Source organism: Vescimonas coprocola, assembly GCF_018408575.1.
Classification (GTDB): Bacteria; Bacillota; Clostridia; order Oscillospirales; family Oscillospiraceae; genus Vescimonas; species Vescimonas coprocola.
Genome location: NZ_AP023418.1, coordinates 57672 through 170940, shown reverse-complemented (window position 1 = coordinate 170940; position 113269 = coordinate 57672). Strand labels below are relative to the sequence as shown.

The window sequence follows — 113269 nt, the reverse complement described above, 5'->3', positions numbered from 1 at the left end:
GCGCCGCTGTCAGGGCGCAGCCCAAGTCCCCCAGATGTACCACGGTCATGCCCTCCGCCCGGAAGATATGAACGGTGTTATCGCCCCGGAGAGCGCCCTGACAGTCGTCATGGAAGGTAGAGAACGTCTCCACCGTAAAGGGATTTTCCCCGCCGGGCAGCAGTGTCACCGCCTCCAGACAGTCGTGGTCAAAGTGGTGGTGGCTGATATAAACGGCGTTGGCCTCCACCCGCAGCGGCGGATAGCCCGCCACAACCCGATAGGGATCAATGACCAGCCCGTAGCCCGCCGACTCCAGCCGAAAGCAGCTGTGGCCCAACCATGTAATGTACATAAGCGCCTCCTGTCACGAATTTTTAGAAGATCGGAACAAATCCGATCAAAATGTCATAGCAGCAGAATATGTTCCCATGATAGCCGAATAGAATGATGTGTGCATCAGACCGCATCAGTCCGCATCAGCCCTGCCAGAGCATCTCCCGGTTGATCTCCTTCAGGCTGTGGGCGCCGCACATGGCCATGGTATCCGACAGCTCATCCGTCAGCTTGCGGACGTAGGCTGCCACGCCCTCCTCGCCGCCGCCATAGACCATGGTGACGAAGGGACGGCCAATGAGAACGCCGTCCGCTCCCAGCGCCAGCGCCTTGAACACATCCAGCCCTGTGCGGATGCCGCCGTCCACCAGCACCATGACCTGGTCGCCCACGGCGTCGGCAATGGCGGGCAGCACCTCCGCCGTGGCGGGACACTGATCCAGCACCCGGCCGCCGTGGTTGGACACCACGATGGCGGAGGCCCCGGCCTCCACCGCCTTCTCCGCCCCACGGACGGTCATGATGCCCTTGAGGATAAAGGGCTTTCGGGCGTACTCCGCCACCTCCCGCAGCTCCGCCACGGTCTTGCTGCCGGCAGGCGGCATCCGGTTGCGGAGGAAGGGCAGACCGGCGGCATCGATGTCCATGGCAATGGCCATGGGATCGGCGGTCAGGGCCAAGTCCAGCTTCTGCATCAGGGTCTCCCGGTCCCAGGGCTTCACCGTAGGCACACCGCAGCCCTGCTGGGCCCGGATGGCCTGCGTGGCGCCCTCCATCACCGCCGGGTCCACGCCGTCGCCGGTGAAGGCCACGATGCCCGCCTTAGCACAGGCCGCCAGCAGCAACCGGTTATAGGTCAGATCGTCGTACTTATCTCCGTAGTGCAGCTGCATGGCTCCCACAGGAGCCGCCATCACCGGCAGGGCCAGCCGGTGGCCGAAGAAGTCGAAGGACGTGTCGGCGGGACGGTTTTCCCCGATGGTATCCAGATTCACCCGCAGCTCCTGCCACTTCTGGTAGTTCCGGGCAAAGCCGGTGCCGGAGCCTTTGGCGCCTGGGCCGGGGATGGTATTCTTACACGCCTGACCGTTGCATACGGAGCACGCCTTGCAGTAGGGTCCCATACAGGTGCGGGCGTTTTGCAAAACTTCCTGATATTCCATATGTTTGAAACCTCCCAGAGATTGATGGGGCTATTTTACTCCCGTTTTGGGCGCTTTTCAAGACATTTAAAGCCATTTTCCGCGATTGTGAAAAATGACGAAAGAATTTCTGTATCCAATTTTTGATTCATCATTTTTCCCGCAAAAAGTGAATGGGAGCCTTTTTGTGTATTTTTTGTGAATTTGCTTTTATTTGAAGGAAAAATGTTTTCGAAAAAAATTTTTAAAAACATTTTCCCCTGCTTCCCGCAAGAAAATCCTGTCACAAATTCCGCAATCGTTCCGTCGCTGCCGCCGATTTTTGCCCCGTTTTTCCATTTTAAACGGTTTTCTTTGCAAGAAAAATATTATATAAAAATGACGAACGGCTCCAAACTAATTTTTAGGCACTACGAAAAAAAGTTTGAAAATTTGACGGGGCGGACAGCGTTTTTTATAATGTGCAGTGGGACAAAAAGAATCTCCCGTCCCTCTGCCGGCTCCGGGAGAAAACAAGGAAAAGAGAGGAAAAGACTTTATGGAAAAGTACCTGGTCCTAGCCACATTTGTTGGCTCCATCATTGCGCTTCTCTTTGTGGTCATCACCGCAAAGAAGGTGCTGCGCTTCTCGGAGGGCACCCCCCTCATGCAGAAGATCTCCCAGTCCATTCGTCAGGGTGCTAACGCATACCTCAAGCGCCAGTATTCCGTGGTAGGCGTGTTCTTCGCCTGCATGGTGGTGGTGCTGTGCGTCATGGCAGCCTGCGGTCTGCTGACGTGGTTCGTACCCTTCGCCTTCCTGACCGGCGGCTTCTTCTCCGGCCTGTCCGGCTTCATCGGCATGAAGATCGCCACCGCCTCCAACTGCCGCACCGCCAATGCCTGCCAGGAGGGGCTGAACCGTGGTCTGCGGGTGGCCTTCTCCGCCGGCTCCGTCATGGGCTTCACCGTGGTGGGTCTGGGCCTGCTGGACATCTCCGTGTGGTTCTTCCTGCTGCGCTTCGTGTTCAAGCTGGAGGCCTCCGCCATCACCAGCGCCATGCTGACCTTCGGTATGGGCGCCTCCTCCATGGCTCTGTTCGCCCGTGTGGGCGGCGGCATCTTCACCAAGGCCGCCGACGTGGGCGCCGATCTGGTGGGCAAGGTGGAGGCCGGTATCCCGGAGGACGACCCCCGGAACCCTGCCGTCATCGCTGACAACGTAGGCGACAACGTGGGCGACGTGGCCGGTATGGGCGCCGATCTGTACGAGTCCTATGTTGGCTCTATCATCTCCGCCTCTGCGCTGGGCGTGGCCGCCTTCTCCGATCAGGCCTTCAAGGCCATGGCCATCCCCATGGTCATGGCGGCCATCGGCATCATCTGCTCCATCATCGGCACCTTCTTCGTCCGCACCGACGAGCAGGCCGACCAGCGCACCCTGCTGAAGGCCCTGTCCCGTGGTACCAACCTGTCCGCTATCCTCATTGCCATCATCGCCTGCCCGCTGGTGATCCTCCTGCTGGGCAAGGAGCATCTGGGCCTGTACTTCGCCATTCTGGCGGGCCTGATCGCCGGTGTGCTCATCGGTAAGGCCACGGAGTACTACACCTCCGACACCTTCAAGCCCACGCAGGATCTGTCCTCCAAGTCTCAGACCGGTGCCGCCACCATCATCATCGGCGGTTTGGGTCTGGGTATGCTGAGCACCGCCGTCCCCATCATCATCGTGGCTATCTGCATTCTGGTGGCCTACCTCTGCTCCGGCGGCGCCGCCTCCACCGGCATGGGCCTGTACGGCATCGCTCTGGCCGCCGTGGGTATGCTGAGCACGCTGGGCATCACGCTGGCCACCGACGCTTACGGCCCCGTGGCCGACAACGCCGGCGGCATCGCTGAGATGGCCGGTCTGGCTCCTGAGGTCCGCCAGCGCACCGATGCTCTGGACTCTCTGGGCAACACCACCGCCGCCACCGGTAAGGGCTTCGCCATCGGTTCCGCCGCTCTGACCGCTCTGGCCCTGATGGCCTCCTACATCGAGAAGGTCAAGGAGGTAGGCGCTGACGTCACCTTCCAGGACTTCAGCCTCATGAACCCCGTGGTGCTGGTGGGTCTGTTCATCGGTGCCTGCCTGCCCTTCGTGTTCGCCGCCCTTACCATGAACTCCGTGGGCCGTGCCGCCCAGAGTGTGGTGTTGGAGGTGCGCCGTCAGTTCCGGGAGATCACCGGTCTGATGGACAGCAAGGCCGATCCCGACTATGCCCGCTGCGTGGACCTGTGCACCAAGGCATCTCTGCACGAGATGATCCTGCCCACCATCATCGCTGTGGTCTGCCCCATCGTGGTGGGTCTGATCCTGGGCTACATGGGCGTTGTGGGTATGCTGGCCGGCGCTACCGTCACCGGCTTCCTGATGGCCATCTACATGGCCAACGCCGGCGGTGCGTGGGATAACGCCAAGAAGTATATCGAGGCCGGCCACTTCGGCGGCAAGGGCTCCGACTGCCACAAGGCAGGCGTGGTGGGCGACACCGTGGGCGATCCCTTCAAGGATACCTCCGGCCCCGCCATCAACATCCTCATCAAGCTGCTGAGCATGGTCTCCATCGTGTTCGCCGGTCTGGTGGTGAACTTCCACCTGCTGTAAAAAACTCCATAAAAAGAAGGCTGAGCGGATGCTCAGCCTTCTTTTTGATGCTTTTTTGAAAGCTTGCGGGCGTAGGCCAGCGTTTGCCGCAGGGCTGCCTCCCGGTCGAGCCCCGCCAGATGGAGCTTGCGGGCGTAGGCCAGCAGCTGGGAGAAGTCCCGATCCGGGGTCAGTCCGGCGGAGATCAGGTCGCTGCCGGTGACCATAGGGCGGGCCATGGTGGCCCGGTAGACCTCCAGCCGCTGCCGCAGGAAGGGTTCCGGGTCCGGACGGGGCGGGTCGCACCGGGAGCCACGGTGATCCGCCAGCGCCAGCAGGATCAGGTCCTCCGGCTCTATGGCGGCGTCCAGCAGACGGTTGGTGGACTTGACGGAGGCCCCGCTCTGCGCCATGGCGTTGGGCTTCATGTGCAGGGCCACCAGATTTTTCACGCACCGGTGGAGAGCTTTCTCCCCGATCACCCGGCGCAGGAAGTCCTCCGCCGGCGGCAGACCCGCCTCCTCGTGGCCGTAAGCGTGGATGACGCCGCCGGACTCCGTGGTGGCGGTGACCTTGCCGAAGTCGTGGGCCAGTGCCGCCAGCATCAGGGCCATGGGCTGGGCTGCTTGGGGCCGCAGCTCGGCGGCGGTATCCAGCACCGCCATGGTGTGCTCCCACACATCCCCCTCCCCGTGGTAGCGGGGCGGCTGGGGGACGCCCTGTAAGCGCTGCACCTCCGTGAACCACGGGCGCAGCTGGTGCATGATATCCAGTGTGCGGAAGAAGATGGAAGGGCGGGGCGCCTGCAGGAGGGCCTTTTGCAGCTCCCCCTCCACCCGTTCACGAGACAGGGCCGACAGATCCATGGTGCGGCACAAGGCCACCGTCTCCTCCGCCACGGTGAAGCCGAAGCGGGCGGCGAACTGCGCTCCCCGCAGCACCCGCAGGGGATCCTCCGGAAAGGAGTGGTCATCCACATGGCGCAGGAGGCCCCGGCGGAGATCCTCCCGGCCGCCGAAGAAGTCCAGCACCTGACCGGTGAGCACATCCTCCATCAGGGCGTTGACGGTGAAATCCCGGCGGCGGGCGGCTCTCTCCGGCCCCAGCCACGGGTCCACCTCCACGGTGAAGTCCCGGTGCCCCCGACCCACGGCAGCCTCCCGCCGTGGCATGGCGATGTCCAGTCCGCAGCCTGCCAGTCCGTAGACGCCAAAGCTGGCCCCCACCGTCCGACGACCGCCCATCCGGTCCAGCACGATCTCCAGCTGCTGGGGGGTGACGCCGTGGACCTCGATATCCAGATCCTTGCTCTCCCGGCCCAGCAGGCGGTCCCGGACGCAGCCGCCCACATAGTAGACGCTGCCGCCCAGCGGCCGCACCTCCTGTGCGATGCGGCGGGCCGTCTCACGGTCCCGTGTCATGCAGTCTCCCCTCCTTGCGAAAAAAGCCGTGGCCATGGGCCACGGCTTTTGCGTTCACGCCAGAATGTCCCCCAGATCGTCGAAGGTATGGGCATTGGTGACCACCACCACGTGGTCGCCCTCCTGAATGATGCTGGTGCCGCTGGGGATGATGATCTCGCTGCCCCGTGCAATGGCCGCCACCAGCACGTCGTCCTTCAGGGACAGTGCCCGCAGGGGCTTATTCAGCACCGCATGGCTCCGGGCCGTGGCGGTGAACTCCAGCGCTTCCACGGCGCCGCCCAGCATCTTATACAAGCTCTCCACGGCGCTGCCCTCGGAATTGGCCAACGCCCGGACGTAGCGGGTGATCTGGTTGGCCACGATATCCTTGGGACTGACGATGCTGCCCACCCGCATATCCCGGACCAGATCCATGTAGTTGGGGCGGGTCATCTTGGCCAGCACCTTGGGGACCCCCGCCCGCCGAGCCGTCAGGGCCATCAGCAGATTCTCCTCGTCCCGGCCTGTCAGGGAGACGAAGGCATCCGCCTCGAAGATATTCTCGCTGGTCAGCAGCTCCTCCTCCGTGCCGTCGCCCTCGATGATCATGGCCGTAGGCAGCTGGGCCGCCAGCTGAAGGCACTTATCGTGCTTCTGCTCCACGATGCAGACCTTGGTATTGCTCACCGCCAGCTCCCACGTGAGATACATGGCGATGCGGCTGCCCCCCAGCAGGGACACGGTCTTGACCCGCTGCTGGGTGCGGCCCATAGCCCGCAGCATCTTCTGGAGCTCGGACTTGGTACCCACCATGTAGAGCTTGTCGCCCTCTCTCGGCACAAAGTTGCCGTTGGGGATGATGCACTCGTCCCCCCGCTGGGCAGCGCAGATCAGCACCTCCGCCGAGCGGATACGATGGAACTCGCTGAGGGCCACCCCGTAAAACCGGTCCCGCTCCGTCACCTGTATGCCGATCATGTCGATACGGCCGCCGGCGAAGGGCTCCACGGAGGAGGCGGAGGGGAAGCTGAGGATGCGGGCGATCTCCCGTGCCGCCGCCAGATCGGGGTTGATGACCATGTCCATCCCGATCTCCCGCTTCAGCAGGGCGGCGTCCCGGCGGTAGTCCGGATTCCGCACCCGTGCGATGGTGTGCTTGGCCCCCATGGTTTTGGCGATGAGGCAACACACCAGATTCGTCTCGTCCAGATTGCTGACAGCGATGACCAGATCCGCCGTCCGGGCGCCGGCCTCCTCCAGCACGCTGATGCTGGCGCCGTTGCCCTCCACGCACATAAGGTCCAGGGTGCTGTCAGCACGGGCCAGCGCCACCGGGGAGGAGTCCACCATGGTGATGTCGTGGCCCTCCACCGCCAGCTGGCGGGCGATAGCGTAGCCCACCTTTCCGTTTCCTACAATGATGATCTTCATGAGCCTGACTGTTCCTTTCCCGGTCGTTCCGGCTGCTCTTTTTCCGGAGGTATTGCTTCTTGCGGCGGCTGCCCCTGCGTCTGCTTAGGTGGCTCCGCCGGTTTGGGTGGATCCGCCTTTCCCGGCTGCTCTGCCGGTTTTGGCGGCTGTGGCTGTCGGGGCGGCTGCGTCGCCCCGGAAGGCTTCTGCGCCGCAGCTTCCTGCCGTGTCGGCCGGGCAGCCTTTTCCGCCGCCTTTTCCTCTGCCGCACGACGGCGCTGGGTGCGCCGGTGCAGCACCACCGCATTCAGCTCACCGCCTAAAATCAGCACCGTCCCGCTCATATACAGCCACAGCAGCACCACCACAATGGTGGCGATGGAGCCGTAGAGCTGGGTATAGTGTGCCAGATTTTCCACATAATAGGAGAAGGCCAGCGACAGCAGCATCCACGCCGCCAGCGACACGGCCACGCCCGGTGCCACCTCCCGCAACGGGCATCGGCGGCCCAGCGCCAGCATATACAGCACCGTCACCAGCACGAACATCAGCAGCGCCACCGCCACGAAGCGGAGCTTGCTCCAGAGGTTGATGAAGCCGTCCGGTACGGTGATGATCCCCGACACAAAGTACAGCGCCCGGCGGCCCACGGTGATCATCAGCAGCGTCAGGCCGATGGATACCATGAGCCAGATGGCGAAGAGAAAAATTTTCAGCTGATCCAGCAGGATGTTCTTGGGCTGGCCCTTACCGAAGGCCTTGCGCAGCGAGTGCAGCAGGCAGCCGGTGGCCCGCATGGGGAACCAGATGGAAAACACCAGACTGAACCACATGAGCTGGCGGCTGGCGTTGCCGGAAACGTATTCCAGATAGCCCCGCACCACCTCCGCCACGTCCCCCGGCACGATCTGCCGCAGGCCGGTGACGATGCTGTCCACATCCAGCTCCAGAATACCCAGCAGGGTGCTGACGAAGATCAGCAGCGGGAAAATAGCGAACAGCAGGTAGTAGGTCAGGGCTGCGCTGTCCCGTGCCACGTCATGGAGATAGTACCGGCGGATCATCTGCGCCGCCGTTTGCCCCAGCGCCGTGCGGGGGTGAGTACCTTTACGCATAGTTCGCACCTCTCTGTTTCAGCTTATTATTGTAGCACAGCTGTGAGCAAAATAAAAGGAGATTTTCCATTACACGGAAATCTCCCACCTGTTTTTTATCATAAATATTCCAAAAATGTTTCTTTTTTGTAAAATTTTGTTTTTTCCGCTGAAAATTTAGAAACTATTCACTATTTAGTATTGGCATTTGAAAAAAAGCGTGTTATAATACGTACAATCGGAGTTGTCTCCCGTGCATGGAAAAATTTGTAAAGAGGGTCTAAACTATGGATAACTTAACGAGAATCGTCAAAACCGAAATTTCCCGTCAGTACAAGAGCGTGCGGCAGTTTGCTTTTGCGGTCAATATCCCCCTATCTACCATCAACAGTGCGCTGCACAACGGCATCGGAGGTTCCTCCTTTGATACGGTGGTGCAGATCTGCCAGACGCTGGGGATCAAGGCCATCTCCAGCGATGCCTCCTTCTATCTGACGGAGGACACCCAGCAGCTGCTGGATCAGTATGCCCAGTTGGACGACTACGGCCGCCACACCATTGCCTCGGTGATGAAGGTGGAATACGACCGCTGCTCCACGCAGGGCGCCCGAAGCACAAGCGGCAGCGATTATGAGCTCCGCCCCAGTGTCAACGTCTCCTCCGACCTGGGCGGCTCCTCGGTGGAGCCGCTCCAGGTACTCAGCGACCATCACAGTCTGTAACCTACCAAACAGAGCTGTGACAAGATCTGCCGGAGATTTGCGGCTCCGGTTGGTTTTGTGTCGCCAGCCACGGGCTCTCCCCCACTTGGGGGGAGGGCCCGTGGTTTTTTTATAGGGAGTTATGGTGCGTGATAGGGAGTTTACTGTTCTTTGCGCTTGCCGGTACGCAGCAGGGCTGCAAGGCTCATGCTGCACAGGGCCGCCAGCCCCATCCACAGGCCGGTGTCGCCGGTGTCTCCGGTGGGAACGGCGGGGGTGGTGGGCTCTGCGGGAGCGGGCAGCTTGGCCACAGACTCGGTCCGCAGCACCTCACCGCACACGGTGCAGGCGTAGGTCTTGACGCCCTCACGCTCCGTGGTGGCAGGCGTGGTGATCTTGCCCTCGCCCTCCGTATGCTGGGCGTTCACAGTAAAGGTGACGGTAACGGTGTTGCCGAAGCGGTCGGTGGCCGTCAGGGTCTGGACGCCCTCGGCAGCGGAAACGGTGAGCTTACCGTCCACCAGCTCCACGGGCTGGCCGTTGAGGGTCACGCTCTCCAGATTGGGGTCGGTAACGGTGATCTCTGCCGTCAGGCAGTAGGTGCCGCCGTCCGTGACGCCCTCCACCGCAGGAGCCGCCTCGTCGATGAGCTTAGAGCCCACCTTGGTGCGGGTATCCGTCAGGCCGCAGCCGTGGTCGCACTGAGCCGTCTCCGTGCCGTCGTCGTCATAGGTGGCGTTGTTGTCGTAGACGTAGTGGGTGAAGCTGTGACCCAGAGCCGCCTGATAGAAATCCTCCGGACCAGTGTAGGTCTTGCTCTCGTCCAGCTTGCCGTCGGCATCAGCGAAGTAGCTGCCGCAATCCGGGCAATACCAGTAGGCGGCGTAGCCGTCCTGCGTGCAGGTGGCGGGGTCGCCCGCCGTGCGCTGGGCATTGGCGTGGTGGGTAGCCGGAATGACGGTATCGGTGATGGGCTGGGTAGCCCCTGCGTCAGCGAACAGCTTGTGGCAGTCGCTGCACTGCCAGTACTCCAGACTTCCCGGCTGGGTGCAGGTGGCGGCGGTTCCGTCGTGATGGGTCAGGTCATGATGGTTGGGATCCGTGGTGCCATAGGTGGCGCCGCAGATGCTGCAGGTGGCCTTCTCGGTGCAGGTGGCGGTGCCGTCATGGCTGCCCAGAGAGCCCTTCACTTGGCAGCCGGGAACGGCGCAGGACCGCCAGTGCTGGGTGTCATCGTGCTGCCAATCGCCCCACTGGTGGTTGCCGGTGTGGGTGATGGTAAAGGTCCAGCTGGGATCGGTCAACTCACTGACGGCGTTGATGTCCTCGTTGCCGGGAACGGTGACGTAGACCTGATAGGTACCCATATCCGTGGGAGCGGCCACGACCTTGCCGTTTTGCTTATAGATGACGGTAAAGGTGTTGTCGGGCCAATAGCCCATGCCCATGGTCCGGTCGCCTCCGGTGCTCCAGCGAACGGTGGCCTCCTTGGCGGTGCCGTCATACTCCAGATTTTCCGGAGCGGTGAAGGTGAAGTCGCCTGCTGCGGGAGTGCGCTTCACGATCTCCCACTGGAGCTTCTTTTCGCCGGTGGTGCCGTCACTCCACTTGAAACCCGCTGCGGGGCGGACGGTAACGGTATAGGTACCCACGCGGCAGGCTCTATAGCCGCTGCCCAAAAGCTCGTAGCCGTAGACTTCGCCGGGCAGCAGACCGTACTGCCAGTTGCCGTTATAGGTGAAGGGGCCGTAGACCGTGGGAACCGGGATGGCCTCCAGATACTGGTTCAGGGTGACAGTAGTGGACGGAGAGGGCTTCCGGGTCTCGGTAGCCGCATAGCGGACCTCATAGGTGCCGGCCAGAGCGGAGGTGAAGGCGCTGCCGCACTGGCTCCATCTGGTGCCGCCCACGGGGCGATACTCCATGCTGTTGTTGGTGCCGTTGATGCGGCCGTAGCCCGTCCGACTCTGGGGATGGGTCACGGTGAGACCCGTGGGGGGCTGGGTCTGGGCCGTTTTCTCCGTGGGGGCGGTGAGTGTCATGGCGGTATCCGCCGTGGCCGTACCTGTGACACGGATGGTATAGCTGTCGACCTTGGCGGCGGTGATGCCGTTGAGCGTCACGCTGTACCCGTCGGGGATGTAGTAATTGTCGGGATCGGTAACGCTGATGGTGATGGGCGTCAGATCCAGACAATCCTGCGTCAGCCGGCCGCCGTTCTTATAGGTGAGGCCGTTCGGCAGGGTGACGCTGACCTGATAGGTCTTGAGGCGGAGATAGATCAGGCCCTCAGAGTTCAGATAGGTCTCATAGCCCGCTCGGTCGGCGCTGACGTACTGGATGCTGCCTGTGCAGGCGTCGCTGCTGATCTGGACGGTCTGTCCGCTGGCGAGGGTCCTGCCGCTGCTGATGCCGATATCGGCACCGCTGCTGAGTCTTCTGGCGCTGACCTGCTGCGACGAGTTCTCCAGATACAGGTTGTTGTCCTGATTGTCCTTATCGACGTTGTTCTGGATGATAGAGCGGCCGGACAGGGTGATGGTGTGGCCGTAACCACGGACAAACACGCCGCCGCCACGGTCATCGACGGTGTTGTCCTGAATGGAGCCGCCGCTCATGCTGAAGTCACTCTTGGAATAGAGGTACACGCCGCCGCCATCGCCGCCACGGCGATCATCGTTCCCGTATTTGTTCTTATAGTTGGCCAGACCGGCGAAGTTGTCGCAGATCTCGCCGCCTCTCATGTCGAAGGTGCCCGCCACGTACACGCCGCCGCCGAAGCCGCCGCCGAAGGTGGCGCTCTCCTTATAGTCGACCGCACAGGCGTAGTTGCCGGCGATGCGGGCGGTGCCGGAGAGGTCCAGAGTCGCATACAGATCCACATACACACCGCCGCCGCCGTCAAAGCCCAGGTCGTCATTGGTGCTGTTGACACGGTTGCCGCTGATCTCGCCGCCGGAGATGTTCAGCGTGCTGCTGCGGCTCTGGATGCCCTTGACGTATACACCGCCGCCGAGGGTGTTGGAGATGTTATCCTTGATGGTGCCGCCGCTCATATTCAGGGTGGAGCCGGAAACCAGGACAACGGCAGCACCGGCGGAAGCATCGGTGTAGGTGGTATCATTGCCGCTGATCTCGCCGCCATACAGATTCATAGTGGCGTTCTCATTATACACGGCATGGGACTTATTGCCGGTGATCTTGCCGCCGCAGAGGTTAAAGGTACCCCTGTTGAACACAGCGGCGGGGTAAGGGGCGCTGTTTTCGGAGCTGTCCAAGCCGGTGATCTCGCCGCCGAACATATTAAATTTGCAGCCGGCGTCGATCTCTACGATGCAGGCACCCTTGGGATCCGCCGTGTCCTTGCAGGTGATCTGACCGGCCTCCTCGGCGCAGTCGGTGATGGTCAGGGTATGATAGTTCGTCACATGAATGTATGGGCGATAATACCCGTTTTCCAGAATGATATTATGCCCGTTGAGGCAGATCCGCACATCATCCAGGTTGCTGCCCCACCCCTCATCGGTGGCGGTTACATCATTGAGCAGATAGTAGCAGCCGTAGCTCTTGACGGACTTCAGGCTGCTGATGCCGACCCACTTGGTGTTCTTATCGTGGTCGTGGTAGGGACCATAGCTCTGGTTCTGCAGGCACACGCAGTGAGTGTGCTCCTCATTGGCCAGCAGGTCCAGATTGAAGCTGACGGACCCGTTCTTCGTGACGGCGCAGTTGGCGCGGTCACTGGTAAACACATTGGTATCGGAGGAGCCCCGCACGATGCGATAGGCGGGGATCAGATCGGCGTTGAGTCCGATGCGGGAGTCGGAGGAAACATTGCCTGCAAGGACGGCCTGATCCTCCGCCGAGGCAGCCACGTGCAGATTGCTGGCGGCCTTGTCGTCCCCCTGCGTATTGCCGGTGATATTCACTGTACCGGCTACCTTGCAGGTGGTCATACCACCGAAGTACACACCGCCGCCGGCGATCCCGGCGGTGTTGCCGGTAATAGTGCCGCCGTTGAGATTGATCTTGGCGGTGTCGTTGGAGCCATACTGCTTGTTGGCCTCGCAATATACGCCGCCGCCGTACTTCCGGGCGGTGTTATTGGCGATGGTGCCGCCATTCATGGTGAAGGCAGCCAGTATATTCGCCACATACACACCGCCGCCGTAATCGGCCTCGTTATCCTCCATGCGGGCGGTGCCGTTCATGACAAATTCCGACGTGCCAGCAAACAGGCCCACAGCGCCGCCGGCGTAATACTGGCTCTTGCAGTTGCGGAGCACGGCGCCGTCCTCCAGCGTCAGCGTGCCGTACCGGCTCACGTAGATGGCAGGATTTGTGGCAGTCGTCTTGTCGCCGCCGCCGTCCACGGTGATGTCCTTCAGGGTCAGGGCGGCATAGGCGGGATGATCCGAGCCGCCTGCGCCGCTATACCCCTGCTCACCCGTCAGATTGAACAGGCTGCCCTTGAAGCCCTCGGCACGCACCAGCTTGCTATTGGCATCGGCGCCGCTGATGACCACACGCTGGTTGTAATACTCATACCAAGCCATGCTGCCGTTGGTGGTGCGGGTGGGTCTGATGTTCAGAGTTTCGCTGATTTCGATGGTACCGCTTACAACGATTTCGATGGTATTGTTGTAAGAGAGCTCACTCATGGCGCTTTTGAGCTGCTCGAGGGTAGTCACCGTCGAGGTCCACGCCCATGACGTCTTGGGGACCAGACTCAGTACCATCACCAACGCTACCAGTACGCTGGCGATTCGCTTTTTCATAGATTTCCTCCCTGGCAGGTCTTTTGTATTTTGCAATTACCGCTTGCAATGACCTGCATCTTTCTGTATACTGAGCATATACCGTACACCAATGTACGATGCAAGTACTTTTTAAAAAAATATGGCAAAATATGGAGAGTTCGTCATGAGTGAGCGCAACAGCCGTCTGATGTCCATCGGTGAGGTGGCCAAGTCCCTGCATATTACCCGACGCATGATCCTCAACTATGAGGACAAGGGCATTCTGCTGCCCGACGTAAAAACCGGCTCCGGCGGGAACCGCTACTATACCCCGGAGACCCTGACCCGCATCCGGGCCATCCGGCGCTTGCAGACGCTGGGTATCTCGCTGGATGAGATCAAGCTCTATTTCGAGGATGCCGCCGACCTGCGGGATATCATCGCCCGGCTGGAGAAACTACGGGACGAGCTGAACCTGTGCATTGAGAAGCTGCAGCTGCGGGTCCGGGAGAACAGCAACGACGCCCCCATCATCCGCACTATCCCCTCCCAGACGGTGTACGTCTACCGCTGCCCCTCCCCTACGGTGGAGGACCGCATGGAGATCTTCCGGGACGTGATCCCCGCCGCCATGCGCCAGTACGGCACGGACTCCGCCAAGCGGATGTACTTCATCGACTACCCTATCGACGAGCCCAACGACATCAACTTCTGTGTGGCGGTGCCGGATGGCAGCAAGGGCCCCTATGTGCAGGACTGGCCGGAGGAGGAGGCTCTGTGCCTCTTCTTCCACGGGGACTATGACGAGATCCCGGAGGTCCGGGAGCGACTGGTGGCCTACGCCAGGCAGCAGGGCCTGAAGCTGAAGGGTACCTGCCGCAACATCTATCTGGAGGGCCCGCCCCACCACAAGGACAAATCGAAGTTCGTCACGCAGGTGGCTCTGCCGCTGGTGTGGAATGAGGTATGATGAAAGAAACCGCCGCATCTCCTGCGGCGGTTTCGTCGTGTCGAAAAAGTCTTTTCGCCACGACGAGACATTTTTCAGAGCTTCAAAAAGCTCTGAAAAATGATGATCATCATCGTGCAGGACACCCCTTCCGGGTTTCCCGCACACACCCTTCCGCCCCGTTGACGAAAGGTTCCCGCTCTTTTGGCTGGCCCAGAAACCGCCGCATCTCCTGCAGCGGTTTCGTCGTGGCGAAAAAGTCTTTTCGCCACGACGAGACATTTTTCAGAGCTTCAAAAAGCCCTGAAAAATGATGATCATCATCGTGCAGGACACCCTTCCCGGGTTTCCCGCACACACCCTTCCGCCCCGTTGACGAAAGGTTCCCGCTCTTTTGGCTGGCCCAGAAACCGCCGCATCTCCTGCGGCGGTTTCTTTCATATCCGGAGGGGTGGGGCGCATACACTGTCCGTGAAAGGACGGGATGCATTATGCGGGGAAAAGTCTTACTGCTGCGCCGTGGCACGCTGCTGCTGATCCTGACGGCGCTGGTGGCCGCCGGTATTTTCATGGCTGTGGGAGGCCCCGGCTTCGTCAGCGCCTCCGCCGCCAAGCGGCAGCTTCCCATCTACTCGGTGGAACGGGAGGAGAAGGTCTGCGCCATCAGCTTCGACGCCGCATGGGGCAACGAGGACACCCAGGCCCTCATCGACATTCTGGGCAAATACAACGTCAAGGCCACCTTCTTCGTGGTGGGTGACTGGGTGGATAAGTACCCGGAGTCCGTAAAGGCCCTCCACGACGCCGGGCATGAGGTCATGAACCACTCCCTCCACCACGACCACTACAACGCCCTCACCGCCGATCAGGTGGTGGCGGACGTCACCGCCTGCAACGAGAAGATCGCCGCCATCACCGGCGTGACCCCCTGCCTCATCCGCTGCCCCTACGGCGAGTACGACGACCATGTGATCTCCGCCATCCGCTCCATGGGCATGGAGCCCATCCAGTGGGACGTGGACAGTCTGGACTGGAAGGACTATGACGCCGACACCATCTGCCAGCGGGTCACCTCCAAGCTCTCTCCCGGCAGCATCGTGCTATTCCACAACGCCGCCCTCCACACGTCGGAGGCGCTGCCGGCCATTCTGGACCACATGGCCCGTGAGGGGTATTCCCTGCTGCCCATCAGCCAGCTGATCTATCGGGAGAACTATACCATCGACCACGCCGGGCGGCAGTTCTGTCAGGCCCAGAGCGAGCAGTGAAATTTTTGCCGGTTTTTCAAGAAATCGGTTGATTTTTGCAAAAAATCTGATATACCCGATGAAGGGGCGTACGGTGTATTTTGTGCGTTCTGCAAAAAAACAAAAGGAGAGAGTATGGTATGATTTTGGAACTGATTATCGGCATCCTGACGCTGGTGGCAGAGTGGATGATCTTCAAGAAGATGGGCCGTCAGGGCTGGGAGGGCATCGTCCCCTTCTACAACACCTACGTGCTGTGTCAGGAGCTGTACGGCAACGGCTGGAAGTTCCTTCTGCTGCTGATCCCCATCTACAACATCTATTTCGTCATCAAGATGAACATCGACTGGGCCAAGGCCTTCAATCAGGGCGCCGGCTTCGGTATCGGCCTTCTGCTGCTGCCCTTCATTTTCCAGCTGATCCTGGCCTTCGGCGGTGAGCAGTATCGGGATGGCAGCTATACCAATACCCAGCCCGACATGGTGGAGAATGTGGTCAACAAGGCCAAGGATGCCGTTTCCGGCAACCGGGACGACCACAAGGAGCAGTAACTGCACCAAACAAAATGGGACAGGAGAACATCCTGTCCCATTTTTCATGTATTCAAAAGAAATGAGCGGAAAGAGCGCATGAAAAAGCTGATTGCGCTGCTTTTGGCGGCGGTAATGTGCCTGAGCCTTGCGGCTTGCGACAATGGCAAGACGGAAAATACAGATCATTCGCAGGGACAGAACACGGAAAATACATCGAATGAGAACCAGCAGACAGAAACAGCGTCGCAGAGAAACGGAAACCCCGAATGCTGAGGAGCTAATGGGGGACTATAAGAACTACCATACGGAATCAGGTAAATAAACGATTTAAGGAAAAGAGGGGAAGCGGATTTTTCCGCTTCCCCTCTGAAATTCCCTGTAAAATTACTTGTTGAAGTATCTCTTCAGCAGACCCTCAAAGGCCTTGCCGTGCCGGGCCTCGTCACGAGCCATCTCGTGGACGGTATCGTGGATGGCATCCAGGTTGTACTTCTTCGCCAGCTTGGCCAGCTCGAACTTGCCGGCGGTAGCGCCGTTCTCGGCATCCACACGCATCTGCAGGTTCTTCTGGGTGGAATCGGTGACCACCTCGCCCAGCAGCTCAGCGAACTTGGCGGCGTGCTCGGCCTCCTCCAGACCGGCCTTCTCCCAGTACATACCGATCTCGGGATAGCCCTCACGATGAGCCACACGGGCCATGGCCAGATACATACCCACCTCGGAGCACTCGCCCTCGAAGTTGGCACGCAGACCGGCGATGATCTCCTCACGGACCTCGGCGGGAACATCCTCACCGAACACCTTGCCTACGCCCACCACGTGCTCGGCGGCCCAAGACTTCTCCTCTGCCTGCAGGGTGAACTTGTCACCGCTGACGTGGCACACCGGACACTCGGCCGGGGGATTCTCACCTTCGTGAACGTAACCGCAAACAGGACATACCCACTTCTTCATAATCATTACCTCCATATTTTTATCATTCGTTGATGGTTTTTTACTCTTCGGGGGCGTTCCCCCCTTGGGATGGTCTAAGTATAGCACGGAATCCAGAGGATTATAAGTTGCAAATGCAACATTTAGAAAAACTTTCCATGAACTTTTTTGCGGCAGAGAAAATACGCCGGAGGAGGGTCCTCCGGCGTATTTTTATAGCAGCTTTACTCGGCATCGGCCAGAGCCTTGGCCTCGGCAATGGCCTTCTCCTGCGCCGCAGCGGGGCAATCCTCGTAGCGGACGAAGTTGAAGGTGAAGGTACCACGGGACTGGGTCATGGACCGCAGATCGATGGCGTAGCTCATCATCTCGGCCATGGGAACCTCGGCCTCCAGCACGGTCTCGCCGTCGCCGGTGGGGTTCATGCCCATGACGCGGCCCCGGCGCTTGTTCAGGTCACCCATGACGTCGCCCACGTAGTTGTCAGGCACCGTGACCTTCAGCTCACCGATGGGCTCCATCAGCACGGGCTTGGCCTCCGGCAGAGCGGCCTTGAAGGCCAGATTGGCGGCCAGCTTGAAAGCGATTTCGGAGGAGTCCACCGGGTGGTAGGAGCCGTCCACCAGCGTCGCCTTCAGGTACACCACGGGATAGCCCGCCAGCACGCCGTGCAGGCAGCTCTCACGCAGGCCCTTTTCCACGGCGGGGAAGTAGTTCTTTGGCACGGAGCCGCCGAACACGTTCTCAGCGAAGATCATATCCTCCTGCTCGGTCTGAGGCTCGAAGATGATATGCACGTCACCGAACTGGCCGCTGCCGCCGGTCTGCTTCTTATAGCGGCCCTGCTTGCGGACGGTGGAGCGGATCTTCTCACGGTAAGCCACTCTGGGAGCGGACAGCTCGGCATCCACGCCGAAGCGGGTCTTGAGCTTGGAGCACAGCACGTCGATCTGGATATCGCCGGCGCCGGAGATCACGGTCTGGTGGGTCTCGGCGTTGTTGACCACATGGAAGGTGGGGTCCTCTTCGTTGAGCTTGTTGAGGCCGGTACCCAGCTTCTCCACCTCCTGCTTGGTCTTGGGGGAGATGGCACGGCTGTAGCAGGGCTGGGCATAATCCATGCCGTGGAGACGCACGATGCGCTTGGGGTCGCACAGGGTGTTGCCGGTCTTGACCTTATCCATCTTGCCGATGGCGCCGATGTCGCCGCAGCAGATCTCCTTGACCTCCTCGCCCTTCTTGCCCTTCATGATGTACAGGCGGCCCAGCTTCTCGGTGTTGCCGGTGGCGGGGTTATACAGGGCCATATCGCTGGTGATCCTGCCACGGAGCACCTTCACCATGGAGTACTTACCGTACTGGTCAGAGATGGTCTTAAAGACGATGGCAGCGGTGGGGCCGTTGGGATCGCAGGCCACCTCGACGTCGTTGCCGTCGTCATCCTGCGCCGTCTCAGCCGGCATATCTGTGGCCACGGGGACCAGATCCACGATGGTCTGCATCAGCATCTCCACGCCCAAGCCGGTGACGGCGGAGCCGCACAGCACCGGGCAAACGCTGCCGTCCCGGACGCCCAGCTTCAGGCCGCGGGCCATGTCCTCGGCGGACAGCTCCATGGTGTCGAAGAACTTCTCCATCAGCTCCTCGTCAGAGCCGGCGGCGGCCTCCATCAGTTCGGCCCGCAGGGCCTCCACCTCGTCGGCCATATCGGCAGGAATGGCGCAGGCAGCGACCTTGCCGCCCTTGACCTCGTAAGCGGTGTTATGCAGCAGATCCACGATGCCCGTGACCTTCTTGTTGCCGTCAATGACCGGGGCCACAATGGGAACCACGGACTGGCCGAACTTGCCCTTCAGAGCATCCAGGCAGGCCTGATAGTCGCTGTTGTCCTCGTCGGTGCGGTTGACGAAGATCATGCGGGGCTTCTTGCCCAGCAGCTTCCAGCTGCGCTCCATACCCACGGACAGGCCGTCCTTGGCGGCACCCACCAGCACGGCGCACTCGGCAGCACGGATGGCAGAAATGGCCTCGCCGGAGAAATCAAAGTTGCCGGGAGCGTCCATGACGTTGATGCGGACGTCCTTATATTTGACCGGGGCAAAGGCCAGAGAAATAGAGATCTGGCGCTTGATCTCCTCGGCGTCGTAGTCGCAGACGGTGTTGCCGTCGGCGGTACGGCCCAGACGATCCGTTCCCTTGGTCATGAAGAGCATCTGCTCGGCCAGAGTCGTCTTGCCGGAGCCACCGTGACCCAGCAGGCAGATGTTGCGAATGTCATTGGCAGTCATATACAGTATTCTCCCTTCGTTTGGTACGAATGCGCCGTCCGGCGCAGCCAGTCAATAAGGAGAGTATATACTATTTTTTTGCACTTGACAAATACAACTTTCAGCGTCTTTTTTGTGAAAAATGCCGGGAGAGCCTTTGGCTCTCCCGGCATGGGTATGGAATGGTATCAGTAGTGGCGCACCAGTCCTGCCAGCAGCAGCACCGTCAGCAGCCACAGCAGCAAAAAACACAGGAAATTCAGGGCCGACAGAGCGGCAAAGGCCCCCACGGAGGTGAAATAATACGCCAGCAGCAGGCCCGACAGCCCGCCCAGCCACGACAGCACCGTTCCGTCCCGGACGGCACGCCGCATCCGGCGGCTGCCGATGACCGTTTCGGCAAAGGCCATCAGCCCGTCCCGGTAGATGATGGCGTGGGGCCGGCCACGGCCCTCCGTCAGCTCCGACAGGGCCAGACGGGTGGAGATATCCGGGTACAGGGGCCGGGCGTCCAGCCGGAATTTCCGCTTCAGCAGCGCCGGAGTGATGTTGGCGCTGCGGGTGGCCAGCACCGGAGTGATGCGGTTGCGGCGCATGGCCCGCAGGGCCCACTCCACGTTGCGGGAGGGCTGGTATTTGATGGCAAAGATGGCGATGAGCTGACCGTCCACCGCCAGAAAAACGCCGGTCTTGAGCTTCAGGTCACGGGGCAGGGACACATGGTGCTTTTTCATGAAATAGGCGCTGCCCATGGTGACAGATTCCCCACGGATGGTACCGCCGATGCCGCCGTCCTCGTAAAAACGCAGGTCCTCCAAATGCAGGTGGGTGCCGCCCTCGCTGGCCAGCAGCTGGTCAAACAGCGGCGTCAGCTGGCTTCCGGCGGCCTGTGCCGCCGTGGCGGCATAGGACACCACCTTGCCGATCTCCTCGCCGTACAGCTTCAGTCCGTTGAGGCTCACCGTTCCCGGTGGGAACAGGTCGTCATCCGTCACCACCATCCGCCGGGCGGCGGTGATGGCGGAGGCCCCGGCATAGCCCGCCACGGCGCTGCCGCTACGGTTCAGACGCCGGTTCAACGATGACAGGGGCAGCGTTCCCGCCACCGGCAGAGCCAGCGGCAGCCCGCCGGACAGCAGCGCCGACCAGATCCACAGGGGCCGCACCGGCTGCCCCTCCCCGCCGAAGCACACCACCGCCGCCAAAATGGAGGTAGCGGCCAGCGCCAGCGGTGTCAGGATGATCTGCCAGCGATAGGAGACATCCGGCTGGTGGGAGAGCCGGTAGAAGCCCTCCGCCGTTCCCTGCTGCTTGCAGGCCCCGGCGGGAGTCACGGATACGTTATAGGGCGGCTCACCCCCCAGATCGGCCAGCCGGAAGCCTGCGAGCCGGGCTTTGGCCGCCAGCAGCTGGCCCCACAGACACAGCAGCAGGGAGATGACCGGGACGGCCGCCAGCGGCAGCTGCTCCCCGCAGCCCAAGGCGGCGTAGACGCAGTCCCCCAAACACACCAGCGATGCCAGCAGCGCCGCCGTCTCGCAGGTGATGCGGCGCTGGGACAGCTGCTTGCGGGCGCTGCGCCAGACCCGGCCCGACAGGGCCAGTGCCAGCAGCAGCAATCCGCCGGGGATGATCCCCCGCAGCACGGGCAATGCCGCCCACAGCTGGGGAACATACAGCCCCAGCCCGTCCAGCACGGACAGCACCGTCAGCAACACCGCCTCCGGCAGCACGCACCAGCACTGGCGTTTTAAGCGGGCGCAGCGGCGCTTCTCGGCCCGGACGGCCACGTCCATATCCGGCTCCGGATCGGGTTCCGGCTCCGGCTGAGGCTCCTGCGGCTGCTCCCACAGAGTCTCCGTATCCTGCGGGATGGGGGTGGCGGTGCGTGGCCTTGTCAGCTTCTCCCACCAGTGCCGCAGCACCTCTCGCAGGGGTGGGCGTTCCTCCAGAATGCCGTCCTCCTGCTCCTCCAGCACGGAGGAGACCGTGTCGTTCATGATCTGCTCTAAGGAGACCTTGGGTGGCTCCTCTGGCTCCGCTGATCCCTGCGGCTCCTCCGCCGGTTCCTCCTCCGGGGCCTTCTCCTCTGCGGGTACTTCTTCGGGGGCGGTCTCCGCCGCCGGTTTCCCGTCCTCCTCCGGTACCGGTTGGTGCGGGAAGTGGATGATCTGGGTTTCGGACGGCCGGTCCTCCTCCGGCAGCAATGGGCCGCCGGAGGAAAATACCTCCTCCAGCACCTCCGCCGGGAAATCCATATCCACCGGGTCGGCGCCGGGGGTGAATCGCAGTCCCTCCGGCTGTTGGGTGGTTTTCACCGCAGCAGAGGTCTCCGGTTCAGCGTGGGGCTCCGGCTCTGCGGGAGCTTTCTGCTGAGCAGGGGCTTCTGCCGGAGCAGGCTCCGGGGAGTTTTCCTCCGCAGGCAGATCCTCCGTCCGGTACAGGTCGCTGCCGCTGCCGAACTCCGCCAGAATATCCTCCAGGGTAAACTCCGGTATTTCGTTGTGATCCTCTCGGTGTTCCATGGTACCTCTCTTTTAGATGCTCCGGGTCCTTACACGGTGCGCTGCCGCACCGCCTCATACAGCAGGATGGCAGCCGCCGCCGATGCGTTCAGGGAAGAGATCCTCCCCCGCATGGGGATGCTCACCAGAAAATCGCAGTTCTCCGCCACCAGCCGGCTCATGCCGTCGCCCTCGGAGCCGATGACAATGGCCGCCGGGCCCTTGAGATCGGCGTCATAGAGCCGGGTCGTTCCCTCGGCGGCAGTGCCGAACACCCAGATGCCCTGCTTTTTCAGATCCTTCAGCAGGGACGGGATATTGGCCACCCGTGCCACCGGCATATAGCTGACGGCTCCGGCGGAGGTCTTGGCCACAATGGCCGTCAGACCGGCGCTGCGGCGTTTGGGGATGATGACCCCGTGGGCTCCGGCGCACTCGGCGGTACGGAGGATGGCCCCCAGATTGTGGGGGTCGGAGATCTCATCGCAGACCACCAGCAGCGGCGGCTCCCCCTTGGCGGCGGCAGCGTCCAGCAGGCTCTGCACCGTCACATACTCCCGCACGGCAGCCAGCGCAATGACCCCCTGATGGGCGTGGGTGCGGCTCATATTGTCCAGCTTCCGCCGGTCGGCCTCCACCACCACGATGCCCTGGGCCCGTGCCTTGGAGGCGATGTGGCCCAAGGTCTTGTCCGTCTCCCCCTTGGCCAGATAGATCTTATCCATGGTCGTTCCGGCCCGCAGGGCCTCGATCACGGCGTTGCGGCCCTCGATGATGCCGTCCGCCTCTGCCTCCGGCCGTCTCTGTTCGTTGTCTCTCATAGGAATTTTCCTCGCAATGCATACATAATTGGTTTCAGTATACCATACTCTGGCCGGGAGATAAAGCGCCATTCATAGAAATTTTACAGGAAAATTCCCGCCGTTCGCCTTGTGAAGATATCCGAATTGTGATATACTACACGGAAATTAAAGCACTTCTGCGCCCCGCCCGGCGGGGCTGCATGGAAGGAGACCGACATGGATCCCAACAATAAGAAAGACCAGAAAAATAACCAGAACCGCAACCGCAATATGCGGGGGGTGGTGACCCTCATCATCTGGGCGCTGGTGCTGACGGTGGTGTTCAACTATATCAACGCTTACAGCAACAATCTCACCAAGCGGGCCAGCAGCCATGAGATCCCGTACAGCCAGCTCATCGACCTCATTCAGGAGGATCAGGTGGCGGAGCTGAAGATCGAGAACGGCGTCCTGTATGCCACCCCCGTGGACGGCTACGTCTACACCGAGGAGGCCGCCGATAAGAACAAGGAACCCAAGAGCTATACCCAGAGCGAGAAAACGCCTCTGATCCTGTATACCACCGCTCTCAACGACGCCAGCCTCCTGCCTCTGCTGGAGGAACACAACGTCAAGTACACCAGCCCCGTCCAGACCCAGATGAGCCCCATTCTGGAGTTCATGATCGCCTATATCCTGCCGGTGATCGTCATAGTGGCCCTGTTCATGCTGGTGATGCGGATCATGGCAAAAAACGGCGGCGGTATCGGAGGCATCGGCAGCGTGGGCAAGTCCAACGCCAAGGTGTATATGGAGAAGTCCACCGGTGTCACCTTCAAGGACGTGGCCGGTCAGGACGAGGCCAAGGAGTCGCTGGAGGAGATCATCGACTTCCTCCACAACCCCCAGAAGTACACGGCCATCGGCGCAAGACTGCCCAAGGGCGCTCTGTTGGTGGGCTCTCCCGGTACCGGCAAGACTTTGCTTGCCAAGGCCGTGGCCGGCGAGGCCAACGTCCCCTTCTTCTCCATCTCCGGCTCGGACTTTGTGGAGATGTTCGTGGGCGTGGGCGCCTCCCGTGTCCGTGACCTGTTCAAGGAGGCCGCCAAGGTGGCTCCCTGCATCATCTTCATCGACGAGATCGACACCATCGGCAAATCCCGTGACGGCGGCCGTTTCGGCGGCGGCAACGACGAGCGGGAGCAGACCCTGAACCAGCTGCTGGCGGAGCTGGACGGCTTCGATCCCGGCAAGGGCATCATCGTTCTGGGCGCCACCAACCGCCCGGAGGTGCTGGACAAGGCCCTGCTGCGCCCCGGCCGCTTCGACCGGCGCATCACCGTGGACCGTCCCAATCTGGCGGGCCGTCTGGCCACCCTGCAGGTCCACACCCGGAACATCCATCTGGCCGAGGACGTGAATCTGGAGAAGATCGCTCAGGCCACCGCCGGCTGCGTGGGCGCAGATCTGGCGAACCTTGTCAACGAGGCGGCCCTGCGGGCCGTGCGGCTGGGCCGCAGCGCCGTGAATCAGAATGACCTGCTGGCGGCCTTCGAGACCGTCATTGCCGGCTCCGAGAAGAAGGGTACCGTCATCACCGACGAGGAAAAGCGCATCATCGCCTATCACGAGGTGGGCCATGCGCTGGTGGCGGCCAAGCAGAAAAACGCCCAGCCCGTCAGCAAGATCACCATCGTCCCCCATACGCAGGGCGCTCTGGGCTATACCCTGCACCTGCCGGAGGAGGAGAAGTTCCTCATGTCCCGTGAGGACATTCTGGCGGAGATCCGCACGCTGCTGGCCGGCCGGTCCAGCGAGGAGGTGGTGTGCCACACCATGACCTCCGGCGCCGCCAACGACATCGAGCGGGCCACGGAGATGGCCCGGAATCTGGTGGCCCGGTTCGGTATGTGCGAGGAGTTCGACATGATGGCGCTGGGCAGCGTACAGAACCAGTATCTGGACGGCACCTACTCCATGAGCTGCGCTCAGGAGACCTACGCCGCCGCAGATCGTGCCGTCATCGCCATCATCCGCCAGTGCCATGAGGACGCCAAGCGGATGCTGGAGGAGAACCGGGAGCTGCTGGACAAGATCGCCGCCTATCTGCTGAAGAAGGAGACCATCACCGGTCAGGAGATGATGGCTATCATCGAGGGCCGTGACCCGGAGACGGTGGACAACTACGGCGCTACCCGTGAGGAGAAGCAGCCCCTGTTCCGTCCCTCCTCCCCGGAGGTCATCGAGGCCCCTGCCAAGCACATCCACATCGTATCCGAGCCGGTGCCGTCCCCGGAGGAGCCGCAGACCCCGGAGGAAAAGTCCCCGGAGGAAGCCCAGCCGGATCGTGACCCGGAGGAAAGTGAGCAGAAGTGACCCGTTCCCTGCGAAAGGAGGCAGGACCCATGAAATATAAACGACTACTGACGCTGGCGCTGGCTGCGGCCCTGTGCATCGTGGCAGCGGCTTGCGGTACAAAGAACAATGCGCCCGGCGCCGATACCCCCGCCAAGACGGACACCCCCACCGCCGCCCCCGGCGGCACCCAGACCGTGGGCGACACCGGCGACGGCACCGTCCGGGAGGACGGCTCCTACGTGCCGGGGCAGGTGAACCGACTGCGGCTGACCTATAACGGCAACGTCAGCTCCGCCCTGTACGTCACCTCGGCGGCCCAGCTGCTGGACTACCCGGAGCTGTCCGCCTACGACGATGCGTTCTTCAAAGACCATGCGCTGGTGCTGGTGCAGGAGTCGGTGAGCTCCGGCTCCGTGGAGGTGGGCATCGAGTCCGTGTCCCTGAAGGCGGACCACGCCGCCGTGGTGACGCTGACCCATCAGGGCCCCGGCGAGGGGCAGGTTGGCACCGCCGACATGGCCACATGGCTGCTGTGGACGGAGGTGGACACCGGACTGGAGGATTACCAGTGGACGGTGGCCAATCCGGCGCTGGAGTCCCAGCTGTCTCAGTATTGATAAAGCGATCCCCAACCCCCGTCTGCCACGCAGACGGGGGTTTTTCGGCGCACTTCCCTGCCGTACCCACTGGAAAATGCGGCGGAGATAGTGTATAATGGCAAAAGTGAGTAAAAAACAGGAGGGACCCTATGGACATCAGGCAGCGCTTACACCTCTCCGGCATGGACAGCCACGCCCCGGAGCTGGCCCGGAAATGGGGGCTGGGGCTGGAGGTCACGGACTTCTGCTACGCCCCCATGCTGGACGACCCCGCCACCCTTCCGGCGGTTCGGGAGAAGATGGCAGGCATCGACCATTTCTGGCTCCACGCCCCGTTTGCGGAGCTGGCTCCCTGTGCCGTGGACCCGCTGGTGCGGGAGGTGACGGCCCGGCGCTATCGTCAGGCTTTGTCCGCCGCCCGGCAGCTGGGCATCCGCCGTCTGGTGATCCACAGCGGCTATATCCCGCTGGTGTACTTTCCGGAGTGGTTCACGGAGCAGTCCGTGGCCTTCTGGCGGGAGTTCCTGCCGGAGGTCCCGGAGGATATGGTGCTGGCGCTGGAAAACGTCATGGACGAGACACCTCGACTGATGACGGACATCGTCCGTCAGGTGGACGACCCCCGGCTGGGCCTGTGTCTGGATGTAGGCCACGCCAATACCTGCGCCAGCCGGACACCTCCCATGGAGTGGATCGCCCCCATGGCCCCCTATCTGCGGCACGTACATCTGCACAACAACTTAGGGGATTGGGATCTCCACAGCAGTCTGGGAGAAGGCAGCATCCCTATGCAGCAGATACTGGCGGCGCTGCTGGAGCAGTGTCCGGAGGCCACATGGACCATCGAAAATCAGGACTGCGCCCCGTCCCTTGCATGGCTGGTGCAGCAGGGCTATCTCAGCGAGGAGTGACCTATGACAGATCAGGAATTGAAGCAGTACTGCGGGGCCGTCACCGTCCCGGATCGGGAGATCATGGACGCTGCCCGCCGCCGTCAGGCGGAGCTGGCCAAGCCCCCCGGCAGTCTGGGCAAGCTGGAGGACTACTCCATCCGGCTGGCGGGCATCACCGGACAGGTGCGCCCCCATATCGAGAAGTGCCGGGTGCTGGTGCTGGCGGCGGATAACGGCGTCACGGCGGAGGGCATCTCCTCCGCCCCCACCTCCGTGACTCTTTCGCAGGTCATCAACATGACCCGCCACAAGACAGGAATGTCGGCGCTGGCCCACTACTTCGGCAACGAGGTGGTGGTGGCGGACATGGGCATCGACACGGATCGCCCCATCCCCGGCGTGCTGGATCGGAAGGTGCGCCGCTCCACCGGCAACATCGCCAGAGAACCCGCCATGACCCGGCAGCAGGCCCTTCATGCGCTGGAGACCGGCATGGAGCTGGCGGCGCAGGCAGCGGCGGACGGCGTACAGGCGCTGGGCATCGGGGAGATGGGCATCGGCAACACCACCACCTCGGCGGCAGTGCTGGCAGCCCTGACCCACGCCCCGGCGCAGACCGTCACCGGCCGGGGCGGCGGGCTGACGGATGCGGCCTTTGAAAAGAAAAAACAGGTCATCGACCGGGCGCTGGCCCTGCATCGCCCCGACCCCGCCGACCCGGTGGGGGTACTGGCCGCCGTGGGCGGGCTGGATCTGGCCGCCATGACGGGGGCCTTTCTGGGCTGCGCCCAGAACCATGTCCCGGCGGTGGTGGACGGCTACATCTCCATCGTGGCGGCGCTGACGGCGGTGCGTCTCTGCCCCGCTGCGGGAGAGTATCTGTTCCTCTCCCACGCCTCCTATGAGATCGGCTACCGCATCGCCGCACAGGAACTGGGGCAGGAGCCCTGTCTGCTGCTGGGGATGCGGCTGGGCGAGGGCAGCGGCTGCCCGGTGATGTTTCAGATCCTGCGGGCCGCCTGCGCCGTCATGGACGGTATGGCCACCTTCCCGGAGGCAGCTATTGAGGACGACTACCTGACCCCCATCCGGGCGCAGGACAGCTTTACGGTGACGCCATGAGAATCCTTCTGTTAGGCGGCAGCAAAAGCGGCAAAAGCATGATGGGCCAGCATATGGCCCGGCGGCTCTCCGCCGGGGCGCCCATGTACTACTGGGCCACGCTGGAGCCCAGAGACGGAGAGGATCGGGCCATCGTCCGGCGGCATCTGGCGGAGCGGGACGGCTGGGGCTTCGAGACCATCGAGCAGGGACGGCAGCTCCCGCAGGCGCTGAAATGGGTGTCCCCGGCGGGGACGGTGCTTTTTGACAGCATTACGGCGTGCCTGGCCTGCCAGATGTTCTCCGCCCCGGAGCCGGACGGAGAAGCCCCCCGCCGCACGACGGAGGAACTGCTGGTCATCAGCCGTCACCCGGCCCACTTTGTCTGCGTCTGCGACGAGCTGTGGCGGGACGGCGTGACCTACGAGACGTGGACGGAGACATACCGCCGGGGCCTTGCGGAGATCTGCCGCAGGCTGGCGGCGGAATTTGACGTGGTATGTGAGCTGACGGCGGGACTGCCCCGCCTGTGGAAAGGAGCGTGGCGCTTTGAGTGAGTGGCTGGACGGGTTTTCCATGGCCTGGGGGATGTTTTTGGCGATCCCCTGTCCCCTGCGGCGGTGGAACGAGAAGGCTCGTGAGAAAATGCTGGTGTGTCTGCCGCTGGTGGGACTGGCGGTTGGCGGCATCTGGCTGGGCCTGTATCTGCTGCTGCGCCATGCCGCCATCGGTGGACTGTACGCCTTCCTCATGGCGGCGCTCCCGTGGCTGGTGACGGGCTTCATGCACTTGGACGGCTACATGGACGTATGCGACGCCGTGCTGTCCCGCCGGGAGCTGGCCACCCGCCAGCGCATCCTGAAGGACTCCCATTGCGGAGCCTTCGCCGTCATCGGCATGGTGCTGCTGGCCCTGTGCCAGTGGAGCGTATTCCTCTCCGGCAGCGCCGACGAAAGCCTGTGGGGGCTGCTGCTGATCCCGGTGGCCACACGGGCCTGTGCGGGACTGGCGGTACTGAAGCTGCGGCCCATGGGGACCAGCCAATACGCCGCCATGGGCCGCCACGGCGGCTATGCCGCGGCGCTGGCGGTGCTGCTGGCGGCGGCGATCGCCGTACCGCTGGTCACGGACCGCAGCTTCGCCCCCTTGGCGGCAGCAGCGGGCTACGGGCTGGCGGTATGGTACGGCTTCCGGCAGCTGGACGGCATGAACGGTGACATCTCCGGCTTTGCCCTGACACTGGGTGAACTGGCGGGAGCCGCCGTATGGACTTTGGTGAGGTGAGGATATGGACTTGATCATCGGCGGAGCATATCAGGGAAAGCTGACGCTGGCGGCGCAGGAGTACGGCCTGACGCCGGAGGATATCTGCGATCTGGCCGCAGACGATCCGGTGCCGGGTGTCCGGTGCTATATTCATCTGGAGGAGCTGACCCGGCGGCAGGAGGACACCGAGTCCTATCTCCCCCTGCTGGCGGCGGCAGAGGTAGTCATCGCACGGGAGATCGGCAGCGGCGTGGTCCCCATGGACGCCGGAGAGCGCGCCTGGCGGGAGCGCCATGGCCGCCTGCTGCGACAGCTGGCCCAGCAGGCCGGCAGCGTGCGCCGGGTATTTTGCGGACTGACGGAGGTGCTGAAATGAAGCTGACCCTGCTGCGCCATGCCCAGACGGAGGGCAGCCTGCGGAACCTGTATTACGGGGCGGCGGACATCCCCGCCCTGCCGGAGTCTCTGTCGGAGCTGCACCGCCGGGCCGGGGACTATCCCACGGCCCAGCGCTACTATACCAGCGGGATGCTGCGGACGGAGCAGACGCTGGCGGTCATCTATGGCAACGTACCCCACACCCGGCTTCCGGGCCTGCGGGAGATGGACTTCGGCGACTTCGAGATGAAGAGCTACAAGGAGCTGAAGGACACCCCGGCCTATCAGGCGTGGATCACCGACGTAGAGCACAACCCCTGCCCCCACGGGGAGAGCGCCCCGCAGGTGCTGCGGCGCAGCCTTGCGGCCATCGCCCCGGTGGTGCAGAGGCCGGAGGACGCCGTCTGCGTCATCCACGGCGGCGTCACGGCGGGGCTGATGATGGCCTGGTTCGGCGGCGGGCGCTATGACTACTCCGTCTCCCCCGGTCAGGGCTTTCAGGTGACCTTCCGGGAGGGCCAGCCGGTGTCGTATACCCGTATCCCGGCGGCGGAATAAGGCCCGCCGGACGGCGTTTTCCATCGGCAGGGGCAATTTTTTGCGCCGCCGGAGAGAAAATGGTTGCATTTTATAAAGAAGTGTGTATAATATATGGAGCGGAGCATCCTCTCCATATATTATGGCTCTACAACTTCATATCCGGGCTTGTAGCTCAGCTGGGAGAGCGTTCGGTTCGCATCCGAGAGGTCGTGGGTTCGAATCCCATCAGGTCCACCATAAGATCCACCGTAATTCTGATAGAATTACGGTGGATCTTTCTGTTGCTTCGGCGCCAGTTATCTGCTAAGATGAAATATGCCTATGCGAGAATTATCAGAGCACCTGTACACCGTCGAAAACGCTTGGAGCAAATTGCGTTAGAAGGGAAGAAAGCTAATGTACTATCACGCATCATCTGTTAAGGGTATTACACAACTAACGCCGCAGAGCTCGAATCATGGTATCCCTTTGGTTTATTTTTCCACAAAAAGAGAAAACGTATTGGTCTATTTGAGCAATTCCATTGAAAAGTATTGCGTGGAAACCGGTTTTTCTTATGATGGAAAATGCCAAAAATGGGGGCCGTACGGTTTTGGTAAAGATGGGCGGCAACGGTTGGAAGAGTATTATCCCAATGCTCTGATAAGCACATACAAAGGCGTATCCGGTTATATTTATTCTGCCGAGACAATTTCAGATTCCGGTTTTTCGGTTCCAATACCGGATGTCGCTACCAGTAGCATACCGGTCGATATATCCGGTGTGGAGTTTATCCCTGATGCCTATGAAGCAATTTTGCAGGCGGAGCGAGAAGGCCTGCTTACTATTATCCGATATGAAGAAATGAATGACAAAATGAAAGCATGGAACAAAAAGACGATTTTGGAAGAATACGAGAACGCATCCAATCATCCGGAGTATCGGCATTTCTTAAAAGGAAACTTTTCCGAAATTCTTTGTGGTCGATGACTGTGTATATCCTTGCCTGTGCCATAAGCAAAGAGCAACGATAAAAATCACTACTTTCCCTTAAATTGAAAATGCACCCCCCAAGCGTCCGGGGGTTCATTCTATTAAAGTAAGGCTATTTACCAAACAGGTATTGGACGAACACCTATTTCTTCAGCGGCGGTTTCGCCGTGAAGTGTTCGCTCTGATCCGCAACAGAAAAGTGCCGTCTTGGAATCACTTCCAAGACGGCGCTTCTCTGTTAGATGCCCTTGTGTCGTGCTATAACCTTTACAAACCAGATTCTGCGGAGGTCTTTTCCGTATAGCAAACCTTATTCGGCGGCGTTCAGACTGCTGTCCCACTTCCAGCTGCGGACCTCCGGCAGATCCACGCCGTTGTCCCGGATATACTGACGATGCTCCACCAGCTTATCCTGCATCTTCTGCACCAGATACGCCCCCCGGTTGCCCAACTGGGGCAGCCGGCGGACCGTATCGATGACCAGATCGAAGCGGTCAATGTCGTTGAGAACACGCATATCGAAGGGGGTGGTGATGGTTCCCTCCTCCTTGTAGCCCCGCACATGGAGGTTCCGGTTGTGGCGGCGGTAGGTCAGCTCATGCACCAGTGTGGGGTAGCCATGATAAGCAAAGATGATGGGCTTATCCTTGGTGAACAGGCCGTCGTACTCCTCATCCGTCAGGCCGTGGGGATGCTCCGTGTGGGGCTGCAGCTTCATCAGATCCACCACGTTCACCACACGGATCTTCAGCTCCGGCAGTTCCTGACGCAGGATGCTCACGGCGGCCAGCGTCTCCAGCGTAGGCGTGTCGCCGCAGCAGGCCATGACCACATCCGGCTCCTGCCCCTGATCGTTGGAGGCCCAACTCCAGATGCCGATCCCCTGGGTGCAGTGCTTCACCGCCTGCTCCATGGTCAGCCACTGGGGCCTGGGATGCTTGCTGGCCACAATGACGTTGACATAGTTGCGGCTCTTGATACAGTGGTCAAAGCAGGACAGCAGACAGTTGGCATCCGGCGGCAGATACATCCGCACCACGTCGGCCTTCTTGTTGGCCACGTGATCCAAAAAGCCGGGGTCCTGATGGGTAAAGCCGTTGTGATCCTGCTGCCAGACGTTGGAGGCCAGAATATAGTTCAGCGAGGCGATATCCTGCCGCCACGGCAGCTCGCTGCACATCTTCAGCCACTTGGCGTGCTGGGCAAACATGGAGTCCACGATGCGGATAAAGGCCTCATAGCTGTCGAAGAAGCCGTGGCGTCCCGTCAGAAGATAGCCCTCCAAAAAGCCCTCGCAGAAATGCTCGGAGAGCATGGAATCCATGACCCGGCCGTCCGGGTCCAGATGGTCGTCGATGCCGGGGATCTGCTGGTCCAGGAAGCGGCGTCCCGTCACCTCGAACACCGCCTGCAGGCGGTTGGAGGCCGTCTCGTCGGGGGCAAAGATGCGGAAGTTGCGGGACTCCATGTTCAGCTTCATCACGTCCCGGACGTAGGTACCCAGCACATACATATCCTGCGCCTCCACGGCGCCGGGGGCCTTGACGTCCACGGCGTAGTCCCGGAAATCGGGGGTCCGCAGGTCCCGCAGCAGCAGTCCGCCGTTGGCATGAGGGTTAGCGCCCATGCGGCGGCCCGTGGGCGGGAAGGAGGCGATGAGCTCCACCGGCGTACCGTCGGGGTTAAAGAGCTCCTCCGGCTTATAAGAGCGCAGCCACGCCTCCAGCTGGGCAAGGTGCCGGTCGGTGTCTGTCCCCATGGAGATAGGCACCTGATGGGCTCGCCAGCAGTTCTCCACCGGCAGCCCGTCCACCTCCTTGGGGCCGGTCCAGCCCTTGGGAGTACGCAGCACGATCATGGGCCAGCGGGGCCGCTTGGCCTCGCCGGTCTTGCGGGCCTCCCGCTGGATGCGCTTGATCTCCCGGATCACCCGGTCCAGCACCGCCGCCATCTGCTGGTGCATGACCATGGGGTCGTCGCCCTCCACAAAGTACGGCTCCCAGCCGCAGCCACGGAAGAAGCACTCCACCTCCTCATGGCTCATGCGGGAGAAGATGGTAGGATTGGCGATCTTGAAGCCGTTGAGGTGCAGAATGGGCAGCACAGCGCCGTCGGTGATGGGGTTGACGAATTTGTTGCCGTGCCACGAGGTGGCCAGCGGGCCGGTCTCCGCCTCGCCGTCGCCCACCACACAGGCAGCGATCAGATCGGGGTTATCCGCCACGGCGCCGAAGGCGTGGGCCAACGAGTAGCCCAGCTCGCCGCCCTCATGGATGGAGCCGGGGGTCTCCGGCGCCACATGGCTGGGGATGCCGCCGGGGAAGGAGAAACGCTTGAAGAGCTTCTGCATCCCCTCCTTGTCTCTGGTAATGTTGGGATAGACCTCGGTGTAGCTGCCGTCCAGCCAGTCCTGCGCCACCATGGCGTTGCCGCCGTGGCCGGGACCGGAGAGATAGATCATATCCAGATCGTTGCGCTTGATGACCCGGTCCAGATGGGTGTAGATGAAGTTCTGGCCGGGGCAGGTCCCCCAGTGTCCCACGATGGTCTGCTTGAGGTCGCTTTTGACCAGCGGGCGCTCCAGGAGGGGGTTATCCATCAGATACAGCTGGCAGGCCGTCAGGTAGTTGGCAGCACGCCAGTAGGCGTGAAGCTGCCGCAGCTCCTGCTCGCTCAGCGGCTGCTTTTTGGAGAAGCGGATGCCGGTTTTGATGGTAGGCATGGAAAATCCTCCTTACTAAAAATATCCTTCACTGCTGAAATGTCCTCTGCTGCCGAAATGTCCTCTGCTGCCGAAATGTCCTCTGCTGCCGAAATGCTCTTTGCAGCAGATACGGTGAAACGGTCACAACAAAGTCTCCCCCGATCTGACCGATTTCTGACACAGACCGGACACATTTCTCACCCATCGCTGACACGAACTCTGTCCTGTAAATGTCCATTTTTGGTACCTCGATCGATATCGCCAATGGATAGGGGCAACCACGCCTGACAGCAATGGTAAGTACACCATAATACAAAAGTTGCCCTGCGTCAAGTCGAAGTATTCCTTCTCTTGGCCGAAAAAAGTTCTTTGGGGAAAATGCTTACCAGATAGGTCATACTTCGGTTATAGTAAAAATGTATCCGGTGGATCTGACCGGGTATCCCATAGAGAATGTGAGATCATAAATGTCACTCTGCCAATGTCGGACGGCGAAGGGGCATTTCTTTTTTGTGCTCCGGGATATGAGAGCAGCTCCAACGAACGCAGGAGGGCCGATCTATGCCGAAAACAAAATGGGGATCCGTTATTTTTACCGCCTACAAATTCTTTGACTCCAAGGAGCTTCTCTTTTTCGTGGTGCCGGAGGATATCCACACCGAGGGCTTCGCCGTGGCTCAGCACTCCTTACAGGGAAGCGCCGCCCTGCCCCCGGCAGAGCGTGCGGCGGCGGCCATTCTGACGGCCTGCCGCTGGTTGTCGGAGACACGGGCGCTGGTGTTCATGGAAAACGACGCCGAGTCCCTGCTGCGCCGTCTGCCGCAGGACATCCTCTCCACCCACTACCATGACGATGAGGGACACATCCGGGCGCTGCCGGAGGAGAGCGGCCTGTGTCCCCGTGGCGGCACCGCTGCCGGTGCCGCTGTCCGGGGCCTGATCCTGACGGTCTCCCATCAGGATCAGATGGGGCAGCTGTATCCGCAGGTCCTCTCCCTGCTGGTTCACGGGGCCTGCCGGGAGCCGTTTTAACAGGGGAAGGCTGCAGCGATGTGGCTTTTCCACGGGATATCGGTTCGCCCATTCTAACCAAGCATTTTACCCGATGGTCAAATTCCCCTAACTGCCAAGTCACAGGGAGGAAGGTACGTTCATGGAATGTGATAGTCCTGTTTTCTCATTGTCCGACACCTCCTGACGCTTTCATGATACGCAGAAAGCTGCCGAGGCACAAAGATGCGATATATTACAGGTAGAAAACAATAAGGCTCCGACCTTGTGAGCCAGAGTCTTATTGCTTGCCTTTGCGAATGTCACTTTCCGTATTTTGAAATTACCGCCTTATAGGGCTGTGACATGGCCTCTCCTTTTTCTGTTTTCAGAAGGTCATCGACTGCCGCAGCAGCCGAACCAACGGGCCTCAGATGACCTGATACTCCTTCAGCAGCTTCTCGATATCGGTGCCGTGGATCTTGCTGAGGGCCTTCTTCAGGACCATCTTTTCCACCAGATTCAACTCCATATCGATGGGTTTCTTGCCGTCCCGCAGCTTCACGGTGGCATCCAGCAGATCCCGGACATCATATACGCTGCCCCAGACCTCCGGCACGCCACGATCCACGTTCAGCAGGGTGTACACGGCCTCCATACCGGTCCGCATGGAGTACTCCGTGGTGAAGATGGTGTCACGGGGCGTCTCGGCAAACTGGCCCAAGAAGGCGAAGTTCACAGCGCCGTCGGGTACGACCTTGGGCCGATCGCCGTAGGCACGGGGCATGAAGAAGGCGTCGATATAGGGCATCATCACAGGGACGGTGTTGGCGCTATTGGCGGCCATGTCCTCGATCTCACTCTCCGGCACACCGATGTGATACAGCCACTCCATGCAGATCTCCTTACCGGTACACTCCCGCATAGGCTTTTTCACGTAGTCACCGGGCTTATCGGTGAACAGGGCGTACACCCATACCAAGCAGTGATCCTTGGGCTGCTGGCGGAACTGGGGCTGGCGGTTGATGGTCCAGCTCATGAGCCAGCTGGAGTCCTTCACAGTGACGATACCGCCGGTGACCACCTTGCCGGTGAAGGGATCCCGCTTGCAGATATTCTTGATATAGGGGATGATGCGCTGATCCAGCGTCTCCACCGTGGCGCTCATCCAGTTGGTCTGCTCCGGATCATAGCAGAACTTGTCCGGATGGCCGAAGGAGGGATCCTGAGCGGCGATCTTGCGCCACATATCCCAGCCGCCGCCCTCCTTGATCTCGGTGTTGTAGGGGGCGGGTGTATTCTGGCTGCCCATGGAGGAGTTCTCCACGCAGCCGCCGTTGGTGATGAACACCAGATCGTTCTCCGTCAGGTCGATGGCCTCGCTTTTGCCGTCCCGGAGGACGTCGATGCGCTTGGCCACCTTCCGCTCGGCGGTGCAGTCAAACTCCACGTTGGTCACCTGCACGCCGAAGTGGAACTGGACGCCGAAACCCTCCAGATACTTCACCATGGGCAGGATCATGGACTCATACTGGTTGTACTTGGTAAAGCGCAGGGCGGTGAAGTCGGGCAGGCCGCCGATGTGATGGATATAGCGCTGGATATACAGCTTCATCTCCAGAGCACTGTGCCAGTTCTCGAAGGCGAACATGGTGCGCCAGTACAGCCAGAAGTTGCTGCCGAACACCTCATCGTCGAAGAAGTCGCTGATGCGCTTGTCCTGCAGCTCCTCGTTGGGGGTGAAGAACAGCTTCATGATCTCCATGGCGCCCTTGTCGGAGATGTCGAACTTACCGTCGGTATGGGCGTCCTCGCCACGGTTCACCGTGGCCCGGCACAGGGAGTAATTGGGGTCGGCCTTGTTGAGCCAGTAGTACTCGTCCAACACACTGACGCCCTCCGTCTCAATGGAGGGGATGGAGTGGAACAGATCCCACATGACCTCAAAGTGGTTGTCCATCTCACGGCCGCCCCGCATGACATAGCCGATGTTCTCGAACTTCCAGCCGTCGCAGGCGCCGCCGGCAGTGGGACCCTTCTCCAGAATGTGGACCCGCTCGCCCTTCATCTGGCCGTCACGCACCAGATAGCAGGCGGCAGTCAGCGCCGCCAGACCGCTGCCCACGATGTAGGCGGATTTGTTGTCCACGCCCTCCGGCTTTTTGGGACGGGCAAAGGCCTCATAGTTACCACTGGAATAATACATAGAAATGCGCTCCTTTCTGTTGACCGCTACGCCGCCCGTCCCCTTCTCAGCACTCGCATGGGGAGCAGCGGCGTCCTCGCCGGTATGTTTTCCTTTGATGAGGATAATATACAACTCAGGCACGATTTGTTCAATAAACAGAAAAATCCCGGTGATAAGTTTTTTATCACCGGGATGGAAGATGTTCAGTTTTTTATCATTCCGCTCTGTTTGATGCAGGCTTGTCCGTCCGCATCCGTTGCAGGGCGGCCACCACATTGCCGTGGAGCACCAGCTCCAGCTTCTGCACCATCACCTGTGGGTCGCCCTTCATGTCCCCCTTGATCCAGTCCAGCATCAGTCCCACGAACAGATATTTATAGAGAGTGGCGATAAGCTCCTTGTCCTCCTGCCGCACGGACATCCCCTGAGCTTCCTCCTCCACCACACTCTCCAGCAGGTCATAGGTGACCCGGTAGAGGTAGTTCTCCACCTGCTCCCGACTGACGGAGCGATAGACATTCAGGATGAAGGGCTTGTTGTCCAGCACCGCCTGAAGGATCTGCAAAAGCCCCTGCTGCCACGTCTCGTAGGTCTTTTTCCCCGCCAGCGCCCGGCTGGCGTCCTCCTGACAGCTCCACTCCACCAGATCGTAAATATCCTTGAAGTGGTAGTAGAAGGTCATGCGGTTGATGCCGCAGTCCTCCGCAATATCATTGATGGTGATCTTGTTCAGCGGCTTTTGCAGCAGCAGATGCTTCAGTGACGCCTCCAGCGCCCGCTTGGTGACCTGTGACATGGCGGCCCTCCTTTTCTTTCTGCCCTCATGATAGCCTCCCGGCCGCCGTCTGTCAATCCCTTTTAGCCCGGCGCACCGGTATCCGGCCCTGCCTCAGGCCATGCAACAAGCTTATCACAGCAGCCCCGGCAATTCTGCCGGGGCTGCTGTTGCTTCGACTTGCGAGACGGGCCTTACAGGTTCTCCTGCTTCAGCGCCTCAATGGGGTTTTCACTGCGGATCTTCCGGGTGGCATAGAGCATGGTGGCGAACACCACCACGAACACGCTGCCCACGGCGATGGCCACGCTGTACCACGGGATGTAGAACTGGGCGGCGATGCTCTGGGCCACGCTGCGATAGATGCCATAGGTCACCAGCACCGATGCCGGCAGGCCCCACAGCAGCGCCCGTGCGCCGTAGATGATGCACTCGTAGTCCATCATCCGGGCAAAGCCCCGCTGGGTCAGTCCCACGGACCGCAGCATGGCGAACTCCCGGCGGCGCAGAGCGATGGAGGTGGAGATGGTGTTAAACACGTTGGTCATGGAGATCAGGGAGATGAGGATGATGAAGCCGTAGGAAAACACGTTCACCACCGTCACCATGGCCCGCTGGCTCTCACCGTTGGCGGCCAGATCTTCCAGATCAGAGCGGCTGTTGCCCAGTTCCATCAGGATCTGCCCCATGCTCTCGTAGGAGGCGGCGTGGTCGCTGCTCCTGAACCAGAAGGCGTCGGCGGCAGGGGCCTGCCCGGTGACGGTCTCATACATACTGTACGGGTACAGCAGATACAGGTAGTCGCCGGTACGCAGGAAGTCGGGAGCCTTCTTCAAAATAGCACCCACGGTATAGCTCCGGGTCAGGACGGCCTCCGATGCCGGCACCGCCTGTGCCCGGCTCTCGTCCGGGGTCTCCCCCTCGCTGCGGGCGGTATAGTAATCGTCTATATAGTCCTCCGGATAGTACAGCACATATTCCGTACCGTCCCGTGTGATGCGGTCGCCCGTGGTGAACCAGCCATCCATGGGCTGATAGCTGCTCTCCGTTCCGGTGATGGGCAGACTGCTGCCGTTCAGCAGGTGATAATGGTAGAGCTTATTGTACTTACTACCCTCGGTGCTGCGCCAGATGTCCAGCATATCCCACGCCACCGCCTGAGGTGCATCGGGACGGAAGTAATCCTCCTCCGGCAGGCCGTTGTCCCGCAGCAGCTGCCGGAAATCCTCATCCCGGAGGAAGTACATGGCGGCGCTGTGGTCTCCCTCCAGGCCGGTGTCCTTACAGTAGTCCGGATCCATGTCCTCCTTGGCAAAGTGCAGGCTGGCGTAGCTGTCGGCGGTGTAGAAGCCCGATTCCACGCCGTCGGCGGCGGCCAGCTGTCTCAGCCGCTGCTCCGGCGTCACGCCCTCCGGCAGGGCCTCGCTGCAATACAGCTGCACGCCCAGTGTGCTGTTGCCCCCCAGTTGGTCTACGGCGTCCGTCAGATAGGCGCAGAAGGAGGAGGCGGAGATGAACAGCGTCACGCTGAGGAACAGGCCCACCACCGTGGAGCGATAGCGCTTGCGGTTGCGTTTGAAGTTCTTGGCGGCCAACATCCCGGAGAAACCGAAGAGCTTTTCCGTCAGGCGGGAGGTCCTGACCTCCCGGCCCCGGAGCTTCACGTCCTTGGTCTGGCGGATGGCCTCCACCGGCGACACCCGCACGGCACGCTTGGCGGGGACCCATGCCGAGATGATGGCCGTCACAAGGCCGATGCCCGCCGCCGCCAGCAGCGCCCAGCCGTTGAGCACAAAGTGCATTTGCAGGGCGTTGCCGCTCTCCCCCATCAGGAATCCGAAGCTGTCCCGCAGACAGTACAGAGTGATGCCGATGCCCAGACAGCCCACCAGCAGACCCAGTGGGATCCCCACGGCGCACAGCACCAGTGCCTCATAGAGGACACTGTCCCGAATCTGCTTGCGGGTGGCGCCGATGGATTTCAGGATGCCGAACTGCCGGGTCCGCTCCGCCACGGAGATGGAGAAGGAGTTATAGATCAGCGACACCGAGCCGAAGGAGATCATCAGCAGCAGGATCACCGCAAAGCTGTAGATCATCCGGTTCACGGAGAAGAAGGTGGTGGCGCCGTAGTAATTCAGCAGGTCGGAGTTGGAGTACCACGCCAGTCCCGGATATTTCTCGGCATTTCCCTCCATATAGCTGTAAAAGCGGCTGGGATGGGCCACCCGGAAAAATTCATCCGTCTGATAGCCCTGCTCCTGACAGGTCAGGGCAGTATAGCCGGGGCAGGAGAAGGGCTCCGTCGTCATATCCAGCCGCTGGTAAAAGCCCACCACGGTGTAGGTGTGGGACGTGGTATCTGTCAGCGTCTCCCCCTTCGTATAGGGGTCATCGGCCGTCAGTTCCTCCCCGTCCAGCGTCCGGTGGCCCAGCTCCAGCTCCATGGTGTCCCCCAGCGCATGGCGGACGCTGCCGTTGGACCACAGATGCTCCGGCAGGAGGATCTCCCCGGCCTTCTCCGGCAGGCGGCCTTGGGTCAGGCGGATGGATAGAAGGTCCGGCAGGTCGGGGTCCATGGACATGACCCGCAGATAGGGCTTATAATCATTGTCCGCCCCTACCTGCCCCCAGCCCACCAGCTGCCACGCAGACTGCTCCGTGATCTCCTTTTCATCACGGCTCAGCTGCGTTGCCTGCTGCTCCGTGAGGTTCTGGTAGCAGCCGTGGAACCGGCCTACGGTGTACTCGGCGGCCCCTATGAGATACCGCACGCCGCTGTAAGCACCCTCCGTCACGGCGGTGAACAGGGCCACCGACAGGATGATGCCCACGATGGTCACCCATGTCTGGGAGCGGTTTTCCCGCAGGGCCTGCCGGGTGTAGCGGTGAAAGACGTTCATTCCAGCACCTCCCGGATGCGCTCATCCCGTGTGATGCGGCCATCCTCGATGGCGATGACCCGGTGAGCCTGCAGGGCGATGTTCTCGTCGTGGGTGATGATGACCAGCGTCTGGCCGTACTTCTTGTTGGACATCTTCAGCAGCTCCACGATCTCCTGGCTGTTCTTGCTGTCGAGATTGCCGGTGGGCTCATCCGCCAGCACCACCGCCGGGGCGTTCATCAGCGCCCGGCCGATGGACACCCGCTGCTGCTGGCCGCCGGAGAGCTGATTGGGCAGGTACTTCTCCCGACCCCGCAGACCCAGCACGTCCAGCAGCTCCTCCAGCCGCTCCTGATTCACCTGTCGCCCGTCCATCAGCACCGGCAGGGTCATGTTCTCCACCACGTTCAGCACGGGGATCAGGTTATAAAACTGGTAAATGAGCCCCACCTGCCGGCGGCGGAAAATGGCCAGCTGATCCTCGTTCTGGGCGTAGACATCCTGCCCATCCACAAAGACCTTGCCGGAGGTGGGGCAGTCAACACCGCCCAAAATGTGCAGCAGAGTGGATTTACCGGAGCCGGAGGGGCCGATGATGGCCAAGAACTCCCCCTTCTCCACGGTGAAGGAAATGTCGTCCACCGCCCGCACCTGATTTTCACCCTGTCCGTATACCTTACTGAGATGCTGGATCTGCATCAGCTCCATAGTCGTGTCCCTCCTTGACTTTCTGTTGTCCAGTATACCACACGAAGGTGACGTTTCGGTGACAGGTTTCATTACAAAAACGTCACAAAACCGTCCCGGCGGAAGGGAAGTCTCTCAGAGCAGCCTTACAGAGCAGTCTCCCGACAGTAAAAGAGCAGCCCCGGCGGAAAATTCCGCCGGGGCTGCTTTTGTTCTTACCGTTGTCCTTGAAAGGCTTTTGTCATTGCAGAATTATTTTTTGCGGCGATAGGTGGGGACCACCGAGGCCACGATGTCCTTCATGTCCTCCGTCTCCTCCTCACAGGCCTTCTCCAGCCGATCCAACTGGTGGCAGAACTCCTCGTCGTCCATGACGATGGGCTTTCCGATGTGGATCAGCTTGTTGGAGGTCTCCTGCAGGCCCTCCTCCGCCATGAGGATCTCCTCATACAGCTTCTCGCCGGGGCGCAGGCCCGTGTAGACTATCTTGATATCCACATCCGGCTCATGACCGGACAGGCGGATAAGGTTGCGGGCCATGGTGTCGATCTTCACCGGCTGGCCCATATCCAGAATGAATATCTCGCCGCCCTTGGCGTAGTATCCCGCCTGCAGCACCAGCGACACCGCTTCGGGGATGGTCATAAAGAAGCGGGTGATCTCCGGGTGCGTCACCGTTACCGGGCCGCCCTCAGCGATCTGCTTTTTGAACAGGGGGATGACGCTGCCGTTGCTGCCCAGCACGTTGCCGAAGCGCACCGCCACGAAGTCTGTATTGGGGCTGCGGCGGTTCATCATCTGCACCACCATCTCGCACAGGCGCTTAGAGGCGCCCATGATGTTGGTGGGGTTCACCGCCTTATCCGTGGAGATCAGCACGAACTTCTTCACGCCGTACTTCACCGAGGCCATGGCCATTTTATAGGTGCCGAACACGTTGTTCTTGATGGCCTCGTTGGGGCTATCCTCCATCAGGGGGACATGCTTGTGGGCGGCGGCGTGGAACACCAGCTCCGGCCGGTACTTGGCCATGACGTCGTCCAGACGGCCCATGTCCCGCACGGAGCCGATGAGCACCTCCAGATTCAGCTCCGGATGGGTGTGGCGCAGCTCCATCTGGATATCGTAGGCGTTGTTCTCATAAATATCGAAGATGATCAGCTGTTCGGGGTTGCTTTTGGCGATCTGGCGGCACAGCTCGCTGCCGATGGAACCACCGCCGCCGGTGACCATCACCACCTTGCCGGAGATATACCGGCAGATCTCCTCCAGATTCACCTGAATAGGGTCACGGCCCAGCAGATCCTGCAGCTCCACGTCCCGGAGCTTGCTGACACTGACCTCTCCGTTGACCAGCTGGAACATCCCCGGCACCGCCTGCACCCGGCAGCCGGTCTTGCTGCAGATGTCCAGGATCTCCTTGCGGTCCTGTCCGTCGCAGGTGGGGATGGCGAAGATGATCTTATTGACCTGGTACTTCTTCACCGCATCGGGGATCTCCTGCCGCCCGCCGGCGATCTCCACACCGTCCAGATACCGGCGGCGCTTGCTGGGGTTGTCGTCGATGATGCACACCACACGGCTGCCCAGCCGGGGATTGGAATTGATCTCCCGGATCAGCTGGCGTCCGGCCTCACCGGCGCCGATCATCAGAATGCGATCCCGCTCGCTCTTCTCCGTGCTGATCCCCGCCATCAACTGGCGCATGAATCGGTAGGAGAACCGCAGCGCCGTGGTGGACATGAAGCTCATGATAAAGCCCGCAAAGTAGAAGGAGCGGGGCATATCGATCTTCAGGATCAGCACATAGGCCAGTCCGGCTGCCAGCAGCACGCCATAGGCCAGAATGATGCGGAACAGCTCGTCGATGCTGACAAAGCTCCAGATGCTGTTATACAGCCGGAATAGCTGGAACACCACCAGACAGATGACGATCCACGGCCCGATGATCTTCAAATACTCGTTGAGGTACATCTGAGGGATGGCCCCCAGACGGAACTCAAACCGCATCCACAGCGCCAGGAAAAAGGACCCGGCGATGCACAGCATATCCAGCACGAAGATCACCATCGTCCGCCGCAGTCCGGCGGTCATGGCTCTTTTGCCGTTTTCTTGTTTCATCCGTTCTTCCTTCCGGCGGCTCCGGCTGACGCCGGGCCGCCTGTCCTCCCTCAGATCTTCTCCACGTTCAGGGAGAAGTCTGCCTTATAGCCACGGAAGCGGAGGATGCGCTCATAGTCCTCCACATAGTCCACCTCGGCCCAGAACAGGCCGTCCATCTCCTCCACATATACCGGGCGCTTGCCCACCATTTCATAGAGGATATTCTCCCACCAGACGCTGTGCTGCTGGGTGCGGATCATGCCGTCCAGCTTCTCCATGAACTCCGGCATGAAATCCTTGCTGAAGCGGCCGATGCCGATGTACTCGCCGGTGATATCGCTGCCGGTGAGCTCCTTGCCGTACTTCACCAGCAGGCCGTTCTCGTACTTATACTTGTAGTCGGCCTCCTCCTTGCGGGTGCCGTCGGCAAACATCACCGGAGACTTATGGCACTCCAGAATGCGGTCCAGCAGCGTCTCCTCCAGATACACGTCGGCGTTCATGATGAGGGTGTCATCGTACTGGGACAGGAAGTCCTTAGCGAACCACGCCGAGGCGATGCTGTTGGTGACGTCGAAGAAGGGGTTATAGAAGTAGCGGATGCCCTCGTAGTCCTTCAGCGTCTCCTGAATGACCTCCGCCCGGTAGCCCAGCACCATGGCAATGTCGGTGATGCCCTTCTTGTGGAACAGCTCGATGGTGTACTGGATCAGCTTCTGACCGCCGATGTCCACGGTACACTTGGGGTTGCCGGCCAGATACCGGCTGATGCGGGTGCCTCGACCCGCCGCAAGCAACAGAACTTTCATGTTTCTTCCTCCTTGTAATGTGTAGCTTATGATCAGAATGTATGTGCTTCATCCGTCAGCAGCTTCGGGCGCAGCTTGGCCCAGCCGCTGCGGCAGAGCTTCATGAAAAGCTTGGTCAGGAAATAGTGCAGCAGTGCAAAGGCCAGTACCAGCAGTACGAACAGGGGGATATGCTCCTCCATAGGCTGTCCCATATGCTGCCAGAGGCGATGATTCGCTTCCAACACCGCATAGTGCGTCAGGTAGACAGAAAGGCTGATCTCCCCTAAAAACGGGATCACCCGCAGTCTGGCCAGCAGCGGACCGAGACAGCTCTTCCCCGACAGGGCGATGGCCACTGCCAGAGCCAGCAGCAACGTCACCAGCCATTGGTAATACCGGGTATCACGGTTCAGCATGGCCCACAGGCAGAAAACGTGCAGGCCCACCTCACCCACCGTAAGAAGTACCCTCCCAGCTTTACTCAGAGGGACCTGCGACAGGCTGCGGGCGAGAATCACGCAATAAAAGCCGATGTTCATGGCCAGCCAGGCCCGGAAGGTCCCCACGGTGGTAAAGCCGATCCATGTCTGAGTAGTTCCCACGGGGATGTGTCGCCACAGGCCATAGCCCAGCAGCAGGGACACCGGCATGAAGAAGTGCAGGAACCGCTTTTCGTCAAAGTACAGACAGCACCAGATGACAAAGCCCACCAGCAGCATGGCGCTCAGAGTCCAGGCCGGGACGTTCAGTGCCAGTGCGTCGTCGTTCATGCCGTTCCAGTTGACCAGCAAAATCTCCCAGATGTCCCCGGAAAAGTAATCCAGCAGATCCCCCGGTGAGGTAACGTGATCCAAAAGGATGCGTCTGGTGATGACCGTAAAGAGAAAGGCGGTCAGCGCCCAGGGAAACAGCCGCAGAAACCGCTGCTTCAAATACTGGTACGGCATACGGACAGACTGTCTCTCCTTTTGCCTTTCGTAGGTCAAAAACAGGAAGGCTCCCGCTGTCAGCAGGTAGAACTCTACGCCGTAATACCCGCCGATAAAGTACCTCGGACCCTCCGATCCTACACTATCCTGAAAGAAGTGGTAGAACACGATGACCCACGAATACAAAAATTTGAGAAGGTCTATCTCCAGATTTCTATGCTGCGCTTTCAAGCCTTCAGAATCCCACGGGCCATGAGGTCGTCAAAGGCCCGGAACAGTGCGTCGTTATCCTCCACGGTCAGGTGGCCGATGTGGCCCACCCGGAACACCTTATCCGCCAGCTCGCCGCCGTTGGGGCAGATGATAATGCCGTACTCGTCCTTCAGGGTCAGGAACAGCTGGTGGGCGGACACCTCCGGATTGTTGGGAGACAGCGGCGTCACCGCATAGGACAGGGAATCGGACACGATGTGGAAGGGATACTTCCCGATGCGGGAGCGGAAATCCTTGGCAATGGCACGGGTCTTGGCCTGTACGTTTGCAAAGCCGTCCCGTTTGATCTGATTCAGGCGGGCATTGATCTGGATAAGGATGCCCACCGCCGGAGTGAAGGGGGTCTGGCCCCGCTCCCCGTTTTTCAGGGCGGCCTTCAGGTCCAGATAGTAGCAGGCAGGGCGGTTGGCGTAGATACGCTCCACAGCCCGGCTGCTGAGTACCATCATGGAGATGCCGGGAGGCACGGCCAGCGCCTTCTGGGAGCCGGTGAACACCACGTCGGCGCCCCAACGCTTCATACTGACGTCGTCGGCCAGAAATGCACTGATGGCATCCACCACCAGCACCAGACCGTTTTCACGGCAGAAAGCGGAGATCATGTCCATATCATACAAAACGCCGGTGGACGTCTCGTGCATATTCACCAGAAAGCCCGTGTAGCCCTGTCCGGCATAGGGGGCCAGATCGGCGGGGGTCAGAGCATGGCCCTGCCGCAGCTCGATGGCCGTATGGGGGATGCCGTAGACCTCGCAGATCTCGCAGAAGCGGTGACCGAAGCTGCCGCCGGCCACCACCAGCAGCCGGTCGTCCTTGGTGAACACGTTCTGGGTGACGGCATCCATGGAGGCCGTGCCGGAGCCGGTGAGGAATACCGCTCTGGCATCCTCCGGAGCATCCATGAACTCCTTGAGCAGCGCCTCGTTCTCCTTCATCAGGGCGGAGAAGTCCGGCGTGCGGAAGTAGGGCACGGGGTCTGCACCGATCCGGGAGATCTCCTCCGAGATCTGAACCGGACCCACCGCAAAGTTGATATGATCCTTTTTGATGTCCATAAAACTATATTCTCCTTTCACCGGTACCTGTCACAGAGTACGCTCTGCCGCAGGCACCTTATCTTCCGTTTCCAGCATCAGCGCACCCAGCGCCAGCCAGAAAATAAAGGACACATCATTGATCTTCAGGAATACGCTGTTCATGAACAGCGCCTCCACCAGTCCGAAGGCCACCACCGCCAGTGTCGTGATCGTCCACAGGGACAGCTGCGGATGCCGCAGGATATAGCGAATCACCCGCACCAGCACCAGCACCAAGAAGCACAGGAACAGCCCTGCTCCCACAAAGCCTGTGCTGATAAACACAAACAAATAGTTGTTATGGGACTCGTAGACCAGATCCGTTTTCACCGTATCCTTGAACTGATCGGTAAAGTAGCGCACGATGTACATCTCCGGATGCTGGTCGCCGATATAGTCGTTGTAGTTGGACAGGGACAGTCCCGCAGGGCCGATCTCACCGGCAAGGGATATATAGTCCCTCCAGATCTCAAAGCGGTTGTTGGAGACATCGCCCTCCTGTGACCGCTCGATGGCATCCGGCTCCTCGACGACGGTACCCACGGCCATATGCTGCATACCAGCCCAGATACCCTCCGTACAGCCCCAGCACACCACCACAGCACACACACCGGCCAACACGCTGACACCCAGCCGTTTCAGCTGCTTCATACTGCCGCAGCGGTTACGCACCAGCAGCACCGTGAAGCAGAAGGCATACAGGATCAGGGCGATCAGGGCGCTGCGGGACACGCTGAGGATCACGTGCGTGACCAGCACCAGCGCCGCCACGGCCAGTGCCGCACGGCCCGCCCAGTGTTTTCCACGGGTCACGACCCCCTGCATACAGCCGGCAAACAGAAACATGCTGGTATATGCCGCATAGTCCAGACCCATGAACAGGCCGAACAGGCGGCTCTGATAATAGCCCTGCCGTGTCAGCTCCGGGCTGGTGGTATTGGGATTGGCGACATATGTATAGCCGATGCGGAACAGATATTGATACAGGCCCACGCAGCAGGCAATGCCCCAGATGACCAGCACCACATAGAACAGGTTCCGCAGGAACCGGCGCATCCGTTCCTTGCCTACCCGCTGGGCCAGACTGTACACCAGCGCAAACTGGATCACCACCCAGCACAGGTCAAAAAGGTTGTCCTTCACGCCGTAGCGCATGGTACGCAGGGAGGCGATGACATCCATAAAGGCCACGCCATACAGCAGCCAGCACCAGATACCTCGCCAGAGGCCCCGGTTGGTGAACAGATCCAGCGCCATCAGCACAGCGCCTATCAGTCCCAAATAGGTGGAAATGTGGTACAGCGGGGTTTTGGCCATCCACGTCAGCACCGGGGCGATCTGCAGCAGCACAAAGCTCACCACCGTCACGCCTACATACACCAGCACCGCCGTGTTCAGCCACGGAAGCCGTCCGATACAGCTCTCATCCCCGAATACCGCACGCCGCAGTTCTCTCTTTTGCATATGGTATAACTCCTACTTTGTATAGATTATGCGGCCTTTTTCCCCTTGGGCAAAAAGCGCAGCAGAATGCCCCACAGCTGCTTCCACTCCGCCGTGCGTCCGGTGACGCCCAGCCAGATGCCGGGGTAGATAACGCCCACGATGACGCACCTCAGCAGCAGTGACAGGATGGTATTGTCCGGTGACAGCCACCGGCACGCACCGTAGCAGGCGGCGCAGGCGGCAAAGGCCAGCAGCACATAGCCCAGCAGCTTTCCCATGTATTCGTTCCAGCTGCGGTAGAACTGGTACTTCACCACCACCCACGCTTCCCACGGGGTATAGATGAAGAAGAACACCAGAATGGTGGGAACCAGCACGCCGGCGATGCTGCCGGTGGCCTTCACCATCCAGATGCTGCCCACCAGATTCACGGCCATGCCCACATAGGGCTTGAGCCAATCCTCCGTCCACAGGCCCGCTGCATCCCGGTAGGTCAGCTGCATGATGCGGAACATCCACGAGAAGAAGTACAGCACGATGAGCATCATCAGCCGCTCATCCAGCAGATACTCCGGGCCAAGCCACACGGCGGCGATGAAGGGCTGGTAAAAGCACAGCATACACGCTGCTGCGCCGCCCACCAGCGCCACCCAGCCATAGGTCATGGTTTTGAAGAACCGGTAGTTGTCCTCACGGGAGTCCGTCAGCAGCTTATTGCCGATGCCGGAGAGGCTGCCGTTGGTGACGATCTCCACCAGGCCATTGACGGCGGTGAGGATATAGTAATAGTTGCTATACAGCGACAGCGCCGTCAGTCCCAGAAAGGAGGAGATGATGATGCTGTCGATGCTCACCAGAAAGGTGTTGCCCAGCTTATGGCCGAACAGCGTCCCCACCCGCTTATAGATGTCCTTTTTGGTCACCGGGTCCAGCTCACCCTGACACACGATGTCCGGGTAGTGCTTCCGGGCCGCCAGATACACCGCCACGTTGTTGGGGATCACCATCAGCGGCAGCAGGATGATATAGGCATAGTAATTGGAGAAGATCAGCAGCACCGCCGCCTGCAGGGTATACTGCACCACATAGCGCACGGTGGAGATCTTCAGCGTCACGTCGTTGCGCTGAAAGGCGGTAAACGTGGCGTTGTTATAGGCGAACATCAGGTAATCCAGCACGCTCTCCGACAGATAGATGGCGAAGAGGACGTACAGGTTCACATCCGGCGGACACTCGTTTTTCACCAGCCATGGCAAAAACGGCATCACCGCCAGACCCATGCCCAGAATCACCAAACCCACGATGCGGTAGACCTTCCGGTAGAATTTCAGCATGGCGCACAGGGCCGGCTTGTCATCCTCGGCGATGGCCTTGTACATGGTGAACACCAAGGAGCTGTTAAAGCCCAGATTGGCCAGATTCAGCACCGTCAGCACGGAGGTGAACAGGGTGGACAGGCCGTTATACTCCTGCCCCAGCTCCTTGATGATAATGGTTTTGATGGCAAACGGCCCGATGAGGGTAGCCACCCGGTAGATGGCGCCCCAAAGGGTATTCCGCATGGTATTTTTGGCTCGTGAGAGCTTTTTCATAGCATCCGTCCGTTCTCTCAGTTTCGGGAGCGGCTCATGACCGCTCAAAGGCGGAGGGCCTGGGGAAGGCCCGCTGGAAGATATCCACCAGCTGCTGCCGCTCCGTATCGAAATCGAAGTCCATGGGGTCGTCGTTGACACAGACCACCCGGTACTTCCCGCCCCGCAGCAGCCGCTCCACCTCCGACTCGCTCTGCTTGCCGATGGTAAGATAGGTGCTGTCGGGCTTTTTGGGGGCGAACCGGCCGCTGGCCAGCTGCCAGTACCGGAACAGATACTGGTTCACGTCCGCCCGGTCCCGGAACTTGTGGCGGCAGGTGGCGTCCAGCACCTCCGGGAACCTGTCCCACACCTCCTCCAGAGTGCTCTTGCAGAAGGAGACGCAGGAGTGGTAATTGCGGAAGCCTGTGAAGTCCCCCCACGGGAGGAGGTACAGGTTATACAGCAGGCCCTTCCCGTAGCCGGGATAGAACCACTTGCCGAAATTCTGCCGGATGACACTGCGCTTATCGAAGCTCATGTTCACCAGCGCCATCATATTCAGCATGATATAGGGCATGAAGTTGGCGGTGTCGTTGTTTTTGATGACGCCCATCACCGCCGTGTCACAGGGCAGGCCGTCCCGGAAGAAATCCTCCGGCCGGGAGGGCTTCATCAGGTACACGTCGTCGTTGAAATAGAGGAAGTGCTCCGCCAGATCCGGGATGCGGTGCATATTCAGCTCGATGGTATGGGAGCTGAAGGTAGGCAGATACTCCTCCGGGATGAAGTCCCGGTGGTTGACGATGTGCAGCTTGGGATGGTCAGGCTCCAGCCATGCAGGCAGGTGTCCGTAGGTCAGCAGGTGTACCTTTCGCACCCACGGAGCATTCTGCTCGATGCCCCGGAACCAATAGCGGAACAGCCCCCACTCCCGGTAGCGGGCGGGGTGATTGTCGGCGCTTTTGGCAGCCCGGTATTTGGCGTGATCCGCCTGCCAGACCGGGTCAGACCCGTCCACCCATGGGATCACGATGTCAATGGGATGCTCCGTCGTACTCATTGGTCCTGTGCTCCGTCCTTTTTCTGTTCCTCGGCGGCGCAGTCCAGACAGAAGCCCACGGAATAGTGCTTCTCCCGGTCGGCCTCCGGCGGGATGACCCAGTAATCGCCGTACTGATTTTTCAGATAGGTATCCGGGTCGTGAGGCAGGTTGATGGAAAAGTCCTCAAACGGTCCCTTGATGGGGGGATAATATACCTCTTTGGGCATAATATGTCCGAAATAGTGGCCGATATCCGTGGGAACGGCCCACAGCCCCGTGTCCTTCTTGCACCGCACGAAGCGGTCAAACAGGTCGCCCCACTTCTTATAGGGACGGAAGGAGAACAGGAAGCCCACTGTGCACCGCAGGCCATAGTTGAACTTTCCGGCGGAGGACTGGCTGAAGAACTTCTTCTTCTCCGGGCTGCGGTAGTGGTAGAACAGGGTGGATACCGCAATGTATTGCAGGCCCATGGCCGTTACGCCCTTGATGCCCCGGACAATGGGGTTTCTGGGGACGGACTCAATGGCGAAGATATCGATGTGAACGCCCTTGGGAAACGGCGTGTTATAGTCCAGAAACGCCGCTTTCAGGGTGTTTTTCTTATATACGGCGGAGATCATGCTCTCCAGCTGGTACTTATCGGAATTGGGGGTGGTGAGCTCGTACTTGTCCCCCATGCACTCCTCGAACAGCTCCACGAAGCGGTTCAGATCCTCACGGGGCATGAGGATATCCACGTCGTCGTCCCAAGGGATAAAGCCCTTGTGGCGCACGGAACCCAAGGCCGTACCGCCGGCGGCCATATAGCACAGGCCGTGCTCCTGACACACCCGATCGATGTCCTTGATGATCTCCAGAAAGCACGCCTGCAGCGCCTTCAGTTCCTCCGGCGTCAGCTCGTGCATCATCTCCGTCTCCGGTGCGATCTGCATACACTTCCGGGTGGAGAACATATTTCTCAGCTTCGACATGACTCTCACGCTTTCTTTTCATCCACACAGTAGTGGATGCCCTTATACTGCTTGTAGCTGTGCTCCAGATCGATGAATACCGCATCGTGGCGGTAGACCCGCTCCTCCGGAGGCGGCAGCTGCATATAGTCGCCATAGGAGATGGTCAGCCACTTGTCATAGTCCTCCGGCACCGGCATCTGATGGCCCTCGAACTCCAGATACGCCGGGTGGCGGAACCACCGGATGGGAAACCGCTGGCGCATGATGGTGGCGCCCTCGCCGAAGGAGGAGACGTACTCCGCATCCGCCAGTGAGTAGCGGCTCAGCCGCTTTTCGGCGCCCTTCCACATCTTGTACCGGGCCTTGAAGGACGGCACCAGCGTCAGCGCCAGCTTCTCGGCGTAGTAGGTGACCTTGCCCTTGTGGGCGGGCAGGCGCTGGAAGTTGAAGCAGCAGTACATCATGGAATCCACCATCTGCCACAGCTGCTTCCACTTGGACTTGGGTACGGCGTCCAGCGGGATCACGTCGATCATCAGCCCCTGATGGATATCCAGATCCACGCTGTGACGGTTGATGAAGGTGGTGTTGTTGTCCTTGATCTCCGTGGCGGAGTGACGGATGTTGAATCGATCGTTGGAGCGGACGCAGGAGTAGTGCTCTGTGTCCGCCTTTTCGTCCCAGATACGGCAGAGCTTTTCATAGTCGTCCCGCAGCATGAACACGTCCACGTCGTCGTCCCAGGGGATGAAGCCCTTGTGGCGCACGGCGCCCAAGCAGGTGCCGCCGGCCAGCACGAAGCCCAGTCCGTTCTCCTGACAGAACTTCTGAAAATACAGCAGGATCTCCAGGAGCTTGCTCTGGATCTCCTGTATGGTGACCTCTTTCTTTTCTTCCATAGTTGACCTCTCACCGCCACCCGACCCGCAGGGGCAGGCGGCGTCCTCTTTGTTTTGTTCTCCGGCTATCGCCGCAACGGAGTATTATACTCCCTGCGGTCCGGAATTGCAACCTCTGTGTCCGCCCTCTTACAGCACAGCCTTGACCGTCCGCAGCATGGTCAGCAGCTCCTGACCCAAGCCAAAGCGCCGGATGCTCGCCAGATTATATGCCATTTTCCCCGGCAGCACCTGCTGCACATACGTCTCGTCCACGTCCTCCGCCTTGTCCAGCAGCTCCGCCTCGTCCTTGTAGCGGATGCTGGCCTCGGAGGTCACTCCTGCCGGCAGCAGGAGGGTGGCCATCATCTCCGGGGTGTAACGGGCCACGTACTTGGGTACCTCCGGCCGTGTCCCCACAAAGGACATGGAGCCGCCCAGCACGTTCAGCAGCTGGCCGATCTCGTCCAGACGGCAGCTTCGAATGACCTTGCCCACCCGTGTGATGCGGCTGTCGCCGCTGACCGTCACCTGACTGCCGATGCGGTCGGCATTCTGCACCATGGTGCGGAACTTGAAAATGCGAAACTCACGCCCGTACTGGGTCACCCGCACCTGCCGGTAAAACACCGGACCGTGGGAGTCCAGCTTGATGGCAATGGCCAGCACCAGAAACACCGGGCTCAGCAGCACCAGCAGCACCAGCGATGCCAAAATATCGAACAGCCGCTTGCAAAGCAGACTCCCCTGCTTCCTTCGCAGCAGGTCATAATACGGGCGGACTTCCTCCGTCTGCATCTCCTGCGGCAGATCCTCCCATTTCCGCAGCATCACCGGAGGTACTCCTTCACGATATCCGTAAACTGCTCCGTCACATAGGCCGCATCCTCGTCGGAGAGGCGGGTGTGCAGAGGCAGTGTGATGAGGTTTTCATAGTGGTGGTAGGCATTGGGATAGTCAGCGATATCAAAGCCCATGGCCTTGTAGGCCGTCATCATGGGCAGGGGCTTATAGTGGACGTTGCAGGCCACGCCCCGCTCCGCCATCCGCAGGATGATCTCATTGCGCTCCTTTTCCCCGATGCCGGGGGTCCACGTCAGGTACAGGTGGCCGGAGCTGGTATAGTCCGGGGTAAAGTGGGGCAGGGTCCGGATGCCCAGCGGGTGCAGGGCTTCATCATAGCGCTGGATCAGCTGATGCCGCCGCTCCAGCAGGCCGGGATAGCGCTCCAGCTGCTTCAGGCCTATGGCGGCCATGAGGTCCGTCATGTTGCACTTATACCACGGCCCCACGATGTCGTACTCCCACGCCCCCAGCTTGGTCTTGGCCAGAGCGTCCTTGGACTGGCCGTGGAGGCTCAACAGCTGATAGCGGTGGTACAGCTCCTCGTCGTCAAGACCCGGCAGCGTGCGCCACGCCGATGCGCCGCCCTCGGCGGTAGTGAAGTTCTTCACGGCGTGGAAGGAGAAGGAGGTGAAGTCTGCCAGAGCGCCGGTAGGCACCCCGTGACGGGAGGCGCCCAGCCCATGGGCGCAGTCGGCCACCACGGCCACCCGGCCCAGTGCCTCCTGCACGTCGCCCTTGGGACAGAACAGTGCCTTTTTCCCCTCCACCGCCTGATAGATGCGGTCATAGTCGCAGGGGATGCCCCCCAGATCCACCGGGATCACCGCCTTGGTCCTTTCGGTGATGGCCCGCTCCATCTGGTCATAGTCCATCTCCAGCGAGTCCTTCTGGCTGTCGATGAACTTCACCGTGGCCCCCACATGGATGGCCGCCGCCGCCGTGGCGGTATAGGTGTACGCCGGCACCAGCACCTCGTCGCCTTCACCGATGCCCAGCACCCGCAGGTTCATCTCCTCCGCCGCCGTAGCGGAGTTCAGGCACACCAGCTTCGCCGCATGGCAGTACTCTGCCAGCTCCTTTTCCAGCTGCTTGGTGCGGGGGCCGGTGGTGATCCAGCCGGACCGCAGGGCCTCGCACACCTCTTGGATCTCCAGCTCCGTGATATCCGGAGGGCTGAAAGGTATATTTCGCATATCGATACGCACTCCTTAGTCGGTTTGATCCGTTTCGTTGTTTTTCAGTCTGCGCCCGGTCGGGCGGACTTACATATTGTGAAATTACACTACAACCCTCGGCAAAATGCAACCGGCGGCGGCAGGTCATTTCACACTTCCCGGCGGTTTTTATGAATAGAAGGTAAATTTTCCTTTAATCCTGCACTTTTCCCCCGGCTTGGTGGGGCTTATGAGGGCATCTATATCGTGCCCTTATACCACCGCAGGATAAACCGTGCGCCGCCGGTAAGGACATTTTCCGCCTGCACTGTGCCGTTCTGCTGGGCCAGCACCTGACGGGAGAGGCTCAGGCCGATGCCGAAGTTGTTCTCCCCGGCGTTTTTGCCCCGGTAAAACCGCTGAAAGAGCCGGGGCAGCTCCTCCGGGTCGAAGCCCGGCCCATCATCCTGCACCGTGATCTCTGTGAAAATGGCTGTCTCCCGTGCCGTTACCTGCACCCATGAGGCGGCGTGCTCCATGCAGTTTTTCAGAATATTTCCCAGTGCCTCCGTGCTCCACGGCACATCGCAGGTAAGCCGCTCCTCCCCCGCCTGAGCGGTGAAGCGGATGCTCCGCACCTCCATGGGGACCTCCAGCGGCTCCGCCGCACGGCGCACCAGCTCCGCCGCCGTGGTGTCCTGCGGGTGGAACACCACCGTCCCGGCGTCCAGCTGGGCCATTTTCAGCAGGGCCTCCACCAGCCACTCCATACGGCCCGTCAGCTTCTTCAGCTCCCGCATCAGTGCCAGACGCCGCTGGGGCGTCAGCTCCTCCTGCTCCAGCAGGGACAGGGTCAGGCGCATGGCCGTCAGGGGCGTCCGCAGTTGGTGGGAGATATCCGCCATGGCATCCGCCAGTCGGACACGCTCCTCCTGCTGACGCTGGGCGTTCTCCCGCAGCCGCACCGTCATCTTCCCGATCTCGCTGCGGAGGATGGCCAGTTCTCCCTCCTCCTGCTGGGGCAGCATCTGCTGCTCCTGCCCGTGGAGAATGCGGTCAATGTCCCGGCTCATGCGCTCCAGTTCCCGGTAGCGCCGCCGGGTGGAGCCGTACCAGATGGTCCCGCAGACCGCCCCCAGCCCCAGCGTCAGCAGGCCGCAGATGGGATACAGCAGGGCCGCCGCCACGGAGCACACCGCCGTGGCCAGCAGCAGCCACAGGGCCGTCCGCCGCACCTCCGTGTTCTTCCAGATGCTCATGCGTCCACCATGTAACCCATTCCACGCACCGTCCGGATGATCTGTGGGTCTGCGGGATCCTCCTCGATCTTCTCCCGCAGGCGCTTGATATACACCGTCAGGGTGTTGTCATTGACGAAATCCCCGGCGGCGTCCCAGATCTCCTCCAGCAGCTGCGACCGGGAGAGGACCTTTCCCCGGTGGCTCAGAAACACCAGCAGCAGCCGGTATTCCAGCGCCGAGAGATACACATCCCGGCCGTCTCGTGTGACCCGCCCCTTCTCCGTATCCACCACCACGCCGCCCAGCGGCACCAGCGTCTTCTCCTTGCCGTACCGCCGCAGCACGCTGCGGATGCGGGAGACCAGCTCTCTGGGCCGGAAAGGCTTGGCGATGTAGTCGTCGGCTCCCATGTCCAGCCCCAGCACCACGCTGCTCTCATCGCCGGAGGCGGTGAGGAAGATCACCGGCAGACCCCGGCTCCGGGCATAGGCGCACACGCCGAAGCCGCTGCCCTCCGCCAACTGCACATCCACCAGCAGCAGCCCCGGAGCCGTCTGCTCCACCAGCTGCCTGGCCTGGGTCTCCCCGGTGGCCGTCTCCACGGAAAAGCCCTCACTCTGCAAAAATGCCGACAGCGACGCCGTGATCTGTGCATCGTCCTCCACCAGCAGGATCCGCTCCATAAGCCCCTCCTTCCCCGGCGTTATCCCACGGGATAGCGCCAGCCGTCCTCGATCTCGCCCTTTCTGGCCCGGCCCATGAGCTCACGGGCCACCTCCTGCACCGGCCGCTGCCGGTACAATATCTCATAGACGCACCGGCAGATGGGCATCTCCACGCCGGTCTTTTCCGCCAGCTGGTGCATACTGGCGGCGGCATAGTAGCCCTCCACCACGCCGCCGGTCTCCGCCAGCGTCTGCCCGATGGACTTGCCCTGTCCCAGCAGGATGCCCGCCCGGCGGTTCCGGGAGTGCATGGAGGTGCAGGTGACGATCAGGTCTCCCATACCCGCCAGCCCTCCGAAGGTCTGGCGGTCGCCCCCCAGCCGCTCCCCCAGATGGCACAGCTCCACCATGGCCCGTGTCATCAGCAGGGCTTTGGTGTTGTCCTGATAGCCCATACCGTCGCAGATGCCGCAGGCCAGCGCCACCACGTTCTTCAGGGCGCCGGACAGCTCCACTCCCACGATATCGGGGCTGGTATACACCCGGAAGCGGTCGTTCATAAAGGCGTCCTGCACCGTGAGGGCAGCCGCCTGAGACACGCTGGCCGCCACGCAGCCGGTGGGGAGCCCACGGCCCACCTCCTCGGCGTGGGAGGGGCCGGACAGGGCGGCGATGGGAAAGGCTCCCCCCGTCTCCTGCTCCAATATCTGGCTCATCCGCAGGTGAGTATCCCGCTCGATACCCTTGGCCGCCGTCACCAGCAGCGTATCGGGGCGCAGCAGCGGAGCGGCGGCATGGGCCGTCTCCCGCACGGCGTAAGACGGTACCGCCACCACCACCAGCTCCGCTTCCGTCAGGCAGGTCATATCCGCCGTCAGGCGCAGCTCCGGCGGCAGAGGGACTCCCTCCAGCCGAGGGTTCTCTCTGGCCCGCTCCATATACGCCGCCTTCTCCGGCACGTGGGACCACAGGGTCACCGGATGTCCGTTCCGGTGCAACACCAGCGACAGCGCCGTTCCCCAGCCGCCGCTGCCCAATACCACCGTTTTCATGTCACGCCTCCCGCTCTCCTCTCCGCCGGGGATGTCCTTCCCGGCGGCAGGAATCTATATTCCGTGATATTTTACCACAAACGGCGGACAGTGCCAAGTGGTTTCCTTCGCTTTTCCCGGTGACAATGCCGTCACCTTGACGGCGGCTGAACGCAAAAAAGCGCCGCACACCCAAATGGCTGAATATCGTTGCCACGCTCTTCAGCAGCGATGAGAGATAGGAGGACTCCAGAAACTCCTCCATCTGGCCGGCGTAGTTATCATAGGTACGGTTCACCGCATGGTTCAGGGAAATGCTGATGATGGCGATGGCCCGTGCGATATCCAGATAGTAGCTGCGCCCGCCGGTCAATGTTTTTTCCTGCATAGGCGTGTCCTCGGAATGGAAGTTTATGAGGAATTTATGAACGGAAGCTTAAGAAGCTTAAGACGTTAGCATTACATAGGACACGCTGTCGGATTGCAAGAAAAAATATGTCCAATTTTGTATTTTACATGGACTTCATGGAGATTCTGCGGGGCGCCACAGAAAGGCCGGCGCATCCGTTACGGATGCGCCGGCCTTTCTATGTGTATCCATAGGTCGCTGAATCACTCCACCAGCCCGTATTTGACCTTGATGCGGTCCAGCTTTTCCAGCATGGGCTCCGCCAGCAGCAGCAGGAAGATCACCGTGGCGCAGGCGTGGACACAGTCCATGGGGAAGCCGGTGATATAGTACGTCAGCAGCGTCTGCCAGTTCATCTCCGCCCCGTAGATCAGCGCCGACACGGGGTTCATGATGGCCCCGTAGATGACGAAGGTGACGATGCCGCCGAACACCGCCAGAGCGCCCCGGCTGCGGCGCAGCCAGCCCTTGCGGAACAGCACTCCGGCCAAAAAGCCGATGATGCCCATACTGAACATCTGGAAGGGTGTCCACGGCCCCTGCGAAAAGAGAACGTTGCTGGCCAGCATGGTCATGGCCCCCACCAGAAAGCCCGTCTCACCGCCGAAGGCCACTCCGGCGATGATGGTCAGGGCCATGACAGGCTTGAACTGGGGCAGCATGAAGAAGGCCGCCCGGCCCGCCACGCCCAAGGCGCACAGCACGGCGATGATGGTCAGCTCCCGGGCCTGTGGGCGTCGGCCCTCAAAGACCATGAAAAACGGCAGCATACACTCCAGCATCACCAGCAGGGCGGTGATATAGTAGTGGGTGCGGCCAAAGAGGCCTACGCACACCACCAGCGTCACGGGGATCATCAGCAGGATCAGCACGGAGGCCACCACCGTGCGGCGGGAGAGCTTCCGTTTTTCCACCGGAGTCTGTACCTGCACCGGCGGCGGCGCCCGACGGCCGATAGAGGCCACCAGCACGAACATGGCCACCAGAAATACGCCGTAGGTGGCCAGCGTCTGCCACCCGGCAGCAGAGACCTTGCCGCCGCCCACCAGCGCCGTCAGATCCGTCTTGCGGGTAGCCATCCATAGGATCACCAGCGCCACGGCGCCGGACACGGCAGCCAGCGCCTTGCGCCACCACGGAAGCTTCGGAGGCTTCCAGTCGGCGGACTCCTCCGCCGCCGGCGGCAGCGGTGCATAGGTGTGCTGCACCTCCGGCTCCGGTGGGACGGTGCCGCCAATACCGGCCATGACGTCCTCCGCCGTGACGGCGTGGGGCAGCAGCCCACGGGCCATGCGGTCAGCGGAGGTGGTGTAGAAGCTGTTGCCGCCGAAGAAGGCACGGGGCGTCCCCTCGGCGGAGATGCTGCCGTCGAAGAACAGAGCGCAGCGGTGGGCATAGCGGGCGCAGAATTCCACGTCGTGGCTCACCATCAGCACCGTCACGCCGCCGGAGAGCAGAGAGCGCACCATGGCGGCAAAGGACTGCTTGAACTCGGCGTCCAGTCCCTTGGTGGGCTCGTCCATCAGCAGGATATCCGGCTCCAGCAGCATGACCTTGGCCAGCGCCGCACGCTGCTGTTCACCGCCGGAGAGGTCGTAGGGATGGCGGTCCAGCAGTTCCGTCAGACGGCAGAGGGTCACCATTTGCTCCACCCGCCGCTGCTGCTCCGCCGGGGGCAAATGCAGTCCGTCGAAGGTCTCGAACAGATCCTCCCGGACGGTCTTTTTCACGAACAGTGCCTGGGGGTTCTGGGGCAGGACCCCCAGCCGGCCCGTATGGCGCACCGTGCCACGGTAGGGGCGCAGTCCCTCGCTGAGGAGCCGCAGGGTGGTGGATTTGCCGGTGCCGTTGCCGCCCAGCAGGGCCATGAACTCCCCCTGTCGGACGGTCATATGGAGGCCCCGGACGATATCCGGGCCTTTTTCCTCGTATTTGAACCACACGTCCTCCGCCGCCAGCACCACCTCGCCGCAGGGAGGGATCTCCTCCGGCGGCAGGGGTTGGGCGGGGTGATCTGTGAGCCACTCCGTCAGGAAGGCTCTGCCCTCCCGCACCGTCACCGGGCAGGAGGCATCGCTCTGCACCGAGGCCCAGATCCGCATGGCGGAGGGCATGGCCAAAAACATCCGGTGGCCCTCCTGCCGCAGCAGGCCGCCCACCTCCGCCGGTGCGCCGGTACACAGCAGCCGTCCGCCGTCCATCACCGCCGCATGGGTAGCCAGCGGCAGAGCCTCCTCCAGCCGATGCTCCGTCAGAAGGACGGTGGTCCCCAGCTCCCGATTGATGCGCCCCAGCGTCTGGAGGAAGTCCGAGGCGGCAATGGGGTCTAACTGACTAGTAGGCTCGTCCAAAATCAGCACACGAGGCTGCATCACCATCACCGAGGCCAGACTCAGCAGCTGCTTCTGACCGCCGGACAGCTCCGTGACGTTTTTATAGAACCAGTCCTGTATCCCGAAGAAGGAGGCCATCTCCGCCACACGGCGGCGGATGGTGGGGGTGTCGAAGCCCAGACTCTCCAGTCCGAAGGCCAGCTCATGCCAGACCTTGTCCGTCACCACCTGATTCTCCGGTGACTGCTGCACGAAGCCGATCTCCGCCGCCTGACGGCGGCTGGGGATCTGGGACAGCGGCGTGCCGCAGAAGGTGATCTCCCCCTCCCGCAGGCCGTGGGGCGCCAGCACCGTTTTCAGCTGCCGCAGCAGCGTGGACTTTCCGCAGCCGGAGGGGCCGCAGAGCACCATGAACGCCCCCTCCGGCAACGTGAGGGTAACATGGGACAGCGCCGGGCGGCGCTGCTGGGGGTAGGTAAAGCTGTAATTCTCCAGATGCAGAAGCTCCGTCACCGGCGCACCTCCTTCTCGATTTGTTTCCACTGGCGGGTCGCCGCCAGATCCAGCGCCGCCGGGGTCAGGCACAGCAGAAAATAGACCACGAAAAAACTCACGGTCATAGGCGTCACAGGCGCTCCCGCCAGCGAGGGGTAGTAGCGGAACCGCAGACCTCCGGCCAGCACGCCGCAAAGCACATAGGCCCCGCAGAAGATGAGCCATACCAGCAGGCTCCGGTCCCGGTCGTCCATGCGATAGATGGAGAAGGCCGTGCGGCCCTTTTCCCCGTAGCCTCGGCTCTTCATACTGTCCGCCGTCTCGATGGCGCTCTCCAGCGACCATGTGACCATGATGGAAAAGACCTTCATGGCGTTTTTCGTGCGGCGGAGAAGGCTGCCATTCTCCGTGTCACGGCCCATGTATTTCTGGGCCTGCGCCACGGTGTGCAGCTGGGTGCGGAACCGGGGAACAAAGCGCATGGTCATAGACAGCACCAGTGACAGGGCGGGGATCACCCTGCCAAAGAGATAGATGAACTTATCCGAGGTCATGACGGCGTTGTAGCAGGTGAACCACAGCAGCGTGGCCGACAGCAGCGCCGCCGAGGCAAGGCCGTAGAGCATACTCTCCAGCGTCAGGGGATTGCCGGAGGGGAGATAGGCCAGTATGGTAACGCCCTGATGGGTGAAGGCCGGGTTGATGACCGCCGCCAGCACCGCCATAGGCACCATCCACACGGCGCTTTTCCGCAGGGAGCGGGGCCCCAGCAGCACAGCATGGTAGATCACGGCCCCGCACACCGACAGCAGCAGGCATACCGGGTGAGTCAGGCACATGGAAAAGGCGATGACCAGCACGAAATACAGGAAGTTCACCGCCGGATGGCAGCTGCCGAACACGTCGCTGTATCGCATGGTCATCGCCTCCCTTCGCCGGTTCTTCTCACTCGCCTACGGCGGCCCCGCCGCCTACATCCTGTCCCAGATCGCAGGTATAGACCCAGCAGATCACATCCCCCGGCTGCACCGTGTAGCGGGAGCAGCCGTAGTTGGGATACCAGTCGTTGACACTGTACATCCAGCCGGAGCCGCTGCCCACGTCGAATTCATACAGGTTGTGGATGCCCTGAATGTAGGCACTCTCATACAGGGGCGTCCATTTGGACTCCATTTGGATGCGATTTTCCCGGCACACCCGCTGCAGCACGTCAAAGACGTTTTCCCCGGTCTGGAAGCCCACCTCCACCGGGGCCAGAATGACGCCGTCCTGAGGCACCTGCTCCCGCTTGTCGGGGTCGCAGGCGTCCATATTGTCCAGAATGGTGGCGCAAGAGATGGAGATGGTGCAGGTGGCGTCATAGTCCACCTGCTTGGCGCCGCAGCCGGCCAGAGCCAGCAGCATCAGCATCGCTGAAAGCGCCGCAAAGATACGTTTTTTCACGGAAGATCGCTCCTTTCCGACCCGGTGCAGTCAGGAAAAAGGCCGGTTCCCTCCGGAAACCGGCACCGGCCGCCCCGCCGCCCGCTCCGTCTCCGGTGAAGCGGCGTTCTGCGCTATCTCATTGTGTCCCATTATACGGAATCTCCTCCGGGAAGTCAACCGGAAAAGCCCTCCTCCCCAGGGGAAGGAGGGCTTTATGTCCAAAGGACCCGCTGTGGGGAATTCACAGGAAGAACTTCCGGTGAAGGGAGCGGCGCAGAGGCGGACAGACGGCAATGATGATCAGCATCACCCCCAGCAGCACCCCGGCGGCCAGCGGATAGAAGGACCAGAAGAAGGTCTGATGAACGCCGAAGGTCAGGTTCAGCAAAAACTCCAGCAGCATGGCAAGCCCGCCGGCGGCAATGAGGGCGCCGCCGAAGATGTAGAGATACCCCCGGCGAACGTAGCGCAGCAGCGCCACCACGGTGGTGATGAGCACCCCGATGGACCCTGCCACGGGGAAGGCGAAGGTCAGGAACCAGTGTCCGCCGGTGGCAAGATCGATATACAGCAGGTACAGAATAATGGCGGCAAAATCCAGCGGCACGAAGATCACCGGGTTGGGCCGCTCGAACCACAGGGGCAGCACCGTCAGCACATACAGCAGCAGGATGCCGCCGGAGGCATAGCCGGACCAGAGGATACCCCCGTTGATGCGCCAGTCGCACAGCACGCAGATCACCGCCGGCAGCAGGGCCAGCGCCGTCAGGATAAAGCACACGCCGGAGCGGTTCACCTCCTCCGGGTGGACCCGCTCATCCGGGGGATAGGGCGGGTCGGCAGGGGTGCGGGGAATATCCGGGTGGAACACACGGGTGCCGCACAGGGGACACACCCGCTGGCTGTCCGCCAGCTCCACGCCGCATTTGACACAATACATGGCTTTGCGCTCCTTTCTTCTCTCAGCGCTGGTTGCTCTCCGCCTTCACCGGCAGGCCCAGCTCGTGCAGCACCTGATAAAAGTGCAGCTCCAGCTCTGGCTCCCGGATGTTGCGGATGCAGTTGATATAGGCGGTGCCGTTCCACGACACCACGGCGCAGCCGTGGGGGGCCGCCGCCTGCACGCCGATGATGAAATCCATCCGGCGCACATAGGGGGCCATGGTCTCCGGCAGACGGACACTGCCCAGATTGGACAGGCACAGACAGGACTTCCGCTCCCCCACTGCGTCGAACACCAGCTTCATGGCCAGATTCTTCACGAACAGCGGCATCACCCGCAGCACGGGGGACCGCTCACTGGCCACATTGGCGGCGAACTTGGCCTGCATGGTGTGAGGATTGTTCTCCAGCCCCATCCGATGGTGGACGGCGGCGCAGATCTCCCGGAAGGTGAAGTCTCCCATGCGGGGATCGATCTCCGGGGTGATGTAGGAGGCGAAATTCCGCAGGGTGCGGGTGGGGAACAAATTCCGCAGGTTCACGGGGATCAGCACCTTCACCGGCTTGCGGTGGCTGCGTCGGGGCTCTTTCTCCGCCTGCAGGCGGTCGATGGCCTGCATCATGGCGGCGGCCAGCAGCTCCGTCACCGTGACGCCGCACTCCCTGGCACAGGAGCGCAGGGCATCCGCGGGTACCATCAGCGTCACCAGATTCTTGAAGCCGTCCGGCTCCGGCGTGCCGCTGAGGTGATAGGCGGTGGCCTCCTTGCGGCTGGCCTTCACATCCCCGGCATAGCGGAGGAAGCTGTCCTCCAGCTCCTCCTCGTCCGGCTCCTCCAGACGGCCCAGTACGCCGTTCTCCGCCGGGACGGTGATGCCGTACTTCTGGCACAGGTACTCCGCCAGCAGCGTCTTGAGGAAGATGGTGCCGCCGGTGCCGTCGGTGATGGCGTGGAAGAACTCCACGGCAATGCGGTCATGGTACACCAGCACCCGCAGGGCGCAGCGCCGTACCTGATCGAAGGGGACGTGGGCCAGCGGGCAGCTTTTCTCCGACTGAATGGCCGGGGCCTTGGGGATCTGCTCCAGATAGTACCAGAACACCCCCCGCCGCAGCCGCACCGCCATGGATGGGAAGCGCCGCACCGTCACATCCAGCGCCGAGCGCAGCACTGCCACATCCACCGGCTCCGTCAGGGTGGCGGACAGGCGGAAAAAGTTGTTCCAGTTGCGGCGCTTGGCGGCAGGGTAGATCTTGGCGGCGTTATCCAGCCGCATCCACCGCAGGCTCCGGGCCGGGGAGAGTACCTTATCCAGAAAATGGTTGATGGACTGGAAGTCCTCCTCCATGTTCTCGGTGAGGCAGTACAGCACATAGGCGTGCCACCGTTCCGGGGCAATGTGCATCTTGCTGCGGCAGCCGGACTTCAGCAGCTTCTCATGGAGCATCCGGGTGTCGTCCAGCATCACCTCGTCCCCGCCCACGAACAGCAGGGACGGCGGCAGGCCGTGGAGATCACCGAACAGCGGGGAGCACAGGGGCTCCTCCGGTGTCTGGGTATAGCACCCGGCGTAGAAGGTCAGCAGCTCACGGGTCATGGAGGGGTCCACATCCCGGTTGGTCTCGAAGGAGGCTCCGGAGGAGGTAAGGTCCGTCCACGGGGAGATGCCCACCAGCCCGCAGGGCAGGGGCCGTCCCAACTCCTTGAGCTTCAGGCACAGGGCATAGATGAGCCCGCCGCCGGCGGACTCGCCGCACAGCAGGATCTGCCGGGCGGGATAGCCCTTTTTCAGCAGATACTCATAGCTCTCCATCGCATCCTCCAGCGCAGCGGGATAGGGATGCTCCGGGGCCAGCCGGTAGGCGGCGCAAAACACCCGGACACCGCACTCCGTGGCCAGTGTAGAGGCAAAGCCCTTGGCGTACTCCAGACTGCCGCAGGTGTAGCCGCCCCCGTGGAGGTACAGGATCACGCCGGTGCGGCGCTCGTCCTTGGGCATGATCCACGCCCCCTGAAAATTCCGGAAGTCATGCTCACGGGAAAAGGTCTCCCGCCGGTGCATGGCCGTCATCAGCTCCCCCAGCTTGTCCTGCCCCTTCCGGGTCAGCTCCAGAGAGCAGTTTTCCGCCAGAGGCTTGAAGAAATTCAGCTGTGAGCGCACCAGCTTTGCGTGCAGTTCCATGTGGGTCCGTTCCTTTCCTGATCTCGTATTTTATGATTATAGCATTTACAGGGTGCCGTGTAAATACGACGCCCCGGCGGGAAAATGTGAATTTTCTGTGTTATTTCCGTTCCCTATGGCGGAATTTTTCCACAGGCGGCGGGGCGGTCTTGCAATCCCGCCGCAGATTTGCTATGCTGAAAAAAACACGGGAGGTGCGGCGGATGATGCAGGCTTGGACACCGGAGGGCATGGCCTTTTTGCAAGATGCCATGGCCTGCTGCGGCTACTATCCGGCCCTGGCCCGGCGCATCGCCCCCTACCTGCCGAAGCAGGCCCATGTGTGCGACGCCGGGTGCGGGCTGGGCGGGCTGTCCGTGGCGCTGCTGCCCTACTGCCGCCACGTCACCGCCGTGGATCGTGCGGCGGCGCCGCTGGAGAACCTCCGGCAGCGGGCAGGCCATGACCCCCGTCTCACGGTGCGGCAGGGGGATATCCGTTGCCTGCCGCCGGAAACGCCCTACGACGCCATGGTGTTCTGCCTGTTCGGCGACGTGGAGGAGGCGCTGACGGTGGCCCGGCAGCAGTGCCGGGGAACGGTGCTGCTCATCCGCCGTGACTACGCCTATCACCGGTTCAGCACCGGCCGGGTGCCGGTGGGCTTCACGGCGGCGGACTCGGAGGATACCCTGCGCCATCTGAGCCTTTCCTATCGGATGGAGCGGTTTTCCCTGGAGTTTGGCCAGCCCCTCCGGTCACTGGAGGACGCCCGGCGATTCTTCCGGCTCTATGACCGCAGCGGCGCAGTGGAGCCACCCCTGCACCGTCTGGTGCCGGGACCGGGACCGGAATTCCCCTACTACCTGCCCAACCGGAAGGAGCTGTGCCTGCTGGCGGTGGAGATTCCGGCCATGGAGGAGGCGTAGCATGGAAAAGCACATTCTCATCTGCGGGGAGCGTGGTGTGGGGAAAAGCACCCTCATCCGCCGGCTGCTGGCGGAGAGCACCCTCCCCGTAGGCGGCTTCGTCACCCGCCGCCTGCCCCAGGCGGATGCGGACGGGATGTTCCCCATCTACCTGCACGCCGCCGCCCTGCCGCCGGAGGAGCGGCCCTATGACCCGGAGCATCTGGTGGGTACCTGCGACAGCCGCCGCAGTATCCGGTATCCGGAGGCCTTTGACCGGCTGGGGCCGCCGCTGCTGACGTCAGGCGGCCTGCTGGTAATGGACGAACTGGGCTTTCTGGAAAATGACGCCCACCTCTTTCAGGCGGCGGTGCTGGCGGCACTGGACGGCCCTGTGCCGGTGCTGGCCGCCATCAAGCCCAAGGAAACGGACTTTCTCCGCCGGGTGCGGCAGCATCCTCACGGAGAAGTATTTAACATCACACCGGAAAGCCGTGAGGCGCTCTATCAGCGTCTGCGGAGCCGGATCCTGCAATGGAACAAGGAGAAGCTATGAATCAGATCTTTGCACAGCTGTTTTATGAGATGGAAAAGCACCGGGACACGGTGCTGGTGACGCTGATCGACACAGCGGGCAGCGCCCCCCGGAAGAGCGGTTCCCAGATGCTGGTGGGTGCCAGCGGCCGGCTCACCGGTACCATCGGCGGCGGCGCTGTGGAACGCCGCAGCGAGGAGATGGCCATGGCCCTGCTGAGGGAAAAGCGCTCTGCCGTCCACGATTTTCTGCTGCACACCGCCGCCTCCGGCGGCGATATCGGCATGGTGTGCGGCGGCGACGTGACGGCCCATTTCCAGTTCATCCCGGCGGAGGATGCGTCGTGGCAGGCGCTGGCCTCGGCCCTGACAGAACGGCTCACCGCCCATCAGCGGGGCTGGCTGGTGCTGCGGGAGGACGGCGGCTGCGGCGCTCTGCTGGGGCCGGAGGGCCTGCTATGGGGAAACCTGCCGAAGGGTGTAGAACCCGCTCCTCTCCAAACCGACTGCGTCCGGCAGGATGGCTTGTTCAGTATGCCCCTGCCCATCGGAGAGCGGGCGCTGCTGTTCGGGGCGGGCCACATCTCGCAGGCCCTGTGTCCCCTGCTGGTAACGGTGGGCTTCCGCCCGGTGGTGTTCGACTGCCGCCCGGAGCTGGCTACCCGCAAGCTCTTCCCCACGGCGGAGGAGATCATCTGCGGGGACTTCACCTCCATCAAGGACCACCTCACGGTGACGGAGGAGGACTTCGTGGTCATCATGACCAATGGCCATGTACACGACTTCCAGGTGGAGGAGCAGATCCTCCGTGGGCCGTTTGCCTATGTGGGGGTCATCGGCTCCCGCACCAAGACTGCCTCCGTGAACCGGAGGCTGCGGGAGGCGGGCATCCCGGAGGAGTCCATTGCACAGATCCACACCCCCATCGGCACCGCCATCCGTGCGGTGACACCGGCGGAGATCGCCGTCAGCATCGCCGGGGAGATGATCCTGTGCCGGGCAGAGCGCCGGGGCGATAAGCCCCATGGCTGCCCCATGCACTGAATCAGAAAGGGAGGGACGCTTGTCCCTCCCTTTTTACGCAGAAAATCCCTCTCCCACAGACCAAACCGGAAAAAGTTCTTCCCTTTTGCCGCCGGATGTGGTATACTCCCTGCGACAGGGGCCCTCCCTGTCCAAGCGCCGCCGCTGGCGGCGTTCGTTCGGTTCACGCCGTTCTCTAAACAAAAAATGGGAGGATACCAAACTATGCAGAAGCTACAAACCCAACACCTGACACGGGCCGCCGCCGTGGGCGCCGCCTACGCCGTACTGAGTCTTTTCAGCTCCGTGTTCAGCCTGACCTTCGGAGTCGTGCAATGCCGCTTTTCTGAGGCGCTGTGCGTACTCCCCTTTTTCTTTCCGGAGACGGTCTGGGGCCTGTTCGCCGGATGCCTCATCACCAATCTATTGAGTCCCTATGGTCTGCTGGACCTGATCGTGGGATCTCTGGCCACCCTCATCGCCGCCCTGCTGACGGCCCGATGCCGGAAAAAGTGGCTGGCCCCTCTGCCGCCGGTGGTGCTGAACACTCTGCTGGTGGGGGCTGTCATCGCCTATGAGGAGACGGGCCTTACCGCCGCCTTCCCCGCCACATGGGCCATCAACGGCCTGACCGTAGGCGCCGGGGAAGCCATCGCCTGCTATGGGCTGGGGATGCTCCTGCTGTGGCAGCTGCCCAAGATCCCCTATTTCCGGGATCACGGCTGCCGCTGATAAAGTGCCTTTGTGGGCAGCTTCATTATATCATGTAGAGCAATCGATCCAACGAAACTAAAAAATTGATTTATTCGGCGTGAAAGCTACCGGAGCGCTGCGGCATCCCCGCAGCGCTCCGGATGCATATAGGGCAGCCTCCGGGGAAACGGTGCAGCTCTCAGCTTCACATTATGTCAACTGCACTTGACGTTCCCTGCGGAAGCTGGTATGATGGTATCGGCTCGTAGGTTCTATCAATCCCATGAGCCTATCCACCCATGAAACTCATTCCGTGAGCCCTGCGGCCCACGGATCACTTGAAACGGAGGTCACCCCATGGATAAGCCCCTTTCCACCAAGCCGGAGGAGTGCCATTACTCTTTCTTCCAGCACACTCAGTGCGAATTTTTCCCCTGTCACAAAACAGCCAAGCCGGAGGACTTCAACTGTCTGTTCTGCTACTGTCCCCTCTATGCTCTGGGCGACAAGTGCGGCGGCAACTTCGCCTATGTGGGCGACGGCATCAAGGATTGCAGCGGCTGTCTGGTCCCCCATGGCCGGGGCAGCTACAGCTACATCACCAAGAAATTCCCGGAGCTGGCGGAGCTGGCCCGAAAAAAGGACACTAAGTAAAAAAGCATCCCCTGACCAGCAGGTCAGGGGATGCTTTTTTACGTTTTGCCGTTTTGCTTCTTCTCGTGCCTATGGCATAGGCCTCGGTAGATCAGCAGCCCTATGGCGCTGACTGCCAGCGTTCCGGCAAACACCAGAATGGCAAAAAGGTAGTTTTTTCCACCCAGAGCGTTTCCGCCCACGGTGGAGGTGACGATGGAAGGGACACGCCCCAACGAACAGATCAGCAGCCACTTGCCCCAGGACAGATCGGTCAGTCCCGCAAAGTAGCACAGCAGATCCTTGGGCGTCCCCGGCACAACGAATACGAGCCAGAACAGCAGTTCCCGCTTGGGAGAGCTTTGCAAAAAACGCAGAGACTCGATTTTTTCCTTAGGAAAGAAAACCTCCACCAGCTCCCGGCCAAACCGCCGCACAAAAGCGAATACCGCCACGCTGCCCAGAAAAGCCCCCAGCATACACAGTACCGTGCCCTGCACCGCACCGAAGGCATAGCCGCCGCTGATTTCCAGCGGTTCACCGGGGATCACAGCCACCAGTACCTGCAAAAGTGTCATGCCCACATAGGCCACCTGACTCCACAGGCCGTGGCTGTCCACCCACATTCGGAACTTCTCCGGTTCGGATACAAACTTCACCATGGGCTTGCCCACGAACCAGCAGATAGCAGCGCTGAACACCACAAATATGACGATGGCCACCCCGCCGATGAGCTTTTTCTGGTTTTCCGTAAAATGCCTTTTCTCCATGTCAGAATGATTCTCCGTGTATTGGGATGCTCTTACTATACCACAGACGCTTTACGTTTATTTGAACAGGCTATGAAGTTTTCCGTAAACATCGAAAAACCGTCACCGGATGCCCGCCACAAAGCATCCGGGATCCCGCTGCCGCTGGGCCGCCGCCCAGCGCAGCATCTGCCCCACCGGCACGGCCCCGGTGATGACGCCGCTATCCCACCGGTCCGCCGTGACGCTCTCCAGCCACGGATCCGCCGCTTGGGTGCGAACATAGTAGGGATGCGCCACGGCATCGGCCTCCACCGCCATAGGCCGGGCCGTCTCCGTGTAGAAGCCGTCCTCTCCTGTCAGCAGATCCAGACAGTCCTGCACCACGTTGGCCGCCGTGGGATACCGTCCGGCTCCCTGCCCGAAGTAGCTCTGCCGGCCCAGCAGCTCCCCGGTGCAGGAGATGAGGTTATAGTTCCCCGGCACCGCCGCCTCCGGCTCGCCCTCCGCCACCAGCGCAGGCTCCACATAGGCGGCCACGCCCGTCTCCGTCCGCTGGGCGCAGGCCAGCAGCTTGCAGGTGAAGCCATGAGCCCGGAAGTCCGCCACATCCGCCCCGGTGACGGTGCGGATGCCGAAGGCCGGGATGTCCTCCTCCCGCAGCAGCGCATCAAAGGCGATGTTGGCGGAGATGGTCAGCTTCCGGCGGATGTCGTCGCCGTCAATGTCGGCGCTGGGATCCGCCTCGGCATAGCCCAACTCCTGCGCCCGCTGCAGCACAGCGGGAAAATCTGCTCCCTGTCGGGCCATGGCATCCATGATGAAGTTGGTGGTGCCGTTCATGATGCCTCCCACCTCCGTCACGGTGTCCACCCGGCGGCAGCGCTGCAAATTTACCAGCCATGGGATACCTCCGCCCACCGCCGCCGTACAGCGAAGCGCCACCCTGTTTTCACAAGCCAGCGCCGTCAGCTCCCGGTAGTAGGCGCTGATGACTGCCTTATTGGCCGTCACCACGTTCTTCCCCCCCCGCCAACGCCCGGCAGATCCATTCATAGGCCGGGTGCAGACCCCCCAGCACCTCCACCACCGTGTCGATATCCGGATCCCGGAGGATGGCCTCCACGTCCTGCACCGCCGTCTCGACCAGCGGCGGCACCTCCCGGCGCACCAGCACCTTCTTCACATTCAAGGCCCGGTTTTCCTGCGCCAGCTCCCACACGCCGCCGCCTACCACGCCGAAGCCCAGCAATCCGATGTTCATTCCGTCTCCTCCTTCTTCTCGATGATGTGTACGTTCAGGTGATTGTAGCACATCTCCACTCCCGCCTCGTTAAAGGCGTTGCGTATCTCCTCCAGCAGCTGATAATACGCCGGCCAGTAGTCCTCTGTTTTCGTCCAGCACCGCACGATGTACTCTATGCTGCTCTCGCCGTAGCTGCTGACGTACACCACCGGTGCAGGATCGGCCAGCACGTTGGCCGTCCGCCCCACCGCCGTCAGGCAGGCCTTTCGCACGTCCGCCACGGCATCGTCGTAGGAGGCCGTGATCTTGTGCTGGAGCCGCCGGGTGGCCAGCGTGGAGTAGTTGATGATCTTCCCGGAGGACAGGGTGCTGTTGGGAACTGCCAGCCGCTGGCCCTCCATGGTCTCCAGAAAGGTATAGGTCAGGCTCATCTCCCGCACCGTTCCCTCCCCGCTGGGGGTATCGATGTAATTCCCCACGGTAAAGGGCTTGGTCACCAGCAGCACCAGCCCGCCCGCCACGTTGGCCAGCACGTTCTGTACCGCCAGCGACACCGCCAGTGATACCACCGAGAACAGTGCCACCAGCGATGTCACGGGGATGCCCAGCTGCTGAGCCACGATCAGCACCGTCACCACCCACAGCACGAACCGCACGGTGCTGACGATGTATTTGCTGACCCGCTGCTCCAGCGTGGTCTTGCCCAGCACCCGGCGCAGCAGCACCGTGATGATCCGCACCGCCAAGATGCAGACCACCAGCGTCACCACCGCTCCCAGCAGCGCCCCCACGGAGATGATCCCCAGATGCAGGGCCGACAGATCCAGCTTTTCATTCAGTGCATTATCCATGACTGGCACCTCCCGGAAGAATTTTTCTTGATTATACCCCATATCCGTCTCATTGACAAGAGTCCGTGTCCCACGGAAAATCTGTGAGAGATAAAAAGTTTTTCTTACATTTTATTAAGAATGTGTTATAATGAAATGGATGAAAATGTATACAAGAAAAGAGTTGAATGGGATGTTTACGGAAGGCCAACTGGTCATTTATGGAGGAGAAGGGGTGTGCCGCATAGCGGCGGTGGGACCCTCCTCCCTGTCCGGAACGGACAAAACCAAGCTTTACTATACGCTGACGCCTCTGACCCGCAGCGGCACGGTGCTGACCCCGGTGGATACCAAGGTGCTGATGCGCCCCATCCTCACCCGGCAGGAGGCGGAGGACCTGATCGCCCAGCTGCCCCAGCTGCCGCCGGAGGAGCCGGAGAGCCGCAGTATGCGTCTGCTGAAGGAGTTCTATCAGCAGATCGTCACCTCCTACGACTGCCGCCGCATGGCGGGTCTGATCCGCTCCGCCGTCCGCCGCCGCAAGCACGCCCTGCGGACCGGGCGCAAGGTCAGCCAGATGGACGAGCGCTACCTGCGCCGGGCGGAGAGCGCTCTCTACGGTGAACTGGCCGCCGCTCTGGACCTGCCGGAGGAGGAGGTACTGCCCTACATCCGCCGCACCTGCCCCCAGTGGCCGGAATGATACTGCCGACCCGCTTTTTCACATGGAGAAGCCACACCCGCATCAGGCGGGTGTGGCTTCTTCTATGCGTTTATGCGTTTTTTACCGGGTCTGGCCGCTGCCACGGATGATATACTTATAGGTACACAGCTCGTCCAGCCCCATAGGCCCACGGGCGTGGAGCTTCTGGGTGGAGATACCCATTTCGCAGCCAAGGCCGAACTCCCCACCGTCGGTGAAGCGGGTGGAGACATTGACGTACACGGCGGCGCTGTCGGTGCCGTCCACAAATTTCTGTGCGTTCTCGGCGTTCTCCGTGATGATGGCGTCACTGTGACCGGTGGAGTGGCGCAGCACATGGGCTACGGCCTCATCTACGCTGTCCACCACCCCCACCGCCAGAATGTAGTCCAAAAACTCCGTGTCGAAGTCCGTCTCCGATGCCGGGGTGCCGGGGATGATGGCCGCCGCACGCTGATCCAGCCGCAGCTCCACCGGCACGGCCCCGGCGGTCTGCCGGTCATCCACCAGCGCCTGCTTCAGCATGGGCAGGAACTCCTCCGCCACCGCCTGATGCACCAGACACACCTCCTCGGCGTTGCACACGGAGGGACGGCTGGTCTTGGCGTTGACGATGATGGCCAATGCCTTTTGCAAATCGGCGTACTGATCCACATACACATGACAGATGCCGGTGCCGGTCTGGATACAGGGAACGGTGGCGTTCTCCACACAGCGGCGGATCAGACCCGCCCCGCCACGGGGGATCAGAAGATCCACCAGCCCGTTGGCCCGCATCAGATCGGCGGCGCTCTGGTGGCTGGTGTCGTCCACGATGTTGATGATCTCCGCATCCCCTCCGGCGGCGGCAATGCCCTGCTTCAGGGCCTGCACGATGGCCTTGGCGGTGCGGTAGGCCTCCCGGCCGCTGCGCAGAACGCAGACGTTGCCGCTCTTCACCGCCAGCGCCGCCGCATCGGAGGTGACGTTGGGACGGCTCTCATAGATAATGGCGATGAGGCCCATGGGCACCTGCTGCTTGCAGATGGTCATGCCGTTGGGCCGGGTGATCTGGGACAGGATGCGGCCCGTGTGATCCGGCAGGGCCGTCAGGGCCCGGATGCCCTCCGCCATGCCTGCCAGTCGCCTTTCATCCAGATACAGCCGGTCCAGCATCACATCGCTGATGGTCCCCCGTGCCTCCTCCATGTCCCGGCGGTTCTCCGCCAGAATGGCGGGGGCGCAGGCCATGAGACTGTCCGCCATGGCCCGCAGCAGAGCGTTCTTTCCCTCTGCGTCCCGGTTGCGGATGCTGGGCCACGCCGCCCGCGTCTTTTTCAGGATATCCAATGTGGTCATAGGTCTTTCCTCCCTGCCAGAAAGCGGGTGCCTACCGGCTGACCCGCCGCAATGTCATACAGCGCCGCCGGATGGTGGCCGTTGGCGATGACCATCTCGCAGCCCGCCTCCGTGGCGATCTGAGCTGCCTGCAGCTTCGTCACCATACCGCCGGTCCCCAGACTGGAGCCGCTGCCTCCCGCCAGCGCCCGAATATGGTCATCCAGCCGCTCCACCACCGGGATAAGCCGGGCGTTGGGGTTTTCATGGGGGTCGCTGTCATACAGACCATCGATGTCCGACAGCAGGATCAGCAGATCCGCCCGGATGCTGGCCGCCACCATGGCGGACAGAGTATCGTTGTCCCCGATGCTGATCTCCTCGGTGGAGATGGTGTCGTTTTCGTTGATGATGGGCAGCGCTCCCAGCTCCAGCAGACGCTCCAGCGTCACGTGGAAATTCTCCCGCCGCTGTCCGCCCCCGGTGATATCTGGCCGGGTGATGAGCAGCTGGGCCACCGTGTGGTTATACTCGGTAAACAGCTTGTCGTAGGTATACATCAGCTCGCACTGGCCCACGGCGGCGGAGGCCTGCTTGGTGGGAACGTCCTTGGGCCGCTCCGGCAGGTTCAGCTTGCCGAAGCCCATAGCAATGGCACCGGAGGACACCAGAATGATCTGATGTCCTGCATTCTTCAGGTCGCTCATGACCTTGCATAAAAGCTCGATGCGCTGGATATTCAGCCGCCCTGTGGGATGCGCCAGCGTAGATGTTCCCACTTTAATTACGATCCTCATAGTCGGTCCTTTCTCATTCTCCGCCAACATTCCCGCCGCCGGGTGCCGGGTCGGGCTGTGTGTCGCTTCCCGTGCCAGGCTCCTCCCCCGGCTCCGGTTCGGGCTCCGGCTCAGGCTCCGGTTCGGGTTTCGGTTCGGGTTTCGGTTCGGGTGCCACATCCGTCGGCTTGTTCCACGGATTGTCGCTGTCGGGATCCGTGGGGTCCCAGCCGGGATAGGCGCTGCCGCCGATGGAGGGGGCGGAGGGCTTTCCCATCGGGCCTGGGTCGTCGCTGTCGTAGATGGTCACTCCGGCGATATCGTACTTGTTGTCATAGATCCACTTGGCGTCCGCCACCTGCAGGCGGATGCAGCCGTGGGAGCAGCTGGTCCCCAGCTTGTCGAACTCTCCCGGCTGGAGGGAGCCCTTGTTGTACCGCTCCGTGTAGGGGACGGAGTGGAACAGGTAGTCGCCGTAGATCTGCGTGCAGTACTGGCCGGACACACCGCCCACCAGTCCCAGCCACTCCCAGCGATACCAGCCGTCCAGCGAGAAGTCCCCCAGCGGCGTCCCGGAGCCGCCGGAGGAGCACACCATGGCCCGGTAGGGGACGGAGTATCGTCCGTCGTCCCCGGCGGTATAAACCGTGACCACGTTGGCGCTGCGGTTGACCCGGATATAGTAGGCGTAGCCGGAGCGCACCCACGGGTAGTCGCTGCTTCCGGCAGACCAGTCCGGCTCCTCCGGTTCCTCCGGCTCTTCCACCGGTTCCTCCGGGGGTGTCTGAGCCTCTGTCAGTTCCAGCGCCGTCGGGGTATGACTCTCTATGGCCGCCACGGCGGCAAGGCCCATATCCGCCGGGATCTCCTCCGGCAGCTGCTGTCTGCCGCAGCCGGAGAGCACCAGCACCGCCGCCAGCAGCAGGGTCATAGCTTGTTTTTTCACGGGATATCCCCCATTCTGCAAATCGATGGAATGATTATACAGCATCTGTCGGAAAATGCAACTTCCTTCCTGAAAAAATTTGTGCTATACTGAGAGAAATACGCCAGTCAGGAGGTGCGCCATGACCAAGGAGGAGCTGAGGGAAAAAGCCAACGACCTGCCCCTGCTGCCGGGGGTCTATCTGATGATGGATAAGACCGGCAAGGTCATCTATGTGGGCAAGGCCAAGAAGCTGAAAAACCGGGTAAGCCAGTACTTTCAGGACACCGCCTCCCACAATGAGAAAACCAGAGCCATGGTGTCGCAGGTGGACCACTTCGACACCATTTTCGTCTCATCGGAGTTCGAGGCGCTGATCCTGGAAAACTCCCTCATCAAGCGCCACCAGCCCCGATACAACATCCTGCTCAAGGACGACAAGGGATACCCCTTCATCCGGCTGGACACCGGGGCCTCCTACCCCCGGTTCACTCTGGCGGGAAAGGCGGAGGAGGACGGCGCCCGGTACTTCGGCCCCTTCGGCGGCCGCCGGGAGACACGCCTTGCCATCGAGGCGGTGTGCGGGGCGCTGAAGCTCCCCACCTGCTCCCGGCAGTTCCCACGGGACATCGGCAAGGAGCGCCCCTGCCTGAACCACCACATCGGCCGGTGCGACGGCTTCTGTCTGCCGGGCGGGCCGGATCAGACGGAGTACCGCCGCCGCATCCGGCAGGCGGAGCGCATTTTCTCCGGCCACTACCGCCAGCTGACGGCGGAGCTGCAAGTGGAGATGGAGGAGGCGGCGGAGGAACTGAACTTTGAAAAGGCCGCCGCTCTGCGGGACCGCATCCGGGCCATCTCCGTGCTGGGCAAGCAGCAGCAGGTCATCGCCGGGGTCTGCGCCGACACGGACGTGTGGGGCGTGTACGTGGGACAGGTGCGCTCCGGCTGCGCCGTGCTGCACATCGAGGACGGCAATCTGCTGGGCCGGGAGGTGGAGGTATTCCCCACCGCCGCCGATGAGGCCCTGCCGGCGGTGCTGGCGGCGGTGCTGCAGCAGTACTATCTGGAGCGTGGCGCACTGCCGTCGGAAATTCTGCTGCCGGAGCCGGTGGAGGACATGGAGACCCTCGCCGCCCTGCTGACGGGCCGGGCCGGCCACCGGGTGACTCTGCGGGTCCCCCAGCGGGGCGAGCGGGCAGAGCTGCTGCGGATGGCCGGGCGCAACGCCCGTGAGGAGGTGGAGCGCATCACCTCCGACGCCGAGCGGGTCAACAAGACGCTGGAGCAGCTCCAGCAGCTGGCGAGTCTACCGGTGCTTCCCCGGCGGATGGAGTCCTACGATATCTCCCACACGGCGGGGCAGGACATGGTGGCCTCCATGGTGGTCTTTGCGGACGGCAAGCCCCTGAAGCGGGACTATCGCCGGTTCCAGGTCAAATCATTGGATCACGCCGACGATCTGCGGGCCTTACAGGAAGTGCTGCAGCGGCGGATGCAGCGGTATCTGGACGGGGACGAGCACTTCTCTCCCCTGCCGGACCTGCTGCTGATGGACGGCGGTCATCTGCAGGCCCAGGCCACACAACAGCAGCTGGAGTCCATGGGCATCCACGTCCCCATTCTGGGCATGGTGAAGGATGACCGCCACCGCACCCGTGCGCTGGTGACGCCGGAGGGCCGGGAGCTGGGCATCCAGCAGAGTCCGCCGCTGTTTGCGCTGGTGGGCCGGGTGCAGGAGGAGGTCCACCGGTTCGCCATCACCTATCACCACGAAAAGCACAGCCGCAGCGCCATGACCTCCCGTCTGGACGGCATCCCCGGCATAGGGGACGTGCGGAAAAAGGCGCTGCTGAAGCACTTCAAGAGCGTCAAGGCCATCTCGGAGGCGGAGCTTGTGCAGCTGGAGGCGTTGCTGCCCAAGGCCGCCGCCCGTGCGGTATACGACCATTTCCATGAGAAAAACACCTGAAAGGAGAGGCCCGGCCAAAATGGCCGGGCCTCTCCTTTCATCGGATACAGGCAGTAGCTCCCGCAGCCGCCTTAAAATTCCATCAGATTCAGCCCCGTCTCCGGATCGAACCGGCGCTCCACCGTGCCGTCCATGATCTCCAGCACCAGCTCACAGGTGGCGCTGATGACCGCCTCGTTCAGGTGTCCGCCCAGCACACGACCCTCCGTGTCCCCGGCGCTCATGTGGAGGTGGGCATAAAACTCCCCGTCCTTGGTGGTGATGGTCCCCACCAGCGAGACGATCTCAAAATCCCCCTGAAAGCGGTGGGCATGGTACTGCCTCTCCGCCGTGTGGAACACCCCCACTGTGAAGTCCCCCACGGCGCCCAGCCCGCTGACGGCCGCCAGCCGGATGCCCTCCTGCTCCGCCGCACGGCGCAGCTGGGTCAGCACCTCCTCGCCCCGATCGATCCGCAGCACCATGCGGCTGCCAAAACGCTTATATTCCATCCATCCCATCCTTTCGCTCATAGGTCAAATAGCGATACCGCAGACCCTGCTCCTCCTGCCACGGGGACTGCTCCGTGATGCGCCACAGCTCCGGCGCAGGCTCCGGGAAGAACACGTCCGCCCCGCCGTCGGCGTCGATTTGGGTCACATACAGCCGCCGGCAAGCGGGCAGCAGCAGACGATACACCTGCGCTCCGCCGATGACAAAGGCATCCTCCCCGGCGGCGTCCAGCATCGGCTGCACCTCGTGGAACACCTCCGCTCCCTTCGGGATAAGGTCCCCCTGCCGGGACAGCACCAGATTCCGGCGGCCCGGCAGGCCACGCCCCCCCGGCAGGGACTGGAGGGTCCGGCGGCCCATGACCACCGTATGGCCCATGGTCAGGGCTTTGAAGCGCCGTAGGTCGGCGCTGATGCGGAACAGCAGACCGCCGTCCCGCCCGATGCCCCAGCGGGCATCCACGGCTACGATGGCATCCATCACTGCCTCCTTAAATGGCTACGGGGATCTTGTCCTCGAAGGGGTGGGGCTCGTAGCCCTCCAGCGAGAAGCTGTCCCGTGTAAAGCGGTAGAAATCCGTGACAGAGGGATCCATGACAAATCTGGGCGCAGGACGGGGCTCCTTCTCCAGCATCCGCTCCACGATAGGCACATGGCGGTCATAGATGTGGGCATCGGCGATGACATGGACCAGTTCTCCGGCCTCCAGTCCCGACACCTGCGCCATCATGTGGACCAGCACGGCATACTGCACCACGTTCCAGTTGTTGGCGGCCAGCATATCCTGGCTGCGCTGGTTCAGTATAGCGTTCAGGGTATGCCCGGACACGTTGAAGGTCATGGAGTAGGCGCAGGGGTACAGGGCCATCTCATGCAGATCCTGAAAGTTATAGATATTGGTCATAATGCGGCGGCTGGCGGGGTTGTGCTTCAGGTCGTACAGTACCCGATCCACCTGATCGAACTCCCCCTCCGGATACTGGTGCTTCACCGCCAGCTGGTAGCCGTAGGCCTTGCCGATGGAGCCGGTACCGTCGGCCCAGCTGTCCCAGATGTGGCCCCGGAGATCGTGGATGTTGTTGGACTTCTGCTGCCAGATCCACAGCAGCTCGTCGATGCAGGTCTTGAAATAGGTGCGGCGCAAGGTGAGAATGGGGAACTCCTCCCGCAGGTCGTAGCGGTTGATGATGCCGAATTTTTTCACCGTATGCGCCGGGGTGCCGTCCTCCCAATGGGGGCGCACCTCCAACTCCGTGTCCCATACGCCGTTGGTCAAAATATCCCGGCAGTTCTGGATAAAGCGTTCGTCTGCGTAGCTCATTAGACTTGTCCTCCTGTTGCTGCTGTTGTTTTCTTCATCTTACCACAGGCCGGCGACGTTGAAAAGGAAAATTTCCATCCCAGCTGAAAAGAACCGCTTGCCGTCATGAGCAGCAGCGGCAGCTGGCAGAAGGGATTCTTATTTGCTCTCCGGCGGAATTTGTGGCATAATAAAAGTACTTGTGTTGATTTTCAGAACAGGAGGAATCTCTTATGACATATGACGTTCTTATCATCGGCGGCGGCCCCGGCGGCATCTATACCGCCTGGGAGCTGCTGAACAAGCGCCCGGATCTGAAGCTGGCGCTGTTTGAATCCGGCCACACGCTGGAGCGCCGCCGCTGTCCCATTGACGGCGTGAAGGTCAAAAGCTGCGTTCACTGCCCCACCTGCGCCATTATGAACGGCTTCGGCGGTGCCGGCGCCTTCTCCGACGGAAAGTATAACATCACCAATCAGTTCGGCGGCACCCTCCACGAGCACATCGGCAAAAAGAAGGCGCTGGAGCTGATGGAGTATGTGGATCAGATCAACATGGAAAACGGCGGGGAGGGCACCAAGCTCTACTCCACCGGCAACACCCGCATCAAGAAGCTGTGTCTGGAGAACGACCTGCACCTGCTGGACGCCTCCGTGCGGCATCTGGGAACGGACATCAACTATGTGGTGCTGGAGCACCTCTATGCCGGTCTGAAGGACCGGATGGATATCTTCTTCGATACCCCCGTCCGCTCCGTGGAGAAGCTGGCGGACGGCTACGCCGTCACCACCGACAAGGAACGCTATGAGGGCCGCACCTGTGTCATCTCCGTGGGCCGCAGCGGCAGCAAGTGGATGGAGGAGGTCTGCACGGCGCTGAAGATCCCCACCAGCTCCAACCGTGTGGATATCGGCGTGCGGGTGGAGCTGCCCTATGAGGTGTTCGCCCACCTCACCGACGAGCTGTACGAGAGCAAGATCGTCTATCGGACAGAGAAGTTTCAGGATCGGGTACGCACCTTCTGCATGAATCCCAAGGGTGTGGTGGTCAATGAGAACACCAACGGCATCGTCACCGTCAACGGCCACAGCTACGAGGACCCCGCCCTCCATACGGAGAACACCAACTTTGCCCTGCTGGTGGCCAAGCACTTCTCCGAGCCCTTCAAGGACTCCAACGGCTACGGCGAGAGCATCGCACGGCTGTCCAATATGCTGGGCGGCGGCGTCATCGTCCAGCGGTTCGGTGACCTGATCCGTGGCCAGCGCTCCACGCCCAAGCGGGTGGAGGAGAGCTTTGTCACCCCCACGCTGGCCGCCACCCCCGGCGACCTGAGTCTGGTGATGCCCAAGCGCATTCTGGACGGCATCATCGAGATGATCTATGCGCTGGATAAGATCGCCCCCGGCACCGCCAATGACGACACCCTGCTCTATGGTGTGGAGGTAAAGTTCTACAATATGGAGGTCCAGCTGGACGAAAATCTGGAGACACCCCACAAGGGCCTGTTCGTCATCGGCGACGGCAGCGGTGTCACCCACTCTCTCTCCCACGCCAGCGCCAGCGGCGTGTATGTAGCCCGGCATATCGCAGAGAGCCTGTAACCGCCGAAAAAGCTTATATCGCAAAAATCGGAAGCGCCCCGGCCATTGGCCGGGGCGCTCCTTTATGGCGTTTACCACTTGTTCTCCACCTTTTCGGCAAAGCCCAGAAAGTCCTTCACCCGGACAGGCGTGCCGTCGTCCAGCAGCGCCGTGCCGGTGAAGCGCCCGAACACCTGATGCTGGTCGGATTTGATGAGCTTCACATCCGTGCAGGCAGCCCGATCCAGAATGGGTGCAAAGTCCATCTCGAACCGTCCGTCGTCGGAGGTAAAGCGCCACGGAGCCAGATAGTCCTCCCGCTTCCCTGCCATGGGAATGTGGAAGGTCACCTGCCCCAGCTTGTGAGCCTTGCCATCGTAGAATAGCATATTCTCGCTGGCGGCAGAGGTATCCCCGAAGCCATAGCCGATGTTCCAGCCGAAGGGAACGCCATCCACCTGCCCGGAGGCGCTGCCCCAGTACCATGTGTTGTGATACGTCCACACGCCCCGTCCCCAGTCCAGTACACCGAAGGAGTCGGCGGGGTCAAAGGTGTAGGTCTGCCCCCCGATACGCACCGTCCCGGCAGCCCGCATACAGTTGATCTTCTGGTTGTAGTAGAAGTGGCCGGGCTTGTCAAAGGGCGTGCAGATGACCATGGACTCCTCCGGCTCCTGCGTCAGCAGCAGGTGGCCCTCGATGGTGTCCCGGTTCAGGAAGTCCTCCATGCGGAAGGTCAGCTCCCGGCCGCCGGGGACATGGCGGAACACCAGCGCATGGCGCTTGCCGCTGCTGGCGGTATCTCCGGCGGCGGAGGTCTCCGGCAGGCCCGTCCGGCCCATGGGAAAGGCCCGCATGGGGCTGCGGGTCATCTGCCACCCCTCATCAAATTGCAGAAAGGAGACGGAGTCCAGCCCCATGTAGCCGTTGTCGGCAATGGTCAGCGCCACGGCAAAATGGTCGTTGGTCACAAGGTAGTAGTCCCACTCCTTGATGCGGGCGGCCGGAGCCTTGATGTCCGCCCGGCGATAGATGGGCAGCAGGCGCTTGGCGTAGCCCGGCTCCCGGAGATTGCCCTTTTCGTCCAGAAGCGGTGCGCTGGCGGTGATCTCATGCTGCATGGCGGTGTCCTCCTTTTGATCCGTTTGGGGCCATTATAGCACACCCCGGTGCTGTACGCTATGCTTTTCTTGCAGGCTCTTTTGCCCGCTTTTCCAGCTCATGGGAAAAGTTACCCGCCGGAGGCAATCAAACATTTGAAAAAACACCCCCACCGCCAAAAAGAAGGGAAGCCCCGCAGGACTTCCCTTCTCGTTTGCAAGTATGTAAGCCCTTCTCCTCACCCACAGGTACTCTCGGCGGCAAAATAGTCACGGGTCTGGCGGATATTCTCCCGGATCTGTGCCTTCAGCGCCTCCAGCGAATCAAATTTCTGCTCGTCCCGCAGGCGTTGGCAGAACTCCACCCGGATGCGCTTCCCGTAGAGATCGCCGTCAAAATCCAGCAGGAAGGTCTCCACGGACACAGCAGTGCCTTCAGAGACGGTGGGGCGGGTGCCTACGTTGGTGACCCCCGCCAGCGACGTGCCGTCCGGCAGATAGACCCGTGTGATGTATACGCCCCGGCGGGGCGCCAGCACATGGGGCGGAAAGGTGAGGTTCACCGTGGGGATGCCCAGTGTGCGGCCCAGCCGGTGGCCGTGGACCACGGTCTGGGTCAGGCAGTGGCGGTGGCCCAGGAACAGCGCCGCCCGCTCCACGTCCCCGGCCTCCACCAGCGTGCGGATGTAGGTAGAGCTGACGGTAACGCCCTCCAGCTCCACCTTGGGGATGATGTCGCAGCCCAGCCCCAGCTCCCGGCATTTCTCCTGCAAAAGCCGGGGATCTCCCTGATTCTTGTAGCCGAAGTGGTAGTCGTGGCCCGCCACCAGATGCACGGCCCCGTGGCGCTTTACCAGCAGCTCCGTGATAAAATCCTGCCACGGCATGGTCATCATGGCCTCGTCAAAGGGGGCCAGGATCACCTGCTGAATGCCATAGATGCGCCGAGCCAGATCGGCCCGATCCTCCGGGGAGTTGATGAGGGGCATGGGGCGTCCGGTGACCACCTCCTTCGGGGGACGGTCAAAGGTAAAGACGGCGGGGATCGCCCCCAGCTCCCCGGCCCGCTGCACCGTTTTTTGCAGCAGGGCGCCGTGGCCTCGGTGGACGCCGTCGAAAAAGCCCAGGGCGATGACAGTACGTTCCAAATTCATTCACGCTCCGAAAAAGTTTTTAATGGAGGTCAGCACGCCGCCCTCCAAGCGGCTCAGGCACAGAAAATCGCCCTCCGGGTCGTAGACCCGGTACTCCCCCTCCGGCAGCGGCTCCGTCACGGAGACGGGATTGCCGTTGCGGCAGCGGGCCACAGCCCGTGGGGTAGGCAGCACATAGGCCGGACGATCCCGGAACAGGGAGTCCACCGGCCGCAGCAGGGCCTCGCCCTCCGCCTGCACCTGCTCCAGCGTCACGGCGTCGGACAGGGTGAAGCCCGCCGCCATGGTGCGCCGCAGGGCAGCCATACAACCGCCGCAGCCCAGCGCCTGCCCGATGTCGTGGCACAGGGTACGGACATAGGTGCCCTTGGAGCATCGCACCCGCAGGACGTAGTCGCCGGAGGCCGTCTGCTCCACCAGCTCCAGGGCGTGGATGGTGACGGGCCGGGGACGGCGCTCCACCTCCTTCCCCTGCCGGGCCAGCTCATAGAGCTTCTTACCGCCGATCTTGATGGCGGAGTACATAGGCGGCAGCTGGGAAATTTCTCCGGTGAACCGTGGCAGCACCGCCTCCAGCGCCGCCCGGTCCGGCAGCGCCTCCGTCCGGTGCAGCACCTGCCCGGAGGTGTCCTGCGTATCGGTGACAAGGCCCAGCCGCAGGACGGCCAGATACTCCTTGTCCCCGGATTCGGCGAAGCTGACGCCACGGGTGGCCTGTCCCACAAACACCGGCAGCACGCCGGTGGCCATGGGATCCAGTGTCCCGGCGTGGCCCACCTTTTTGGTTTTCAGTATTCCCCGCAGCTTGGCGCAGACGTCCATGCTGGTCCAATCGGCGGGCTTGTCGATGATGATGATCCCGTTGGCCATAGTCGCTCCTTTTCAGGGGGCCAGCGGGCCGATGACCTGAGCGATGGCCGCCAGCACGGCGGACTTCGCCTGAGCCATGGTGCCGCTGACGGTGGCTCCCGCCGCTGCGGCGTGACCTCCGCCGCCCAACAGGCGGCAGACCTCCGTGGCGTTGACACGGGGGCCGGTCCGCAGGGACAGCTTCACCGTGCCGGGACGCAGCTCCCGCAGGGTCACACCGCAGTCGGTCCCCTCCACCTGCGCCGCCAGAGCGCTTAGCTCCTCGATGTCGGCATCGGTGGCGTGCAGCTCCTGCCGCAGGGACAGGGGGATCTGCATCACCACCACCCGCCCGGCGTCGCAGCGCTCCATATCCGCCACCATCCGGGCCTCCATAGCCAGACGCACGGCGCTCTTGGTGCGGAACAGTGCCTTGTTGACGGGGGCCACGTCGATGCCGCAGTCCATCAGCTGGGCTGCGATGCGGTGGCTGCGGGGGGTGGTGTTGGAGTAGACGAAGCAGCCGGTGTCCGTGGAGATGGCCACATACAGCGGCAGAGCCATCTCCGGCGTCAGGGGCGTCAGCTGCCGGAGGATATCGTACACGATCTCGCCGCAGGCGGCGCTGTCCGCCTCCAGACACGTCTCACGGGCGAAAAACTCCTGAGAGGGGTGGTGGTCGATGGCCAGAGCAATGCGGTCCTGATAGGGCCGGGCGTTCTCCGGCAGCAGCGACAGCGCCGCAATGTCCACGGAGACCACATACGCCGGTGCAAAATCCGCCTCCGCCAAATAGGGGGCGGCATAGGGGGCGTAGGTGGCCGTCAGCTCCGGGTTGGGCAGCAGATACGCCGTTTTGCCCAGCGCCCGCAAGCCGCAGCACAGGGCGGCGGCGGAGCCGATGGTGTCGCCGTCGGGGCGGACATGGGTGAGGATCAGCACCTGATCCATAGCCGCCAGACAGGCGGCGGCTTCCGCAGTGGTCATAACAGACACCTCCTCAGTCCTCCCGATCCTCCGGCAGCACGATATCGGCGTTCCGGGGATCGGCGGGCTTGACATGGTTCAGCATATCCAGAATGTGTGCGCCATAGGCGATGGAGTCGTCCACAAAAAATTGCAGCTCCGGGGTATAGCGCAGGTCGATGCGGCTGCCCAGCTCATGGCGCAGATAGCCTGCGGCGGACTTCAGGCCCTTCAAAAGCCCCTTCTCGTCCGGGCAGTTCAGGGCGCTGACATAGATGCGGGCATAGCGCAGATCGCTGGTGGTGTCCACATGGGTGATGGTCAGCATACAATCCGTCACACGGGGGTCCTTGACGGTCCGCAGCAGGGCGGAGAGCTCCTTCTGGATCTCGTCGTTGATGCGGCCGATGCGGTTGGATGACATAGACGGTTCTCCTTTCGTTGGATGTGGAAAAGAGGGCGGGCGAAGCGCCCGCCCTCTGGGTCTTGTGTTTGTCTGTTGCGGGGAAAATCGGAGTCAGAGCGCATCCGGCGGCGGTTCCTGTGTGGTATCACGGCTTCCCACGGTCATCTGCGAACTGTCCGTAGAAAGGCCGGTGCTTGCCGAACACCTCTCTCCACGGGCCACTCCCCCGTTTACTGGGGAATTTCCTCCATGGTGAAGGCTTCCACCATATCGCCTGCCCCATGAAACTCGTTTCATGGGGGCCCCGATCCACCATCCTTTGGCGGAAATGAATTCCGCCAAAGCAAGGTTTTGCTCCGCAAACCCCTTGTACGCACGACCTGCGGGCGCAGCCGTGCTGCGCCGGAAGGCGACCGGAGACAGCGCATAAGGGCCACTCCCCCGTTTACTGGGGAATTTCCTCCATGGTGAAGGCTTCCACAATATCGCCTTCCTTGATGTCGTTGAACTTCTCGATGGTCAGGCCGCACTCGTACCCGGCCAGAACCTCCTTGGCCTGATCCTTGAAGCGCTGCAGGGAGGCCAGCACACCCTCGTGGATAACGATGCCGTCCCGGACCAGCCGGACCTGACAGTCCTTGCGCTGGAGCTTACCGTCCTGCACGTAGCAGCCTGCCACGGTGCCAACGCCGGAGACCTTGTAGGTCTGGCGCACCTCGGCATGGCCCAGCAGCACCTCACGGAACTTGGGCGCCAGCATACCCTTCATAGCGGCCTCGATCTCGTTGATGGCATCATAGATGACACGGTACATCCGCATATCCACGTTGGCACGGGCGGCGGAGTCACGGGCGGCGTTGTCGGGGCGGACGTTAAAGCCCACGATGATGGCCTGCGACGTAGAGGCCAGCATCACATCGGACTCGTTGATGGCGCCCACACCGCCGTGGATGACACGGACACGCACCTCGTCGTTGCTGAGCTTCTCCAGGGATGCCTTCACCGCCTCCACGCTGCCCTGAACATCGGCCTTGACGATCAGGTTCAGGTTCTTCATCTCACCGGCCTGGATCTGGCTGAACAGATCCTCCAGCGAGACCTTGGTGACAGGGGCATTGGCCTTGGCCTTCTCCTCGGCCTTGCGCTGCTCCACCAGCTCACGGGCCAGCTTCTCATCGGCCACGGCATTGAAGGTAGCCCCGGCAGTAGGAGCCTCGCTGAGACCGGTGATCTCCACAGGCACAGAGGGCCCGGCGGAGGTGATCTTCTGGCCCTTGTCGCTGACCATGGCCCGGACACGGCCCACGGAGGTACCGGCGATGATGATATCGCCCTGCTTCAGCGTGCCGTTCTGCACCAGCAGCGTGGCCACGGGGCCACGGCCCTTGTCCAGACGGGCCTCGATGACCGTACCCTGAGCGGCACGGTTGGGGTTTGCCTTCAGCTCGCCCACCTCGGCGGTCAGCGTCAGCATCTCCAGCAGATTGTCCACGCCCATACCGGTCTTGGCGGAAATGGGGCAGACAATGGTGTCGCCGCCCCACTCCTCACACACCAGCCCGTACTCGGTGAGCTGCTGCTTGATGCGCTCGGGATTGGCCTCCGGCTTATCCATCTTGTTGATGGCCACGATAATGGGGATCCCGGCAGCCTTGGCGTGGTTGATGGACTCCACCGTCTGGGGCATGATACCGTCCTCGGCGGCCACCACCAGAATGGCGATATCTGTCACCATGGCGCCTCTGGCTCGCATGGAGGTAAATGCCTCGTGGCCGGGGGTATCCAGGAAGGTGATGGGCTTGCCGTTGATCTGCACCTGATAGGCGCCGATGTGCTGGGTGATACCGCCGGCCTCGCCGCTGGCCACATGGGCGTTGCGGATATAGTCCAGCAGACTGGTCTTGCCGTGGTCCACATGACCCATGACCACCACCACGGGGGCACGGGGTACCAGATCCTTCTCGTTGTCCTTGTGGTCGTCGATGAGCTTCTCCTCGATGGTGACCACTACCTCCTTCTCCACCTTGCAGCCCATCTCCTCGGCGATGATGGCGGCGGTATCGAAGTCAATGAGCTGGCTCAGGGAGGCCATGACGCCGTTTTTCATCAGGCACTTGACCACCTCTGCGCCGGTCTTTTTCATGCGGCTGGCCAGCTCGCCCACGCTGATCTCATCGGGGATCTGCACGGTAACGGGGGTCTTTTTGATGACCTCCAGCCGCAGGCGGCGCAGACGATCCGCCTCCTCCTGCTTGCGTTTATTGGAAAAACCGTTGTCCCGGCGCTTGCCGCCGTTGCGGAACTTCTCCTTGCCCTGGGTCTGCTGCTGGGCCCGACGGCCGCCGCCGGTGCGGCCCTCTGCCATGTCCTGCAGCTTCTCGTCGTACTTATCCAGATTCACCGCCGTGGCCTTGCGGGTGTCCACCACCTTGGTCTGAGGCACACGGGAGACGGGCTTGGTCTCCTGCTTGGCAGAACGGCTCTCCCCCTTGCCCTCCGGCTTCTTCTCGGCGGGCTTGGCGGCAGGCTGCTGCTTCTTCTCGGCAGGCTTGGCCCCCTCGGCGAAGATCACCTGAATCCCGGATACCTGATTGTGCTGGGTCAGATACTCAAAGATCAGAGACAGCTCCCGATCCTCCAAGACCTGCATATGGTTCTTGGGCGTTTCGGCGTACTTGGTCAAGATCTCCGTGATCTGCTTGGTGGGGACTCCGAAGTCCTTCGCCACCTCATGCACTCTATATTTGTTTCCTACGCTACCCAAATAAAGCCACCTCCATCTTTGTGATTACGAAATGTGCCGGAGCACAAAACTTACGATTTTTTCCGATCCCTGCCGGAGCCCTTGCCCTTTTTCACCGGCCGGGAACCGGCAAACCGCTGCTGCGGAGCAGCGGGGCGCCTGCGGCCCGGACGGGCCGGACGCCGGGGCTTTTCCTTCGCCGCCTCACGGGGCGGCTCCTGCACCGGCTGCGGCGGCTCCGGGGAAGCCGTGCGCTTCTTGCCCCGGCGCAGGTTCTTCTCGTGCCGGGCCTGCTCCTCCCGCCGCTCCATGGCCCGCCGGGCCTTGATCTGCAGCCGCTGGGATGCCTGCTCATAGTGCTCCGGATCCATGACTGCCAGCTTTTTCACGATGGCGTCGGCAAAGCCCACGTCTGTGACAGCCACCATGGCGCAGCTGCTGCGGCCCAGCGCACGGCCCAGAGCGTCCTTGTCGGCGGGGATGGTCAGACACAGGCAGGCCCCCGTCTGTGCAAAGGCATACGCCCGGCGCACAGAGCCGGCCGCCGCATCCGACGCCACCAGAATGACCCGTGCGTGCCTGCTGCGGGCGGCAGAGCCCACCGGCTCCTCACCGATCTCCACACGGCCCGCCTTTTTGGCAAGGCCGATCATTGATAAAATATGCTCCATTACTCCCCCATCCGGGCCTCCAGCCCATCGTATACCTCCGCCGGGATGGTCGTCTCCAGCGCACGCTCCAGCCCACGGGACTTGCGGGCCTTCCGCAGACACTCCGGGTCGGGACAGACGTACACGCCCCGTCCGGACTTTTTGCCGGTGGCATCCAGCACGATCTCCCCCTCCGGGGTCTTGACGATCCGCAGCAGATCCTTTTTATCCCGCTTGGTACGGCACCCCACGCACTGGCGCTGGGGGATCTTCTTCACCTTCTGCATGACGGGCCTCCTCTCAGGATACGAACTTATTCATCCGCCCGGGACACGGGCTTGATGTCGATCTTATACCCGGTGAGCCGGGCAGCCAGACGGGCGTTCTGCCCCTCCTTGCCGATGGCCAGACTCAGCTGGTCGTCGGGAACGATGACCCGGCACACCTTGCCCTCGTCCGCCAGACGCACCTCCTCCACATCGGAGGGAGCCAGCGCAGCGGCGATGAACTCGGCGGGATCCTCGGAGTACTTGATGATGTCGATCTTCTCGCCGTGGAGTTCCTCCACAATGGCAGCCACACGCTGACCACGGGGGCCGACGCAGGCGCCGATGGGATCCACGTTCTCGTCGGCGGACCACACCGCCATCTTGGTGCGGCTGCCGGCCTCACGGGCGATGGAGCGGATCTCCACCGTGCCGTCGAAGATCTCCGGCACCTCCAGCTCAAACAGCCGCTTGACAAGGCCCGGATGGGTCCGGGACACCATGACCTGCGGGCCACGGGTGCCACGGCGCACCTCCACCAGATACACCTTCAGCAGCTGTCCCTCGGTGTAGGTCTCGGTGCTGACCTGCTCGTTCAGGCTCAGGATGCCCTCGGTGGCCTCGTTGCCGGTGCCGATGCGGAGATAGACGTTGCCGCTGCGGGGATCGATGCGGGACACAGTGCCGGTGAGGATCTCATGCTGCTTGGAGCCCCACTCGTCATAGATCATGCCGTGCTCAGCCTCCCGCAGGCCCTGAATGATGACCTGCTTGCCGTTACCGGCGGCAATGCGGCCGAACTCCACGTTCTCCACCGGGAAGCGCACCATACCGCCCAGTTCATACTTGGCAGAGATGCGCCGGGCCTCCTCCAGAGAGATCTGGGAGCCGGGGTTCTCCACCTCCTCCACGATCTCCTTCTGCACGAACATCTTCAGGTCACGCTTCTCCTCGTTGACCTCCACCACCACGTTCTCCACACCCTCGTGGTCCCGCTTATAAGCGGTGGTCAGGGCCTGAACGATCTTGTTCATCATAAAGTCCTGAGGGATGCCCCGCTCCTTTTCCAGCATTGCCAGTGCGGCAAAGATCTCATCGCATTTCATGATCGTAACTCCTATTCTTTCTGTCGTTGCTTAAAATTCCACACGCAGGCGCACCAGCGCAATGTCCTGCTTTTCAAACCGCAGGGGCTGCGCCGTGCCCATATCCAGCTCCACGGCTCCGTTGTCGTAGCCCGCCAGCCTCCCGGCGAACTCCTTGCGGCCGTTGACGGGCTTATAGGTTTTCAGCAGCACGGGGCTGCCCATGAACTGCTGAAAGTCCGAGGGCCGCTTCAAAGGCCGCTCCGCTCCGGCGGAGGACACCTCGAAGATATAGCTTGCCTCGATGGGGTCCAGCTCATCCAGCAGGTCGCTGACCTTGCGGCTCACAGCCTCGCAGTCCAGGATGTCCACGCCGCCTTCCTTGTCCAGGTACAGCCGCAGGTACCACTGCCCTGCCTCACGGACATACTCCACGTCCCACAGGGTGCAGCCCTGCTCCTGCGCCACAGGCGCCGCTACCTCCGCCACCAGCTCGGTGATCTTCTTTGCCATAGGAACCTCCTGTCCGCCGTATTTTAAGGATACAAAAATGACCAACAAAAAGAGCGGACGAATCGTCCACTCCCAGTCAATACCACCTTACTATGCAGTAAGTATAGCACGATTTTTCAGCGATTGCAAGAGCTTTTCCGGGGATTTTCCGTCGAAACCGGCTTTTTCAGCCGGTATTTTTCCTCTCCCCAACGGGAAAGCGGGACGCCGCAGTCCGCAGCGTCCCGCCCAAGGCATTTTAAGTCTCAGCCCCGAACCCGCCGCACACCGCAGCACAGCAGGAAGATCAGCAGGTCTACCACCACCACCGAGGCCCCCACCGGGGTGCTCAGCAGATACGAACCGGTGAGGCCCACGCAGAAGCCCAGCACCGACAGCACCCCCGCCAGCACCACCACGCCCCGGAAGCTTTTTCTCACCCGCATGGCCGACAGCGCCGGAAAGATCACCAGACTGGAGATGAGCATAGCGCCCATCATCCGCATCCCCAGCACGATGGTCAAAGCCGTCAGCACCGACAGCAGGGTGTTGTACAGCCCCACCTTCACCCCGGTGGCACGGGAGAAGTTCTCGTCAAAGGTGATGGCAAAAAGCCTGTGGTAAAACAGCACGAACAGCACCAGCACCCCCACGCACAGCAGGGCGCTGAGTACCACATCCGCCTGCGTCATGGCCAGAATGGAGCCGAACATATAGCTGTCCACGTCTGTAGTCATGCCGGTGGTAAGGCTGGTGACGATGACGCCCACCGCCAGTGATGAAGCGGACACCACCGCAATGGCGGCGTCGGCTCCCATGCGGCTGCGCTCCGTCATTCGCAGCAGCCCCAGCGCCGCCACGATGACCACCGGAATGGACACCGGCAGCGGCGCCCAGCCGCAGGCCAGCGCCACGGACAGCGCCCCGAAGGACACATGGCTCAGTCCGTCCCCGATCATGGAGTACCGCTTGAGCACCAGCGGCACCCCCAGCAGCGCCGCACACAGCGACAGCAGCACCCCGGCGGCAAAGGCCCGGACGATAAAGGGATAGGTAAACATCTCCAGCAGCAGCGTCATGTCCGCTCACCTCCGAACCGCCGCCCGTAGGGGGAGGCGAGATATTCCGCCGTCGTGCCGTGAAACCACTTGCCCTGCCCGGCATAGAGCACGGTGTCGGCGTATTGCAGGGCGCTCTGCAGGTCGTGGGTCACCATGACGATGGCCAGCCCCTCATTTTTGTTGAGATAGGCCAGCGTCCGGTACAGATCCTGTGCGGCGGCGGGGTCCAGCCCCGTCACCGGCTCGTCCAGGATCAGCAGCCGCCGGGCGGCGCACAGCGCCCGTGCCAGCAGCACCCGCTGCTGCTGTCCGCCGGACAGCTCCCGGTAGCACCGATCCTTCAATTCCAATATCCCCAGCTTGCCCATGTGCATCAGCGCCTGCGACTTCTCGGCGGCGGAGTAGAAGAACCGCCGTCCACGGGCGCTGAGAAAGCCCGACAGCACTACCTCGCTGACGGTGGCGGGAAAATCCCGCTGAGCCTGGGTCTGCTGGGGCAGATAGCCCACCGCCCCGGCGGCCTCACTTCGCCGGATGACCCCCTTCAGCGGCGGCAGCAGCCCCAGCAGGCTCTTGAGAAGCGTGGACTTGCCGGAGCCGTTTTCCCCCACGATACACAGGTATTCCCCCGAATGTACCGAGAAGGTCAGATGTTCCCACACGGTGTGTCCCTCGTAGCCCAGCGACACGTCCCGGCAGGACAGCAGCGTTTCCTTATCCATCAGGCAAGCCCCTCCTTCAGTGCAGCGATATTCTGCCGCATCAGCGACAGGTAGGTGGCCCCGGCGTCGAAGTCCTGCCGGGACACGGTCTGGCAGGACTGGAAGGTCAGCACCTTGGCCCCGGTGGTCTCGGCAATGGCCTGCGCCACCTTCCGGCTGCTGAGCTCGATGGTATACACCACCGGGATGCCCTCCTCCTGCACCTTATCAATGAGATATTTCAGGGTAGCCAGCGACGGCTCCGTATCCCCGGCGCAGCCGTGGAAGGCCGCCCGGTACTCCAGCCCGTAGGTCTTACAGAAGTACAGCAGCGGGAACCGATCCCCGAACACCACCATGTGCCGATTGCCGTCGGCCACCACCTCCGTGAAGGCCTGATCCAGCTCCGACAGCTCTGCCAGATACGTCTCCAGCCGCCGGGCGTAGTTCTGTGCGTGTTCCGGATCGGCCTTCTGCAGCGTCCCGGCAATGGCCCGGCACAGCCCCATGGCAATACGGGGTGACGTCCAGATGTGCTCGTCATATTCCACCTCGTCCTCATGGCCGTCATCGTGGTCATGATGGTCGTCGTGGTCATGATGGTCGTCGTGGCCCGCTCCCTGCATTCCCTCCGCCAGTTCCTCCTCCAGCGGCTGGGCATAGTCCATAAGCCGCAGAGTATAGGGGATCTCTTCCCCGGCGGAATCCAGGATCTCCTCCACCCAGTACTCGCTCTCCCCGCCGTTGTAGACAAACACATCCGCCTGCGACAGCCGGATCACATCCAGCGGCGTTGGTTCGAAGCTGTGGGTCTCCCGCCCGGCAGGGACCAGCAGCTCCGCCTCCACGTCCTCCCCGCCGATGGCCCGCACAAAGTCGTAGTAGGGGAACAGGGAGCACACTACCCGCAGCTTGCCGCTCTCCGGCTCTGCCGGACGGACAGCGCATCCCACCGCAGGGAGCAGCACCACCGCCGCCAGCACCGCCGCCAGCAGCCGCCTCATGACTGCTCCTCCCCGCTGCACCGGTCGCACAGACCGTAAAACAGCGTCCGCCGGGGGTTGATGCGGAAGTGATGCTGCTGCAAAACGTGCTGATACAGCTCCCCCAGATGAGCGCAGTCCATGTGCTGGATAGCCCCGCACACCTCGCACTTCAGGAGGATACAGTCCCGGTGGGCGTGGCAGTCGCAGTACTGCCAGCAGGCCCCCTCATCCGTCACCAGCTTGTGGACCAGCCCCTGCTTCTCCAGCCGCTCCAGCTGGCGGTATACGGTGGTCAGCCCCACGGACTGACCGCCGCTGCGGAGCCGGTCCGCCAGCACCATAGCCGTGGCGCAGCCGCCGGGGCAGGCGGCGATGCAGTCCAGCACTGCCTGCTGCTGCCGGGTCATATAGGTCATATGCGTCACCTCGCAGATTTGAAAATGAAAACCGTTTTCAGATTATAGCAGGTATGAGAGAAATGTCAATCCTTTTTTGCGGAATTTTGTGCTTTGCTCCCCGGTGGTGTCCTTTCTTCTATTGCCTCCGGCGGGTGCCTTTCTGCCAATAGCACGTTTGCGTAAGGAACGTGCCTCCGGCGGCATATTTTCCCAGTAGTTTTTTCTTCTATTGCCTCCGGCGGGTAACTTTCTTTCAATAGCGAAAGAAAGTCTACACCGTCGTGTCAGCCGGTTTCCAGCCACGTTGTGGCGTGAAAACCGGGACACTTCCTCGAAACCACCTCGCTTCATCCGCCACAGGCGGCGCTTCGGCGGTTTCCAAAGAACGCCAGCAGAAACCCATGGTTTCTGCACTTCCTTCCCGGTGTACAAGAGTTGCTACTTAAATCCCGCCGAAACAGGGAATCGACTTCCTCCTACTCACGCTGCCGCTACATTGGATGGTTGAAGAAGCGTGTTTTTCTACCGTGGCAATCCGTACGCCAAAACGGTAGACGCACCATTTTCTTCACCTGAGCGGGAGCGGCAGCGGGTCTGTTGCTGAGTCGATTCCCACTACGGCCCATATCGAATCATTCTCTTGTAAACAAAAGGAAATCCAAAAACCATCGGTTTTTGGCAGCTCTTTTGCCCACTTTTCCAGCTGCTGGGAAAAGTGGGCCGCCGGAGGCACGTTCCTTACGCAAAAGGGACTGCTGAAAGAAAGTCACCCGTCGGAGACAAAAGAAGAACGAGCAGCCGGAGGCAAGAAAAAGCTATTGGCAGAACCCCCCCGTATCCCCCGAACACCCCCTCCCCCTCCCGCATACACTGTCACAGGAACATTCCGGAAAGGAGCCATTTCCATGCCCAAGATCTATCTCAGTCCCAGCACCCAGGAGTATAACCCCTACGTCACCGGCGCCGGGTCAGAGGAATACTTCATGAACCTGCTGGCCGATGCCATGGAACCCGTTCTGCTGCTCAACGGCATCCAGTTCTCCCGCAATACGCCGGACATGACCGCCGCCTCCTCCATCCGGCAGGCCAACGCCGGACAGTACGACTTCTATCTGGCCCTCCACTCCAACGCCTCCGGCCCCGGTGCCGGGGGCCGGAGCCGGGGCATTCTCGCCTTCTACTATCCCACCAGCGCCAACGGCCGCCGGGCGGCGGAGCTGTTCGTGGAAAACCTCCGGGACATCTACCCCCTGCCGGAGAAGGTGTCCACACGGGCCACCACCTCTCTGGGAGAGGTACGCCAGCCCCGGTTCCCCTCGGTGCTGTTGGAGCTTGGCTACCACGACAACCCCGACGATGCCCTGTGGATCCAGGAGAATATCCCCCGCATCGCCGCCAACCTGGTGCTGAGCCTCACGGAGTACTTTGGCCTGCCCTACACCGCCCCCACGCCCCAGCCGGGTCAGGTATCCACCGTCTCCGGCGGCCCGGTGAACCTCCGCTCCGCCCCCTCCCTCCAGTCCCCGGTAACGGCCCGGCTCCCCGACGGCGACGGCGTAACGGTGTACGGCCGCTATCAGGACTGGTACGTGGTGTCCCACGGGGAGCATCTGGGCTACGTCAGCGCCCCCTTTATCCGCCTGTCGTAAGGCATCGGCAAAATCTCCCCGGCGACCTGCGAAAATAATAAACAGAATGTGGTTTTTCTCTTGACAGTTTTGCACAATTCGATTAAACTATTAGGAAGATTATCATCGGAGATTCAAGGGGGATCTTCGGTTATTTTCTGCCCTGAACGGAGCTATCCGTTTTCATACGTTAAAACAACATAGGAGGAATATCTGTCATGACGACAATCGGCTGGATCGTATCCATTGCTGCCTTCGTCGTTGCGGCGGTGATCTTTTTCCTCCTCGGTATTCGCTATCGCAAAAACGTAGCGGAAAGAGAAATCTCCAGTGCGGAGGAAGAAGCCACCCGCATCATCAACGAAGCCATCAAGAGTTCCGAAAATAAAAAGAGAGAAGCACTTCTTGAAGCCAAAGAAGAGATTTTGAAAAGCCGCAGCGAGTACGAGAGAGAGGTCAAGGAGCGCCGCGCTGACCTGCAGAAGCAGGAGCGCCGACTGCAGCAAAAGGAGGAAAACCTCGATCATAAGATGGATTCCATCGAGAAGAAAGAGGAAGCCCTCATCGCAAAACACGCCGCCGCCGACAAGGCTGCGGAGGAGATCAAAAACATCAAGCACAGCCAGATGGAGATGCTGGAGCGCATCTCCGGCTTCACCGCCGATGAGGCCAAGGATTACCTGATCGCTCAGGTGGAGTCGGATGTCACCCACGAGACTGCCATCAAGATCAAAGAGATCGAGGCCCGCGCCAAGGAAGAGGCCGATCAGCGGGCCCGTGAGATCGTGGCCACCGCTATCCAGCGGTGCGCCGCCGACCATGTGGCCGAGATCACCGTCAGTGTGGTTCCCCTGCCCAATGACGAGATGAAGGGCCGCATCATCGGCCGGGAAGGCCGCAACATCCGGACGCTGGAGACTCTCACCGGCGCCGATCTCATCATCGACGACACGCCGGAGGCCATCACTGTCTCCTGCTTCGAGCCGGTGCGGCGTGAGGTCGCCCGTCTGGCTCTGGAGAAGCTCATTGCCGACGGCCGCATCCATCCCACCCACATCGAGGAGATGGTGGAGAAGGCCCGCCGTGAGGTGGACGCCGTCATCCGCTCTGAGGGTGAGCGGGCCGTGCTGGAGACCGGTGTCCGGGGCATCCACCCGGAGCTGCAAAAGCTGCTGGGCCGCCTGCACTACCGCACCAGCTACGGTCAGAACGTGCTGCAGCACTCCATTGAGGTCAGCCACATCGCCGGTATGATGGCGGCGGAGCTGGGCGCCGACGTCCAGACCGCCAAGCGTGCCGGTCTGCTGCACGATATCGGCAAGGCCGTGGACCATGAGATGGAGGGTACCCACGTCTCCTTGGGCGTGGAATTCTGCCGGAAGTACCGGGAGAAGGAGGACGTCCTCCACGCCATTCAGGCCCACCACGGCGACGTGGAGTGCAAGACGCTGGTGGCCTGTCTGGTGCAGGCAGCCGATGCCATTTCCGCCGCCCGACCCGGCGCACGCCGTGAGAATCTGGAGAACTATATCAAGCGTCTGGAGAAGCTGGAGGAGATCACCAGCAGCTATCCCGGCGTGGAGAAGAGTTACGCCATTCAGGCGGGCCGTGAGGTTCGTGTCATGGTGAAGCCCGAACAGGTCTCTGAGGATCAGATGGTGATCCTGGCCCGTGAGCTGGCCCACCGCATCGAAAACGAGCTGGAGTATCCCGGCCAGATCAAGGTCCACGTGCTGCGTGAGACCAAGGCTGTGGAATACGCCAAGTAAACATCCTTCCATACGGTTCATCCCCAACGGCGCACCACTGCTGCGGTGCGCCGTTTCTTTATGCCCTTTAACTTTGCTTTAGGAAGCGGTGATATCCTGTCCTCAAAACCCGAAAAATCGAGGACTCTGCCATGAAACGCATTCCACTCATTCTTTCGCTGGCCCTGCTGCTGTTGCTGCCGGCCATCGCCCTGTATCCAATGCTCCATGCCTCCGCCGAAAAGGATGGTGTCGATAGCAGCACAGCCATTCAGGAGGCCGCCCCATCGGAAGCCGCCCCATCGGAAGCCGCCCCATCGGAAGCCGCCCCGTTAGACAGCGCCGTCGCTGCCCCCCGCCGCTCCCGCCGCTCCCGTCGCCGTCAGCGGTTCTATCGACACCGATGATTTTCCCCTCACCGACGGCCAGCAGCAGGCGCTTCACCGCTATATGACCGCCTACTATACCACGCTGGGGGACCTGACGGATCCGAGCACCGACGGCGTATTCTGCGCCGACGGCATCGCCGCCCATGAGCAGGCGGTCGGGAATGATTATTCGCAGTCTCGGCCGGGGATGGTCCTCTGCATCCTTGGCTGGAAATAAGCCCTATCATCTCCGGCCGGGAATAAGACGTTGCGCCCTGACAGTTTTGTGGTATAATAGGACTGTCAGCGGACAGAGCCATGTCCAGTTACCATGTCCACTTTTGTCCGCAGAATGTACCAATTCACCGGGAGGATACCCTATGGAATTTCGTGTGCTGGCACTGGGAGATGTTACCAGCGAGGATGGCACCCGCCATCTGGCCCGTACTCTGCGCCCCTTTCAGAAGGTCCACGGCGTGGACTTCACCGTGGTCAACGGTGAGAACGTCTCCGGCGTAGGGCTGACCCCGGATCAGGCGGAGGATCTCTTCGCCGCCGGCGCCGATGTCATCACGCTGGGCAACCATACGTGGGGCAAAATGCAGATCGCTGACTATTTGGAGGACAGTCCCTACATCCTACGGCCTGCCAACTTTTCCCCCCGCACGCCGGGCCGTGGTGTGGGAGTCTACGACTGCGGCCGCTTCCGCATCCGGGTCATCTCCCTCATCGGCCGCTGTGACCTGTCATGGGGCAGCGACAACCCCTTTACCACAGCGGACCGCCTGCTGGCGGAGCCGGACGCTCCCACCTTCACGGTGGTGGATTTTCACGCTCAGGCCACCAGTGAAAAGCTGGCCATGGCCTACTATCTGGACGGCCGGGTCTCCGCCCTGTGGGGGACCCACACCCACGTCCCCACCGCCGACCAGCGGGTGTTCCCCAAGGGCACCGGCTACCTGACGGATCTGGGCATGACCGGCGCCGTGGAGTCGGTGCTGGGCATCCAGCCCCAACAGTCGGTGGAGATGTTCTTAGGCGGTCTGCCGGGCCGCTTCCGCCCCGCCTCCGGCCCCTGCAAGGCCCAGGGTGCGCTCTTCACGCTGGACAGCGCCACGGGCCTGTGTACAGCGGTGGAGCGGGTGGATATCCGCTGACGGCCCGGCATTTGTCACGCAAAATCCGTCACGTAGAAGCTGTCACACAGGACCCGTTACGCAGGTTCTGTCACATAGGAGAAATGAGCCATGTCTGTTGAAAAGGTCCGGGCGTACCTGACGCCCTATGGGGTGGCCCAGCGCATCCGGGAACTGGAGGTCTCCAGCGCCACGGTGGAGCTGGCTGCCGCCGCTCTGGGGGTGGCCCCCGCCCGCATCGCCAAGACCCTCAGCTTCAAGGTGGGAGAGCGTCCCATCTTAGTGGTGGCCGCCGGGGACGCCCGCATCGATAACAGCAAATACAAGCACTTTTTCGGCGTCAAGGCCAGGATGCTGACACCGGAGGAGGCCGTGGAGCGCATCGGCCACGCCGTGGGCGGCGTATGCCCCTTCGCCCTGCCGGAGAACGTGTCCGTGTATCTGGACGAGTCTCTGCGGCGGTTCGAGACGGTGTTCCCCGCTGTGGGCAGCGCCGCCTCCGCCATTGAGCTGACCTGCCCGGAGCTGGAGCGCTGCTGCGGAGAGCGGTTCTGCCGATGGGTAGACCTCTGCCGTGGCTGGCAGGAGGCATAAAAGGAGGACGCTATGGCAAAAATTCTACACACGGCGGACTTCCATCTGGACAGCGCCTTTACCGCCCTGCCGGAGGAGAAGGCCCGGCTGCGCCGCCAGGAGGCACGCCAGCTGACGGACCGGCTGGTGGACTACGCCAATGACCACGGCGTGGAGCTGCTGCTGCTGGCCGGGGATCTCTTTGACTCTGACCAGCTCTACGGCCAGACGGCACAGGAGCTGGCCCAGTCTCTGGCCCGCTTCCAGGGCCACGCCGTCATCGCCCCCGGCAACCACGACTTCTACGCCGCCTCCAGCCCCTACGCCCGGCTGCTGTGGCCGGAAAACGTCCACATCTTCCGGGAGGAGCGGCTCCAGCGACTCCCCTTCCCCCAATACGGCTGCGTGGTATACGGAGCCGCTTTCGCCTCCCCCGCCGCTCCCGCCGGGATCCCCGGCTCTCTTGACCCGGAGGATGAGGGGCTGGCCCGCATCCTGCTGCTCCACGGAGAGGTGGGCGTCCGGGACAGCCGCTACCGGGCCATGACCCTGAAGGACGTGGAGCAGAGCGGCGCCGACTATCTGGCGCTGGGCCACGTCCATGCCTTTGGCGGCGTGCAGCAGGCAGGGCGCACCTTCTGGGCCTATCCCGGCTGCCCGGAGGGCCGAGGCTTCGACGAGCTGGGGGACAAGGGCTTCCTCACCGGCACCGTGGAGCCGGGACAGGTGAAGCTCACCTTCGTTCCCTTTGCCCGCCGCCGGTATCAGTGGCTGACGGCGGATGTCACCGGCGTTGACCCGCTGGAGGCGCTGCGCCGGGAGCTGCCCCCACACCCGGAGACGGACATCTTCCGCATGGTCCTCACCGGCGAGACGGAGGAGCCGCCCCGGCTGGACGCCCTCTATGACGCCCTGTCCCCGGACTGCTTCTATCTGGAGCTACAGGACCGCACCACCCGCTGCCGGGATCTGTGGGAGCACTGCGGAGAGGACACCCTGCGGGGCCTGTTCCTCCGAGACCTGCGCCAGAGATACGACGCCGCACCGGCGGAGGAGAAGCCCCGACTGCTGCAGGCCGCCCGATTCGGCTTGGCGGCACTGGAAAACCGGGAGTTGTAAAGCACTTTTCATTTACTGCCCACGGCGCAGGCCGTGAGAGAGGAGCCATTCCTATGAAAAAGATCCTCATGATCGGCACCGGCGGCACCATCGCCTCGGAGATGACGCCGGAGGGCCTGACACCGGAGCTGAACACCCACCAGCTGCTGGCCTATCTCCCCCGCATCGCCCAGCTGTGCCATGTGGACTGCATCCAGCTGTACAGTCTGGACAGCACCAGCATCCATCCCACCCACTGGCTGGGGACGGCCCAAGCCATCCGGGAGCACTACGACGACTACGACGGCTTCGTCATCAGCCACGGCACGGACACCATGGCCTATACGGCGGCAGCCCTGAGCTATCTGGTACAGGACAGCCCCAAGCCCATCATCCTCACCGGCGCCCAGAAGCCCATCTGGTTCGACGGCACCGACTCCAAGCGCAATCTTACCGATGCCTTTCTCTACGCCTGCCGGGGCTGCGGCGGCGTGCAGATCGTCTTTAACGGGCGGGTCATTCTGGGGACCCGTGCCCGCAAGACCTACTCCAAGAGTTTCCGGGCCTTCTCCAGCGTCAATTACCCCGATCTGGCGGTGGTGCAGGACGAGCATCTGTTACAGTACATCCGTTGTGAGAGCCGGCCACGGCCGCTATTTTATGACCGCCTGGACCCCCATGTGGGGCTGCTGAAGCTGATCCCCGGCACGGAGGATGCGTTAGCGGAGTTCATGCTGGACCGCTACGACGGCCTCATCATCGAGAGCTTCGGCGTAGGCGGCCTGCCGGAATACGACGGCGGACACCTCTACGACGTGGTACGCCGTGGGGTGGAGCGGGGCAAGATCGTGGTCATGACCACGCAGGTCCCCAACGAGGGCAGCGACCTGACGGTATACCATGTGGGGGGACACCTGAAGAGCACCCTCCGGCTGCTGGAGGCCTACGACATGACCACCGAGGCCGCCGTGGCCAAGCTCATGTGGATCATGGGGCAGACCCGTGAATTTTCGGAGGTGGAGCGGCTGTTTTACCAGCCTGTGGCGCAGGATATCCTCCGCTTCGGGGACGAATAAGATGTTTGCTCCGGCGGGACACGCCTTGTGTCCCGCCGGAGTATTTTTTTGACCTGCGGCACAAGCTAACGGGGCAAAAAAGGGAGGCGGACAGTCAGCTGTCCGCCCCAAGTGAGGAGAAAAAATGGATAAAGCATTGAAAACGCCGTCCCTCAGACGAGGGCCAGCACCAGCCACAGCAGGCCGATGACACCGCCGCCCAGCAGCGCCGCCATCCATGTGGTGAGCCGTCTGCGCCGGGGCGGAGCCCCGTGGGTGCGGGCGTAGCTCTTGGCGATGCGGACCGCCTGCTCCACCACCTGCTGGGATGAGACGCCGCCGCCTGCGGCGTCGTTGCTGAGAATGAAGATCGCCTGCTCGAAAATATGGGGATCGGGGGACTCCACCACGATCACCCGTCTGGAAATACCTTTTACCAAGGCCACGCCCTCCTCTGTCCGGTGATGTTTGACAGATAGAGTATTTCCGGCGTCGGCGGCGGTTATACCTGCCGGGGGCGGTTTTCTCCCGGCAGGGGCAGGTGTACCGCCAGCACGGCGCAGTCGTCCTCCAGTCCCCTGCGGCTGCGGGATTCCGACAGGATCAGCGCCGTCAGGGCGTGGACGTCGGTGCCGTTCCACCCCGCCAGCAGATTTTGCAGCCACTCGTCGCTGTTCTCGTCGGCGATGCCGTCGGAGATCATGACAAAATAGCTGCCTGCCGGGAGGGCCAGCCGAGTGACCTCCGGCGGCTCCGCCGTGGCCTGCAGCCCCGCCGGAAGGGAATGGGCGGTGAAGCGGGTAACGTGGGCGGTGTGCTTGAGATAGGAGGGCGCAGCGCCGTATTTATAGAGGGTGGCCTCGCCGGTGGAGCGGCGCAGAGCCAAAAGATCGATGGTGGTGAAGGCTCCGCCGGTCTCTCCCCGCAGGGCCAGCGCCGAGTTCAGGGTCTTGAGGGCCGGAGCCGGTTCAATGCCCGCCCGCAGGAACTGCTCCAGCAGCCGCACCGTCAGCGCCGCCTCCCGGTGGGCCTCCGGGCCGCTGCCCATGCCGTCGGAGAGCAGGAGGTACAGCATCCCGCCGGTCTCCACCGTGGCCAGCTGGTCGCCGCACAGCTGCTGTCCCTCCTTGGGGCGCAGGGCCGAGGACACCCGATAGCCCATGGGGACGGTGGGCTCCTCCGCCGGGGCGTGGGCTGCTGCCGCCAGCAGATCCCCCATCTGGGCGTACTGCTCCTGAGCCTGACGGCGGGAGCAGCTCAGCTGGCGATGATATTGGCGGCGCAGGAGGAAAAGCCGCAGTTCCTCGTTGACGGCGGCGATAAACTCCCGCAGATGGACGCACCGGGCGGTGAAGTACAGGGGGAAATCCTCCGGTTGGGCCGTGCCACGGCGCAGCAGCGCCGGACAGGCATCATTGAAGGCGTTGTAGGTGGCGTTATAGTTCTGCTGCCAGCAGTTGGCGCACAGGACGCAGGAGCGGCACACCTGCTCCGCCGCCCGGTCGAAGATCACCGAGGGATTCTCCGGCGGGGCCGGGGCCGTGTCCCGGAAGAAGCTGTCGTACAGGGAGCGCAGAGCCGCAGCGGACTGCTCCAGCCGGCGGGGCTTTGCCGTCTCTCCGGGTGCATCCGCCCGGGCGGCACGCTCTGCGCAGGGAGGCAGCCAGCGCCGGGGCAGCAGCAGATAGGCCGCACCGCCCGCCAGACATGACAGCAGCAGCTGTCGGGGAGGACCGACATCCAGCAGCACCGCAAGGGCCATGATGGGCAGAGAAAAGGCCGCCGCCGGGAGGATGCGGGGCAGGCGGCCATAGAAGGCGGCCAGCGCTCCGCCGCAGCCGTAGGCCACCGTCAGCAGCAGCGCCGGTGTCTCCGGCACCAGATCCGCCGCAAGGCCCGCACAGGCCCCCGCCAATCCCGCCGTCAGGGGCGGCAGACGGCGGGAGAGGAGCAGCAGCTCCGCCATCAGCAGGGCTTTCCCCACGGAGAACAGGCCCTCTACCGTCACCGGCACCAGTGCCAGCGACAGGGCGGCGGCGTACAGCAGTCCCTTTTGCCGGAGGGTCGTGCCGTGGGCGGTCAGCAGCGCCGTGGCAGCTGCCAGCAGCGCAGAGGCCGTCAGACACAGTACCCACTGGCTCAGGGGGCGGTACAGCAGGTACACCGACTGGATCAGCAGCTGGGAGAGGGCCGCCGTCAGGGGCCGGAAGGCGGGGCGGCGGTAGAGCTTCGTATCACAGAAGGCCGTCTGGGCGGCGAAAAGCAGCACGGCAGCGGCGGCATGGCGCAGCCCCGGTTGAAAATCCAGAAACAGCAGCGCTCCGCCGGTAACACCCAACAGGGAAAGCAGACCCGGCAGGCCCGGCCCTGCGGCGGCGGCCGCCGCCAGACTGAAGGGGGCGTACAGTCCTCCCAGCCGGGCAGCGGTGAGGACGCAGCAGAGCGCCGCCTGCCCCAGCAGCGTCAGGATGCGGCGGAGCCGTCTGCCGGGCGGCGGGAGGTGAAACTTCATGGACAAGCCCTCCTTTTTCCCCTATTGTAGTCACCGGCGGCGGGAAAAGCTGTCGGGAAATGGAGTCCGGCGGATTTTTCCGTGGACGGCGGTGTTTACGGAGGCAGAAAGCTGTGATATAATGAAGAAACCTTGACAGAAAGCAGGTGGCCGCTATGAAAGCCCAGCGTCCCTATCCGCAGATCACCATCACCCCCAAGGGGGAGGCCGCTCTGGTGGGCGGACACCCCTGGGTCTATGAGGGGGAGGTCACGGGACTCAGCGGCCCCGTGTCCGACGGACAGCTGGTGGACGTCATCAGCCGCCGGGGCAGTTGGCTGGGCTGCGGCTTTTTCAACAGCCGCTCCCGCATCCGGGTACGGGTGCTGTCCCGGAACCCCAACGACCGGTTCGACCGGGCCTTCTGGCGGCGGCGCATCCAGTACGCATGGGACTATCGCAAGACCGTCATGGGGCCGGAGGACAGCCGCTGCTGCCGGGTGATCTTCGGAGAGGCCGACGGCTTCCCCGGTCTGACGGTGGACCGGTTCGAGAGCGTGCTGGTGGCGCAGGTGCTGTGTCTGGGCATGGAACTCATCAAGGAGGAGCTGTTCTCCCTGCTGCTGGAGGTGCTGCGCTCCGACGGACAGGACGTGGTGGGTGTATATGAGCGCAACGACGTGGCCATCCGTGGTCTGGAGGGCATGGAACAGGGCAAGGGGTGGCATCCTGTGGGCGGTGAAAAGGCTCCGGACTTTACAGCGGTGGATATTGAGGAAAACGGCATCCGCTACACCGTGGACTTTGAAAACGGGCAAAAAACCGGCTTCTTTCTGGATCAGAAGTACAACCGGCAGGCGGTGGCCAAGCTGGCCCGTGGCCGGACGGTGCTGGACTGCTTCACCCACACCGGCTCTTTTGCCCTGAACGCTGCACGGGGCGGAGCCAAGCACGTCACGGCGGTGGACGTGTCGGAGTTCGCCGTGGCGTGTGCCAGAGAAAACGCACGGCGCAACGGACTTTCCGACGTGATGGAGTGCGTGGCGGCCAATGTGTTCGACCTGCTGCCCCAGCTGGAGCAGCAGCCCAAGCGGTACGACTTCATCATTCTGGATCCCCCGGCCTTCACCAAGAGCCGCAAGACCACCCAGCGGGCCATGACCGGCTATAAGGAGATCAACTACCGGGCCATGCGGCTGCTGCCACGGGGCGGCTATCTGGCCACCTGCTCTTGCAGCCACTTCGCCACGGAGGAGCTGTTTTTGAAGATGCTGCGCTCGGCGGCCAAGGATGCCGGGGTGCAGTTGCGGCAGATCGAGGCCCGGCAGCAGTGCTGCGACCACCCCATTCTGTGGGGCGTGGAGGAGACCAATTACCTGAAATTCTATCTGTTTCAGGTGGTTTGATGAATACGATTCGTATACTTTTCTTATAATATTACAAGTAGTTGCAGAATATGACAGAGGAGACCGGCCGCAGCCTGTTTCCCGAAAGGAGCATTTATGAACACCAACTGGAACGACCCCAATTTTCAGGGCTTCGGCGGCAGGCAGAGTCCCTTTGGGAAGCGGCCTCCACGGCCCAAAAAGGAGCACAAGGCCATCGGCACGCCCCTGAGCCGCACCCTCATCAATCTGGCGGTGACGCTGATCTTTGCGGCGGTGTACTTCTATGTGGTGCTGCCGCCCATCAATTTGCAGGCGGAGGAGTTCTATTTCTTCATGCTGCTGTGCTGCGCTGTGTACTGCGGCTGCGCCGTGCTGACCTCCGGGTTTCAGGGCAGCGGGGCCAAGGGCTACTTTGGCTTCGTGAAGAAGCAGTGCCGCATCCCCATGATAATAGCCGTGGCGCTGGTGGCCGTGGCCATCGTGGGCGGTATCGTGGGCTGGCAGGTGATCCGGGCCGGGTCCTACCGGGATCTGCTGACGGTGGAGACCGGTGACTTCGCCACCGAGGTGGAGGAGATCAGCTATGACCAGATCCCCATGCTGGACAAGGACTCCGCCGAGAAGCTGGGCAACCGCAAGCTGGGTGAGCTGTCGGACATGGTGTCCCAGTTTGAGGTGGCGGAGGAGTACACTCAAATCAACTACAAGGGCCGCCCGGTGCGGGTGACGCCCCTGCGGTACGGGGACTGGATCAAGTGGTTCAACAACCGCTCTGAGGGTCTGCCCGCCTATCTCATTATCGACATGGTGACCCAGAATGTGGAGGTGGTGCGTCTGGAGCAGGGCATCCGCTACACCACCGCCGAGCACTTCGGCCGCAACCTCTATCGCTATCTGCAGTTCCACTACCCCACCTATATCTTTGACAAGCCGGCCTTCGAGATCGACGAGGGCGGCAATCCCTATTGGGTCTGCCCCCGGATCCGGAAAACCATCGGACTCTTTGGCGGCACGGACATCGACGGGGCCGTGCTGGTGAACGCCGTCACCGGTGAGCATCAGTACTATGACGCCAAGGATGTGCCGGACTGGGTGGATCACGTCTACACGGCGGATCTCATCGTCCAGCAGTACGACTACCACGGTACCTATATCCACGGCTTCATCAACTCCCTGTTCGGCCAGCGGGATGTCACCGTCACCACCGATGGCTATAACTACATCGCCATCGGAGACGACGTGTATATGTACACCGGCATCACGTCGGTGGTGTCGGATCAGTCCAACATCGGCTTCATCCTCTCCAACCAGCGCACCAAGGAGACACGTTTTTACTCCGTGGCCGGCGCCGAGGAGTACTCCGCCATGGATTCGGCACGGGGGCAGGTGCAGCAGATGAACTACACCGCCACCTTCCCTCTGCTGCTGAACATCGCAGATCAGCCCAGCTACTTCATGGCGCTGAAGGACGCCGCCGGTCTGGTGAAGATGTACGCCATGGTCAACGTCAGTCAGTACCAGATCGTGGCCACCGGCGGCAGCGTGGCGGAATGCGAGAGCAACTATCGCCAGATGCTGGCCCGGTATAACCTCATTGACCCGGCGGATACGGAGCCCTCCGCTTCGGATCAGGGGGAGGTCACCGGCGTCATCGCTGACCTCCGCAGCGCCGTTATGGACGGCAACACCTGGTACTACCTCCAGCTCTCCGACGGCACGGTGTACTACACCATCTCCGCCGCCGAGGCTCCGGAGGCCGTGATCCTCAACGTGGGCGACACGGTGACGGTGAAGTATGCCGAGGGCGAGGGCAGCATCCTGCAGGCTTACAGCGTGGCCAAGGCCGTCCCGGCGGCGTAAAGCAGAACACAGAAAAACGGCGTGACCTTGCGGTCACGCCGTTTTTTGTTCCAATGGGAGGCAGGCTTGCTGCCTGTCCTATGCAGCCTTGACGCTCCAAGGCTTTGGAAGCAGTCTCTTCGTAAGCTCAGCGCTTGCTGAACTGCGGAGCGCGACGAGCGGCTTTGAGGCCGTACTTCTTACGCTCCTTCATACGAGGATCACGGGTCAGGAAGCCTGCCTTCTTTAGGGCGGCACGGTACTCGGGATTTACCAGCAGCAGTGCGCGGCTGATGCCATGGCGCAGAGCACCGGCCTGACCGGACACGCCGCCGCCCTCGACGGTAGCCACGATATCCACCTTGCCCAGAGTGCCGGTGGTGTTCAGGGGCTGGCGAACCACCATCTTCAGGGTCTCCAGACCGAAGTAATCGTCGATATCACGGCCGTTGATGGTGATGGAGCCGGTGCCGTTGGGGAACAGATGCACACGGGCCACGGAGGACTTACGACGGCCGGTGCCGTACATATAGGGATTCTTAGACTGATACATTCTCTTTTTCCTCCTTACTTGACCAGCTCGGGCTTCTGAGCCTGATGCTCATGCTGCTCGCCGGCGTAGATGTGCAGACGCTTCAGGGAGTCCTTGGTGACGATGTTGCGGGGCATCATGCCACGCACGGCCACACGCACGGCGACCTCAGGCTTCTCCTGCATCAGCAGGCGATACTTGGTCTCCTTCAGGCCGCCCACCCAGCCGGAGTGGGTGCGGTAGTACTTCTGCTCCATCTTGTTGCCGGTGAGGACGGCCTTGCCGGCGTTGATGACGATGACGTTGTCACCGCAGTCGGCATGGGGAGTGTAGGTGGGCTTGCCCTTACCACGCAGCAGGTCAGCGACGATGACGGCGGTCTTGCCCAGGGGCTTACCGGCGGCATCCACGACGTACCACTTGCGGACAACATTGCCCTTTTTTTCCATATAAGTGGACATGGTGATTTCCTCCAATTTATATAATGTATTGCTTTACTTTTCCGTGCTCCCTTGCTATCATGGGGAGAGAAAACACGCAAACAGCGCAAGGATATTTATAGCACACCCCCGCAAAAATGTCAACAGCGTTTTAATTTACCATTAGAACATCTGCGATTATCTCTTGTTTTCTCTGTTTATCTCCCGTTTTCTAAAAACGCAATTTCATTTCCCGGAGGCAGCATATGCAGCATATTTTAGGACAGGTCCGCCGCTGCGTGGAGGACTATCACATGATCGAGGCCGGGGACAAGGTGGCCGTGGGCGTCTCCGGCGGCAAGGACAGCCTGCTGACCCTGACGGCTCTGGCCCGGCTGCGGGACTTCTACCCCCTCCCCTTTCAGGTGGAGGCCATCACGCTGGAGACCGGCACGCCGGGCATGAGCTTTGACGCCGTGGCGGAGCTGTGCCGGGAGCTGGAGGTCCCTTACACCCGCATCCATGTGCCGGTATACCAGATCGTGTTTGAAGAGCGCAAAGAAAAGAACCCCTGCTCCCTCTGCGCCAAGCTGCGGCGGGGCAGCCTGAACACAGCGCTGACGGAGCGGGGGATCCACAAGATCGCACTGGGTCATCACTACGACGATGCCATCGAAACGCTGCTGATGAATCTGCTGTTTGAGGGGCGCATCGGCTGCTTCCAGCCGGTGACGTATCTGGACCGCACGGGCATCACCCAGATCCGCCCACTGCTGTACTGCCGGGAGGATGACATCCGCCGCACGGTGGAGCGGCTCCGCCTGCCGGTGGTCCACAACCCCTGTCCTGCCAACGGCTCCACCCGCCGACAGGAGGTGAAGGATCTGATCCATCAGCTGGAGGGGCGCTATCCCGACATCAAGCAGAAGCTTTTCGGCAGTCTCCAGCGCTACCCTCTCTATGGCTGGAATCTGGAGCAGCAGGAGCGCTGACCGGCGATTTCCATTTCTATCTTGCAGATAATATGTAATATCCTGTCGTTTTGTCACGCCAGCACCCATTGCAGCAGCAACAGCAGGCCGAAGCCGGGAACACCCAGCACCCCGATGAAGAGGGCGTTGAACACGTTAAGTCCCAGCCGGATGCCGGTGACGGCGGCGGTGAGGTTCAGCAGCCACACCGCCCCGAAGCCCAGCGCCGAGTTCACCAGCACCCGCAGGGCCAGCTTCACCGGCCCCCGGAACAGACGCACGGCGGCGAACAGTAAAAACGCCCCCACCACGCACAGTGCGCCGATCTCTATACCGGACATACAGGCCCTCCCTTCCCGGCGGAGGCCGCCACGGCGGCGGGTGATACCGTCCGGCCCCCGGAGCGGGCCGCCGGTTCCTGTTCCTTGATGCACCGCAGCAGGTAGCTGTATCGGGCCTTCAGTGCGCTGATCTCGTAGATGCTGGCCTCTATCAGCTCCGGCTCCGTGACATAGTTGAACTTATCGTAGGCGCACTTCAGCGCCACATTGGTCTGCTGCAATTCCTCCCGCAGGATATCCAGCGGATGCTCCACCTTTTTTCCCATGTCCAAGTCCTCCCCGTTCCCTTTCATTGTACGGATATTTTATCCGGATATGCCGGACTTTAGCCGTGGGACAAGCCGAAATTTTCAGGAGGTGTGCCATGCACGAGGAATATATGCGTCAGGCGCTGGCGCTGGCTCAGGAGGCCGCCGCCCACGGCGAGGTACCGGTGGGCTGCGTCATCGTCCGGGAGGGGCAGATCGTGGGCCGGGGCCGCAACCGCCGGGAGGAGAAGCAGCACACCTCCTCCCACGCTGAAATGGAGGCCATCCGGCAGGCCAACGAGGTCCTTGGCACCTGGCGGCTGGACGACTGCACCCTCTATGTGACGCTGGAGCCCTGTCCCATGTGCGCCGGGGCCATCCTCAACGCCCGCATTCCACGGGTCTATTACGGCGCACGGGATCGGGAGATGGGTGCCTGCGGCGGGGTGCTGAACCTGTTCATGGAGGACTTCCCCCACCCACCGGCGTTGGTAGGCGGGGTGCTGGCGGAGGACTGCCGCCGGGTGCTGACGGATTTCTTCCGAAATCTCCGATAAATGAATTTCCCACATTCTACTTGGTTGTTGTTTCGCTTGTTTTCGTCGCTTTGCTGAATCTTCTCGCTAAACGTCGCCTTTTTTGTCTCTTTAGATGGTATCTTTTCCAAAATGTATATGGTACAATCAGAACATCCCGAACATATGCAATACAAACGGGAGAACCCATATGAAAGGAACCGTTTTTTCATGGAACCCAATACTATTCTCAGTGAATCCCTGTCTCTGAGCAGTGATATCCCTCTCTATGCCCAGCTGGTGGGCATCATCAAGCGCAGCATCTCCTCCGGCGCACTGGCCATCGGCGATCTGCTGCCCTCCGAGGCGGAGCTTTGCCGGGCGCTGAATGTCAGCCGCAACACCGTCCGTCAGGCCATCGGTGAGCTGGAGGATGAGGGCCTCGTGGTCCGCAAGCGGGGCAAGGGTACTTTTGTGGCCGACCCCAACACCAACCGCCGGGGCGTGCGCTATTCCTTCACCACTGAGGTCTCCTCCCTGGGCAAGACCCCCTCCTCCACACTGGTGGACTTCGGCGTTATCGTCCCTACACGGGCCATCTGCGAGAAGATGGAGCTGCGGGAGGGGACGTCGGTCTACTGCTTCACCCGTGTCCGCAATGTGGACGGTGAGCCCCTGATTCTGGAGACGTCCTACTATCCCCAGTTTATCTACCCCAACCTCACCCGTGAGATGGTGCAGACCCACAGCTTTTACAGCCTGCTGTACCATGTGGGCATCACCCCCTTCTCCGCTGAGGATACCTATGAGGCGGTGATGCTGGATGCGCCCCGTGCCAATCTCCTCAGCGTGGAGCCGGGCAGCTGTGCCTTCTATCATCAGCGCCGCACCAAGACCGAGGACGGCCGGGTCTATGAGTACACCCGCAGCTATATCCGGGGCGACCGGGTGCGGCTGGATGTGCATATGCAGAAGAGCGGCATGACCTTCTCCCGCATCATCGACTGAAGCCCTGAAAACGCCCCCAGCCGCAGAGCCTTCCCTCTGCGGCTGGTTTTTGCAAACTTTCCCCGCGCCTCCCCTTTACAGCCTGTCCTCTTTCGGATATAATAGTAAGGCTAAGGAAATCTGACACAAGAAGGAGACGACCCTATGGCAGTCATTGAATACGACGAATATAAGCAGAAGCTTCAGGCGCTGGAACCGACCCTTCAGGAGCTGGAGAAGGCTCTGGCCATTCCTAAGGCCCGTGAGGAGCTGGCGCAGCTTCAGAAGGAGACGGAGCAGGAGGGCTTTTGGAGCGACGTGGAGCGCAGCCAGAAGGTCTCCCAGCAGATCAAGCGGCTGGAGAGCAAGGTCAAGAAGCACGACCGACTGGTGTCCGACTGGGAGGACACCCTGACCCTGTGCGAAATGGCACAGGAGGAGGACGACGCCTCCCAGCTGCCGGAGGTGACCTCCGGCTATGAGACGCTGGAAAAGGAGATCAACGAGCGCCGTCTGGCGGCGCTGCTGTCCGGCGAGTACGACGCCAACAACGCCATCCTCACCTTCCACGCCGGAGCAGGCGGCACCGAGGCCCAGGACTGGACGGAGATGCTCTATCGGATGTATACCCGCTGGGCGGAGCGCCACGGCTACACCTATCAGCTCATGGACTACGAGGCCGGCGATGAGGCGGGCATCAAATCCGCCACCATCCTCATCGAGGGGGAGAATGCCTACGGCTATCTGAAGAGTGAGAACGGCGTTCACCGTCTGGTGCGTGTTTCTCCCTTCGATGCCAACGCCCGACGCCAGACCAGCTTCGCTGCGCTGGAGGTCATGCCGGAGCTGGACGACGACAGCGAGATCGAGATCCGCCCGGAGGACATCGAGATGCAGGCCTGCCGCTCCAGCGGTGCAGGCGGTCAGCACATCAACAAGACCTCCTCCGCCGTCCGCCTGACCCACCTGCCCACGGGCATCGTGGTGTTCTGCCAGACGGAGCGCAGCCAGTTCCAGAACCGGGACAACGCCATGAAGATGCTGCGGGCCAAGCTGGCGGAGCTGAAGCTGCAGCAGCACGCCGAGAAGATCAGCGACCTCAAGGGCGTACAGATGAAGATCGAGTGGGGCAGCCAGATCCGCTCCTATGTGTTCATGCCCTACACGCTGGCCAAGGACACCCGCACCGGCTATGAAATGGGCAACATTCAAGCCGTCATGGACGGCGATATCGACGGCTTCATCAATGCCTATCTGACCGCCGCCGCCAACGGTGAGATCAAGAAGTAAGGGATAGTCTTCCAGAAAAATAACCGCCCCCGCAGGTCACGACCTGCGGGGGCGGTTTCAGGTACAGAGCTTACTCGCCCATGGGGGCGCCGCACTTGGGGCAGAACTTGCCGTTGGAGGACTCGCCGCACACGGGGCAGACCTTCTGCTGGGTCTCCTCGGCGGGCTGCTCCTGGCAGCTGCAGGGGCAGGACTCCTCTTCCTTCTTGGCAGCCTTGGCGGCCTCCAGCTCACCGATGCGCTCCTTAGAGGCGATGACGGCGGCCACCACATCCTTCACGGCATCGGGGACCTCGCCCTCATACTCGGACACGAACCACTCACCGATGGCACGGTAATTCTTTTCCATTTCACGCTGCTCGGAGATGATCTCCATGCTGGCCTTGGCGGAATCCGAAACACTCTTCGCCTTCTCGGAGGCGACGCCCGCCAGATCCTTGGCCTTTTCCGCCGCTACGCCGGCGACGGCCTGTGCCTTCTTGCCCAGTTCTTCAAAAAATGCCATGTTCATGATCTCCTTTCATATACACGGGTGTGCTTGTATTATACCCCCGCACACTTTTGTTTGTCAATGGCGGTCGAGGGGCGGCAGCGGGCAAAAAATGTAAATTTTTTATGCTTGCGTCGCCGGTGGGAATCCGATATAATGAGGAAAAATTCCGTCAGGAGGGGAAGTTATGAACCGCATCAGCAAGGAGAACTACTACCTGAACATCGCCCAGACCGTTCTGGAGCGTGCCACCTGTCTGCGCCGGGTCTACGGCGCCATCATCGTCAAGAACGACGAGATCATTTCCACCGGCTACAACGGCTCCCCCCGTGGGCGGAAAAACTGCGTGGACATGGGCTTTTGCACACGGGAGGCCATGCAGGTGCCGAGGGGCGAGCGCTATGAGCTGTGCCGCAGCGTCCACGCCGAGGCCAACGCCATCATCTCCGCCAGCCGCCGGGACATGGTGGGCGGTACGCTGTATCTGGTGGGCCGCAATGCCCAGACCGGAGAGCTGCTGACGGACGCCACCTCCTGCCCTATGTGCCGCCGCATGGTCATCAATGCGGGGCTGGCCCGTGTGGTGATCCGCCGGACGCCGGAGGAGTTCACCGTGGTGGACGTGGAAGAATGGGTCCGCACCGACGATCTGGCTCTGCCGGAAAAAATATGACACCTGCCGGAGGGGAGCGGTGCTCCCCTCCGGTTTCTTTTTCCCCGTCTTTTCTTTTTTCCCGCCATGTGCTATACTGGGGAGCAATATCACCCGAAAGCGAGGAGACACCATGAACATCGGCCGCATCCATGTGGATTCCCGGCTGGTCCTGGCCCCTATGGCCGGGGTCACCGATCTGGCCTTCCGCCAGATCTGCCGGGAGCTGGGG

The 113269-nt window shown here is 61.7% G+C and carries 107 protein-coding genes and 1 tRNA gene (2 of these 108 only partly in view); 42 read left to right on the top strand and 66 right to left on the bottom strand.

Features of this window, described 5'->3' with window-relative positions; translation table 11 throughout:
- On the bottom strand, window positions 1-334 hold the 5' portion of the coding sequence (locus KJS28_RS00825; protein ID WP_213541366.1) for an MBL fold metallo-hydrolase. The gene continues 278 nt to the left of window position 1, outside the view; 334 of the gene's 612 nt are visible here — the first part of the coding sequence; its start codon is at window positions 332-334; the stop codon falls past the left edge of the window.
- Window positions 335-458: 124 nt separating this feature from the next.
- Window positions 459-1478 carry an alpha-hydroxy-acid oxidizing protein gene (locus KJS28_RS00820; RefSeq protein ID WP_213541365.1) on the bottom strand — a complete coding sequence of 340 codons (1020 nt, stop codon included), beginning with the start codon at window positions 1476-1478 and terminating at the stop codon, window positions 459-461.
- A gap of 517 nt (window positions 1479-1995) precedes the next feature.
- Between KJS28_RS00820 and KJS28_RS00815 the strand changes: the two genes are divergently transcribed.
- The gene (locus KJS28_RS00815; RefSeq protein WP_213541364.1) at window positions 1996-4083 is read left to right on the top strand and encodes a sodium-translocating pyrophosphatase; all 2088 of its coding nucleotides are present in this window, start codon (window positions 1996-1998) and stop codon (window positions 4081-4083) included.
- Between the two features lie 32 nt (window positions 4084-4115).
- Here KJS28_RS00815 and KJS28_RS00810 read toward each other — a convergent pair whose 3' ends face one another.
- The 3 genes from KJS28_RS00810 to KJS28_RS00800 are packed head-to-tail and all read right to left on the bottom strand — an operon-like array spanning window position 4116 to window position 7990.
- Window positions 4116-5483 (bottom strand): CCA tRNA nucleotidyltransferase, encoded by a 1368-nt coding sequence (locus KJS28_RS00810; protein ID WP_213541363.1) that lies wholly within the window; start codon window positions 5481-5483, stop codon window positions 4116-4118.
- A gap of 54 nt (window positions 5484-5537) precedes the next feature.
- A complete protein-coding gene (gene trkA, locus KJS28_RS00805; RefSeq protein ID WP_213541362.1) occupies window positions 5538-6896 on the bottom strand; it encodes a Trk system potassium transporter TrkA in 1359 nt (452 codons plus the stop codon).
- Window positions 6893-7990, bottom strand: a complete 1098-nt coding sequence (locus tag KJS28_RS00800; RefSeq protein ID WP_213541361.1) for a YhjD/YihY/BrkB family envelope integrity protein — start codon at window positions 7988-7990, stop codon at window positions 6893-6895. The genes trkA and KJS28_RS00800 overlap by 4 nt, the downstream gene beginning before the upstream one ends.
- Window positions 7991-8256: 266 nt before the next feature.
- On the opposite strand from KJS28_RS00800, the gene KJS28_RS00795 reads away from it, so the two are divergent.
- Window positions 8257-8691, top strand: coding sequence for a hypothetical protein (locus KJS28_RS00795; RefSeq protein ID WP_213541360.1), 435 nt, complete (start codon window positions 8257-8259; stop codon window positions 8689-8691).
- A gap of 140 nt (window positions 8692-8831) precedes the next feature.
- Here the strand turns inward: KJS28_RS00795 and KJS28_RS00790 are convergent, their stop codons facing one another.
- The gene (locus KJS28_RS00790) at window positions 8832-13448 is read right to left on the bottom strand and encodes a hypothetical protein (RefSeq protein ID WP_213541359.1); all 4617 of its coding nucleotides are present in this window, start codon (window positions 13446-13448) and stop codon (window positions 8832-8834) included.
- A 145-nt stretch (window positions 13449-13593) separates the two neighbouring features.
- On the opposite strand from KJS28_RS00790, the gene KJS28_RS00785 reads away from it, so the two are divergent.
- The 5 genes from KJS28_RS00785 (at window position 13594) to KJS28_RS00765 (ending at window position 16411) form a co-directional block, all read left to right on the top strand.
- Entirely contained in the window at window positions 13594-14379 is a 786-nt protein-coding gene (locus tag KJS28_RS00785; RefSeq protein WP_213541358.1) for a MerR family transcriptional regulator, read from the top strand.
- Window positions 14376-14672 carry a hypothetical protein gene (locus tag KJS28_RS00780; protein WP_213541357.1) on the top strand — a complete coding sequence of 99 codons (297 nt, stop codon included), beginning with the start codon at window positions 14376-14378 and terminating at the stop codon, window positions 14670-14672. Before KJS28_RS00785 ends, KJS28_RS00780 begins: the two co-directional genes overlap by 4 nt.
- A gap of 177 nt (window positions 14673-14849) precedes the next feature.
- Entirely contained in the window at window positions 14850-15626 is a 777-nt protein-coding gene (locus tag KJS28_RS00775; protein ID WP_213541356.1) for a polysaccharide deacetylase family protein, read from the top strand.
- A gap of 119 nt (window positions 15627-15745) precedes the next feature.
- Complete coding sequence (locus KJS28_RS00770; RefSeq protein WP_213541355.1) at window positions 15746-16156, top strand: DUF5684 domain-containing protein; 411 nt, start codon at window positions 15746-15748, stop codon at window positions 16154-16156.
- A 78-nt stretch (window positions 16157-16234) separates the two neighbouring features.
- Window positions 16235-16411, top strand: a complete 177-nt coding sequence (locus KJS28_RS00765; RefSeq protein WP_213541354.1) for a hypothetical protein — start codon at window positions 16235-16237, stop codon at window positions 16409-16411.
- Window positions 16412-16522: 111 nt separating this feature from the next.
- Here KJS28_RS00765 and KJS28_RS00760 read toward each other — a convergent pair whose 3' ends face one another.
- The 4 genes from KJS28_RS00760 to rlmB all read right to left on the bottom strand — a co-directional run bounded on the left by KJS28_RS00760 (window position 16523) and on the right by rlmB (window position 22663).
- Window positions 16523-17092: an NADH peroxidase gene (locus tag KJS28_RS00760; protein ID WP_213541353.1), complete on the bottom strand. Its 570-nt coding sequence runs from the start codon at window positions 17090-17092 to the stop codon at window positions 16523-16525.
- Between the two features lie 203 nt (window positions 17093-17295).
- Window positions 17296-19359 carry an elongation factor G gene (locus KJS28_RS00755; RefSeq protein ID WP_213541352.1) on the bottom strand — a complete coding sequence of 688 codons (2064 nt, stop codon included), beginning with the start codon at window positions 19357-19359 and terminating at the stop codon, window positions 17296-17298.
- A 167-nt stretch (window positions 19360-19526) separates the two neighbouring features.
- The gene (locus tag KJS28_RS00750; RefSeq protein WP_213541351.1) at window positions 19527-21863 is read right to left on the bottom strand and encodes a hypothetical protein; all 2337 of its coding nucleotides are present in this window, start codon (window positions 21861-21863) and stop codon (window positions 19527-19529) included.
- Window positions 21864-21892: 29 nt separating this feature from the next.
- The gene (rlmB, locus tag KJS28_RS00745; protein WP_213541350.1) at window positions 21893-22663 is read right to left on the bottom strand and encodes a 23S rRNA (guanosine(2251)-2'-O)-methyltransferase RlmB; all 771 of its coding nucleotides are present in this window, start codon (window positions 22661-22663) and stop codon (window positions 21893-21895) included.
- 198 nt (window positions 22664-22861) lie between these two features.
- Between rlmB and ftsH the strand changes: the two genes are divergently transcribed.
- The 10 genes from ftsH to KJS28_RS00695 all read left to right on the top strand — a co-directional run bounded on the left by ftsH (window position 22862) and on the right by KJS28_RS00695 (window position 30728).
- Entirely contained in the window at window positions 22862-25000 is a 2139-nt protein-coding gene (gene ftsH, locus KJS28_RS00740) for an ATP-dependent zinc metalloprotease FtsH (RefSeq protein ID WP_213541349.1), read from the top strand.
- 29 nt (window positions 25001-25029) lie between these two features.
- Window positions 25030-25599, top strand: a complete 570-nt coding sequence (locus KJS28_RS00735; RefSeq protein ID WP_213541348.1) for a hypothetical protein — start codon at window positions 25030-25032, stop codon at window positions 25597-25599.
- A 131-nt stretch (window positions 25600-25730) separates the two neighbouring features.
- Window positions 25731-26492 (top strand): sugar phosphate isomerase/epimerase family protein, encoded by a 762-nt coding sequence (locus KJS28_RS00730; protein WP_213541347.1) that lies wholly within the window; start codon window positions 25731-25733, stop codon window positions 26490-26492.
- A gap of 3 nt (window positions 26493-26495) precedes the next feature.
- A complete protein-coding gene (cobT, locus tag KJS28_RS00725; protein ID WP_213541346.1) occupies window positions 26496-27596 on the top strand; it encodes a nicotinate-nucleotide--dimethylbenzimidazole phosphoribosyltransferase in 1101 nt (366 codons plus the stop codon).
- Entirely contained in the window at window positions 27593-28132 is a 540-nt protein-coding gene (locus tag KJS28_RS00720) for a bifunctional adenosylcobinamide kinase/adenosylcobinamide-phosphate guanylyltransferase (protein WP_228298407.1), read from the top strand. The genes cobT and KJS28_RS00720 overlap by 4 nt, the downstream gene beginning before the upstream one ends.
- Window positions 28125-28859: an adenosylcobinamide-GDP ribazoletransferase gene (locus KJS28_RS00715; RefSeq protein WP_213541344.1), complete on the top strand. Its 735-nt coding sequence runs from the start codon at window positions 28125-28127 to the stop codon at window positions 28857-28859. The genes KJS28_RS00720 and KJS28_RS00715 overlap by 8 nt, the downstream gene beginning before the upstream one ends.
- A 4-nt stretch (window positions 28860-28863) precedes the next feature.
- Window positions 28864-29217 (top strand): bifunctional adenosylcobinamide kinase/adenosylcobinamide-phosphate guanylyltransferase, encoded by a 354-nt coding sequence (locus tag KJS28_RS00710; RefSeq protein WP_213541343.1) that lies wholly within the window; start codon window positions 28864-28866, stop codon window positions 29215-29217.
- Window positions 29214-29777: a histidine phosphatase family protein gene (locus KJS28_RS00705; protein WP_213541342.1), complete on the top strand. Its 564-nt coding sequence runs from the start codon at window positions 29214-29216 to the stop codon at window positions 29775-29777. The genes KJS28_RS00710 and KJS28_RS00705 overlap by 4 nt, the downstream gene beginning before the upstream one ends.
- 143 nt (window positions 29778-29920) lie before the next feature.
- Window positions 29921-29996, top strand: a tRNA-Ala gene (locus KJS28_RS00700).
- Window positions 29997-30155: 159 nt separating this feature from the next.
- The gene (locus tag KJS28_RS00695; RefSeq protein ID WP_213541341.1) at window positions 30156-30728 is read left to right on the top strand and encodes a hypothetical protein; all 573 of its coding nucleotides are present in this window, start codon (window positions 30156-30158) and stop codon (window positions 30726-30728) included.
- 313 nt (window positions 30729-31041) lie between these two features.
- Here KJS28_RS00695 and KJS28_RS00690 read toward each other — a convergent pair whose 3' ends face one another.
- The gene (locus KJS28_RS00690; RefSeq protein WP_213541340.1) at window positions 31042-33453 is read right to left on the bottom strand and encodes a phosphoketolase family protein; all 2412 of its coding nucleotides are present in this window, start codon (window positions 33451-33453) and stop codon (window positions 31042-31044) included.
- Window positions 33454-33996: 543 nt separating this feature from the next.
- On the opposite strand from KJS28_RS00690, the gene KJS28_RS00685 reads away from it, so the two are divergent.
- Entirely contained in the window at window positions 33997-34467 is a 471-nt protein-coding gene (locus KJS28_RS00685) for a TetR/AcrR family transcriptional regulator (RefSeq protein ID WP_213541339.1), read from the top strand.
- 388 nt (window positions 34468-34855) lie between these two features.
- On the opposite strand, the gene KJS28_RS00680 is transcribed toward KJS28_RS00685, so the two are convergent.
- The 24 genes from KJS28_RS00680 to KJS28_RS00565 form a co-directional block, all read right to left on the bottom strand.
- Entirely contained in the window at window positions 34856-36631 is a 1776-nt protein-coding gene (locus tag KJS28_RS00680) for an oleate hydratase (RefSeq protein WP_213541338.1), read from the bottom strand.
- 196 nt (window positions 36632-36827) lie between these two features.
- Entirely contained in the window at window positions 36828-37409 is a 582-nt protein-coding gene (locus KJS28_RS00675) for a TetR/AcrR family transcriptional regulator (RefSeq protein WP_213541337.1), read from the bottom strand.
- Between the two features lie 173 nt (window positions 37410-37582).
- Complete coding sequence (locus KJS28_RS00670; protein ID WP_213541336.1) at window positions 37583-40291, bottom strand: ABC transporter permease; 2709 nt, start codon at window positions 40289-40291, stop codon at window positions 37583-37585.
- Window positions 40288-40980, bottom strand: coding sequence for an ABC transporter ATP-binding protein (locus KJS28_RS00665; RefSeq protein ID WP_213541335.1), 693 nt, complete (start codon window positions 40978-40980; stop codon window positions 40288-40290). The genes KJS28_RS00670 and KJS28_RS00665 overlap by 4 nt, the downstream gene beginning before the upstream one ends.
- A gap of 231 nt (window positions 40981-41211) precedes the next feature.
- On the bottom strand, window positions 41212-43080 hold the full coding sequence (locus tag KJS28_RS00660; protein WP_228298406.1) for a polysaccharide biosynthesis protein: 1869 nt from the start codon (window positions 43078-43080) through the stop codon (window positions 41212-41214).
- 50 nt (window positions 43081-43130) lie between these two features.
- Complete coding sequence (locus tag KJS28_RS00655) at window positions 43131-43871, bottom strand: phosphocholine cytidylyltransferase family protein (RefSeq protein ID WP_021858685.1); 741 nt, start codon at window positions 43869-43871, stop codon at window positions 43131-43133.
- A 32-nt stretch (window positions 43872-43903) separates the two neighbouring features.
- Window positions 43904-45013 carry an acyltransferase family protein gene (locus tag KJS28_RS00650; RefSeq protein ID WP_213541334.1) on the bottom strand — a complete coding sequence of 370 codons (1110 nt, stop codon included), beginning with the start codon at window positions 45011-45013 and terminating at the stop codon, window positions 43904-43906.
- Window positions 45010-46110: a pyridoxal-phosphate-dependent aminotransferase family protein gene (locus KJS28_RS00645; RefSeq protein ID WP_213541333.1), complete on the bottom strand. Its 1101-nt coding sequence runs from the start codon at window positions 46108-46110 to the stop codon at window positions 45010-45012. Before KJS28_RS00645 ends, KJS28_RS00650 begins: the two co-directional genes overlap by 4 nt.
- A 30-nt stretch (window positions 46111-46140) precedes the next feature.
- A complete protein-coding gene (locus tag KJS28_RS00640; RefSeq protein ID WP_213541332.1) occupies window positions 46141-47595 on the bottom strand; it encodes an O-antigen ligase family protein in 1455 nt (484 codons plus the stop codon).
- A 26-nt stretch (window positions 47596-47621) separates the two neighbouring features.
- Window positions 47622-49139: a lipopolysaccharide biosynthesis protein gene (locus tag KJS28_RS00635; protein WP_213541331.1), complete on the bottom strand. Its 1518-nt coding sequence runs from the start codon at window positions 49137-49139 to the stop codon at window positions 47622-47624.
- A 64-nt stretch (window positions 49140-49203) separates the two neighbouring features.
- The gene (locus KJS28_RS00630; RefSeq protein WP_213541330.1) at window positions 49204-50211 is read right to left on the bottom strand and encodes a stealth family protein; all 1008 of its coding nucleotides are present in this window, start codon (window positions 50209-50211) and stop codon (window positions 49204-49206) included.
- Window positions 50208-51167 (bottom strand): LicD family protein, encoded by a 960-nt coding sequence (locus KJS28_RS00625; RefSeq protein WP_021858690.1) that lies wholly within the window; start codon window positions 51165-51167, stop codon window positions 50208-50210. Before KJS28_RS00625 ends, KJS28_RS00630 begins: the two co-directional genes overlap by 4 nt.
- Window positions 51168-51172: 5 nt before the next feature.
- Window positions 51173-52048 carry a LicD family protein gene (locus KJS28_RS00620; RefSeq protein ID WP_213541329.1) on the bottom strand — a complete coding sequence of 292 codons (876 nt, stop codon included), beginning with the start codon at window positions 52046-52048 and terminating at the stop codon, window positions 51173-51175.
- A gap of 129 nt (window positions 52049-52177) precedes the next feature.
- A complete protein-coding gene (locus KJS28_RS00615) occupies window positions 52178-52858 on the bottom strand; it encodes a sugar transferase (protein ID WP_213541328.1) in 681 nt (226 codons plus the stop codon).
- The gene (locus KJS28_RS00610) at window positions 52858-54066 is read right to left on the bottom strand and encodes a DegT/DnrJ/EryC1/StrS family aminotransferase (RefSeq protein ID WP_213541327.1); all 1209 of its coding nucleotides are present in this window, start codon (window positions 54064-54066) and stop codon (window positions 52858-52860) included. Before KJS28_RS00610 ends, KJS28_RS00615 begins: the two co-directional genes overlap by 1 nt.
- 221 nt (window positions 54067-54287) lie before the next feature.
- Window positions 54288-55286 carry a sensor histidine kinase gene (locus tag KJS28_RS00605; protein ID WP_213541326.1) on the bottom strand — a complete coding sequence of 333 codons (999 nt, stop codon included), beginning with the start codon at window positions 55284-55286 and terminating at the stop codon, window positions 54288-54290.
- Window positions 55283-55951 carry a response regulator transcription factor gene (locus KJS28_RS00600; RefSeq protein ID WP_213541325.1) on the bottom strand — a complete coding sequence of 223 codons (669 nt, stop codon included), beginning with the start codon at window positions 55949-55951 and terminating at the stop codon, window positions 55283-55285. Before KJS28_RS00600 ends, KJS28_RS00605 begins: the two co-directional genes overlap by 4 nt.
- A gap of 20 nt (window positions 55952-55971) precedes the next feature.
- The gene (locus tag KJS28_RS00595; RefSeq protein ID WP_213541324.1) at window positions 55972-56985 is read right to left on the bottom strand and encodes an NAD(P)H-dependent glycerol-3-phosphate dehydrogenase; all 1014 of its coding nucleotides are present in this window, start codon (window positions 56983-56985) and stop codon (window positions 55972-55974) included.
- 1 nt (window position 56986) lies between these two features.
- A complete protein-coding gene (locus KJS28_RS00590; protein WP_213541323.1) occupies window positions 56987-57352 on the bottom strand; it encodes a hypothetical protein in 366 nt (121 codons plus the stop codon).
- A gap of 224 nt (window positions 57353-57576) precedes the next feature.
- Entirely contained in the window at window positions 57577-60219 is a 2643-nt protein-coding gene (locus KJS28_RS00585) for an ATP-binding cassette domain-containing protein (protein WP_228298405.1), read from the bottom strand.
- A complete protein-coding gene (locus KJS28_RS00580) occupies window positions 60216-61118 on the bottom strand; it encodes an energy-coupling factor transporter transmembrane component T (RefSeq protein ID WP_228298404.1) in 903 nt (300 codons plus the stop codon). The genes KJS28_RS00585 and KJS28_RS00580 overlap by 4 nt, the downstream gene beginning before the upstream one ends.
- A 28-nt stretch (window positions 61119-61146) precedes the next feature.
- On the bottom strand, window positions 61147-61644 hold the full coding sequence (locus tag KJS28_RS00575; RefSeq protein WP_407701750.1) for a DUF4430 domain-containing protein: 498 nt from the start codon (window positions 61642-61644) through the stop codon (window positions 61147-61149).
- A gap of 223 nt (window positions 61645-61867) precedes the next feature.
- Complete coding sequence (locus tag KJS28_RS00570) at window positions 61868-62566, bottom strand: DUF6320 domain-containing protein (RefSeq protein WP_213541321.1); 699 nt, start codon at window positions 62564-62566, stop codon at window positions 61868-61870.
- A gap of 22 nt (window positions 62567-62588) precedes the next feature.
- Window positions 62589-64751: an alpha/beta hydrolase fold domain-containing protein gene (locus tag KJS28_RS00565; RefSeq protein ID WP_213541320.1), complete on the bottom strand. Its 2163-nt coding sequence runs from the start codon at window positions 64749-64751 to the stop codon at window positions 62589-62591.
- Between the two features lie 173 nt (window positions 64752-64924).
- Between KJS28_RS00565 and KJS28_RS00560 the strand changes: the two genes are divergently transcribed.
- From KJS28_RS00560 to KJS28_RS00540, 5 genes are all read left to right on the top strand, one after another.
- Window positions 64925-65656: a class I SAM-dependent methyltransferase gene (locus KJS28_RS00560; RefSeq protein WP_213541319.1), complete on the top strand. Its 732-nt coding sequence runs from the start codon at window positions 64925-64927 to the stop codon at window positions 65654-65656.
- Window position 65657: 1 nt separating this feature from the next.
- The gene (locus KJS28_RS00555) at window positions 65658-66191 is read left to right on the top strand and encodes a nucleoside-triphosphatase (protein WP_213541318.1); all 534 of its coding nucleotides are present in this window, start codon (window positions 65658-65660) and stop codon (window positions 66189-66191) included.
- The gene (locus tag KJS28_RS00550) at window positions 66188-67213 is read left to right on the top strand and encodes an XdhC family protein (RefSeq protein ID WP_213541317.1); all 1026 of its coding nucleotides are present in this window, start codon (window positions 66188-66190) and stop codon (window positions 67211-67213) included. The genes KJS28_RS00555 and KJS28_RS00550 overlap by 4 nt, the downstream gene beginning before the upstream one ends.
- 204 nt (window positions 67214-67417) lie before the next feature.
- Window positions 67418-67924 carry a QueT transporter family protein gene (locus KJS28_RS00545; protein ID WP_213541316.1) on the top strand — a complete coding sequence of 169 codons (507 nt, stop codon included), beginning with the start codon at window positions 67418-67420 and terminating at the stop codon, window positions 67922-67924.
- A gap of 318 nt (window positions 67925-68242) precedes the next feature.
- Window positions 68243-68539, top strand: coding sequence for a cysteine-rich small domain-containing protein (locus KJS28_RS00540; RefSeq protein WP_213541315.1), 297 nt, complete (start codon window positions 68243-68245; stop codon window positions 68537-68539).
- 38 nt (window positions 68540-68577) lie between these two features.
- On the opposite strand, the gene KJS28_RS00535 is transcribed toward KJS28_RS00540, so the two are convergent.
- From KJS28_RS00535 to KJS28_RS00520, 4 genes are all read right to left on the bottom strand, one after another.
- Complete coding sequence (locus KJS28_RS00535) at window positions 68578-69288, bottom strand: TVP38/TMEM64 family protein (protein ID WP_213541314.1); 711 nt, start codon at window positions 69286-69288, stop codon at window positions 68578-68580.
- A gap of 102 nt (window positions 69289-69390) precedes the next feature.
- The gene (locus tag KJS28_RS00530) at window positions 69391-70281 is read right to left on the bottom strand and encodes a homoserine dehydrogenase (RefSeq protein WP_213541313.1); all 891 of its coding nucleotides are present in this window, start codon (window positions 70279-70281) and stop codon (window positions 69391-69393) included.
- A complete protein-coding gene (locus KJS28_RS00525) occupies window positions 70268-70531 on the bottom strand; it encodes a hypothetical protein (RefSeq protein WP_213541312.1) in 264 nt (87 codons plus the stop codon). Before KJS28_RS00525 ends, KJS28_RS00530 begins: the two co-directional genes overlap by 14 nt.
- Window positions 70528-71364 carry a mechanosensitive ion channel family protein gene (locus KJS28_RS00520; RefSeq protein WP_213541311.1) on the bottom strand — a complete coding sequence of 279 codons (837 nt, stop codon included), beginning with the start codon at window positions 71362-71364 and terminating at the stop codon, window positions 70528-70530. Before KJS28_RS00520 ends, KJS28_RS00525 begins: the two co-directional genes overlap by 4 nt.
- Before the next feature lie 172 nt (window positions 71365-71536).
- Here KJS28_RS00520 and KJS28_RS00515 point away from each other — a divergent pair, with 172 nt between their 5' ends.
- Window positions 71537-72046 carry a CarD family transcriptional regulator gene (locus KJS28_RS00515; protein WP_213541310.1) on the top strand — a complete coding sequence of 170 codons (510 nt, stop codon included), beginning with the start codon at window positions 71537-71539 and terminating at the stop codon, window positions 72044-72046.
- Window positions 72047-72127: 81 nt separating this feature from the next.
- Here KJS28_RS00515 and KJS28_RS00510 read toward each other — a convergent pair whose 3' ends face one another.
- Genes KJS28_RS00510 through KJS28_RS00500 form a run of 3 tightly spaced genes read right to left on the bottom strand, consistent with a single transcriptional unit; the run spans window position 72128 to window position 75085 of the window.
- Window positions 72128-73384: a glutamate-5-semialdehyde dehydrogenase gene (locus KJS28_RS00510; RefSeq protein WP_213541309.1), complete on the bottom strand. Its 1257-nt coding sequence runs from the start codon at window positions 73382-73384 to the stop codon at window positions 72128-72130.
- On the bottom strand, window positions 73381-74160 hold the full coding sequence (proB, locus tag KJS28_RS00505; RefSeq protein WP_213541308.1) for a glutamate 5-kinase: 780 nt from the start codon (window positions 74158-74160) through the stop codon (window positions 73381-73383). The genes KJS28_RS00510 and proB overlap by 4 nt, the downstream gene beginning before the upstream one ends.
- 13 nt (window positions 74161-74173) lie before the next feature.
- The gene (locus tag KJS28_RS00500; protein ID WP_213541307.1) at window positions 74174-75085 is read right to left on the bottom strand and encodes a L,D-transpeptidase; all 912 of its coding nucleotides are present in this window, start codon (window positions 75083-75085) and stop codon (window positions 74174-74176) included.
- A gap of 121 nt (window positions 75086-75206) precedes the next feature.
- On the opposite strand from KJS28_RS00500, the gene uvrC reads away from it, so the two are divergent.
- Window positions 75207-77036 (top strand): excinuclease ABC subunit UvrC, encoded by a 1830-nt coding sequence (uvrC, locus tag KJS28_RS00495; protein WP_213541306.1) that lies wholly within the window; start codon window positions 75207-75209, stop codon window positions 77034-77036.
- Between the two features lie 71 nt (window positions 77037-77107).
- Here the strand turns inward: uvrC and KJS28_RS00490 are convergent, their stop codons facing one another.
- Genes KJS28_RS00490 through thyA form a run of 3 tightly spaced genes read right to left on the bottom strand, consistent with a single transcriptional unit; the run spans window position 77108 to window position 78849 of the window.
- Window positions 77108-77527, bottom strand: a complete 420-nt coding sequence (locus KJS28_RS00490) for a PPC domain-containing DNA-binding protein (RefSeq protein ID WP_213541305.1) — start codon at window positions 77525-77527, stop codon at window positions 77108-77110.
- Complete coding sequence (locus tag KJS28_RS00485) at window positions 77517-78008, bottom strand: dihydrofolate reductase (protein ID WP_213541304.1); 492 nt, start codon at window positions 78006-78008, stop codon at window positions 77517-77519. Before KJS28_RS00485 ends, KJS28_RS00490 begins: the two co-directional genes overlap by 11 nt.
- 10 nt (window positions 78009-78018) lie before the next feature.
- Window positions 78019-78849, bottom strand: a complete 831-nt coding sequence (gene thyA / locus KJS28_RS00480) for a thymidylate synthase (RefSeq protein ID WP_213541303.1) — start codon at window positions 78847-78849, stop codon at window positions 78019-78021.
- Window positions 78850-79061: 212 nt separating this feature from the next.
- Between thyA and KJS28_RS00475 the strand changes: the two genes are divergently transcribed.
- Complete coding sequence (locus tag KJS28_RS00475) at window positions 79062-80432, top strand: NAD(P)/FAD-dependent oxidoreductase (protein ID WP_021858547.1); 1371 nt, start codon at window positions 79062-79064, stop codon at window positions 80430-80432.
- A 71-nt stretch (window positions 80433-80503) separates the two neighbouring features.
- Here the strand turns inward: KJS28_RS00475 and KJS28_RS00470 are convergent, their stop codons facing one another.
- The 14 genes from KJS28_RS00470 to KJS28_RS00405 form a co-directional block, all read right to left on the bottom strand.
- Window positions 80504-81532 carry a DUF2804 domain-containing protein gene (locus tag KJS28_RS00470; protein ID WP_213541302.1) on the bottom strand — a complete coding sequence of 343 codons (1029 nt, stop codon included), beginning with the start codon at window positions 81530-81532 and terminating at the stop codon, window positions 80504-80506.
- A gap of 218 nt (window positions 81533-81750) precedes the next feature.
- Window positions 81751-82665 carry a bifunctional riboflavin kinase/FAD synthetase gene (locus tag KJS28_RS00465; RefSeq protein ID WP_213541301.1) on the bottom strand — a complete coding sequence of 305 codons (915 nt, stop codon included), beginning with the start codon at window positions 82663-82665 and terminating at the stop codon, window positions 81751-81753.
- Window positions 82666-83535 carry a tRNA pseudouridine(55) synthase TruB gene (truB, locus tag KJS28_RS00460; RefSeq protein ID WP_213541300.1) on the bottom strand — a complete coding sequence of 290 codons (870 nt, stop codon included), beginning with the start codon at window positions 83533-83535 and terminating at the stop codon, window positions 82666-82668.
- Between the two features lie 12 nt (window positions 83536-83547).
- The gene (locus KJS28_RS00455) at window positions 83548-84501 is read right to left on the bottom strand and encodes a DHH family phosphoesterase (protein ID WP_213541299.1); all 954 of its coding nucleotides are present in this window, start codon (window positions 84499-84501) and stop codon (window positions 83548-83550) included.
- A gap of 13 nt (window positions 84502-84514) precedes the next feature.
- Complete coding sequence (gene rbfA, locus KJS28_RS00450; protein ID WP_021858552.1) at window positions 84515-84904, bottom strand: 30S ribosome-binding factor RbfA; 390 nt, start codon at window positions 84902-84904, stop codon at window positions 84515-84517.
- 427 nt (window positions 84905-85331) lie between these two features.
- A complete protein-coding gene (gene infB, locus KJS28_RS00445) occupies window positions 85332-87650 on the bottom strand; it encodes a translation initiation factor IF-2 (protein ID WP_213541298.1) in 2319 nt (772 codons plus the stop codon).
- A gap of 50 nt (window positions 87651-87700) precedes the next feature.
- On the bottom strand, window positions 87701-88300 hold the full coding sequence (locus KJS28_RS00440; RefSeq protein WP_213541297.1) for a L7Ae/L30e/S12e/Gadd45 family ribosomal protein: 600 nt from the start codon (window positions 88298-88300) through the stop codon (window positions 87701-87703).
- Window positions 88300-88566, bottom strand: a complete 267-nt coding sequence (gene rnpM / locus KJS28_RS00435) for an RNase P modulator RnpM (RefSeq protein WP_213541296.1) — start codon at window positions 88564-88566, stop codon at window positions 88300-88302. The genes KJS28_RS00440 and rnpM overlap by 1 nt, the downstream gene beginning before the upstream one ends.
- Window positions 88567-88592: 26 nt before the next feature.
- Entirely contained in the window at window positions 88593-89651 is a 1059-nt protein-coding gene (gene nusA, locus KJS28_RS00430) for a transcription termination factor NusA (RefSeq protein ID WP_213541295.1), read from the bottom strand.
- A 30-nt stretch (window positions 89652-89681) separates the two neighbouring features.
- A complete protein-coding gene (gene rimP / locus KJS28_RS00425) occupies window positions 89682-90143 on the bottom strand; it encodes a ribosome maturation factor RimP (RefSeq protein WP_213541294.1) in 462 nt (153 codons plus the stop codon).
- Between the two features lie 245 nt (window positions 90144-90388).
- Complete coding sequence (locus KJS28_RS00420) at window positions 90389-91201, bottom strand: metal ABC transporter permease (protein ID WP_213541293.1); 813 nt, start codon at window positions 91199-91201, stop codon at window positions 90389-90391.
- Entirely contained in the window at window positions 91198-91905 is a 708-nt protein-coding gene (locus KJS28_RS00415) for a metal ABC transporter ATP-binding protein (protein WP_213541292.1), read from the bottom strand. Before KJS28_RS00415 ends, KJS28_RS00420 begins: the two co-directional genes overlap by 4 nt.
- Complete coding sequence (locus tag KJS28_RS00410; RefSeq protein ID WP_213541291.1) at window positions 91905-92888, bottom strand: metal ABC transporter substrate-binding protein; 984 nt, start codon at window positions 92886-92888, stop codon at window positions 91905-91907. Before KJS28_RS00410 ends, KJS28_RS00415 begins: the two co-directional genes overlap by 1 nt.
- Window positions 92885-93286, bottom strand: coding sequence for a Fur family transcriptional regulator (locus tag KJS28_RS00405; protein ID WP_213541290.1), 402 nt, complete (start codon window positions 93284-93286; stop codon window positions 92885-92887). The genes KJS28_RS00410 and KJS28_RS00405 overlap by 4 nt, the downstream gene beginning before the upstream one ends.
- A gap of 887 nt (window positions 93287-94173) precedes the next feature.
- Between KJS28_RS00405 and KJS28_RS00400 the strand changes: the two genes are divergently transcribed.
- The 8 genes from KJS28_RS00400 (at window position 94174) to KJS28_RS00365 (ending at window position 100895) form a co-directional block, all read left to right on the top strand.
- Entirely contained in the window at window positions 94174-94917 is a 744-nt protein-coding gene (locus KJS28_RS00400) for an SH3 domain-containing protein (RefSeq protein WP_213541289.1), read from the top strand.
- A 197-nt stretch (window positions 94918-95114) separates the two neighbouring features.
- On the top strand, window positions 95115-96665 hold the full coding sequence (gene rny / locus KJS28_RS00395) for a ribonuclease Y (protein WP_213541288.1): 1551 nt from the start codon (window positions 95115-95117) through the stop codon (window positions 96663-96665).
- 131 nt (window positions 96666-96796) lie between these two features.
- Window positions 96797-97051, top strand: coding sequence for a hypothetical protein (locus KJS28_RS00390; protein WP_213541287.1), 255 nt, complete (start codon window positions 96797-96799; stop codon window positions 97049-97051).
- 43 nt (window positions 97052-97094) lie between these two features.
- Entirely contained in the window at window positions 97095-97250 is a 156-nt protein-coding gene (locus KJS28_RS00385; RefSeq protein WP_213541286.1) for a hypothetical protein, read from the top strand.
- Window positions 97251-97392: 142 nt separating this feature from the next.
- The gene (locus tag KJS28_RS00380) at window positions 97393-98169 is read left to right on the top strand and encodes a TIGR00282 family metallophosphoesterase (RefSeq protein WP_213541285.1); all 777 of its coding nucleotides are present in this window, start codon (window positions 97393-97395) and stop codon (window positions 98167-98169) included.
- A gap of 90 nt (window positions 98170-98259) precedes the next feature.
- Window positions 98260-98742, top strand: coding sequence for a YbaK/EbsC family protein (locus tag KJS28_RS00375; RefSeq protein ID WP_213541284.1), 483 nt, complete (start codon window positions 98260-98262; stop codon window positions 98740-98742).
- A gap of 12 nt (window positions 98743-98754) precedes the next feature.
- Window positions 98755-99840 carry a metallophosphoesterase family protein gene (locus tag KJS28_RS00370; protein ID WP_213541283.1) on the top strand — a complete coding sequence of 362 codons (1086 nt, stop codon included), beginning with the start codon at window positions 98755-98757 and terminating at the stop codon, window positions 99838-99840.
- Between the two features lie 53 nt (window positions 99841-99893).
- On the top strand, window positions 99894-100895 hold the full coding sequence (locus KJS28_RS00365; RefSeq protein ID WP_213541282.1) for an asparaginase: 1002 nt from the start codon (window positions 99894-99896) through the stop codon (window positions 100893-100895).
- 152 nt (window positions 100896-101047) lie between these two features.
- Here the strand turns inward: KJS28_RS00365 and KJS28_RS00360 are convergent, their stop codons facing one another.
- Together KJS28_RS00360 and KJS28_RS00355 are read right to left on the bottom strand one after the other, a co-directional pair.
- The gene (locus tag KJS28_RS00360) at window positions 101048-101320 is read right to left on the bottom strand and encodes a hypothetical protein (RefSeq protein WP_228298402.1); all 273 of its coding nucleotides are present in this window, start codon (window positions 101318-101320) and stop codon (window positions 101048-101050) included.
- A 56-nt stretch (window positions 101321-101376) separates the two neighbouring features.
- The gene (locus KJS28_RS00355) at window positions 101377-103386 is read right to left on the bottom strand and encodes a SpoIIE family protein phosphatase (RefSeq protein ID WP_213541281.1); all 2010 of its coding nucleotides are present in this window, start codon (window positions 103384-103386) and stop codon (window positions 101377-101379) included.
- 155 nt (window positions 103387-103541) lie between these two features.
- On the opposite strand from KJS28_RS00355, the gene KJS28_RS00350 reads away from it, so the two are divergent.
- Both KJS28_RS00350 and KJS28_RS00345 read left to right on the top strand, forming a co-directional pair.
- Window positions 103542-104771 (top strand): class I SAM-dependent rRNA methyltransferase, encoded by a 1230-nt coding sequence (locus tag KJS28_RS00350; RefSeq protein ID WP_213541280.1) that lies wholly within the window; start codon window positions 103542-103544, stop codon window positions 104769-104771.
- A 96-nt stretch (window positions 104772-104867) separates the two neighbouring features.
- On the top strand, window positions 104868-106613 hold the full coding sequence (locus tag KJS28_RS00345; protein ID WP_228298401.1) for a CvpA family protein: 1746 nt from the start codon (window positions 104868-104870) through the stop codon (window positions 106611-106613).
- Between the two features lie 127 nt (window positions 106614-106740).
- On the opposite strand, the gene rpsI is transcribed toward KJS28_RS00345, so the two are convergent.
- Together rpsI and rplM are read right to left on the bottom strand one after the other, a co-directional pair.
- Entirely contained in the window at window positions 106741-107145 is a 405-nt protein-coding gene (gene rpsI / locus KJS28_RS00340) for a 30S ribosomal protein S9 (protein WP_021859445.1), read from the bottom strand.
- A gap of 14 nt (window positions 107146-107159) precedes the next feature.
- Window positions 107160-107585: a 50S ribosomal protein L13 gene (gene rplM / locus KJS28_RS00335; RefSeq protein WP_021859444.1), complete on the bottom strand. Its 426-nt coding sequence runs from the start codon at window positions 107583-107585 to the stop codon at window positions 107160-107162.
- Window positions 107586-107809: 224 nt separating this feature from the next.
- Between rplM and KJS28_RS00330 the strand changes: the two genes are divergently transcribed.
- Window positions 107810-108535 (top strand): PP-loop family protein, encoded by a 726-nt coding sequence (locus tag KJS28_RS00330; protein ID WP_213541279.1) that lies wholly within the window; start codon window positions 107810-107812, stop codon window positions 108533-108535.
- Between the two features lie 53 nt (window positions 108536-108588).
- Here the strand turns inward: KJS28_RS00330 and KJS28_RS00325 are convergent, their stop codons facing one another.
- Entirely contained in the window at window positions 108589-108855 is a 267-nt protein-coding gene (locus KJS28_RS00325; RefSeq protein WP_213541278.1) for a pro-sigmaK processing inhibitor BofA family protein, read from the bottom strand.
- Entirely contained in the window at window positions 108843-109121 is a 279-nt protein-coding gene (locus KJS28_RS00320) for a DUF2508 family protein (protein WP_213541277.1), read from the bottom strand. The genes KJS28_RS00325 and KJS28_RS00320 overlap by 13 nt, the downstream gene beginning before the upstream one ends.
- Before the next feature lie 98 nt (window positions 109122-109219).
- Here KJS28_RS00320 and KJS28_RS00315 point away from each other — a divergent pair, with 98 nt between their 5' ends.
- From KJS28_RS00315 to prfB, 3 genes are all read left to right on the top strand, one after another.
- Window positions 109220-109660 carry a nucleoside deaminase gene (locus KJS28_RS00315; RefSeq protein ID WP_213541276.1) on the top strand — a complete coding sequence of 147 codons (441 nt, stop codon included), beginning with the start codon at window positions 109220-109222 and terminating at the stop codon, window positions 109658-109660.
- Window positions 109661-109849: 189 nt separating this feature from the next.
- A complete protein-coding gene (locus KJS28_RS00310) occupies window positions 109850-110626 on the top strand; it encodes a GntR family transcriptional regulator (protein WP_213541275.1) in 777 nt (258 codons plus the stop codon).
- 144 nt (window positions 110627-110770) lie between these two features.
- The gene (gene prfB / locus KJS28_RS00305; protein WP_213541274.1) at window positions 110771-111895 is read left to right on the top strand and encodes a peptide chain release factor 2; all 1125 of its coding nucleotides are present in this window, start codon (window positions 110771-110773) and stop codon (window positions 111893-111895) included.
- Window positions 111896-111965: 70 nt separating this feature from the next.
- Here prfB and KJS28_RS00300 read toward each other — a convergent pair whose 3' ends face one another.
- The gene (locus KJS28_RS00300) at window positions 111966-112400 is read right to left on the bottom strand and encodes a zinc ribbon domain-containing protein (RefSeq protein WP_213541273.1); all 435 of its coding nucleotides are present in this window, start codon (window positions 112398-112400) and stop codon (window positions 111966-111968) included.
- A 172-nt stretch (window positions 112401-112572) separates the two neighbouring features.
- Between KJS28_RS00300 and KJS28_RS00295 the strand changes: the two genes are divergently transcribed.
- Window positions 112573-113058 (top strand): deoxycytidylate deaminase, encoded by a 486-nt coding sequence (locus tag KJS28_RS00295; protein WP_021859437.1) that lies wholly within the window; start codon window positions 112573-112575, stop codon window positions 113056-113058.
- A 112-nt stretch (window positions 113059-113170) separates the two neighbouring features.
- Window positions 113171-113269, top strand: partial view of a tRNA dihydrouridine synthase DusB gene (gene dusB / locus KJS28_RS00290; RefSeq protein WP_213541272.1) — the beginning only. The gene runs 870 nt beyond the window's last position; only the first 99 of its 969 coding nucleotides appear in the window; the start codon lies at window positions 113171-113173; the stop codon falls past the right edge of the window.

What these genes read in the sequence shown, in the direction of transcription:
- KJS28_RS00615 (WP_213541328.1), bottom strand. Translation starts at nt 52,858, where the DNA reads ATGCTGCGGAAATGGGAGGATCTGCCGCAGGAGATGCAGACGGAGGAA.
- rbfA (WP_021858552.1), bottom strand. Translation starts at nt 84,904, where the DNA reads ATGTCATCCAACCGCATCGGCCGCATCAACGACGAGATCCAGAAGGAG.
- KJS28_RS00685 (WP_213541339.1), top strand. Translation starts at nt 33,997, where the DNA reads ATGCCGAAAACAAAATGGGGATCCGTTATTTTTACCGCCTACAAATTC.
- KJS28_RS00400 (WP_213541289.1), top strand. Translation starts at nt 94,174, where the DNA reads ATGCCCAAGATCTATCTCAGTCCCAGCACCCAGGAGTATAACCCCTAC.
- KJS28_RS00465 (WP_213541301.1), bottom strand. Translation starts at nt 82,665, where the DNA reads ATGAATTTGGAACGTACTGTCATCGCCCTGGGCTTTTTCGACGGCGTC.
- KJS28_RS00660 (WP_228298406.1), bottom strand. Translation starts at nt 43,080, where the DNA reads ATGAAACAAGAAAACGGCAAAAGAGCCATGACCGCCGGACTGCGGCGG.
- KJS28_RS00625 (WP_021858690.1), bottom strand. Translation starts at nt 51,167, where the DNA reads ATGTCGAAGCTGAGAAATATGTTCTCCACCCGGAAGTGTATGCAGATC.
- KJS28_RS00295 (WP_021859437.1), top strand. Translation starts at nt 112,573, where the DNA reads ATGAACCGCATCAGCAAGGAGAACTACTACCTGAACATCGCCCAGACC.
- proB (WP_213541308.1), bottom strand. Translation starts at nt 74,160, where the DNA reads ATGAGGATCGTAATTAAAGTGGGAACATCTACGCTGGCGCATCCCACA.
- KJS28_RS00810 (WP_213541363.1), bottom strand. Translation starts at nt 5,483, where the DNA reads ATGACACGGGACCGTGAGACGGCCCGCCGCATCGCACAGGAGGTGCGG.
- KJS28_RS00415 (WP_213541292.1), bottom strand. Translation starts at nt 91,905, where the DNA reads ATGGATAAGGAAACGCTGCTGTCCTGCCGGGACGTGTCGCTGGGCTAC.
- KJS28_RS00630 (WP_213541330.1), bottom strand. Translation starts at nt 50,211, where the DNA reads ATGAGTACGACGGAGCATCCCATTGACATCGTGATCCCATGGGTGGAC.
- KJS28_RS00405 (WP_213541290.1), bottom strand. Translation starts at nt 93,286, where the DNA reads ATGACCTATATGACCCGGCAGCAGCAGGCAGTGCTGGACTGCATCGCC.
- KJS28_RS00695 (WP_213541341.1), top strand. Translation starts at nt 30,156, where the DNA reads ATGTACTATCACGCATCATCTGTTAAGGGTATTACACAACTAACGCCG.
- rlmB (WP_213541350.1), bottom strand. Translation starts at nt 22,663, where the DNA reads ATGAGAGACAACGAACAGAGACGGCCGGAGGCAGAGGCGGACGGCATC.
- KJS28_RS00375 (WP_213541284.1), top strand. Translation starts at nt 98,260, where the DNA reads ATGTCTGTTGAAAAGGTCCGGGCGTACCTGACGCCCTATGGGGTGGCC.
- KJS28_RS00475 (WP_021858547.1), top strand. Translation starts at nt 79,062, where the DNA reads ATGACATATGACGTTCTTATCATCGGCGGCGGCCCCGGCGGCATCTAT.
- KJS28_RS00670 (WP_213541336.1), bottom strand. Translation starts at nt 40,291, where the DNA reads ATGAACGTCTTTCACCGCTACACCCGGCAGGCCCTGCGGGAAAACCGC.
- KJS28_RS00560 (WP_213541319.1), top strand. Translation starts at nt 64,925, where the DNA reads ATGCTGAAAAAAACACGGGAGGTGCGGCGGATGATGCAGGCTTGGACA.
- KJS28_RS00325 (WP_213541278.1), bottom strand. Translation starts at nt 108,855, where the DNA reads ATGTCCGGTATAGAGATCGGCGCACTGTGCGTGGTGGGGGCGTTTTTA.
- KJS28_RS00540 (WP_213541315.1), top strand. Translation starts at nt 68,243, where the DNA reads ATGGATAAGCCCCTTTCCACCAAGCCGGAGGAGTGCCATTACTCTTTC.
- KJS28_RS00440 (WP_213541297.1), bottom strand. Translation starts at nt 88,300, where the DNA reads ATGGAGCATATTTTATCAATGATCGGCCTTGCCAAAAAGGCGGGCCGT.
- KJS28_RS00770 (WP_213541355.1), top strand. Translation starts at nt 15,746, where the DNA reads ATGATTTTGGAACTGATTATCGGCATCCTGACGCTGGTGGCAGAGTGG.
- KJS28_RS00420 (WP_213541293.1), bottom strand. Translation starts at nt 91,201, where the DNA reads ATGACGCTGCTGCTGGAGATGTTTACCTATCCCTTTATCGTCCGGGCC.
- KJS28_RS00605 (WP_213541326.1), bottom strand. Translation starts at nt 55,286, where the DNA reads ATGAGCATCTGGAAGAACACGGAGGTGCGGCGGACGGCCCTGTGGCTG.
- KJS28_RS00705 (WP_213541342.1), top strand. Translation starts at nt 29,214, where the DNA reads ATGAAGCTGACCCTGCTGCGCCATGCCCAGACGGAGGGCAGCCTGCGG.
- KJS28_RS00780 (WP_213541357.1), top strand. Translation starts at nt 14,376, where the DNA reads ATGATGAAAGAAACCGCCGCATCTCCTGCGGCGGTTTCGTCGTGTCGA.
- KJS28_RS00800 (WP_213541361.1), bottom strand. Translation starts at nt 7,990, where the DNA reads ATGCGTAAAGGTACTCACCCCCGCACGGCGCTGGGGCAAACGGCGGCG.
- rimP (WP_213541294.1), bottom strand. Translation starts at nt 90,143, where the DNA reads ATGGCAAAGAAGATCACCGAGCTGGTGGCGGAGGTAGCGGCGCCTGTG.
- trkA (WP_213541362.1), bottom strand. Translation starts at nt 6,896, where the DNA reads ATGAAGATCATCATTGTAGGAAACGGAAAGGTGGGCTACGCTATCGCC.
- KJS28_RS00365 (WP_213541282.1), top strand. Translation starts at nt 99,894, where the DNA reads ATGAAAAAGATCCTCATGATCGGCACCGGCGGCACCATCGCCTCGGAG.
- KJS28_RS00455 (WP_213541299.1), bottom strand. Translation starts at nt 84,501, where the DNA reads ATGACCACTGCGGAAGCCGCCGCCTGTCTGGCGGCTATGGATCAGGTG.
- KJS28_RS00785 (WP_213541358.1), top strand. Translation starts at nt 13,594, where the DNA reads ATGAGTGAGCGCAACAGCCGTCTGATGTCCATCGGTGAGGTGGCCAAG.
- ftsH (WP_213541349.1), top strand. Translation starts at nt 22,862, where the DNA reads ATGGATCCCAACAATAAGAAAGACCAGAAAAATAACCAGAACCGCAAC.
- KJS28_RS00410 (WP_213541291.1), bottom strand. Translation starts at nt 92,888, where the DNA reads ATGAGGCGGCTGCTGGCGGCGGTGCTGGCGGCGGTGGTGCTGCTCCCT.
- KJS28_RS00655 (WP_021858685.1), bottom strand. Translation starts at nt 43,871, where the DNA reads ATGAAAGTTCTGTTGCTTGCGGCGGGTCGAGGCACCCGCATCAGCCGG.
- KJS28_RS00750 (WP_213541351.1), bottom strand. Translation starts at nt 21,863, where the DNA reads ATGGAACACCGAGAGGATCACAACGAAATACCGGAGTTTACCCTGGAG.
- nusA (WP_213541295.1), bottom strand. Translation starts at nt 89,651, where the DNA reads ATGAAATGCGATGAGATCTTTGCCGCACTGGCAATGCTGGAAAAGGAG.
- cobT (WP_213541346.1), top strand. Translation starts at nt 26,496, where the DNA reads ATGACAGATCAGGAATTGAAGCAGTACTGCGGGGCCGTCACCGTCCCG.
- KJS28_RS00620 (WP_213541329.1), bottom strand. Translation starts at nt 52,048, where the DNA reads ATGGAAGAAAAGAAAGAGGTCACCATACAGGAGATCCAGAGCAAGCTC.
- KJS28_RS00345 (WP_228298401.1), top strand. Translation starts at nt 104,868, where the DNA reads ATGAACACCAACTGGAACGACCCCAATTTTCAGGGCTTCGGCGGCAGG.
- rnpM (WP_213541296.1), bottom strand. Translation starts at nt 88,566, where the DNA reads ATGCAGAAGGTGAAGAAGATCCCCCAGCGCCAGTGCGTGGGGTGCCGT.
- KJS28_RS00720 (WP_228298407.1), top strand. Translation starts at nt 27,593, where the DNA reads ATGAGAATCCTTCTGTTAGGCGGCAGCAAAAGCGGCAAAAGCATGATG.
- KJS28_RS00795 (WP_213541360.1), top strand. Translation starts at nt 8,257, where the DNA reads ATGGATAACTTAACGAGAATCGTCAAAACCGAAATTTCCCGTCAGTAC.
- KJS28_RS00510 (WP_213541309.1), bottom strand. Translation starts at nt 73,384, where the DNA reads ATGACCACATTGGATATCCTGAAAAAGACGCGGGCGGCGTGGCCCAGC.
- uvrC (WP_213541306.1), top strand. Translation starts at nt 75,207, where the DNA reads ATGACCAAGGAGGAGCTGAGGGAAAAAGCCAACGACCTGCCCCTGCTG.
- KJS28_RS00300 (WP_213541273.1), bottom strand. Translation starts at nt 112,400, where the DNA reads ATGGCATTTTTTGAAGAACTGGGCAAGAAGGCACAGGCCGTCGCCGGC.
- KJS28_RS00640 (WP_213541332.1), bottom strand. Translation starts at nt 47,595, where the DNA reads ATGCAAAAGAGAGAACTGCGGCGTGCGGTATTCGGGGATGAGAGCTGT.
- KJS28_RS00315 (WP_213541276.1), top strand. Translation starts at nt 109,220, where the DNA reads ATGCACGAGGAATATATGCGTCAGGCGCTGGCGCTGGCTCAGGAGGCC.
- KJS28_RS00710 (WP_213541343.1), top strand. Translation starts at nt 28,864, where the DNA reads ATGGACTTGATCATCGGCGGAGCATATCAGGGAAAGCTGACGCTGGCG.
- KJS28_RS00565 (WP_213541320.1), bottom strand. Translation starts at nt 64,751, where the DNA reads ATGGAACTGCACGCAAAGCTGGTGCGCTCACAGCTGAATTTCTTCAAG.
- KJS28_RS00380 (WP_213541285.1), top strand. Translation starts at nt 97,393, where the DNA reads ATGGAATTTCGTGTGCTGGCACTGGGAGATGTTACCAGCGAGGATGGC.
- rplM (WP_021859444.1), bottom strand. Translation starts at nt 107,585, where the DNA reads ATGTCCACTTATATGGAAAAAAAGGGCAATGTTGTCCGCAAGTGGTAC.
- KJS28_RS00545 (WP_213541316.1), top strand. Translation starts at nt 67,418, where the DNA reads ATGCAGAAGCTACAAACCCAACACCTGACACGGGCCGCCGCCGTGGGC.
- KJS28_RS00765 (WP_213541354.1), top strand. Translation starts at nt 16,235, where the DNA reads ATGAAAAAGCTGATTGCGCTGCTTTTGGCGGCGGTAATGTGCCTGAGC.
- KJS28_RS00645 (WP_213541333.1), bottom strand. Translation starts at nt 46,110, where the DNA reads ATGGACATCAAAAAGGATCATATCAACTTTGCGGTGGGTCCGGTTCAG.
- KJS28_RS00385 (WP_213541286.1), top strand. Translation starts at nt 97,095, where the DNA reads ATGACCGCCTACTATACCACGCTGGGGGACCTGACGGATCCGAGCACC.
- KJS28_RS00590 (WP_213541323.1), bottom strand. Translation starts at nt 57,352, where the DNA reads ATGCAGGAAAAAACATTGACCGGCGGGCGCAGCTACTATCTGGATATC.
- KJS28_RS00535 (WP_213541314.1), bottom strand. Translation starts at nt 69,288, where the DNA reads ATGGAGAAAAGGCATTTTACGGAAAACCAGAAAAAGCTCATCGGCGGG.
- KJS28_RS00675 (WP_213541337.1), bottom strand. Translation starts at nt 37,409, where the DNA reads ATGTCACAGGTCACCAAGCGGGCGCTGGAGGCGTCACTGAAGCATCTG.
- KJS28_RS00815 (WP_213541364.1), top strand. Translation starts at nt 1,996, where the DNA reads ATGGAAAAGTACCTGGTCCTAGCCACATTTGTTGGCTCCATCATTGCG.
- KJS28_RS00470 (WP_213541302.1), bottom strand. Translation starts at nt 81,532, where the DNA reads ATGCAGCATGAGATCACCGCCAGCGCACCGCTTCTGGACGAAAAGGGC.
- rny (WP_213541288.1), top strand. Translation starts at nt 95,115, where the DNA reads ATGACGACAATCGGCTGGATCGTATCCATTGCTGCCTTCGTCGTTGCG.
- KJS28_RS00735 (WP_213541348.1), top strand. Translation starts at nt 25,030, where the DNA reads ATGAAATATAAACGACTACTGACGCTGGCGCTGGCTGCGGCCCTGTGC.
- KJS28_RS00555 (WP_213541318.1), top strand. Translation starts at nt 65,658, where the DNA reads ATGGAAAAGCACATTCTCATCTGCGGGGAGCGTGGTGTGGGGAAAAGC.
- KJS28_RS00820 (WP_213541365.1), bottom strand. Translation starts at nt 1,478, where the DNA reads ATGGAATATCAGGAAGTTTTGCAAAACGCCCGCACCTGTATGGGACCC.
- KJS28_RS00350 (WP_213541280.1), top strand. Translation starts at nt 103,542, where the DNA reads ATGAAAGCCCAGCGTCCCTATCCGCAGATCACCATCACCCCCAAGGGG.
- KJS28_RS00515 (WP_213541310.1), top strand. Translation starts at nt 71,537, where the DNA reads ATGTTTACGGAAGGCCAACTGGTCATTTATGGAGGAGAAGGGGTGTGC.
- prfB (WP_213541274.1), top strand. Translation starts at nt 110,771, where the DNA reads ATGGCAGTCATTGAATACGACGAATATAAGCAGAAGCTTCAGGCGCTG.
- rpsI (WP_021859445.1), bottom strand. Translation starts at nt 107,145, where the DNA reads ATGTATCAGTCTAAGAATCCCTATATGTACGGCACCGGCCGTCGTAAG.
- KJS28_RS00330 (WP_213541279.1), top strand. Translation starts at nt 107,810, where the DNA reads ATGCAGCATATTTTAGGACAGGTCCGCCGCTGCGTGGAGGACTATCAC.
- KJS28_RS00635 (WP_213541331.1), bottom strand. Translation starts at nt 49,139, where the DNA reads ATGCGGAATACCCTTTGGGGCGCCATCTACCGGGTGGCTACCCTCATC.
- truB (WP_213541300.1), bottom strand. Translation starts at nt 83,535, where the DNA reads ATGGCCAACGGGATCATCATCATCGACAAGCCCGCCGATTGGACCAGC.
- KJS28_RS00355 (WP_213541281.1), bottom strand. Translation starts at nt 103,386, where the DNA reads ATGAAGTTTCACCTCCCGCCGCCCGGCAGACGGCTCCGCCGCATCCTG.
- KJS28_RS00600 (WP_213541325.1), bottom strand. Translation starts at nt 55,951, where the DNA reads ATGGAGCGGATCCTGCTGGTGGAGGACGATGCACAGATCACGGCGTCG.
- KJS28_RS00310 (WP_213541275.1), top strand. Translation starts at nt 109,850, where the DNA reads ATGGAACCCAATACTATTCTCAGTGAATCCCTGTCTCTGAGCAGTGAT.
- KJS28_RS00485 (WP_213541304.1), bottom strand. Translation starts at nt 78,008, where the DNA reads ATGGATGCCATCGTAGCCGTGGATGCCCGCTGGGGCATCGGGCGGGAC.
- KJS28_RS00610 (WP_213541327.1), bottom strand. Translation starts at nt 54,066, where the DNA reads ATGCGAAATATACCTTTCAGCCCTCCGGATATCACGGAGCTGGAGATC.
- KJS28_RS00730 (WP_213541347.1), top strand. Translation starts at nt 25,731, where the DNA reads ATGGACATCAGGCAGCGCTTACACCTCTCCGGCATGGACAGCCACGCC.
- KJS28_RS00580 (WP_228298404.1), bottom strand. Translation starts at nt 61,118, where the DNA reads ATGCGATACAGCGACGTGTTCGGCAGCTGCCATCCGGCGGTGAACTTC.
- thyA (WP_213541303.1), bottom strand. Translation starts at nt 78,849, where the DNA reads ATGAGCTACGCAGACGAACGCTTTATCCAGAACTGCCGGGATATTTTG.
- KJS28_RS00595 (WP_213541324.1), bottom strand. Translation starts at nt 56,985, where the DNA reads ATGAAAACGGTGGTATTGGGCAGCGGCGGCTGGGGAACGGCGCTGTCG.
- KJS28_RS00755 (WP_213541352.1), bottom strand. Translation starts at nt 19,359, where the DNA reads ATGACTGCCAATGACATTCGCAACATCTGCCTGCTGGGTCACGGTGGC.
- KJS28_RS00680 (WP_213541338.1), bottom strand. Translation starts at nt 36,631, where the DNA reads ATGTATTATTCCAGTGGTAACTATGAGGCCTTTGCCCGTCCCAAAAAG.
- KJS28_RS00690 (WP_213541340.1), bottom strand. Translation starts at nt 33,453, where the DNA reads ATGCCTACCATCAAAACCGGCATCCGCTTCTCCAAAAAGCAGCCGCTG.
- KJS28_RS00550 (WP_213541317.1), top strand. Translation starts at nt 66,188, where the DNA reads ATGAATCAGATCTTTGCACAGCTGTTTTATGAGATGGAAAAGCACCGG.
- KJS28_RS00320 (WP_213541277.1), bottom strand. Translation starts at nt 109,121, where the DNA reads ATGGGAAAAAAGGTGGAGCATCCGCTGGATATCCTGCGGGAGGAATTG.
- KJS28_RS00370 (WP_213541283.1), top strand. Translation starts at nt 98,755, where the DNA reads ATGGCAAAAATTCTACACACGGCGGACTTCCATCTGGACAGCGCCTTT.
- KJS28_RS00490 (WP_213541305.1), bottom strand. Translation starts at nt 77,527, where the DNA reads ATGGAATATAAGCGTTTTGGCAGCCGCATGGTGCTGCGGATCGATCGG.
- KJS28_RS00570 (WP_213541321.1), bottom strand. Translation starts at nt 62,566, where the DNA reads ATGTATTGTGTCAAATGCGGCGTGGAGCTGGCGGACAGCCAGCGGGTG.
- KJS28_RS00525 (WP_213541312.1), bottom strand. Translation starts at nt 70,531, where the DNA reads ATGAACATCGGATTGCTGGGCTTCGGCGTGGTAGGCGGCGGCGTGTGG.
- KJS28_RS00790 (WP_213541359.1), bottom strand. Translation starts at nt 13,448, where the DNA reads ATGAAAAAGCGAATCGCCAGCGTACTGGTAGCGTTGGTGATGGTACTG.
- KJS28_RS00520 (WP_213541311.1), bottom strand. Translation starts at nt 71,364, where the DNA reads ATGGATAATGCACTGAATGAAAAGCTGGATCTGTCGGCCCTGCATCTG.
- KJS28_RS00775 (WP_213541356.1), top strand. Translation starts at nt 14,850, where the DNA reads ATGCGGGGAAAAGTCTTACTGCTGCGCCGTGGCACGCTGCTGCTGATC.
- KJS28_RS00390 (WP_213541287.1), top strand. Translation starts at nt 96,797, where the DNA reads ATGAAACGCATTCCACTCATTCTTTCGCTGGCCCTGCTGCTGTTGCTG.
- KJS28_RS00665 (WP_213541335.1), bottom strand. Translation starts at nt 40,980, where the DNA reads ATGGAGCTGATGCAGATCCAGCATCTCAGTAAGGTATACGGACAGGGT.
- KJS28_RS00760 (WP_213541353.1), bottom strand. Translation starts at nt 17,092, where the DNA reads ATGAAGAAGTGGGTATGTCCTGTTTGCGGTTACGTTCACGAAGGTGAG.